Raw genomic sequence first — 111124 nt, 5'->3', positions numbered from 1 at the left:
ACCCGCCCCATACGGGCGGCGGCATAGATATCAGGCGCAAAGACCTGGGTAGTATCCCACTGCGAGCCCTGCGCCTTGTGGATGGTCACCGCAGCGCCGTGCAAAAAGGTGGCGCCCATGCGGGCGGCATAGGGAATAAAGGGCTCTTCCTCATCCGGCTTTTCAATTTTCACAATCGAGGCCGCCGAGACCTGCGGGTCTTCGGCCCCCATCACATGCAGACGCGAAAACCCCGGCTTACGCCCTGGCCCCAAATAGACCACCTGGGCGCCCTTGATCAGTCCGCGCGCCTCCAGGTCGAGCCGCTTCTTGCGGTGTTTCAACGGCAGCTCCAACCCGTCACAGATCAAAGGCTCGCCCTCGGCCAGGGCATCCTCTGGCGCGCCATGTACCCTGCGAAAGGCATTGATCAGCCGGATACGGGTGGCATTGCGCCAAACCAGCACCGGGCTGCGCGCCATTAGATCGACTTCGACCCGCTGCCCCCAAACCACGCGCTCATCGCGCTTGGCGGTTTCTTCGATCATCCGTTCAAAATCATCAAACCCCAGCGCCGGATCCGCCAGCGCATGGGCAAGATCCAAAATGGGATTATCCGCCTCCTGGCGGTGGACCCGATGCAGCACCAGCTGGCGCGGCTCTGGCAGGGTTTCAAACACCATCGACCCAGATTGATTGACCGGCGCCAACTGCGCCGGATCTCCAAACAGCACCAGATTGGGAAAGATCTCTTTCAGATCCTCAAACTGGCGGTCATCCAGCATCGAGGCCTCATCGACAAAACCGATATCCAGCGGATCTTCGCGCCGTTTCCAACCGGTGATAAAATCGGATCCCCGCAGTCCCGCAGCGGCAAGCGCCCCGGGAATAGATTTGTTTTTCTCATAGAAGGCCGCCGCCCGCGCCAAAGCCTCTTCTGTCAGGCCATCGACCTCGGGCAGCTCACCATTCCCGGCGAGCCATTCGGCGATCCGTTCATATTCCGGGTCATAAACCGGCGTGTAGAGAATGCGGTGAATGGTTGTGGCTGGAACCCCCCGCAGCCGCAAAACGCTGGCCGCCTTGTTGGTTGGTGCCAGGATCGCCAGCGACCGGCGCCCGGTCTTTTTGCGGCTTTCATAATCGCCCGAGACCACTTCGACACCGGCCTTTTCAAGCGTTTTATACAGCTCGGCCAGCAACAGCGTCTTGCCTGAGCCCGCCTTGCCAATTACCGCCATTACCCCGGCCTCCCCCATGGGAGGCTGCAGCAGACCGTCCTCCAAATCCACCCCGGCCTGGCGCAGCAAAGCCGAAACACTGTCAAAGGCAACGGCCTGATCATCGGAGAATTTTACGGTCAAATCTGTCATGGCGCGACACTATCCCGGCGGGGTCGGCGACACCAGCGCAACCGACCCCCTGTTCTTAATCTTCATCCGCCCATGTCTCTGCCAGAATCACCCGGTCAGGCGCATCGGCGCCGCAGCAGAAGTGCTGCCTAAGGAGCGATCAAACCACAGCTGAGACATTTCCGGCGCGATACCTGCCCGCCGTGCCACCCGCTGATAGGCCTGCACGTTGTATTCCCATAGGCCAAGGCTGATCCTGTCGCGACCAACACCCGCAGATTTGATGATCTCGGGACTAAAGCCAAGACTGCGGTAGATCCGCACCATACGGCGATCAAACACCCCGGCAAAATGGGAAACGGCGAGGTTTCGCATGATCTCCAACCCTGCCAGCGTCAGCGCGCCGGCCACATTTCCGGTCGCCTCCCGCGACAGGCAGAACCGGGTACATTCCCAGATCAAAGGACTGGAAATCGGATTGCCGCCGGTCAGGTTCGAAAACACATCATTGACCATCACCGGCCCGGTTGTTGGCAAAAACCGCATCGAGCCCCCATGACGGCCATCGGGCATTTCCCAGATCACATAGAGCGGGTTCAGCGCGTCATATTGATCGCGCTCCTCGCCCTGGCGGTCCACCTGGACATCCCAGCCCAACCTGGTTTGAAACTGATCAGCACGATCCACAAACATCGAATGGGCCAAATCGGCATGGGCATTCAAATCACCTGCATAGACATAGCGTAGCATTTCATAAGTCCCCTTTTGCTAGAAACACGAGGGGAGCCTACGCCCGCAAAGCGAGTCCGCCCAAGGCTCAAGAGACCCTCAAAGCGGAATAGTTAACGCTGCTAAGTGCAAGTATTTGAAATCAAGCGTTAGATAATCACCATTCCGCAGCTCACTGCGCGGGCAATGGCATGGGTGGTGTTCAGCGCGCCCAGCTTGAACCGCGCACTTTCAATATAGACCCGCAGCGTGTGCTCGGAAATCGACAGGGTCTTTGCAACCTGCGCCCGACTGTATCCAATGCCCAACAGGGTCAACGCATCCAGTTCGCGGGGGGATAGGGGCTGTGCCTGCTCTGGTGCGCGGTCGGGTTCAAACTCCAGAGCCTTGCGATTGAAGTAATGCCCAATCAGGATCAAATCGCGGCTGTTCCGGTCGATGAAGTTGTCCCAGATTGCATCCTCGCAATGATGGCTGACCGAGAACAAGGCAAACTGACCATTGGGGCCGCGAATAGGGACCGAATAGCCCTGGTTGCCGACACCATGTTCCATCGCGGCCTGAAAAAACTCGCGCGCGGGTTTGGTGGACCAGTCAAGACGCCGCCAATCCACAGGATGGAAGCGCTGATAACATCCGGAAACAACCGGGTCGATGCGGGTGTAGTTCTTGTCCTGATACTGTTGGGTCCACGCATCCGAATAGGTGCCAAAATAGTAATGATCCCCAGCACTATCGACCCAATGATACATCGCGTGATCAATGGCAAATACCTTGCAGATACTTTCAATGATACCCTGCAGCCCCTCAAGGGTCTGTGTAGCGTCCAACGCCGTCAGTATCTTGTCCAGTTCTGTTTTGGTCGTCATGGCGTCACATATCACTCTGCTATGGAAGTAATACGACCCACTTCACGCGCCGAACTCTCGACGCAGGACCCGTCCTCCTCATTTCCCGTTTCTTTTTTCTTCACTAAAGTCTCTCAGGTCAACGAATTCGTTGCTCCTTTGCCCATTTCTTGGGCACTACAGTCCCTAAAACCACAAGACCTTCAAGCCGATAGGAAAAAAATTGCAGGTCTGGCTGATCACCTGTCCGGCAGATCAGCTGTCTGGCTGCCCACCCGTCTGGCTGCCCATATCTGAGGCTGGCCGGACCAAACAGGGGCGATCTCGCGGTCCAACTAGGGGCGTGCCTCCGTTAAGCGTAAACAAAATCGGGCGCCGCAGCTCCCCGGCAAGGGAGCGCGACGCCCGACTTTTCATCTCATGGGCTCTGCGCCCAGATGGTTTGGCTTATTTGCCTGCTTCAAGCACATCTTCGAGAGTGCGCAGGCCGGTTTTTGGGGCCTGAACCAGAACCGACATATTGCCCGGTTTATGCTCGTTGCGCAGCATTTTCATATGTGCGTCCGGCAGGTCCGACCAGGAGAAAACTTCTGACATGCAGGGATCAAGACGACGCTCAACCATCAGCTTGTTCGCTGCAGCAGCCTGTTTCAGGTGGGCAAAGTGCGACCCCTGCAAACGCTTCTGGTGCATCCACATGTAACGCACATCGAAGGTCAGGTTAAAGCCGGAGGTGCCTGCACAGATCACAACCATGCCGCCTTTTTTACAGACGAAGGTCGAAACCGGGAAGGTTGCCTCACCAGGGTGTTCAAACACCATGTCGACGTTATTGCCTTTGCCGGTGATCTCCCAGATGGCAGCGCCGAATTTGCGCGCTTCTTTGAACCAAGTGGCATATTCCGGTGTGTTCACGGTGGGCATCTGGCCCCAGCAGTTGAAATCCTTGCGGTTCAACACGCCCTTGGCACCCAGCCCCATGACAAAATCACGCTTGCTTTCGTCCGAGATCACCCCGATGGCATTGGCGCCAGCAGTGTTGATCAGCTGGATGGCATAGGATCCCAGGCCGCCCGATGCGCCCCAGACCAGAACGTTCTGACCGGGCTTCAGGTCATGAGGCTCATGGCCAAACAACATACGGTAGGCGGTGGCCAGTGTCAGCGTGTAGCAGGCGCTCTCTTCCCAGCTCAGGTGCTTGGGGCGCGGCATCAGCTGTTGGGCCTGCACATTGGTAAACTGGCTGAAGGACCCATCAGGGGTTTCATAGCCCCAGATGCGCTGGCTGGGAGAATACATCGGATCGCCACCGTTGCACTCTTCGTCGTCGCCATCATCCTGGTTGCAGTGAATGACAACCTCATCACCGACCTTCCAGCGCTTGACCTTGTCACCAACGGCCCAAACAATCCCAGAGGCATCGGAACCGGCAATATGATAGGGCTGTTTATGGCCATCAAAGGGGCTGATCGGCTTGCCAAGCGCAGCCCAGACACCGTTGTAGTTCACCCCTGCGGCCATCACCAACACCAACACTTCGTGGCTGTCGAGCTGGGGCACATCAACCACTTCCTGCAACATGGCGGAATCAGGATCACCATGGCGTTCTTTGCGAATGGCCCAAGCGTACATTTTCTTGGGGACATAGCCCATGGGTGGCATTTCACCGACCTCATACAGGTCTTTTTCGGGAGCCTCGTAAGACAGCGGTCCGGTTTGTGTGTCCAAAGCCATGGTGGCCTCCTATTTCAAAGGTCATTGCTGCGACGCAGAATCGCAGCTGCTCCCTGATGGATAAAAACAGCCGGGTAACATTGCAACCCCTACCGGGGGTCATATTGTAATTTTATGACCTCGCAGGCGCAGAAATATCCAATGCGCGTGCAGCATCATCGCCTTCGGGAAGGCCCAACGGCCCCTCTGGGAGCAGATGCGCAAGGGAGTTTGCGTAATACTGCAACAGGTCCTGTTTGGCCGGCACCACCACCAACAGCCCTCCTTGCTGCACGACCAGCCCCCGCCGCAGCAGAATGCGCCGCGCCTCTTCTGCGGCAGTGCGCAAACTGGCGCTGTTATGATGCACCACAACTCGCGGTAACTGCTTTTGCAGCATCGCCATATGGTGCTCCAAAGCATCCACCCCCATAGGGCCGTGGCGTAGCAACAGCCAAGCAGCAAGCGGAACCGGCAGCACCGGCACCGCCTGCCCGATCCTAAACAGCAGCTCTGTGGCAAGATCCGTGGTCAGGTCGGCGGCAGGATCGCAGCTTGGTGCCTCTGCCCCATGATCTGGCAGCTGCAGCGCGCCGTTTTCTGCACCCCGCTTTGCAAATTCCCGCAGGCTTAAGGGGCGGCCAAAGTTGACTGCAGCATAGCCAAAACGATGGTAGCGGCCCGTCATCCACAACCAAAGCTGGTGCAGGATGCGCGCCATGATCACGCCGATTCGGGCCTTGAATCGGCGTTCTCCGGCGCGTGCAGCTGAGGTCAGGATGGTATCTTCCAGAACCCAGTCATAATTTATTGCCACCGGAACAAACAGCACATCGCGCCCCTGGGGATCCTCAGCATAGGCATCTCCTGCTTCCACGATGTATTTCAACAACCCCAATTTTGGTTCAGCCAGGGCACCATCCAGGCTTAGCCCCCCCTCGGGGAACATCGCCTGGGTTGCCCCGCCCTGCGTCGCCAGACGCATGTAGGCCGCAAGCACCCTGCGGTAGAGATCATTGCGCGATTTGCGCCGAATAAAGTAGGCCCCCATGGCCCGGATCAGCCGTGAGAGCGGCCAGACCCGCGCCCATTCCCCCACCGCATAAGACAGCGCCGAGCGCCGCGCCGCCAGGTAGGTCACCAGCACGTAGTCCATGTTGGAACGGTGGTTCATCACAAAAATCAGCGTTGCATTGGGATCAAGCTGACGCAGTGCTGCTTTGTCCTGATAGCCAAGGCGCACACGATAGATGGCATTGGACAGCAAGCGTGCGGCGCGGATAGCAAAACCAAAATAGGCAAAGGCCGAAAAGCTCGGCACGATTTCGCGGGCATACCGGCGCGCCTGTTCAAAGGCGACGTTTTCGGGGATCCCCTCTGCGGCGGCATGGCGCGAGATTGCCCGGGCAACTTCGGGATCATAAATCAGACGTTGGATCATGTCATAGCGGCGGGTCAGTTTGAACGGCTCTATCGGCCGTTCCAACCGTAAATTCAGCCGCGCCACTGCCCGCTCAAACCGACGGCGAAAGAACCAGCGCACCGAGGGAAACAAGAAATGCGAGGCAAAAGTGACCGCTGCAAACAGCAGGATCAGCACCAAAAGCCAAAGCGGAAGCTCAACTGTTCGCGTCATAAGCTGAGCCTACAGGAGGAACCACGCGAGGAAAAGGAAGCTGGCGGCGAAGTCTCCGCTTGCGAAACTTTAAAACGGCGGCGTCAAAAATAACCAATTTGTGATAGCCTATTGTTAGCTTCCCCCGCGTGCGCGCCATTGGAACCCGAGGGAGCCCGCTTCAAAACAACAATAGAGGGAAATGCCTGTCATGAACCGAAGAACCATCTTCAAAACCGTTTTGGCTGCTGTTCTGGCCTCCACCATCGCTCTTCCAGCTGCTGCACTGGACCGCCGGGTTACCATCGTGAACGATACCAACTACACAATCATGCAGTTCTACGGCTCCAACAAGGGTACTGATTCCTGGGAAGAGGATATCCTTGGGCGCGATGTGTTGCGACCAGGCCAATCCGTTCGCATCGATTTTGATGATGGCACCGGCTACTGTAAATTCGACTTCAAAGCGATTTTTGATGATGATGACGTTTTGGTGGCCCGCGGCATCAATGTCTGTAAAATCGGCACCTATACCTACAATTAACCGGGCAATTAACCGGGCAATTAACCGGGCAAACGGCCCACCCGCGAACCCGGGCAGCCTGCTTGCCCGCGTTCGGGGGGCAGGCTGGTTACAGCGCGTCTTTGCCCGGCAAAGGCGCTTTTTTTGTGCCGCCGCCCGAATTGCCGCAACGCAGCGAATTGACATGGGTTGAAAATTGCAGTCTAGATCCCCTCAGCGAAATATAATTACTGACTAGACAACGCGAGGCTCTCCATGTCGCAGATGCAGAATGACCGCAAAACTGATCGTCCCTGGCTGATCCGGACCTATGCCGGCCACTCCACTGCAGAGGCTTCGAATGCGCTGTACCGCTCCAATCTGGCCAAGGGACAGACCGGCCTTTCGGTGGCCTTTGATCTGCCCACCCAGACCGGCTATGACAGCGACCATGTTCTCGCCCGTGGTGAAGTCGGCAAGGTTGGCGTTCCTATTGGCCATCTCGGGGATATGCGCAGCCTGTTCGATCAGATCCCGCTGGAGCAGATGAACACCTCGATGACCATCAACGCGACTGCGCCCTGGCTGCTGTCGCTCTATATTGCTGCTGCCGAAGAGCAAGGTGCCGATGTTTCAAAACTGCAGGGCACGGTGCAAAACGATCTGATCAAGGAATACCTGAGCCGCGGCACCTATATCTGCCCGCCCAAGCCCAGCCTCAAGATGATCGCGGATGTGGCTGAGTACTGCTACACCAATGTTCCCAAATGGAACCCGATGAATGTCTGTTCCTACCACCTGCAGGAGGCCGGCGCGACGCCGGAGCAAGAGCTGGCCTTTGCCCTGGCCACGGCACAGGCGGTTCTGGATGAGCTGAAGCCGCGCATCGCGCCGGAGGATTTCCCGGCACTGGTTGGGCGGATCTCCTTCTTTGTGAATGCCGGCATCCGTTTTGTCACCGAGATGTGCAAGATGCGCGCCTTTGTTGATCTTTGGGATGAAATCTGTCGCGACCGCTACGGGGTCGAGGACTCCAAATTCCGCCGCTTCCGCTACGGGGTGCAGGTGAACTCGTTGGGGCTGACCGAACAGCAGCCAGAAAACAACGTCTACCGCATCCTGATTGAGATGCTGGCGGTGACCCTGTCGAAAAAGGCCCGCGCCCGTGCGGTGCAGCTGCCAGCCTGGAACGAAGCCCTAGGCCTGCCCCGCCCTTGGGACCAGCAATGGTCGATGCGGATGCAGCAGATCCTGGCCTATGAAACCGACCTTCTAGAATTTGAAGACCTGTTTGACGGCAACCCGGCTGTCGACAAAAAGGTCGAGGCCCTGAAGGAAGGTGCCCGCGCCGAGCTGGCCAACCTGCAATCCATGGGCGGCGCCGTTGCCTCGATTGAATATATGAAATCCCGCCTGGTGGATTCCAACGCCGAGCGCCTGAACCGCATCGAGCGCAACGAGACCGTTGTGGTGGGGGTAAATCGCTGGACCGAGGGCGAAGCCTCGCCGCTGCAGACCGAAGACGGTGGCATCATGGTGGTTGATCCCGCCGTAGAGCAGGAACAGATCTCACGGCTCAACGCCTGGCGTGCCGCACGTGACACGGGGGCCGTAGAACAGGCTTTGGCCGAACTGCGCGCCGCCGCACGCGATGGCAGCAACATCATGGAGCCTTCGATCAAAGCGGCCAAAGCGGGCGTCACCACCGGTGAATGGGCCGAAGAAATGCGCAAAGTCCACGGCACCTATCGCGGCCCCACCGGGGTCTCCGGCTCGCCGTCAAACAAGACTGAAGGGCTGGAAGACCTGCGCGAGGCGGTCAATGCGGTCTCTGACCAGCTCGGCCGCAGGTTGAAGTTCGTGGTTGGCAAACCCGGCCTGGACGGCCATTCAAATGGCGCCGAACAAATCGCCTTCCGGGCCCGTGACTGCGGTATGGACATCACCTATGACGGTATTCGCATGACTCCCGAAGAACTGGTGGCACAGGCGCAGGATGACGGCGCCCATGTTGTTGGCCTGTCCATTTTGTCCGGCAGCCATCTGCCGCTTGTCGAGGAATTGATGCAGCGCATGGAACAGGCGGACCTTGGCCATATCCCCGTCGTGGTCGGGGGGATTATTCCCGATGAAGATGCAGAGAAATTGAGCCAAATGGGAGTCTCTCGCGTTTATACTCCAAAGGATTTTGAATTAAACACAATCATGGCGGACATTGTTAAACTTTCACGCCCCTCCTAGATTGTTGAAATCCGCATTTTTTCAGAAATGGCCAGCCTAACTTTAAAATTGGGCTGGTAATCTCTATTCATTTTGGCATTAAGACATATAACGCAACAATTTGTGTGCGATATCTCAACTCGGAGTATCAAAATGAGTTTTAATCTTTCGGAAATGTCCCGTAAAGAGCTTTTGGAACTAAAGGCCGGCATTGATGATGCCCTGAAAGAAGCAGAGCAGCGCGAGCGCAAAGAAGCCATTAAGGCCGCAGAAGAAGCGGCTGCCAAGTTTGGCTTTTCTCTGGACGAAATCGCAGGCCAGGCAAAGAACACCGGCAAGAAGCAAAAAGCCGCTGCAAAATACCGCAACCCGCACAACCCAGAGGAAACCTGGAGTGGCCGGGGTCGCAAACCACATTGGGTGCATTCTGCCATCACCTCTGGTATGGATATCTCTGACCTGGAAATCTGATTCCAGAACAGGAGACACCAAATGACCATTCATATCGGCGCTCAAAAGGGTGACATTGCAGAAACCGTTCTCATGCCTGGCGACCCTTATCGGGCGAAATGGGCGGCAGAGACTTTCCTGCAGGATGCCCAATTAATAAACGAAGTGCGCGGAATGCTGGGCTATACTGGCAGCTGGAATGGTCACAAGGTCACAATTCAGGGGAGCGGCATGGGTATGCCCTCCCTTTCCATATACGCAAATGAATTGATCCGAGATTTTGGTGCAAAAACCCTGATCCGTATTGGATCATGTGGCGGAATGCAGCCACAGGTCAAATTGCGGGACGTGATTGTGGCAATGACGGCGACCACCCTCGCCTCCCCCTCCCAAAGCATTTTTAAGGAAGTGAACTTTGCCCCCTCGGCGGATTGGTCGCTTTTGCAGGCTGCAGTCACAGCTGCACAATCGCGCGATATTGGTACCCATGTTGGCGGCATTTATTCCTCCGATACCTTTTATGACGAACGCCCAGATCTGAACGAACAGATGGTGCGTCACGGCATTCTTGGCGTCGAAATGGAGGCGGCAGAACTTTACACTCTGGCAGCGCGGTATCAGTGCCGCGCCCTGGCGGTCCTCACGGTCTCTGACCACCTTGGAACTGGCGAAACCCTGCCCTCTGACCAGCGGGAACGCAGCTTTGGGGATATGGTCGAAATCGCCTTGGAAGCTGCTTTTGCCTAAGCGCTGAGCGTAAGCTTAGTCCGACAGTTGCACGTCTCTTGGGCGGTGCCACCCAGTCAAAAGGCGCCCCTTGGGGGGCGTCTTTTTCTTGCCACCTCAGCCTGTTCAAACACACTGCCGCTTCTGTGGTGCGATAGCGCAGCGCGCCTTGGCGGCGCGCTGCCGGGCCCAAGGGGGCGCCGCATCTTGATGCGGCACGCCCTGCGCTGGAGCCCCCCTCCTGTGAAAAACATCTCGACCGGAAGTTATCGCCCGTGGCTTTGATTGTAGCCATTCAAATCCGGGCTCTGCCAATCGCCTAGCGCTCCCGCCTCTGGGGCAAAGATCTCCACCAAGAGCGGGTAGCAGGCAGCGGCATCGCTGGAGTGTTGCGCAGAACAATCCCCCCCTGGACAGGCGCTCAATGCCCCCAGCAGTGGAATCTCGGCAAAAAACTCAAGATAGTCACCAGGCCGTACAGGGCTTTGTTTCATAAAATACTGCCCGGTATCACGGGTAAATCCTGTGCACATAAAGACGTTCAGCACGTCATGCACATGGGGTTCCGCCTGCGCCGGGCTGACGCCCAGGTGATCAGCCATGGCGCGGGTCAGGTTTGAATGGCAGCACTGATGGTACTGGCTGCCCGCCAGCAAATTGCCCGTATAGGGATCGCAACGGGTGCCAATGACATCATGCACCGAGCCACCAAAGGCATCGATCCCGTACCACTCCAGACTATCCTCAACAATCGTGGCCATCGGGCGCATCGCCGGAAAACTGCTCCACATGCGCTCCCCGGTGGTGATATGGGTTCCATGCAGCGCACGGGTCTTACCAGAATAGAACCGCTCCTTCAGATCATCCCGGTTCCACAGATTCAAATCGCCAACCTGTGGTCCCTCGACCGAAGTGATGCGAAAGAAATGACCGGCGGGGGCTTCAAAACAGGCCGCATCGCGGGGACTGACCAAAACCTCCCCGGTTTTTACAGCGCCCTGACGCGCGGACCGATACAGCGTAAGATCCGGCACCGGAAGCGTCGTGTTGGGGTAGCAAATCACCGGTTTGACGGCACGGCGCGCTTCGGCATCTGCGGGCACGTGATGGGATGACTGAGCCATGTGGGAACCTTCCATTGTTTGCGCCAAATAGGCCTGTTTCACCAAGCCTGCGCAAGCCTGATCCTGCCGCCGCCGCTCACGTCCTTGTCAGATCGCCCCTTGCCAGCAACCTCACAACGCACCGCCATCTTCTCTGTCACAGGAGAGCTAATGCCCCCGCAAACAATCCCGAGGCTCTGCCGTGCCTGGCTGCAGCGCACCGCAATTGCTGCACCGCCACCGCTGCAGGCTGCGCTCTTGGCGCCAGCGGCAATCGCGATTCAGGGTTGTCGTCTTGCGGCGGTAGATGAAATAGCCAAAAACGCCGGTGAGCAGCAGGAGTAAGAGAATGGGCATGCCAGCGCTGTAACGCCTCGGCCTCTTCAGCTCAAACAAAAACCTCCGAACCGAGGGAGGTCGGAGGTTTCTGTGAACGGCAGCTCTCGATCAAGCTACGGCTATCAAGCTGCGTCGTAATAGGGAACAAAGCCTTCGGTGGAACCACTATCCTGGCTCGGCTGCAGCGCCTCTGGCGTGTAATAGGCCCAGGCCTGATCCAGATCCTGCAGAGCCGCCTCGGCCTTGGCAGCGGCGGCAGTGTTTGGCAAAAATTCTACGGTCTTCATTGTCTTATGTCCTGATCGGTTTGAAACCTCTCCCTTGGCCCAAACATAGGCGCTCTCAGGTTTGAACACACCGGACATAAGTGCAGTCTCGGCATGCATTTATTGCAAGCCCCCTCACGTGCTGCACCGCGTCCATAAGAAAACCCCCGAACAGTTTCCTGCCCGGAGGTTTCTAATTCATTCTGTCTCGCTCAGCGCCAGGATTGGCGACTGATCAGACGGATAGGTTAGGCAGATAGATTAGACGGCGCGATCAACCATCATATGTTTGATATGGGCGATTGCCTCGGCCGGGTTCAGCCCCTTGGGGCAGGTCTTGGTGCAGTTCATGATGGTGTGGCAGCGATAGAGCTTGAAAGGATCCTCCAGCTGGTCCAGACGCTCAGGCGTGGCCTCATCACGGCTGTCGATGATCCAGCGATAGGCATGCAACAGCGCTGCTGGCCCGAGGTATTTGTCGCCATTCCACCAGTAGCTGGGGCAGGAAGTGGAGCAGCTGGCACACATCACGCATTCATACAGCCCATCGAGCTTCTTGCGGTCCTCGATCGACTGACGCCATTCCTTGGCGGGGGCGTTGGTCTTGGTTTCCAGCCAGGGCATGATCGAGGCATGCTGGGCATAAAAATGCGTCAGATCCGGGATCAAATCCTTGACCACTGGCATATGCGGCAGCGGGTAGATTTTGACGTCACCCTTGACCTCATCCAGCCCGTAGATACAGGCCAGCGTGTTGATACCACCGACGTTCATCGCACAGGAGCCACAGATCCCCTCGCGGCAGGAGCGGCGGAAGGTCAGGGTTGGATCAATCTCGTTTTTGATCTTGATCAGCGCATCCAGGATCATCGGACCACATTTGTCCATATCCAGGAAATAGGTGTCCACCTGCGGGTTCTTGCCGTCGTCCGGGTTCCAGCGATAGATCTTGAACTTGCGCACATTTGTCGCGCCTTCGGGCTTGGGCCACGTTTTCCCCGTGGTGATCTTGGAATTTTTCGGAAGTGCGAATTCGACCATAGATCGTTCTCCTTGCTTAGCTGCCTGTCACACAAGGGGCCAGGGCCCCAGGCTGACAAGAGATCAGATGGACCGGCTGAGCCCACAGGCCCCTCCGAAACTTAAGTAATGCCGCAGCTGCGGCAGATGTTTGGCGCGTCAGACAAAGGCCAGCAGTCATCGGCCCTCCCCCTGCGGCAAAGGCTGGTGTTGGGCAACGGTTTTTAGATAGGCGGCATCCTCGGGGAACAGCTCTTCTAATTCCGCAAGCAGCGCCGGATCGCGGGCGGCCAGATGCAGCAGGGCCTGATACTCCGCATCGCTGCGCATTTGCTGCCAGCGCCGGTCGGTCTGCAACTCAGCCGCTGAACTGGCCTGTTTTTGAAACGAAGAGCCGCCACCATAAGACTGCACCTCGCCGAGGCTGTTGTCATGCTCTGCCAGCCCCAACTGTTGCAACAACGCGGCGCGATAGTCAGCACTGCGCGTCCAGCGGTCATAGCAGATCGCCACCAGTCCCAAATCCTGCGCCTGCCGGACCAGCCCCAACAGCCGGATATAGCTGTCCATGGCGCGCAAAACGATGCCATTGCGACGTACCAGCGTGTAGCCGTCATTGGCCTGGATCTTTTTCAACAAAGACGCAGACCAGTTCAGAAACCCACGATAGATCAGGACATTGTGCGAAAACAAAGCCTCATCAAACGCCCCAGAGGGCTGCCGTGAGAGGCCAAATTCAGCCGGGCTGGTGTCCTCGTATGAGACCAGAAACAGCGCGCCATCGCCTGCTTTTTGCGTCACCGCAGGCAGGTTGCGCTTGGCCTGATTATGCGAGGCATGGCTGCCGTTAACCTCGATCCCGCGCGCATTGTGCAAAGGATCAGTACCCGGCTTGCAATTGTTCAAAAACACCGATCGGCCACGGGGCGCATTGCGCTGCAGCCAGGCCAGAATGGCATGATTGCCAGAGCGCCGCATACCAAAGACCCGCAGGCTAAGCCCGGGAACCAGTCCCAGGGCCTGCCATTCGGCGGGCGCAGAGATGTCCAACGCAGCGGTCACTCTAATACCCCTCAACCAAGGAAGAGCGAATCGTCGACCCATCCGACAGGAAAGCCAAGGCGCGCCGCTGTTCTTCAACCGTCAGGGTCTCCCACAGCGCCGCATCCCCAGGCATCAAGGGGAAGTCCCATGGCAGGGGCACCTGAGATACCTGGCGGTCGGCACAGGCCGACAACAGCAGGGTCGCAAGACCCAGCAGCACCAATTTGATATCCCAGGGCTTAGCCATCTTAGAACGTCCGCGCTTTGGGCGCGATCTTCGCCAGGCTGATACCACCTTCGTCTTCGGAGGTGAGCCGATCCAGGATCACCGGACGGTAGGTCAGATCGACCTTTTCGCCTTCGACCCGGCTGACGGTATGCACCCGCCAGTTTTCGTCGTCCCGCGTGCTGTAATCCTCATGGGCGTGGGCACCGCGGCTTTCGCGACGAGCTTCGGCACCGTGGATGGTAGCCAGGGCGTTTGGCATCAGGTTTGCCAGTTCCAGGGTCTCCATCAGATCCGAGTTCCAGACCAGCGAGCGATCGGTGACTTTCAGGTCATCCATTTTGCCCGCGATCACGGTCATCTTCTCGACGCCCTCTTTCAAGGACTTGTCGGTCCGGAACACCGCCGCATCGGACTGCATGGTCCGCTGCATTTCCAGACGCAGATCCGCGGTGGCGATCCCACCATTGGCGTTGCGCAGCCCATCAAAGCGATCAAAAGCCTTGTCGACCGAGGCCTGGTTCAGCGGCGCATTGGGGGCTTCTGCATCCACGGTCTTACCCGCACGGATGGCAGCAGCACGGCCAAAGACCACAAGGTCAATCAGCGAGTTGGAACCCAGGCGGTTGGCACCATGGACCGAGGCACAACCCGCTTCGCCCACGGCCATCAGGCCAGGCACAACGCCGGTTGGGTTTTCGGCGGTTGGGTTCAGCACTTCGCCCCAATAGTTGGTGGGAATGCCGCCCATGTTGTAGTGCACCGTTGGCAGAACCGGGATCGGCTCTTTGGTGACGTCAACACCGGCAAAAATCTTGGCGCTCTCGGAGATCCCCGGCAGACGCTCGGCCAGGGCCTCAGGCGGCAGGTGGCTGAGGTTCAGGTGGATATGGTCGCCATCAGCGCCGACACCACGGCCTTCGCGGATTTCCATAGTCATCGACCGAGACACGTAATCGCGCGGGGCGAGGTCTTTGTACTGGGGCGCATAGCGCTCCATGAACCGTTCGCCTTCAGAGTTGGTCAGATAACCGCCTTCGCCGCGCGCGCCCTCGGTGATCAGACAGCCAGAGCCATAAATCCCGGTGGGGTGGAACTGAACAAATTCCATATCCTGCAGCGCCAGACCGGCCCGCGCCACCATGCCGCCACCGTCGCCGGTGCAGGTATGGGCCGAGGTGGCCGAGAAGAAGGCACGACCATAGCCGCCTGTGGCCAGCACAACCATCTTGGCGTTGAAGACATGCATGGTGCCATCGTCGAGCTTCCAGCAGACAACACCCTGGCATTCGCCCTCATCCGACATGATCAGGTCGATGGCAAAATATTCGATGTAGAATTCAGCGTTGTTCTTCAGCGACTGACCATACAGCGTGTGCAAAATGGCGTGCCCGGTCCGGTCGGCTGCGGCACAGGTCCGCTGCACCGGGGGGCCTTCGCCAAATTCCGTGGTGTGGCCACCAAAGGGTCGCTGATAGATTTTACCTTCTTCGGTCCGGCTGAACGGCACACCGTAGTGTTCCAGCTCATAAACCGCCTTGGGGGCTTCGCGCGCGAGATACTCCATCGCGTCCGTATCGCCCAACCAGTCAGAGCCCTTGACGGTGTCATACATATGCCACTGCCAGTTATCAGGGCCCATGTTCGACAATGAGGCAGCAATGCCGCCCTGTGCCGCAACCGTGTGGGACCGGGTGGGGAAAACCTTGGTCACGCAGGCAGTGCGCAGGCCCTGTTCGGCCATGCCAAGTGTTGCGCGCAGACCGGCACCGCCGGCACCCACGACCACGACGTCATAGTCATGCGTCTCGTATTCGTATGCAGCCATTTCTTTTGTCCCTTACAGCGCGATCTTGGCCAGGGCAAAAAACCCTGTGGCGATTGTGGCGTAGCTGAGGCCGATCACAAACATGATCAGCGCTTTACGCATCGAGCCACGCGCATAGTCTTCGATCATCATTTGCGCGCCCTTGTTGAAATGCATCACACCGACAAACAGTGTGAGGCCCGTCAGGATTGCCGGGAAGGGGCGTGCAAAAGTGGCCAGAACCTCTTCCTGCGTGCCGCCAATGGCAGAGCCGACGATATAGATGAAAGCCGGAACCAAAAAGGCCAGCGCCACGGCGCTTACCTGCATGTACCAGTGATGCTGGGTGCCGGTGCCGGCAGCACCTTTGCCAACGGCGCGTTTACGAGCGGTCAAATAACGCATGTTGTGCTCCTTAAACCACGATCACGGTGAGAACGGTGAGAACGACAGACCCGATCATCATGCCCCAACCCAGTTTCTCGGCTGTATCAATGTCCAGCCCATGGCCGGCATCAAAATACAGGTGCCGCAGCCCGGCAAGAAAGTGATACCAGATGCCCAGCGTCGACAGCACCAGCACGATATCACCAAACCAGGAGGTCATCACCCCGTTGGCGGTGGCAAAATAGGCGGGCGAGGTCGCCGCCGCGAGGAGCCACCATACAATCAGTATCACCGAGATGATCAGCGCATTGCCGGTGATCCGGGTGAGGATCGAGGACATAGAGGTCATCTGAGGGCGGTAGATCGACAAATGTGGCGAAAGCGGGCGATTGCCCCGATTTACATCGGCCATGTTGGCTCCTTTCCAGTTAGCTGAAGCCGTTTTAGCGGATTTTTACGTCCTGTCACGCAAACAGCGGGTAAATTTCTGCGGTTATTTGACCAGTTTTGCAAAAAAAGCCAATATGTGATCACAGGAAACGGCCCAGTGATCACAAAAATGTCTTACTAAAATTGTTTTGCAGAATCAGCCCTCCCTAGCGTGATTTCCTGCAATCCGCTCTTTCTGCCCCCAAATACCGGCAAGATGGGCTGCGGCAGCGACGCGTGGCCAGATGGCTGCGGCGAGGCCTGTTTCGGAGCCTGTTGCGGGAGCTGAATTGAAGCGGTTTTGCGCGCCACCTCCCGTACCAGTTTGCGGCGAATTTTCTCAGGATAGTCGTGGAAACTTCGGGCTGTCTCCACAAAGGCGCCCTCGCCTTCTATCACATGTTCGTAAAAATAGGCGGTGAGGTCAGGTTCGCTTTGCTCAATCGCGATGGCATTGACCGTGACATCGGCCTGCCGCATCAGAGACTTCAGCGTCGCAGGCTCGACCCCCTCGTTTGACGGCCCGTCCCCCGAGAGATCAATCACCCGGCGTTTGCAGGCCGGTCCTTCGGTAATCTGACTGAGCCCCAGCAGCAATGCCTCGCCCAGGGCGGTGGAAAAATTGCGCCAGGGGCGTGGTGCGGTCTCAATCGCCTGTGCCAGGGCCTCGACCTCGTCAAATGTGCGGGTTGGCGTCCAGGGAATAGAGATTTCCTGCCGCGCCCGCCCCGACCACTGGATCAGGGTCACCCGTGCCTGGGCGCTCACCAAAGCCTCGGACACCAGCCCGTCGCGCAGGCCAGCCGCCAGCCCATCCATCTGGATGCGGTATTCGGTTTCATCAACCGAACCAGAGACATCCACCGCCAGCACCAGCGCCAGGTCACAGGCCCAGCCAGGCAGTGGCAGGGCAAGGCACACAACAGCAAAGAGTCGGGCTTTGATCCGCATGGGAAAACACTAAGCCGCAAGCGCCGGTTGCGTCACCCCTCTTGACCACATGGACACAAAGCTGTGATGCAACAGCCGCAAAACAGACCACGCCAGGGTAACGCGCGGTCTGTTGAATGCACTGCCTTAGATGCCACCGCTATTTGGGCATCAAGGCCCAGTAGTCCAGATCCAGCAGCACGTCAGGCAGGTATTTGCCGTCCTCGCCCTTCAGCGCGAAGGGATCGCCGCCCTTGGTGGCCACCAGACGCAGGCGGATGGCACCAACGCCGGGGGCATCGGTATCGACCTTATCCAGCACCTCGGACCAGGCGCGGATGGTGGTGCCTGACAGACAGGGGTTGGCATGGGCGCCACCATTCAGGCCAACAATCATCTGCGCATTGGCCAATCCATTAAAGGACAGGGCCCGCGCCATCGAAATCACATGGCCGCCGTAGATCAGCCGGGTGCCATCAGGACGGGCGGTGGTGTCGAAATGCACCTTGGCGGTGTTCTGCCACAGGCGGGTGGCCAGCATATGCTCGGCCTCTTCAATGGTGACACCATCCACGTGGTTGATGGTCTCGCCGACCGCGTAATCGCCCCAGCGATGGGGCTCCCCTGCCAGATCAAAGTCATAGTCACTGAAATCCAGCCCCGCAGGCACCACCAGCTGATCGGCAGGGATGACCTTTGCCAGATCCGGCAGCACGGTTTCCGGCGCTGGCGCCTCCAGGTTGCCTTTGCGCACCATCACCCAGCGGACATATTCCATCACGGTCTCGTCGCGCTGGTTCAGGCCACGGGTGCGAACATAGACCACACCGGATTTGCCATTGGAGTTCTGTTTGACGCCAATCACCTCGCTGGTGGAGCGCAGAGTATCGCCTTCATAGACCGGCAACAGCCAGCGTCCCTCGGCGTAGCCCAGATTGGCCACCGCATTCAGCGAGACATCGGGAACCGTCTTGCCAAACACGATATGAAAGGCCGCCAGATCATCCAGCGGCGATTTTGGCAGACCAGAGCGGCGGGCAAATTCATCCGAAGAATACAGCGCATGACGCGCCGGATAGAGCGCGTGATACATGGCGCGCTCACCGCCCGAGACGGTGCGGGGCACCGCGTGGGTGATCACATCGCCCAAGGCGTAGTCTTCAAAAAATCGACCTGAATTGGTCTTAGCCGCGCTGGTCTTGGCCATCAGTGTTCTCCCAGTTTTGTCTCGGGTGTGTAGGTGCCATCCACCTCTTTCACCACAGACTGACCACAGCGCATGATGCCTTTGACAGGATCAAAGGTCTGAGTGGGGCTGCCATGCAGCTCCCACCCTTTGTTCAGCGCATCGGTCACTTTGTGACAAAAGGCGGATGTGTCGTCTTCGCTTAAAAAACGGTAGAGTTTCATGCCTCAGCCCCCAGGAAAGGGAGAGGGACCAACCATCCCGTGCACATAGCCAATCACCGCCAGCAGCACGACCGAGGCCAGCAAGAACATCGCGTCCTTTTTGATGCTGCCCTTGGGGTTGGGGGTCCAGTTGGGTTCGGTCTTGTTGATCACGATCTTTTCGACAATCGACCAGGCCCAAAGCCCGCCAAAGAGCACAAAAGACGCCGGATCCCAATTGACCAGCAGGTGGGCAATCGCCCAAAGGCCAAAACCGGTCAGCATCGGGTGGCGCATCTTGTAAAAGATCGCGCCCTTGCTGGGGCCGGGGCTGGTGAAATAAAGCGCCAGCAGCATCAGCAGGTTGTTGATATGCTGCAGGAACGGCGGGTAAATCCCCAGCTCAAAGCTTTCGGCGGAACGATAGCCGACCACCATCAGCACGATGCTTGCCACCAGAACAATGGCGACGAGCCCCTTGCCCTTGTTGCCCATTGGTTCACGGATGCCCGGTGCGACGCGCTTGAACAGATGCGCGCCCCACCACAGCAGGATGCCTAGGACCAGAAGTGTCATGTCAGTCTCCTAAAGATGTTAACTTGGTTAACACCTAGGCGGAAATCGCAGCAATTGCATCCGCTTTTGCGAGAATTTCGCGTGCGGTCACAACATGCAGGTTTTCGACAATCTTACCCTCCACAACGGCCACCCCCTGCCCCGAGGCCTCGACCTCTTCAAAAGCGGCAATCTGGCGGCGGGCCAGATCAATTTCATCTTCGCTGGGGGCAAAGGCTTCGTTGGCAACATCGACCTGGGCCGGGTGGATCAGGGTCTTGCCGTCAAAGCCCATGTCACGGCCCTGGCTGCTTTCAAGCCTTAGACCGTCATCATCCTTGAAGGCATTATAGACGCCATCCACAATGATCAGCCCCTCGGCCTTGGCCGCCAACAGGCACAGGCCGAGGCCCGCCATCATCGGCAGCCGGTCAGCACGGAACCGCGTTTGCAGCTCTTTGGCCAGATCATTGGTGCCCATAACCATGCCCTGCAGTTTGGGATGCGCCGCAATCTCGGCCGCGTTCAACATGCCGCGCGGCGTCTCCATCATCGCCCAAAGCGGCATGTCGCCGGTGATCTCGGCCAGTGCATCCAGATCTGCCGGGCTGGAGACCTTGGGCAACAGCACCCCATCGCAGTCCATCGCCGCCGCCGCTTTGGCATCATCCTTGCCCCAGGGGGTGTCAAAGCCGTTGATGCGGACAATTTTCACCCGCCCGCCATAACCGCCCTCTTTCAGGGCCGCCGCCAGCGTGTCGCGCGCATTGTCCTTTTCCTCAACCGAAACCGCATCCTCAAGATCAAAGATCACCGCATCAACAGGCAGTGTCTTGGCCTTTTCCAATGCCCGCGGCTTGGAGCCAGGAATGTAGAGTACCGAACGATAAGGGCGAATGCGCGGATCCATCAGGGAGCCTCCAGGTTATTTTGTTGCGCAAACGGGTACAGATTCGGGCGAAAACTTTCAAGGGCGTTGATGCCGCATTGCAGAAACGACCTCACGACATCTGCAGGTGGCCTCGGCTAACCCACCTGTGAAAAACGATATTTTACCCGGAGATTTTCTCTGCCCGGTTTGGATCGGCGGATTAACTATTTTTCAAACCCTCCTTGGCACAATTTTATCATCGCAGTGGCCTTCTGGCTTGGGATCACACTGCCACCAAACCCCTATTTTTTAGGGTTCTGGCGCAAGATGGTCGTCACTCTGCGAGGGCAAAAGCCCATTAGGAAAGACCGGGCAAAACGCCCGAATTAAGACCGGGCCAAAGGCCTGCATAACCATTACGTCAATTGAATCCGGCCCCGATCTGACGGGTACGAAGGGAGGTCATGTGACCGCTCTCTCTCAGGTCAGCCGTTCCGTATAGGGTAAAACCCAAGGAGAAGACGATGTTTAAAACTGTACTTGGCCTGTCTGTATTGGGCTTTACCGCGAGCCTCATGGCTGCCTCCCCCGCACTGGCCCAGGGCCGCAATTGCGCCCCGCGTGAGGTCGTCGTCGAGCGACTCGCCTCGAAATATGGCGAAAGCCGTCAGGCCATTGGCATTGGCCAGCAAGGCATGGTGATGGAAACCTTTGCCTCAGCCGAGAGCGGCAGCTGGACCATCACAGTGACCATGCCCACCGGCATGACCTGCCTCATGGCCTCGGGACAGTCGTTTGAGGCCCTGGCCGAGGCCGTCCCCACGGCTGATAACGACGCCTGACCCCCCCTCTTTTATCTCAAACTGACTGGTTGTCTCACATTGGCTGGTCATTTCAGAGTTTGGCCTGCGGAACACGCGCCCACCCTGCCCTTTCGCAGCCAGACGCCCTGTAGATCAGGCCGCTGATCAGGCCACCCCCACAGGCCTTGCTTTGACACTCTGTCCCTCCCAGGGGCACAGGATCGGTTGCACCACATCCAACCTCTTGTTCTGGCCCGCCATTTCCCCACAAATGGCGTGGCCCAGACGACCTCTCCCCCCTTTGCGTGCACTGCTAGAATCGAGGCCCTCCCTCGGCAGCGACCGGGGCTTGTCGGCTGGCTGAACCGGCACAACAGCGCAGCAAATGCGACCATCGCAATCACAAATGCGAAAAACATAGCAATCACCATAGCACCAGCCGACCACCCTATCCCCCTTATTTGCAAGCCTTTTCGCGCCCTATGGCCGCAGTGACTGGACCACACTGCCTGAGATGCCGCAGTGCAGAACCCTTGCGCGGACGCGCGTGAGGGCGTAGGCATCGCCCCAATTTCAACCGGACCGGAGAGAAATCCCCATGGCCAGACCCAAGATCGCGCTTATTGGCGCAGGCAACATCGGCGGCACGCTCGCCCATCTCGCAGCAATCAAAGAACTCGGCGACGTCGTTCTGTTTGACATCGCTGACGGCCTTCCCCAGGGCAAAGCGCTCGACATCGCCCAATCCGGCCCTGTTGAGAAAATCGATGCGGCCATGGCTGGCTCCAGCGATTATTCGGCAATTGCGGGCGCCGACGTCTGCATCGTCACCGCAGGTGTGGCGCGCAAACCCGGCATGAGCCGTGATGACCTGCTGGGAATCAACCTGAAAGTGATGAAATCCGTTGGCGAGGGCATCGCAGCCCACGCACCAGACGCATTTGTCATCTGCATCACCAACCCGCTGGACGCGATGGTCTGGGCGCTGCAGAAATTCTCTGGCCTGCCCACCAACAAGGTCTGCGGCATGGCTGGCGTGCTCGACTCTGCCCGCTTCCGTCACTTCCTGGCCGAAGAATTCAACGTTTCCATGCGCGACGTCACTGCCTTTGTTCTGGGCGGCCACGGCGACACCATGGTGCCTTCGGTCCGTTACTCCACCGTTGGCGGCATCCCACTGCCTGACCTGATCGACATGGGCTGGACCACTCAGGAGAAACTGGACGCAATGGTTCAGCGCACCCGTGACGGCGGCGCCGAAATCGTTGGCCTGCTGAAAACCGGCTCTGCCTTCTACGCGCCTGCTGCCTCGGCGATTGAAATGGCCGAAGCCTACCTGAAAGACCAAAAGCGCGTTCTGCCCTGCGCCGCATACTGTGATGGCGACCTCGGCGTGAAAGACATGTACGTGGGCGTGCCCACCGTGATCGGCGCCGGCGGTGTTGAGCGTGTGGTCAACATCAAGCTCAACAAAGCAGAGCAGGAAATGTTCGACACCTCCGTCGCAGCTGTTCAGGGTCTGGTTGACGCCTGCAAAGGTATCGACGGCTCCCTCGCCTGATTTCTGCTGCGGTTCTGATCGCAGTATAACACTTCATGCACGCCCTCTATCGGGGCGTGCATTTTCTTTTTGGCCCCCTCTGACCTGGCGCAGTGTCAGCGATTTTAGACCCAGGGCCTGCCCGCGTCAGGGTCGGTGCCCTGCTCTGGATGTCGTTTTTAGCCTGACGCCCGGCAACGAATCAATTGAATTAGCCATTTGCAAATTTGTGATCACACCCCCGAAAGCTGTGATCACAAAACCCGAAAATCTTCATCATTTCCCCGTGAGACGTCAGAAAAGCCTTTAAACATTTGGCGTATGACGGCGTTATGACAGAGATTATTGAAGCCAGACGGGACAGTTTCTCATGAACATCCACGAATATCAGGCCAAGGCCCTCCTTCGCAGCTACGGAGCACCAGTCTCCGACGGTCGCGTCGTGCTAAAGGCCGACGAAGCCAAAACCGCAGCAGGTGAGCTTGACGGCCCGCTTTGGGTGGTTAAGGCACAGATCCATGCCGGCGGTCGCGGCAAGGGCTCCTTCAAAGAAGCCGATGCCGGTGAAAAAGGCGGTGTCCGCCTGACCAAATCGGTCGAGGAAGCCTCGGAAGAAGCCAAAAAGATGCTGGGGCGCACCCTGGTCACCCACCAGACCGGCCCTGCGGGCAAACAGGTCAACCGCATCTACATCGAGGCGGGTTCGGGCATTCAGACCGAATTGTACCTGGCCCTGCTGGTCGATCGCCAGACCTCGCGCATCTCCTTTGTCTGCTCCACCGAGGGTGGCATGGACATCGAAGAGGTTGCTGCCGCAACCCCAGAGAAAATCCTGTCCTTCTCGGTTGATCCGGCCACCGGCTATCAGGCTTTCCACGGCCGCCGCATCGCCTTCTCGCTGGGCCTTGAGGGTCAGCAGATCAAGCAGTGCGTCAAACTGATGGGCCAGCTGTACCAGGCCTTCACCGACAAAGACATGGAGATGCTGGAAATCAACCCGCTGATCGTGTCTGACACCGGTGATCTGAAAGTGCTCGACGCCAAGGTCAGCTTTGACGGCAACGCCATGTACCGCCACGCGGATGTGGCTGAACTGCGCGACACCACCGAAGAAGACTCCAAAGAGCTGGAAGCCTCCAAGTATGACCTGAACTACATCGCGCTCGACGGTGAGATCGGCTGCATGGTGAACGGCGCCGGTCTGGCGATGGCCACCATGGACATCATCAAACTCTACGGTGCTGAGCCTGCAAACTTCCTCGACGTGGGTGGCGGTGCTACCAAAGAGAAAGTCACCGAGGCCTTCAAGATCATCACCTCGGACCCACAGGTCAAAGGCATCCTGGTCAACATCTTCGGCGGCATCATGCGCTGCGATGTGATTGCCGAGGGCGTCGTTGCCGCAGTGAAGGAAGTCGGCCTGAAGGTTCCGCTGGTTGTCCGTCTGGAAGGCACCAATGTGGAAGCCGGCAAAGAGATCATCAACACCTCTGGTCTTGACGTGATCGCAGCCGACAACCTGTCCGACGGCGCCGAAAAAATCGTGAAAGCGGTTAAGGGCTGATCTTGTGCTAGAGATCACGGCAAAGGTTCTGTTTTCTTGCTTGTCTGTAGCCCCGGCATTGGCTGAAACCTCAGTCTGCCGCGCTCAGGACACTGGATGTATTGCGTGCGAAGAAGTCGTGCGCACAGGAATACTGAACACAGTCGTGATCAAAAGCGTAGAGATCGGGCTATTGAAAGTGGAAGCTACTAAGCTGCCGCTTTCTGAGGCCAGTACAAATCGGATCGTCTTTCCAGATGTCATTGCAAGAAGCAGCGTCGGCAGTTTTTTTCCGGCTCATGCCGAATGCTTTTTTGAGCGGGGAAACCCCGAGCCCAGTTGGGTCACCGTTCAATTTAGAAACACCGACACTACTGGATTGATCCGACTACCGCAAAGCCGAACCAAAGCTCCGAGACAGGCATTTTATTATTTGAACGATAAAGAATACGCGGCACTGCCCCCAGGTGAAACCCGTTTTTTTGCGCTCAATAATAAGGAAGTCTCGGACATTTTGAACTCAAAGTAAGGACCAAACACATGGCCGTACTCATCGACGAAAACACTAAAGTCATCTGTCAGGGCTTCACCGGCTCGCAGGGCACCTTTCACTCTGAACAGGCCATCGCCTATGGCACCAAAATGGTCGGCGGTGTCACCCCAGGCAAAGGCGGCCAGAGCCACCTGAACCTGCCGGTCTTCAACTCCGTGCACGAAGCCAAGCACATGACCGAAGCCAATGCCTCTGTCATCTACGTGCCGCCCCCCTTTGCCGCTGACTCGATCCTCGAGGCCATCGACGCCGAGATGGAACTGATCGTCTGCATCACCGAAGGCATCCCGGTGCTGGACATGATGCGGGTTCAGCGGGCGCTGGAAGGCTCGAAATCGCGCCTCATCGGCCCCAACTGCCCCGGCGTTATCACCCCGGATGCCTGCAAGATCGGCATTATGCCCGGCCATATTCACAAACGCGGGAGCGTGGGTGTTGTATCGCGCTCCGGTACCCTAACCTATGAAGCTGTGAAACAGACCTCGGACATTGGTTTGGGCCAGTCTTCGGCCGTGGGCATTGGTGGCGACCCCATCAAAGGCACCGAGCACATCGACGTGCTGGACCTGTTCCTGGACGATGATGAAACAGAAAGCATCATCATGATCGGTGAAATCGGTGGCTCCGCAGAAGAAGAAGCCGCTGAATTCCTCGCCGAGCAGCGCAAGAAAGGCCGTTGGAAGCCCGTTGCTGGCTTTATCGCTGGCCGTACAGCCCCTCCCGGCCGCCGCATGGGCCACGCTGGCGCGATTGTTGCCGGTGGCAAAGGTGGTGCCGAAGATAAGATCGAAGCCATGCGCTCTGCTGGCATCGTCGTCGCCGAAAGCCCCGCGGGCCTGGGCGAAGCCGTGCTGAAAGCGATCAAAGGCTAAAGAATACCAGCCGGGGCGTAGAATGCGCCCCGGCCTACCCACTCGAAAACGGCAGGCAGACATGACGCAGGCACCCATAGGTTTGGGCTTTCGAAACGAACAACAGGTAACCGCAGGCCTGTCGACCGGTCGTGCCGCACGCACGCCTTCTGCAGAAATCTCCGTAAGCATTGCGAAACACATCTGCCCTATACCCTTCGGACAAAACAATTTGTCCGACCAAAGCTACCATTTTTCGAAACCCAGTCTCTGATCCTCTGCAGTGAGAACATCCATGACAGACACCTCTCCCAACGACCTGTTCCACGCCTCCTCTTTTATGCAGGGGCACAATGCCGAATATCTTGAACAGCTCTATGCCCAATACGCCAAAGACCCCAATGCGGTGGATGCCGCCTGGGCTGAGTTCTTCCGCCAGATGGGCGATGCAGAACCGGATGTGACGGCAGAGGCCGCTGGCCCCTCTTGGGCACGTGGCGACTGGCCCCCGGCCCCCAATGATGATCTGACCGCTGCGCTGACAGGCGAATGGCCTGCGCCAGTGGAAACCAAGGCCGCTGGCAAAAAGATCGCCGAGAAGGCCGCCAAGGCAGGTGTTGAGGTCTCGGACGAGCAGATCCAGCGCGCGGTGCTGGATTCGATCCGCGCCCTGATGCTGATCCGCGCCTATCGGATCCGGGGCCATCTGGCCGCCGATCTGGACCCGCTGTCGATGCGCAGCGATGCCCCCCACCCCGAGCTGGATCCCAAAAGCTATGGCTTTATGGATGCGGATATGGATCGCCCGATCTTTATCGACAATGTGCTGGGGCTGCAGGTGGCTTCGATGCGGCAGATCGTCGACATCGTAAAACGCACCTATTGCGGCACCTTTGCCCTGCAATACATGCATATTTCAGACCCGGCGCAGTCCGCCTGGCTGAAAGAGCGTATCGAGGGCTACGACAAGGAAATCACCTTCACCCGCGAGGGCCGCAAGGCCATTCTCAACAAGATGGTTGAGGCCGAAGGGTTTGAGAAATTCCTGCATGTGAAATACATGGGCACCAAGCGCTTTGGCCTGGATGGCGGCGAAAGCCTGATCCCGGCGATGGAGCAGATCATCAAGCGCGGTGGCAACCTGGGCGTTGAAGAGATCGTCATCGGCATGCCGCACCGGGGCCGCCTGTCGGTTCTGGCAAATGTGATGCAGAAACCCTATCGCGCCATCTTCAACGAATTCCAGGGTGGCAGTTTCAAACCCGAAGACGTGGATGGCTCAGGCGATGTGAAGTACCACCTTGGCGCCTCTTCAGATCGCGAATTTGACGGCAACACCGTCCACCTGTCGCTGACGGCCAACCCCTCGCACCTGGAGGCGGTGAACCCGGTTGTTCTGGGCAAGGTACGCGCCAAGCAGGACCAGAAAAACGACGACAGCCGCACCAAGGTCCTGTCGATCCTGCTGCACGGCGATGCGGCCTTTGCTGGCCAGGGTGTTGTGGCGGAATGTTTTGCGCTGTCTGGCCTCAAGGGGCACAAGACCGGCGGCACCATGCATATCGTGGTGAACAACCAGATTGGGTTCACCACCGCGCCGCATTTCTCGCGCTCTTCGCCATATCCCACCGACAACGCACTGGTGGTTGAAGCGCCGATCTTCCACGTCAATGGCGACGACCCCGAAGCCGTGGTGCACGCCGCCAAGGTGGCCACCGAGTTCCGCCAGAAGTTTGGCAAGGACGTGGTGCTGGACATCTTCTGCTACCGCCGCTTTGGTCACAACGAGGGCGACGAGCCCATGTTCACCAACCCCCTGATGTACAAAAAGATCAAGGGCCATAAAACCACGCTCAGCCTGTATACAGAACGCCTGGTCAAGGACGGTCTGATCCCTGAGGGCGAAATCGAGGATATGAAGGCCGGCTTCCAGGCGCATCTGAACGAAGAGTTCGAGATCGGCAAGGATTACAAACCCAACAAGGCCGATTGGCTGGATGGGCGCTGGTCGCATCTGGACAAACAGGATGAGGACTATCAGCGTGGGCGCACTGCGATCCCACCGGAGACCATGGCCGAAATCGGCAAGAGCCTCGCCTCGGTTCCCGAAGGATTCCCGATGCATAAAACCGTGGGACGCTTTCTGGCGGCCCGTGGCAAGATGTTTGAAACCGGGACCGGCATTGACTGGGCCACTGGCGAAGCACTGGCCTTTGGCTCTTTGCTCACCGAGGGCTACCCAGTACGCCTGTCCGGCCAGGATGCCACCCGCGGCACCTTCTCTCAGCGTCATTCAGGCATCATCAACCAGGACACCGAAGAGCGCTATTTCCCGCTCAACAATATCCGCGAAGGCCAATCGCAATATGATGTGATCGACTCTGCCCTGTCGGAATATGCGGTTTTGGGCTTTGAGTATGGCTACTCCCTGGCGGAGCCTAACGCGCTAACCCTTTGGGAAGCGCAGTTTGGCGATTTTGCCAACGGCGCCCAGATCATGTTCGACCAGTTCATCTCGTCGGGCGAAAGCAAATGGTTGCGGATGTCCGGTTTGGTCTGCCTGATGCCCCATGGCTTTGAGGGTCAGGGACCCGAGCATTCCTCCGCCCGTCTGGAACGGTTCTTGCAGATGTGTGGTCAGGACAACTGGATCGTTGCCAATTGCACCACCCCGGCCAACTACTTCCACATCCTGCGCCGCCAGCTACACCGCTCGTTCCGCAAGCCGCTGATGCTGATGACGCCAAAATCACTGCTGCGCCATAAGCTGGCGATCAGCAATGCTGAGGATTTCACCACCGGATCCAGCTTCCACCGGGTACTGTGGGATGATGCCCAACAGGGCAATTCCGACACCCAGCTGGCCGCAGATGACAAGATCAAGCGCGTCGTCATGTGCTCGGGCAAGGTTTACTACGACCTGCTGGAAGAGCGCGACGCCCGTGGCATTGACGACGTCTATCTGATGCGCATCGAACAGTTCTATCCCTTCCCGGCGATCTCTCTGGTCAAGGAGCTGGAACGGTTCAAAGGTGCGGAAATGGTCTGGTGTCAGGAAGAACCCAAGAACCAGGGTGCCTGGACCTTCATTGAGCCCAATATTGAATGGGTGCTGAGCCGGATCAAGGCCAAGCATACCCGGCCCACTTACGTCGGCCGAGCCACCTCGGCGTCGCCTGCCACCGGCCTCGCCAGCCAACATAAAGCCCAACAAGCTGCGCTCGTGAACGACGCGCTGAGCATCTGAGGAAGACAGACATGACAACCGAAGTTCGCGTGCCCACTCTGGGCGAATCCGTTACCGAAGCCACCGTTGCCACCTGGTTCAAGAAACCTGGCGATACCGTGGCGCAGGATGAAATGCTCTGTGAGCTGGAAACCGACAAGGTCACTGTAGAAGTGCCCGCCCCCGCCGCTGGCGTTCTGGCTGACATCGTCGCCAACGAAGGCGATACCGTCGGCGTTGACGCGCTGCTGGCCAATATCTCAGCCTCCGGCGACGCCGCAGCTCCCGCGCCTGCCGCCGCCCCAGCCCCCGCAGCCGCAGCCCCAGAGGCCGCGGGCGGCAGCACCGACGTCATGGTGCCCACTCTCGGCGAATCCGTGACCGAGGCGACTGTTTCCGTCTGGTTCAAAAAGGTCGGCGATACCGTCGCTCAGGACGAAATGCTCTGCGAGCTGGAGACAGATAAGGTTTCCGTCGAAGTGCCCTCCCCCGCCGCAGGTGTTCTGGCAGAAATCACTGCCGCCGAAGGCTCTACTGTTGAAGCCAACGCCAAACTGGGCGTGATCTCCGGCTCTGGCGCAGCGGCGGCGCCAGCCGCAGCCCCTGCTGCAGCTGCTGCTCCTGCCGCCGCAGGCAAGGACATCGCCAATGCGCCATCGGCGGAAAAGGCCATGACCGAAGCCGGACTCTCTGCCGCCAATGTGGCAGGCACCGGTCGCGATGGCCGCATCATGAAAGACGACGTGGCGCGCGCCGTCGCCGCAGCCGCTGCGGCTCCAGCGCCCACACCAGCAGCTCCACGCGCGCCAGTGGCGGCAAATGACGCTGCCCGCGAAGAACGCGTCAAGATGACCCGCCTGCGCCAGACCATCGCCAAGCGTCTGAAGGACAGCCAGAACACCGCTGCCATGCTCACCACCTATAACGAGGTGGACATGGGCGAGGTCATGGCCCTGCGCAGCCAGTACAAAGACCAGTTCGAGAAAAAGCACGGTGTGCGTCTTGGCTTCATGTCCTTCTTCACCAAGGCCTGCTGCCACGCCCTGAAAGAAGTGCCCGAAGTAAACGCTGAAATCGACGGCACCGACATCGTCTACAAAAACTACGTCAACATGGGCGTGGCCGCCGGCACCCCAACTGGCCTGGTGGTTCCCGTAATCCGCGACGCCGATGCGATGTCCTTTGCGGAAATCGAAAAAGCCATCTCGGCCAAGGGCAAACTGGCGCGCGACGGCAAACTGTCAATGGCAGACATGCAGGGCGGTACCTTCACGCTGTCCAACGGCGGCGTCTATGGCTCGCTGATGTCCTCGCCGATCCTTAACCCGCCACAGTCCGGCATTCTTGGCATGCACAAGATCCAGGACCGCCCCATGGCGATCAACGGTGAAGTGGTGATCCGCCCGATGATGTATCTGGCGCTGAGCTATGATCACCGCATCGTCGACGGCAAAGGTGCCGTGACCTTCCTGGTGCGCGTCAAGGAAGCCCTGGAAGATCCCCGCCGCCTGCTGATGGATCTGTAAAAAAGCAATTGCCCCACTCTGACTTTGGAGTGGGGCATTGGATTGGGTGTTTTAGCCATGAGAGAACCTAAACAATCGTACATTCCAGGGTTTGAGCGCGTGCTCAGTGATGCAGCTGAGCTCGATACTTTCACACAGGGCCTTCGCGATGAATCTCCCCGAGCAGTCGTCCTGATCACTATGTGCGCCATGGACAGCTTGTTGGGTAAACTCCTCAGAATTCGCCTCGACACGTCTGACATGAATTGCAAACAAAAACGAGATTTGGACCGTGCTCTAAAAAACTTCACGAGCAAAACCGCGGTTGCTCAGGGGCTCGGTCTAGTTGGAAAGACTGAGGCTGTATCTCTGATTGCATTAAACGAAATCAGAAATAAGTTTTCGCATGCATGGGATGCCAGTTTTGAAACGGTTGAAATTTTCAAAGCTTGTGAAAAGCTTCCGATCACATTTACAGACGAGCAAGAGCAAAGCGATGATCAGTTGCGATATGATAAGTTTCGCTACTCGGTGGGAGGACTGCTGCGCGATGTCATCTCTAGATGCTCCATGCTAGAGGAAACAGGCGAAGTCTTGGCGTTTTCGAATGCTCAACGCTTGAACAGACAGCACGTTAGGCCTTGGTAAAATGACCACAGAACTCACCACCCTTACACTCGCCGCCCTGCTGCAAGTCCTGCAGTTTGGCGCCTATTCCTTTACCGCCAACCAACAGGTCAGCCGCCGCGTCGCTCTTGGCCCCCGCGATGAACCCGTCACGCTGACCGGCACCGCAGGCCGTTTCAAACGGGCGATGGAAAACCACTATGAAGGCCTCGCGCTCTTTACCATCGCCTGCATCGTTATCACCCTTGGCGATCAGTCCACCGCAGTCACCCAAACCAGCGCCTGGATCTATCTGGCCGCGCGGATCGCCTATGTCCCCGCCTATGCCCTGGGGCTCTCCCCCTGGCGCTCGGTGATCTGGTTTATTGGCCTTCTGGCCACCACAACCATGTTGATCGCCGCCCTCATCTAGGCTTTCATCTTTCCACAAATACCTCGGGGGAGGCCCACTCGGGCCGGGGGCAGAGCCCCCTCCCCAACACAAACCGCAAAAGGACCCTCAATAATGGCAAGCTACGACGTCATCATCATCGGTGCAGGCCCCGGCGGCTATGTCAGCGCCATCCGCTGCGCCCAGCTGGGCCTCAAAACCGCCATCGTAGAGGGCCGCGAGACCCTCGGCGGCACCTGCCTCAACATTGGCTGCATCCCCTCAAAGGCGCTGCTGCATGCCACCCATATGCTGCACGAAGCCGAGCACAACTTTGGCAGCATGGGGCTCAAAGGCAAATCCCCCTCGGTCGATTGGAACCAGATGAAATCCTACAAGGAAGACGTCGTGGGCCAGAACACCGGCGGTATCGAATTCCTGATGAAAAAGAACAAGATCGACTGGCTCAAAGGCTGGGCTTCAATCCCCGCTGCCGGTCAGGTCAAGGTCGGCGATGACACCCATGAGGCCAAGAACATCGTTGTGGCCACTGGCTCTGTGCCCTCGAGCCTGCCCGGCGTCGAGGTCGACGAAAAGATCGTTGTTACCTCCACCGGCGCGCTGGATCTGCCCAAAGTGCCAAAGAAAATGGTCGTCATCGGCGCCGGCGTCATCGGGTTGGAACTTGGCTCGGTCTATGCCCGTCTCGGATCAGAAGTCACCGTTGTTGAATATATGGACGCGGTCTGCCCCGGCATGGACAAAGACGTGCAGCGCGGCTTCAAGCGTATCCTGGAAAAACAGGGCCTGACCTTCATCATGGGGGCTGCGGTGCAGGGGGTTGAGGCCTCCAAAACCAAAGCCAAGGTAAAATACGCCCTGAAGAAAACCCCCGAGACCGAGGAGGTCCTCGACGCCGATGTGGTGCTGGTTGCAACCGGGCGCAAAGCCTATGCAGATGGGCTGGGTCTGGAGGCACTGGGCGTCAAACTGACCGAGCGCGGCCAGATCGCCACCGACTCCCAGTGGCGCACCAATGTGGCTGGCATCTATGCTATCGGCGACGTGATCGAGGGCCCAATGCTGGCCCATAAAGCCGAAGATGAAGGCATGGCCGTGGCCGATGTCATTGGTGGCAAACATGGTCACGTGAACTACGGCGTTATCCCCGGTGTGGTCTACACCACCCCCGAGGTCGCCACCGTTGGCGCGACTGAGGATGCGCTCAAGGCTGAGGGTCGCAAGATCAAGGTTGGCAAGTTCAACTTCATGGCCAATGCCCGCGCCAAGGCGGTGCACCAGGCCGAAGGCGGTTTTGTCAAAATCATCACCGACAAGGAAACCGACCGTATCCTGGGCGCTGCCATCATTGGCCCCGGCGCTGGCGACTTGATCCACGAGCTCTGCGTCGCGATGGAATTTGGCGCCTCCGCCGAAGACGTCGCCCTGACCTGCCACGCCCATCCGACCTATTCGGAAGCCGTGCGCGAAGCCGCCCTGGCCTGCGGCAATGGCGCCATCCACAGCTAACTTCGCCTTTCGCGCCCCGGCATATTTTGTCGGGGCGTTTCCTTTAGGCTTTGCATTTTGAAGAAACATATTCTTTTCCCCATTGTTGCCACCGGGCTGCTGACAGGCTTTGCCCTCGCCGCGGTCCTCTGGCCTCTGCCCAGCCGCGCGGAGCATCTCGCCGCTCTGTTCAGCGACTATTGTCTGCCAAATCATCGCGGAGAAAACGTCGTAGCCAAGGCAGAAGCCAATCTGGTGCTTCGCAAACGTAGCCCATCCTCGTCCCAGTGGATTGATCAGGCCTCTGGTAGCTTCATCAGTATCAAGGCCAGCTACTGTACTGTGGCAACATATCACCCCTTTGCTCTGTCCGAGGCCGATGCCAAAGAACTTCTGGAGCTGACCAGAAAAATCGTTTCTCAGGAATTTCCAGACCTAGCAGTCGACCCTCGGCTGTCATCCTCCGATCCAGACGTGTTTGAGCAGGGCTGGTTTGTAGGGAAGATCCAATCCCCCAAAAGGTGGGGCGTTTTCTTTAGCGCCCATCCAAACTCGGGGCAGAGTTCCAACAGCATTCTCTCCCTAACCTCCCCAACAGGCTAAGGCCCCTAGATCTGAACGCAGCGCAGCGTCGCAAAAACTATCACTAGGAAAGCCGCCGTATCAGTTGTCTACTGATGTCATAGAAATCTAAGGGAGGACGGCACATGGCTGTGTCACTACAAGTTATCTATCCGGTCAGCGACGGCAGTACCTTTGACCACGCCTATTATGCCGATACGCATATGCCGCTGGTCCAGGAACATATGGGGCCACATATCGACCGGGTTCTGGTCACCAAGGGGCTCGCCGGTGGCCCGGATCAACCCGCCGGATTTCATGCCGTAGCCACAATCGTCTTTGCCGATCGGGAGGCCATGGGCGCCGCGATGAAGGCCTCAGGCCCGGTGATGGCAGATGTGGCAAATTTCACCAATATCCAGCCACAGGTTCTGATTGGTGAGGTCATCGCCTGACCCGGTCGCCCCGGAACAACACAAGCGCAGAGGCTGCTCCAAGGCGCGGCCTCTGCCCAATGGGGCTCAGCCTCCGAGGAACAGGACAGCCACGGCAAAATAGGCCAGGGTGAACGCTGCAAATAGAATGTTTTGCCCCCAGAACCGCAGCCCAAAAGGGTCCTTCAGGGTGATCCAGTCGAGAAAACATTCGCGGAACTGACGCGACCACCACAGAAGCAGCACAAAGACTGACAGGTATCCCCCCAACCAGACCATAAACGCCGTTACATCGGGCTTAGCCAGCACCTGCTCCATCGGCTACCACATGGTCTGGGCTGCCCGTGCACCCCAGGCTTGGTCATAGTCCTTGCCACCCTCTTCGCCATCGGTCTGCTCGGCCAGAATTTCGCCCATCGAGGGCAGGCCCTGACTTTCATCTACACCTTCCCAGGTGCCTGCGCGCAGCAGGGCGCGGGCGCATTGGCTGTAGATCTCATCAATGGCGATGACGATCACAGTGGCGGGCTGCTTGCCCTTCTTTTCGAACCGGGCGCGCAGATCCGCCTCCGCCGTCACCTGAGCGGTGCCATTGACCCGCATGACATTGTTTGATCCCGGCACCAGAAACATCAGCGAAACACGCCCGTCGCGAACGATATTGCGCAGGGAATCCAACCGGTTATTGCCGCGCCAATCGGGCAGGGCCAGGGTGCCGGGGTCCAGTTCCTGCACCACCGGGCCATCGTCGCCGCGGGGGCTGTCATCGGTGCCCTCCGGCCCTACGGTGGTCAACATGCACAGCTTGGAGGCCATGATCCATTGGCGATAGAGCGGCGTCATCCGGCGCGCCACCTTGCGCAACGAAGGCCCCCCCGGCGTGCCATAAAGCGCCTCCAGGTCGTCAATCGTTTTAAGATACTGCATCTGGATCAAATCCCAATTCCCGCATCAATGCGTCCGATTTCTCTTCTACCCGCGTCTCCAGAGTGTCCATGAACTCCTTGCGGTCCAGGCCTGGCTCGATCTGGTCGAGGAATTCCACCACCGCCACGCCGGGTTTGCGCAGGATGCCGGTGCGCGGCCAAAGCACACCGACATTGGTGGCGACCGGCACACAGGGCTGGCCCAGCTGCTCATACAGCACCCCGGTGCCAACCTTGTAATCCGCCTTGACGCCCGGCGCGACGCGGGTGCCTTGTGAATAGATGATCAACTGGCCTGCCTCCTGGTGGCCTGCCCTGACGTCCTGCACCATCTTGTCGATGGCCGCGCCGCGCTTGCCGCGATCCACCGCAACACAGTCCAGCAGCTTGGCATATTGGCCAATTACGGGGGTGCGCAGGATCTCTTTTTTCATGATGAACTTGGCTGTGGGCAGCGCGGTAAAGATCATCATGATGTCCAGAAACGACTGGTGTTTTGCGGCAATCAGCACCTCACCCGATGGCGGTGTGCCGCGCACTTCACAGCGAATGCCCACCATGAAACGTGCCGTCCAGAACACCCAGCGCGAATAGCTTTTGCAGCAGGCCCGGGCGCCGCGTTTGCTAAAGATCGCCCAGGGCGCAAACATCAGGCCAAAGATTGGCATCATGAAATAGATCTGAAACACAAAGAGAAAGGACCGCAGCCACTGAATTGCAAATGTCACGTCAAATCTCCCAAACGTTTATTGGCGGCGCGGGTGGTGGCGGCAAAGGCGACCAAGGCCCCCAAAGGCGGGATCAACAGTGGCAGCCCCCAGGCCCAGCCCTGAAACCCAAGCCCGGTCAAAAACCCGCCCTCATTCGAGGCACTTGGCATCAGCCAGACCCCAATCATACCCAGGCCAACGCCAACCGCAGCCCCGCCAAGGGCGCGCAGGGTAAAGCGGCGCACAAAGGCATGGGCAATATAGCTGTCCAGCGCCCCGACCAGCCGCAGCACTTCGATCACCTGCGCATTGGCGGCAAGCGCGGCATTGGCCGCCAGCGTGATCATCGCCGCCGTGGCGCCGGCAATCAGCAGAATGGAGACCGCTCCCAAACGGCGCAGGGCGCGGGCGGCATCCACCAACGGCGCGCGCCAGCGGGTATGGTCATCCAGCACCGCCCCCGGCACCTCGGCCTGCAGGCGCAGGCGCAGCCCGGTGCCGTCATAGCCGGGATCGCCTTCGATCACCTCGATCAGTTGCGGCACTGGCAGGCTGTCGATGGCCAGAGAGGATCCAAACCAGGGGGACAGCAGCTCAGCCTGTTCTTCGGCGCTAAAGGCACGGGCCGAGGCCACCCCAGGGGTTTGGCGCAAAATTGTCAGTGCCGCTTCGGTCTGGGCCAGACGCTGCTCGGCAGGGGCATTGATCCGCAGGGTGGCGGCGCGGGCCAGCTCATCCGCCCAGCGATTGGCCAGCCGCCCCGAGGCCAGCGACAGCGCCAGGGCAAACACCGCCAGAAACGCCATAGCGCCTGAGACAAACAGGGTCAGCTGGGCGGTGAACCCGCTGGGCGGCACCACCCGGTCCGCCTGAGCATCGCCCATGATGAGTTTACGCAACCGTCCTTCGCTCATAGGTCTGCCCCCGCCTGGATCAGCTGTTTGGCCGAGATCCGCAGCACCCGCGCCTGCACCTGTTTCTTGGCAGCCCGGATCAGAGCCATATCATGGGTCGCCACCAGAATCGTCTTGCCCATCCGGTTGAGTTCGACCAGCAGCTGCAAAAGCCGCTGTGACATCTCCCAGTCGACGTTGCCGGTGGGCTCATCCGCGATAATCACATCCGGCGACAGGATCACCGACCGTGCAAGCGCCGCCCGCTGTCGCTCACCGCCCGACAGTTCCGGCGGAAGCGCATCGGCGCGCTGGGACAGGCCAACCCAGGTCAGCAATTCGCGCAGGTTGGCCTCTTCCTGGGACAGATCCTTGCCGGCAACAATCAGCGGCAGGGCAATGTTTTCGATCACCGCAAGGTGGTCCAGAAACCGGCAGTCCTGATGCACCACCCCGACACGACGCCGCAAATGCGCCATCTGATCCCGGTCCAGCCCCTGCACATCCATGTTAAAGGCCCGCACCCGCCCCGAGGTCGGCGTCAGCGCCCCATAGCAGAGTTTCAACAGCGTGGTCTTGCCTGCGCCCGACGGCCCGGTCAGGAAATGAAAAGACCCCGGAGCCAGCTTTACCGAGACATCGCTCAGCAGCTCCCCGCCTCCGTAGTTGTAGCCAACGTTTTCCAGCTCTATCACGACTGTCCCCTGTATGCGCTCAGCAGTTTTGCCCCAGCAGCCCGTCAGTTTCAATGGGCCATGGTTCAAAGCGCCCAATGTCCCCCCTGACGGCGCCGACAAAGCACAATTCACCCTTTCACCAAAGCGCCGAACTGCCTATTGTCATTTGGAAATACTGCCGACAGCTCCCCGGAGACCGCCGGGGTCAAGGAGATCTTATGCGTCTGACCTGCCCGAATTGTGGTGCCCAGTACGAAGTACCGGATGACGTCATTCCCGATGAAGGTCGTGATGTGCAGTGCTCCAACTGCGGCGATACCTGGTTTCAACAGGCCGCGGGCATTGCCCCCGATGCCACTGCAGACCCGGATTTTGCAGAGCCACCCGCCCCTGAACCGGCAGCAGATGCCGCTCCGGCGCGGACAGCCACTGAACACCCCGACCGCGCTGACCAGGATACCGAGGTCACCTTTGCATCCGAGCCTCAGCTCGACCCTTCTGCGTCCTCCGACAGTACGGCTCAGGATGCCGCTGACGTCTCGCCGACAGAGGATTTCCCGCAGCAGGCGCAGGACGCCGCCGCCGAGGATCACGCCGAGCCTGCCCCCCAGTCGCCTCAGCCACCCCAGTCGCCCCAGACGCCCGCCCGTGGGCTGGATCCCGCTCTCAGCGAGATCCTGCGCGAGGAAGCAGAGCGGGAAGCCAGCCTGCGCGCTGCGGACCAAAGCCAGACATTGGAGACACAGCCCAACCTGGGGCTGGATGATCTGCCTGAAAACGAAGAGGCCCAGCGCACGCGCCAGGCCAAAGACCGCATGGCCCGCATTCGCGGCGAAGATCCGCGCCAGTTGGCCGCCGAAGCCAGCGGACTAAAGCGCGGCGTGTTGCCAGACATCGAAGAGATCAACTCGACCCTGCGCGCAGCTGACAGCCCACCGCCGCCAGAGTCCGAGCACATGGCACCGGCGCCCCGGAAATCCGGGTTTACCCGTGGGTTTGCCCTGGCTGTGCTGGCTGTTCTGGCGCTGGTGATGGTCTACAGCAATGCGCCGCAAATCGCGGAAATTCTGCCCCAGGCAGACCCCTACCTGAGCAGCTATGTGACCTGGGTGGATCAGCTCAGGCTTTGGCTGGCCACACAGGTCACAGCCTTGCAGAAACCTCAGCTGTAAGCGGCCCTCGCTGGCTGGCCACAGGAAGATGACTCGCTGATCACATTGCTGATCACTGCCGGATATGCTGGCAGATAAGCTCGTAAGTCGCAGGCGCACCGTACAACCCACCAAGGGTTTTGCGGCAACTATCCCGGCCGATAGCCCCAACCTGTTTCACCTGCCTGTTTTTGAGGCCTGTTTTTCTGGCCTGTTAGCAGGCGACGTCTCGGCCAGTGTGCCCATAATTCCAGTGTGCCCACGTTCACCGGGGCCGATCTGCTGCCACAGCCAAATAGGCCGCCGCATGGACCTTCCCGCGACAGTGCAGCCTGGCGCCGCGCCTACCGCTCTCTCAGAGCGGTAGGCGCCCGGCCCAACGAGGACGCGGGATTTTCAAATCCCCAAGTCCTGGGCGGGAGCCCTCCCTTGCGCTTGCGCCAAAGAGGGGCATTGCTTGCCCAGACAGGGAAATACAGGGCACATCACCCTGCCGCGGGTTTAGAATTGATCCAACAGACGTTCAAAATAGCGCCGCTCGTCTTCTGCCCGATCTTGCTCACCCACGCGGCGGCGGAGCTCTTCCAGCAGATCCCAAGCGCGGCGATGCGCCCGGCCATCACCAAACTCGGAGTTTTGCTCCCCTGCCAGCCCGCCGGCATTGCGATCCCGCCCCAAGGGGTCGGCTTGCCCAGAGGATGCGATGTCCCCCTGGCCCTGTTGCTGTCCGGGTTGTTGGTTCTGCGCGATTGCCTCCCCCAGAGCGCGCATGCCTTCGCGCAGGGCCTCCATGGCCTCGGACTGGCGATCAATTGCTTCCGCCAAATCACCCTGACGCAGGGCTTCTTCGGCGCCATCCATCGCCTCACCGGCGCGATCCAACGCCTCTTTGGTGGCTTCCCCCTCTGCGCCCTGGCCCAGCGGCAGCCCCTGTTGTTGCCGCCGCAGGGCCTCTCGCAGGGCCTGCTGTTGTTCGGCCAGGCTACCTGCACCGGCTGATCCACCCTCGGCACCGCCCTGGGATGATCCGTCAGCGGATTGGCCCGGAGATTGACCGCCCTGACCCTGACTGCCGTCTTCGCCGGACTGGCCCTCACCGCCGGTGCCGCCCTGGTGCTGCTGCCCCCGGCCCTGGCCACCGCTTCGGCCTTCATTGCCTTGGCTTTCGCCGGCCTGGGCATTGGGGTTGAACTGTTCCTGCAAATCGCGAAAGGCCTGATCGGAAAGCCCCTGTTGCTCTTGCAGGGTCTCGCCAAGATCTTCCATCGCCTGCTGACCGTCAGAGCCGTTCTGCCCCTGCTGGCTCTGACTGATCCGCATGTTTTCCATCATCCGCTGGAACTCTTCCAGCGCCTGTTCCGCTTCAGCCATGCGCCCCTGTTCCATCAGTTCCTGAATGCGATCCATCATCGCCTGCAGATCCTGCTGGCTCAGCGTCATGGCATTTTCCTGCGCCTCACCGCTGTCTCCCGACGGATTGTCGCGCTGCGCCTGACGCTGCAGCTGGCGCATGTAATCCTGGGTGGCCTCGCGCAGTTTCTGCATCAGGCGGGCGATTTCCTCGTCGCTGGCCCCTTCTCGCATCGCTTGGCTCAGGCGCTCCTTGGCCCGCTGCATCCGCTCCAGGGCATCGCCGATATCGCCCTCTTCCAGGCTCTGCGCCAGGGCCCAAAGTGCCGCTGCGGTTTCATCCCGCTGGCCCTCGCTTATTGGCATCTCGGTCGCGCTGCCCTGGTGCAAAGCCACCTCAAGCCCGCGCAGAATACCGCGTAGTTGCAGATAGCTGCCCGCCTCGCGGAACAGATCCTCGGGCCGGTGCGACAGCGCCCGCAGCAGCTGGGTGATGCGCAGGCTGTTGTCACGCGACCAGATCAAATCCCGGCGCTGTTCCGCCACAGCTGCCGCCAGGGGATCAAAAAACCGTGGTGCCACCAACGGTGCCCCCAGCCCTGACGAGACCGAGGACTGCCCCGCCGCATCGCGGACCGAGACGCTGAACACCACTGGCAGGTTGGCCCAGGGATGGGTGGAAAAATCCTCGATCAACAGGCCTTCAAACGCCTGTCGCGATCCGCTCACCGGCATCGGCAGGTCCAGCTCGATGTCGGCGCGTGTCTCGGGGTCCGGCAGCAATCCGTGACGGCGCGACAGGGCGAGATGGTCCAGCGAGATACGCACCGTACCGCCCTCGATCCCGTAGTCATCCTGCGCCAGGAAGGGCAGCGACAGGGCGCCGTCCTCCATCAGCTCGGGCAGGCCGGTTATCGAAATGCTCGGGGGTTGATCCGGCACCACCGCAACCTCCCAGCGCTGCCCGCCACGTCCCTGGATCTCCAGATTGCCAGAGCGCTCAACCGCGATGTCATGTTCAAGCCCCGGATCCTGCGCGCCATCCTGCGCATCAGGCGCGTCCTGAACCGACAGGTTCTGCGCCAGGGTCAAAGCCCCGACTTCGCCGTAAAACCGCAGAGTGATGCGGCTGCCCTCTGCCAACTGCAACCGCTCGCCTTGCTGGTCATTAAGATAAAGAACCGGCAGGCCGGTATAAAGCGGCGGTTCGATCCAGCCCTCCCAGGAGGGGCCAGCCATTGCGGCCTCACTTCCCCCCGGCGCCAGGGCCGAAAGCGTGCCAACCCGCCAGAACGAGCCAAAAACCAGCGCAATAAGCAGCGAGACCAGCGCCACATAGCGCAGGGCAAAAGGATCAGCCGCCGCGATCCGCAGGTTTGGAGCCGGCGCACGGGCCATTGCCGCAGCCCGCGCCATGCGTGCCTGATGCGCCTGCCACAGGGCCGTTGCCCCGGCATCCGCCACCCCAATCGCCTGGGCATCCAGCAAAGCACTGACCGGACGGCCCGGCAGGCTGGCATCCAACCGCGCCAATATCTCTGCCCGGCGGGGGTAGCGAAAGCGCCACAGCCCAAAGACCAGGCCGGCCAGCATCGCGGCCAGCGCCACAACGGCAGTGCCCCAGAACAAAAGCGGCGACATCAGGTCGTGCAGCCCCAGCATCAGCGCTGCGGCTGTCACCGCAAGAACAGAAAACAGCGGCCAAAAGGCCCGCAGGGCGCGTTCACAGACCAGCCCCGCCTGCGTCAGCCGCAGCGGCCATCGCAGGGGATGCAAGCGTGGGTCAGTCTTGCCAGTTCGATTACCCGTTTGCTTACCAGGTCGCGCCATCACTGCTCTGCCTCCTTTGGGCGGTGCACATGGCCGCTAACCCGGCAAGATCTGCCGGACCTGTTACAGCCACTCCGGGATGGTATCGCGGTTTATCATTTCGTCAAAGTCCGGACGTCGGCGAATAACCGCAAATTGATCCCCGTGCACCAGAACTTCGGGGATCAGGGGTCGCGAGTTGTATTCGCTGGCCATCACCGCTCCATAGGCCCCGGCGCTGCGAAAGGCGATCAGATCCCCCGCCGCCAGGGGTGGCATGTCGCGTTGCTTGGCAAAGGTATCGCCAGTTTCGCAGACCGGCCCCACGATATCATAGGGGCGGTTTTCGATCCCCGGTGCGGGCTCATGTACCGCAACGATATCATGGTGCGCCTCATACATGGCGGGGCGGATCAGGTCATTCATCGCGCCATCCACGATCAGAAACTCGCGATCCTCGCCGGATTTCACATAGATCACCTTGCTGACCATCAGCCCTGCATTACCCGCGATCAGGCGGCCGGGCTCGATCTCGATCTCGCAGCCCAGATGGCCCAGCGTGTCCTTGATCAGCTGGCCATATTCCACCGGCAGCGGCGGCGCCTCATTCGAGCGGGTATAGGGAATGCCCAGCCCACCGCCGAGATCAAGACGGCGAATGTCGTGACCATCGCCGCGCAGGCTCTCGGTCAGGTCGGCGATTTTTTCATAGGCTTTGCGGAAGGGCTCCAGATCGGTCAGCTGCGAGCCAATATGGCAGTCAATGCCAATGACCTTGAGCCCCGGCAGCGTCGCCGCATGGGCATAGACCTCGCGGGCGCGGGAAATGGGGATGCCAAATTTGTTCTCGGATTTTCCGGTGGCGATCTTGGCATGGGTCTTGGCATCCACATCCGGGTTCACCCGAATGGTGATCGGTGCCACCTGCCCCAGCTCCAGCGCCACCGCGTTGATCACGGCCATCTCGGGCTCGGATTCGACGTTGAACTGGCGAATGCCGCCGGACAGGGCACAGCGGATTTCCTCTGCGGTTTTGCCAACCCCAGAGAACACGATATTGTCGCCCGGAACCCCGGCCGCCTTGGCCCGCAGGTATTCGCCCTGGCTGACCACATCCATGCCGGCGCCGGCCTGGGCCAGGGTCTTGAGGATGGCCTGATTGCTGGCCGCCTTCATCGCGTAGCAAACCAGATGATCCATGCCCGCCAGCGCCTCGTCGAACAGGCGGAAATGGCGCTGCAGAGTGGCCGTGGAATAGACATAAAACGGAGTGCCCACGGCAGCCGCAATCTCGGCAACCGGCACGTCTTCGGCGTAAAGCGCGCCGTCGCGGTAGAGAAAGTGATCCATGCCTTGGCGATTAGACCAAAACCGGCAGGGCTGGCAAATGATTCCCTGTAAAACCTGCGCTTTGGCAATCGCCAAGGCCCCAGGTCGGAAGCTGTGAAAAGTCAGAAGTGGTGAGAAACACCGACACGGGCATATCCCGAAACCCGCACCCCGGAGGCGGGCGGCTGTTCTGCCTTGTCCGCCTTAGGCGCCTTGGGCGCCTGGGCGTAGGACTGCGGCAAATCACAGGCAGACAGGCCGAGGACGCCAAGAACCAGAAAAATACGGATCACTGTTAAATACTCCTGCCCATTCCGGGGGAACCGTCTGCACGATGACGGGCACTAAGCCCAAGGTCTTGCAAACACCTAGAAACCAAAAAGAACACTCACCGGACCCTTTTGCAGCCCAACCGAGCCACCCGCATGGACGCCAGAGTTGGAAACCCCAATGCCCGCATTCAAAGCGGGGCGCACCGGCTCCCCATCGACGCCACAGGCGCTTAATCCTGCCGTCAGGACGGTGATCCCAATCAAGTTGAGCATCCAAGTCTTCATTGTCACGCCTCCAGAAACCGGCCCGGTTGCAATCGGGCTTAGATGGGGGGCGCGGGCCGCAGTTCAAGGCTGCCCACGCTCATGTTTACAAGCTTTAGAGCCGCTTCAGGCCTGCAAAAGCGCCGTCCAGCGGGCCACCTGGGCACGCACCTGCGCCGGCGCGGTGCCGCCATAGGACATGCGCGAGTTTACCGAGTTCTCGACGCCAAGAACAGTAAAGACATCCTGCGTGATCTCACCATGGACGCCCTGCATGTCTTCCAGTGTCAGATCTGGCAGGTCACAGCCGCGGCCTTCGGCCAGGGCCACCAGCGAGCCGGTCACGTGATGGGCGTCGCGGAACGGCAGCCCCAGCACCCGCACCAGCCAATCCGCCAGATCGGTCGCGGTTGAGAACCCAGAGCCCGCAGCCGCAGCCAGCTCGGCGCGGTTGGCGCTCATGTCTTTGACCATGCCTTCCATCGCTGCCAGGGCCAGCATCCAGTTGTCGGCGGCATCAAAAACCTGCTCTTTGTCTTCCTGCATGTCCTTGGAATAGGCCAGCGGCAGACCTTTCATCACCATCATCAGCGCGGTGTTGGCACCAAAGATCCGCCCCACCTTGGCGCGGATCAGCTCTGCCGCGTCGGGGTTTTTCTTTTGCGGCATGATCGACGACCCGGTCGAGAAACGATCCGACAGGGTGACAAAGCGGAACTGCGCCGAGGACCAGATCACCAGCTCTTCGGCAAAGCGCGACAAGTGAATGGCGCTGATCGAGGCACAGGAGAGGAACTCCAGCGCAAAATCGCGATCCGACACCGCATCCAGCGAATTTGCCGCAGGCCGGTCAAAGCCCAGCGCCGCAGCGGTCATCTCGCGGTCAATGGGAAAGGAGGTGCCAGCCAGGGCTGCGGCCCCCAGGGGAGATTCGTTCATGCGTTTGCGGGCATCGCGGACCCGGGACAGGTCGCGGCCAAACATTTCCACATAGGCCATCATGTGATGGCCCCAGGTCACCGGCTGCGCCACCTGCAGGTGGGTAAAGCCCGGCATCACCCAGTCAGCGCCTGCCTCGGCCTGGGTCAACAGCGCGCGGATCAAGGCCAGCAGGCCCGTCTCGGCCGCGTCCAGCTGATCACGGACCCAGAGTTTGAAATCCGTCGCCACCTGATCGTTGCGTGACCGGCCCGTGTGCAAACGCCCTGCGGGTTCGCCGATCACCTCTTTCAGGCGCGCCTCGACGTTCATATGAATGTCTTCCAGCGCGGTGGAGAACTGAAAGGTTCCGGTCTCGATCTCTGACAAGACCGTGAGCAGGCCTTCCCGAATTGCTTCGGCGTCGTTATCGCTTATAACGCCTGTTGCGGCCAACATCGCTGCATGGGCCCTGGAGCCAGCAATGTCCTGGGCAGCCATCCGCTTGTCAAAAGTGATCGAGGCGTTGATCGCCTCCATGATCGCGTCTGGGCCAGCGGCAAAGCGGCCGCCCCACATCTGGTTCGAGGCTTGATCTGTCATGGTGGAATCCCGGAGATAATATGCGTCTGTTACGTCATCTTTCCCTTTATATCGCCCTGGGCCTGGGTGCAAATGCGGCATTGGCCGCAGATGTGGCCGAACTGGAGGCCCTGCGCGCCGACAGCCTGAAACGCCTGGTGGTGCATGCGCAGCCGCGCGAGGTCTCCCAGGCGGAGTTTTTCCTGGAGGATGACGGCGGCAAAGCCAGCCTGCAGGACTATCAGGGCAAAGTGGTGCTGCTGAACTTCTGGGCCACCTGGTGTGCCCCCTGCCGCAAGGAAATGCCGCAGATCGCCGAGCTGCAACAAGAGTTTGGCGGCGAGGATTTTGAAGTCCTGACCATCGCCGCCGGGCGCAACTCGCCAGCCGGGATCGTCAAGTTCTTTGAGGAAAACGGCATTACCAATCTGCCGCGCCATCAGGACCCCAAACAGGCGCTGGCCCGCGAGATGGCGGTGATCGGCCTGCCCATTACCGTGCTTTTGAACCGCGAAGGCGAGGAAGTCGCGCGGCTGCTGGGCGATGCCGAGTGGAACTCTGACAGCGCCAAGGCGATCATTGCGGCGATGATTGACAGCGAGACCGGCAGTTAATCTCGTTCTCTCTCGTTCCCACATGGGGTCAGCCTTGCAGGTTCGCTTGCAGGGCCGGCTCCATTTAGGCCTATTCATCTGCAGCGCCCAGTTCGACAATCCGCTTTACCGCCAGATGAATACGACACCTGTAGCAGCAGCAACCATTCTGCCCAAATGGGCTTTCCCCCACGCCACCTTTGACAGCCGCGCCTTTGCAACGCCATTCTGAGAGCCACGGGGCATCATCAGGGAGGGGACAATGCCGCTGGAGCTTTTGTTGATCCTCGTTGTCGGGGGTGTCGCGGCGATCGCCGTCTTGTTGCATCTGACCGGGCGTTCAGACCTGCGGCTGCTCAGCGCCGATCAGGCGCGGCAGGCCTGGCTGCGCCAGTTCCCCGACAGCCCCATTGCCCAGTTGACCCTGGCCGAGGACGGCCATGCCGCTCTTATCCAACCCGAGGACGGTAGCGCGCCGCTTGGCCTGGTTTGGTCCTTTGGCGCTGATACCGTGGCCCGCTACCTGGAAAATGTCGAAATGAAGACTGCCAGGCGAGGGCTATACCTCCGCCTGGCTGATTTCTCCGCGCCAGGGGTGCAGCTGCATCTGAACGGTTCCGAGGCCGCGCACTGGCAGCGCCTGATTGCCCACCACCCCGCCGCATTAGCCACCGCAACAGAGGTGTAACCGATGGATCCGCTTTCCTTTCCTGATGTGACCCAACTGGCGGTGCCGATCTTTATCGCCGCCATCCTCGGCGAATTCCTATGGATCGCGCTCAAGGGGCGCGGGGGCCGCTACGAGACCCGCGATGCGGTGACCTCGCTGATCATGGGGGCCGGCAGTGTGGCCTCGGGAATTGTACTTGGCTTTATCGCCTGGGGATTCTTTATGGTTTTGTGGGAGATTACGCCGCTGGACCTTGGCAGCTCGATCTGGGTGATTGTCCTCTGCTTTGTTCTGGATGATCTGCGCTATTATTGGGTGCACCGCTTTGGCCACCGGATCCGCTGGGTCTGGGCCAGCCACGTCAATCACCACTCCAGCCAGCATTACAATCTGACCACGGCGCTGCGCCAGACCTGGACCGGCACCTTTACCTTTATGATGGTGGTGCGGGCGCCGCTGGTGCTGTTGGGGTTTCACCCGGCGCTGGTGCTCTTTGTCGGCGGCATCAACCTCGTCTATCAGTTCTGGATCCACACCGAAGCCATCGGCAAACTGCCGCGCTGGTTTGAGGCGGTGATGAACACCCCCAGCCACCACCGCGCCCACCATGGCCGCAATCCGCGCTATCTGGATTGCAACTACGCAGGGGTGTTTATCATCTGGGACAAGATCTTTGGCACCTTTGTACCGGAACAGGACAGTGACCCGGTGGATTATGGGCTGGTCTACAATATCGCCACCTTTAATCCCCTGCGGGTGGCCTTTCACGAATGGGTGGCAATCTACCGGGATATGACACAACCGGGGTTGAGCCTGAAGCAAAGGCTGCTCTATGCGCTGGCGCCGCCGGGCTATAGCCACGATGGCAGTCGCGACACCTCTGAGACCATCAAAGCCAAACACCTGGCCCGCCAGCCCCAGGACAGCGGCACGCCCGGATTTTGAACAGCCCGTGCAGAGGTGCGAGGCGCCGATAGTTCCGCAAATTTGATTGGCTAAAGTTTTAGATTTAAGCCTCAATTTACCCTTTTGCCCGACAGTCCCTGCTGACGCATAGTTTTCCCAGAAAACGGCAGCAGTAGGAGGCAAAGCGTGGTCAATAAGCGAAAACTAAGACGGGCGAATATGTCCGAAGGGGCTGAAGATCCGCTTTCCGCTGCAGTGGTCTCGCGGGATCACTCGACGCTGGATATGGTTGCAGAGGCGGTCAAGCACGATCAGACCATGCTGGCCTATCAGCCTGTCATGCAGGCGATGCCGCCCCATGACATCGCCTTTTACGAAGGCTATATCCGGGTTCTGGACGCCACCGACCGGGTTATTCCTGCGCGCGAATTCATGCATGTAGTCTATGATAAGGAAATCGGCCGTGAGCTGGATTGCCTTGCCCTGCAACACGGGCTACGGGCCCTGTCCCAATCTCCGAACATTCGCCTCTCCATCAACATGTCCGCACGTTCCATCGGCTACAGTCGCTGGTCTAAAACACTGGAAAGATTTATAAAAAAGGATCCAACCATTGGCGAACGCCTGATCCTGGAAATCACCGAGGCCTCTGCCATGGCGGCCCCGGAACTGGTCATCGACTTTATGGACCGCAAGCAACAGCATGGCATCGCCTTTGCGCTCGACAACTTTGGAGCGGGCACCACAGCCATTGGCCACTTTCGCGACTTCTACTTTGATGCAGTTAAGATCGACGGGCAGTTTATTCGCAACATCTGCAACTGTCCTGACAATCAGGCGGTTGTGCGCGCCCTGGTGGGCATCGCCAAACAGTTCGATATGTTGATTGTGGCAGAATCCGTAGAAACCCAAGCCGAGGCCGAATTCCTGGTTTCAATTGGCGTCGACTGCCTGCAGGGCTTCCTCTATGGCGCCCCAACTGTTTCGCCGCCTTGGCTGGAGAAGATGAAACAGCGCAATCGCGCCTAACGCATAGTTGACCGCGCCCCTCCACCATGTGCCGTTTTCCTAAGGCCTTGACACCGGGTGGAAAAATCGCCGCACCGCAGCAAAAATAGAGCCGCCTCGGGTCGTACCCCGGGCGGTTCTTTGCGTTTTTGACTTATGCCAGTTGACTCGAACCCAACCCCTGAGACACCCTGTCATTTGCTGCACCTGCAGCAAGACGCTATATCTGTCCCGGAGAGGGAGGTGGGGATTTGTGATTTTGCGGTAAGTTTACGAACCGCAGAATAATTGCATGTCTTCACGATAGAATTTGATGGCAGAGGACCAGAAATAATGACCAATGTTGTAATTGCATCCGCCGCGCGTACCGCTGTCGGCAGTTTTGGCGGAGCTTTCGCCAATACGCCCGCCCATGATCTGGGCCGTGCGGTACTGGAAGCCGTGGTAGAGCGCGCAGGCGTTGACAAATCCGAGGTTTCCGAGACCATCCTGGGGCAGGTTCTGACCGCCGCACAGGGGCAAAACCCAGCCCGCCAAGCCCATATCAATGCCGGCCTTCCACAGGAAAGTGCTGCCTGGGGCATCAACCAGGTCTGTGGCTCCGGCCTGCGTGCTGTTGCGCTAGGCGCGCAGCATATCCAGCTTGGGGATGCCGCGATTGTCTGCGCCGGTGGTCAGGAAAACATGACCCTGTCACCCCATGCCGCCGCCCTGCGCGCCGGTCACAAGATGGGTGACATGAAATACATCGACACCATGATTCGCGATGGCCTGTGGGATGCCTTCAACGGCTACCACATGGGTCAGACAGCGGAAAACGTCGCTGACAAATGGCAGATCTCCCGCGAAATGCAGGACGAATTTGCTGTCGCCAGCCAGAACAAGGCCGAAGCGGCGCAAAAAGCAGGTAAATTTGCTGATGAAATCGCTGCTTTCACCATCAAGACCCGCAAGGGCGAAACCGTGGTGGATCAAGACGAATACATCCGCCATGGCGCCTCCATGGAAGCGATGCAAAAATTGCGCCCCGCCTTTACCAAGGATGGATCAGTCACGGCGGCCAATGCCTCTGGTTTGAATGACGGCGCCGCCGCAACCCTACTGATGAGCGCCGATGACGCCGAAAAGCGCGGTATCACGCCGCTGGCGCGGATTGCCTCCTACGCCACCGCCGGTGTCGACCCTTCGATCATGGGTGTTGGTCCGATCTACGCCTCGCGCAAAGCCCTGGACAAGGCCGGCTGGTCGGTCAGCGACCTGGATCTGGTTGAAGCCAACGAAGCCTTTGCCGCACAGGCCTGCGCCGTCAACAAGGACATGGGCTGGGATCCGGCGATCGTCAACGTCAACGGCGGCGCCATCGCCATCGGCCACCCAATCGGTGCCTCGGGCTGCCGGGTGCTAAACACGCTGCTGTTTGAAATGCAGCGGCGCGGCGCCAAAAAAGGCCTCGCCACGCTCTGCATCGGTGGCGGCATGGGCGTCGCCATGTGCCTGGAGCGCCCATAATCGGGACCACAGTTTAACATAGATCAGGGCGCCAGTTTGGCGCCCTTTTTATTACAACAGGGAGGTATTGCTGCACCTGCGACAATTTTCGCGGCATTGCGGCAAAAATTCATTGCGCAATATTGTTGCGCATTGCACTATCAATAGGTAGCAAGATTACCGAGCGAATATCGAATTGGAGGAAAACTGAATGGCACGTACTGCACTCGTCACCGGCGGCTCACGCGGCATTGGCGCAGCAATTTCGCAGGCCCTAAAGGACCAGGGCTGCACTGTCGCCGCGACCTACGCGGGCAACGACGAAGCGGCGGCAAAGTTCACCGAAGAGACCGGGATCAAGACCTACAAGTGGAACGTTGGCTCCTATGAGGAAAGCCAAGCGGGTATCGCCCAGGTTGAGGCCGACCTTGGCCCCATCGACATCGTGGTGGCCAATGCAGGCATCACCCGCGATGCGCCCTTCCACAAAATGACGCCGCAGCAGTGGCAAGAGGTGATCGACACCAACCTCACCGGCGTGTTCAACACCGTTCACCCGATCTGGCCCGGCATGCGCGAGCGTAAATTTGGCCGCGTCATCGTGATTTCGTCGATCAATGGTCAAAAAGGCCAGTTTGCCCAGGCGAACTATGCCGCAACCAAGGCCGGCGATCTGGGTATCGTCAAATCCCTGGCCCAGGAAGGCGCGCGTGCCGGCATCACTGCCAATGCGATCTGCCCTGGTTATATCGCCACGGAAATGGTCATGGCCGTGCCCGAAAAGGTCCGTGATTCGATCATCGCTCAGATCCCAACCGGCCGCCTTGGCGAACCCGAAGAGATCGCCCGTTGCGTTGCCTTCCTGGCTTCCGATGATTCGGGCTTTATCAATGGCTCCACCATCTCGGCCAATGGCGGTCAATTCTTCGTCTGATCCCGCGCCGCAACAGCGGCAGTGGCGACATGAGAGAACAGATAAGGGCCGGTCTTTTCAGACCGGCCCTTTTTAATCCCGTAAGGACATATGTGCACTATGCCCAGCGGGAAAACCCGATTCCGGTCACCTTTGGACCAGTGGTTTTTGTCGCCCCGGATTTGCGCAACCGGAACAGTCTTGCCAACCCGGAAAACAGGGCCTGGCTGCGCTCTGCATGTGCACGTTCCATCGCTTGCTTGACGTTGCTATTTGCTGAATATTCCATCGCCTGGGCCTCCGTTCGGATTAGGATTGTCTATCTAAAGCCAACATGGGCTTTTATGGCAAAAGGCACAAACGAGACTTTCCAAGGCTTCAGTTAAGTATTACTTGTGTGAGCATGTCAGATCGCCTCCCCCCGCTCACCGCCCTGCGCGCCTTTGATGCCGCTGCCCGGCACATGTCCTTTGCCCAGGCTGCGGCTGAACTGAATGTCACGCCGGCCGCCCTGTCGTTTCAGATCAAATCCCTGGAAGAGCACCTGGGCGTGCCCTTGTTCCGCCGCCTCAACCGGGCGGTAGAGCTGACCGAAGCCGGGCGCACCCTGGCGCCAGGAGCTGCCGAAGGCTTCCAGACCCTCTCGACCGCCTGGATGGCAACCAAGCGGTTGCAGGACAACAGCAGCCTGACCGTCACCGCCGGCCCGGCGCTGACCGCCAAATGGCTGGCGCCGCGCCTCTATGATTTTGCCCGCGCCCATCCCGAAATTGACCTCAGGTTTTCGGCCACCCTGCGCAATATGGATCTGGCGCGCGATGACGTCGATGTGGCGATCAGGTTTGGCTATGGCGGAGATGATGGGTTGTATTCGGTACCGGTGCGCAAAGAATGGCTGACACCAGTAATGTCCCCAGAACTGGCCAAACAATTCACCACCGTAGAAAGCCTGCGGCAGGCACCGCTGATTTTTGATGATTCCATCGACTTTTTGCAGCCCCCCTGCGACTGGCCCACCTGGTTCCGCGCCGCCGGGATTGATTACACCCCTCTGCATGGCACCCATTTTTCCAATGCCGACCATGCCATCAACGCCGCCGTCGCAGGCATGGGGGTGGCGCTGGGGCGACGCCCGATGATTATCTCTGACCTGCAAGAGGGCCGCCTGGTTGCCCCCTTCAAGCTGGCGATCGAAAGCCAGGCCCGATTTCGTTTTCTCTGCTTGCCCGGCGCTGAAAAACGCCCCCAAATCGCAGCTTTTCGCGATTGGTTTCTGGCGGAGATCGAAAAAACCGCGCATATATCCGATGATTTTACCATTATCCCGGTTGAGGAGATCGCCGCACTATGACCCGCTCCACAGCCACCGCAGTTGGGTTTGTGGCCGTTCTGCTCTGGGCGCTGCTGGCGCTGCTGACAGTTGGCTCTGCCCCAACCCCACCGCTACTGTTGAATGCGATCTGTTTTACCATCGGCGGCATCCTGGGGCTGATCTGGACCTTACGCACGGGTGGTCTGGGCCAATTGCGAAACATCTCCTGGAAGGTCTATGCCTTTGGCTCGCTTGGGTTATTTGGCTATCACGCCCTGTATTTTTCGGCCCTGCGCCTGGCCTCCGCCGCCGAGGCAGGCCTGATTGCCTATCTTTGGCCGCTGCTGATCGTGCTGTTTTCCGGCCTTCTGCCCGGCGAGCGCCTACGGCCAGGGCATCTGATCGGGGCACTGCTGGGCTTTGCCGGGGCGGCGGCGATTATTACCGGTGGGTCCGGTGGTTTTCAGGCAGAGTACCTGCCCGGCTATATCCTCGCCTTCCTCTGCGCGCTGACCTGGTCAAGCTATTCGGTGCTGTCGCGGCTGGTGGGATCCGCCCCCACCAGTTCAGTCTCGGTGTTTTGCACCGCCACTGCCATCGCATCCTGGGCGCTGCATTTTGCAGTGGAAGAAACCGTCTGGCCACAGGGTACACTTGGCTGGGCCTCGACCCTGTTGTTGGGATTAGGACCCGTGGGGCTGGCGTTTTATGTTTGGGACATTGGCGTCAAGCAGGGCGACATTCAGATGCTCGGCACCAGCTCTTATGCAGCGCCTTTGCTGTCGACCCTGGTACTGGTTCTGGCCGGCGTCGCGGACCCCAGCTGGGCCTTGGCCCTGGCCGCCGCGCTGATTACCGCTGGGGCTGCCATCGCCGCCAAAAGCGGCTGATCCTGCGCCCCGACCCGACGGCCACCACAATATAAAAGGGCTGCCAGATCTGGCAACCCTGAAAACTCTATCGCTCATATCAGCTCGGGATAAATCCCCTGGTGCCTGGCGGCAATATCCGGGGTAATTTCCTGCGCCAATAGGCGTTTATGCTGTCTCTGTTTCGCTTGACAGACGCTCAATCTCTTCTTTGAGTTTCAGCTTTTGCTTCTTCATCCCGGCAATCTCCAACCCGTCGGTACTGGGGGATCGTTGGGCGTACTCCACTTCCATGCTCAGGTGGTCATGCTTCTTTTTCAGTTCGGTAAGATGCGAGCTGAGGCTCATGGCGTTCCTCCTTTTAAAGCGAGACTAACAACCCCGAACCTGCGGGGTTGAAACGAGTGGACCACAAGTTTTGCCCCCTGTCACGCCGCAGACGCATAGTTTTTGTCATGAAATTGTTATATCGGCCAAAGCTCGCCAGAAGCCATATTTTTATGGGTGAAATCGAGCCCAGAGCGCCGAAAAAGCCACCTGGAAGCTTGCAATACAACCGCGTCGCACCTATCTTGCCGCGGGCCAGCAAAGCGCCGCGCCTTCGCGCAGAATTTCCCGCACTTCAGGCTGATAACTCTCTACATCTGCCAGATGTCGCGCCCCTTGGTGCAGGATCAGCGGCGCGTGCAGGCGAAAATCGGCCCGGCCTCCCTTGCGGGCGCGCAGCAAAACCAGCTCTGCCGGACGCCCCTGGCGCGGCGCCAGCGGCAACACCTCAATCGAGCCAAGACGCCCCTGACAGGCGGTCAGGATCTCGGGCAAACGGTCGGCGCGCTGGATCATATGCAAATAGCCCTTATAGGTCAGCCGACGGGCTGCGGTCTCAACCCAGATCTGCAAAGGCGTATCACCGCCCAGGGCAATCTGCCGCCCCATATCTTCGGCCGGGCTATGGGCTCCGGCGCGGTAATACGGCGGGTTGGCCAGAACATGGTCAAACTGACGCTGGCGCAGATCTTTGGGCAGCGCCGCCAGGTCGGCCTCGATCACCTCAACGGTTTGACCATTGTGCGCTGCATTGCGGCGCGCCAGGGCAGCATAGTCCGGCTGCAGCTCCACTCCGGTGAGCTCTAGCCCAGGCACCCGTTCGCCAAGACATAACAGCGCCTGACCACCACCACAGCCCAGCTCCAGCACCCGCTCCCCTGCCCGTGCCGGCATCGCAGCGGCCAAAAGCACCGGATCCACCCCGGCTCGGTAGCCTTCGCGAGGTTGCCACAGCTGCACCCGGCCGCCCAGAAAATCGTTCAGCGACAGGTTTTTCTCGGCAAAGCCCGCATCAGAGTTTGGCCCTGCTCCGCCCCCCTGCGTCATATGTCATTGCCAAGCGGGATCTTGTTGTCCAGCATCGCGCGCTTGGCCAGTTTATAGTCGTCTTCGCGCACCATCAGACGGCGCGGAAAAATCCCAATGCCACCTTCGAGGATGCTCATATTTACGTCCATCTGAAAGCAGTCTATATCCTCACCCTCAAGAAGGGCGGATGCAAAGGCCAGGACAGTCGGATCGGTGCTGCGCAAAAGTTCTTTCATGGGGATGGATCTAAGGGCAAGGTTACGATCTTGTCGAGCCTGAAAGCCGGGAATGCAATGAATCAAGTCACGACTCAAAAACCGCATGAATTGCTCGCCGCCACCTTGGGCGGTGAAATGGACGCGGTGAACACACTGATCCAGACTCGCATGGCGTCAAAACATGCGCCGCGCATCCCCGAAGTCACGGCGCATCTGGTAGGGGCTGGTGGCAAACGCCTGCGCCCCATGCTGACCCTCGCTGCCGCCCAGCTCTGTGGTTATGAGGGCGAACATCACATCAAACTGGCAGCAACGGTAGAATTCATCCACACCGCAACGCTGCTGCATGACGATGTGGTGGATGAAAGCGGCCAACGCCGTGGCCGACCCACCGCCAATCTGCTGTGGGACAACAAAAGCTCGGTTCTGGTTGGCGACTACCTGTTCTCCCGCAGTTTTCAGCTGATGGTCGAAACCGGCTCGCTGCGGGTTCTGGATATTCTCGCCAATGCCTCGGCCACCATTGCCGAAGGCGAGGTGCTGCAAATGACTGCCGCCTCCAACCTGGCCACCGATGAAGCAGTCTATCTGCAGGTGGTCCGGGGCAAGACAGCGGCCCTGTTTTCGGCAGCCACCGAAGTTGGCGGCGTCATAGCAGAGGCCCCGGCGGAGCAGATCAAGGCGCTGTTTGACTATGGCGATGCGCTTGGCATTGCCTTTCAGATTGCCGACGATCTGCTGGATTACCAGGGCGACAGCGCCGCCACCGGTAAAAACGTCGGCGATGATTTCCGCGAGCGCAAGCTGACCCTGCCAGTGATCAAGGCCGTGGCCCAGGCCACCGATGACGAACGCGCCTTTTGGACCCGCACCATTGAAAAGGGCCAGCAGCAAGAGGGCGATCTGGAACAGGCCCTGGCCTTGATGGCGAAATACGCCACGCTTGAGGCCACCCGCCAGGATGCGCTGCTCTGGGCCGAGACGGCAACACAGGCCCTCGCCCCGCTGCCCGACCACCCAATCCGGCAAATGCTGCATGATCTGGCGGAATATGTGGTCTCTCGCCTGCACTAGACCAGGCCCAAAGTACCCAACACCCACGCCCGCCCCTGTGCGGGCGTTTTTATCTGTGCTTTGTCTTACCAAACGGCCCTAGGACGGATTATAGACCCATGCTGCGCCTTGTATTTCACTGCTGCATCATTGTCCTGCTCACAGCTCTGACCCAGCTCGGCGGCATTGCCTGGGGGCTGTCGCGCCTGTTTCGCAGGCCTCTCCTGGCCTTTGCGGGGCTGTATCTGGGGCTGGCAGTGCTGGCGGTCTGGGTCGCGCCAATGACCGGCAGAACCGCGCTGTCCTGTTTTGAGCGCGGGCCATTACAGGTGCAATCCTGGTTTTACTGCGCCACCAACCGGTCCTACGTAACGCCAGAGCTAAAAGCCCTGTTGCAAGACGCCGCCGCGGAGGTCGAGGCGGACCATCCTGGCACCCAGACGCTGGTACTGGATGCGGGCTTTCCCTTCTTCGCTGGGTTTCCACTGCTGCCGCATTTGTCCCATGACGACGGAGAGAAGGCCGATCTGGCGTTTTATTATGCGGATATTGCAGGGCGTTACCTGCCCGGTCAAACCCGCAGCCCAATTGGTTATTTTGCCTTTGAACAGGGCACCAGCAGCTGCCCGGATCAATGGGTCAGCCTGCGCTGGGATCTGGCCCGGCTACAGCCCCTGTGGAAAACCTATGGATTAGAGCCTGATCGCAATCGTCTGCTGATTGAGACCCTGGCGCGGGATCCACGCGTGGGAAAGATCTTTGTCGAGCCACACCTACAGCAGTCTCTGACTCTGGCCGATGACAAGATCCGGTTTCAGGGATGTCGGGCGGCGCGCCATGACGACCACATTCACCTGCAGCTCTAGCCCCCTAGCGCAGCGTTACCGCCTGTATCCACCAGTCGGGGTGTTCGGCGCCGATCTCATAGGCGGCCATGTGGGCGGCCTTTAGCGTCGGGTAAAGCGCAAAGCAGGTGGCCCCGGACCCCGACATCCGCGACAGCATTTCATTCCCGGTGCACCGCAGATCAGCAAGAACCCGGTCGATTTCCGGCGCCACATAAGCCGCCGGTATCTCCAAATCATTGCGCTGATCCTTGAGCCAGACGGCACAGTCTCTCGCCGTCTCAAAACTTGGGATCTCGTCCGGCATGGCAGGGTTGTCACGCCATGCGAGGCCCGAAAACACCGCGCCAGTTGGCACATGGCACCCAGGATTGACCAAAAGCGCCGGCAAGTCCGGCAGGGAGACCGGGGTGATCTGCTCGCCAATGCCCTGCATCCGTGCGCCCCTGGCAACCATGCAGACCGGCAGGTCAGCCCCCAGGGACAGCGGCAGCTCTGGCGGCACTGTCAGCCCCTCTGCGGCCAGGGCGTTCAGTACGGCGGCCGCATCCGAAGATCCACCGCCAATCCCCGCCCCATGAGGCAGTTGTTTGTTCAAATGAATGGCACCAGCCCAGCCAAGCCCCTGCGCCGCCTTCCAGACCAGATTGCGCCCGTCCCGTGGGACACCCTCGGCAAAGGGGCCGCGCAGATCTATGGCCATATCCGGGCCAGCCTCCAGCCGCAGGCGGTCGCCCAGATCGGCAAAGGCCACCAGCGAATCCAGCAAGTGATAGCCATCCGACCGCTGGCCGGTGACATGCAGGGTCAGGTTGATCTTGGCCGGCGCAAAGACCTCAATCGCCATTGGCAACCTGCAGCGGGGCAGAGCCTTCCAGTTCCAGAACCGCCTCAAGGCCCAGCTCCAGTTTTTTGCGGATACGATCCGGGTCTGCCTCACCATCGCCGCGACCGGATTTGATGAAAGACAGGGCGCGTTTCCACTGGAACTCTGCCTCGCGCTGGCGCCCAACAGCCCAATAGACATCGCCCAGGTGGTCGCTGACCACCGGATCCACCGGCATCAGCTCTACCGCGCGTTCCATATGGGCCACGGCCTCCGTGTAGCGGCCAAGGCGGTAGAACACCCAGCCAAGACTGTCGACGATATAGCCGGAATTCGGCTGCGCCGCGACCGCGCGTTCAATCATCCCCAGGGCCTCATCCAGCTTTTCCGGGCTGTCTTCTTTTTCGATCATCGAATAGCCGAGATAGTTCAGCACCTGCGGACTGTCGGGCTGCAACGCCAGCGAGGCGCGGAAATCTGCCTCGGCCTTTGGCCAGTCTTTCAGCCGCTCATGAGAGATACCGCGGGCATAGTGCAGGAACCAGCGGCTGCCGGCCTCTTCGGGCATATTGGACAGCGCAGAATCATAGGCCGCAATGGCGCCGGCGTAGTCCTCTTGCTGGCGCAACAGATCGCCAAGACTGATCGAAATCTGCGGCAAGTCAGGGAAATCCCTGAACAATTGCTCCAGCACTTCGGCGGCGGCATCCGGTTTGGCGGCGCGGCGCAGTGCTTCGGCGCGGCCCATTTCGGCGGCGTAATATTCCGGGTGATCGCTGGGCACCTGTTTGTAGGTGGCAATCGACAGCTCATAGCGCCCCAGCTGGTCCAGCAGTTCTGCGCTGAGCAGCACCGCATCCACATGTTGCGGGCTCAAGGCCGAGGCAACACGGGCATACATCAGCACAAAGTCATTGGCGGCCTCGCCGTTCATCACTGCCGCCAGGGTAAAGAACACCTCGGCAATGCCGTCGCGGGCGGTGCTGGCAATGGAAAAGCCCAGGGCTTCCTTTGCCTGCAACCGGGCGCGGATTTCATCCAGGGCTGGATCACTGCCCGCGCCAAAGCTGTCATTCAACGTTGCAAGAGCCAGGTCAAATTCGCCCAGTTGCGACTGGATTTCGACCCGTGCCAACGCCGAGCGGCGCGACAACCGGGTCAGCCGCCCATCATCAGCTGCGAACAGCGCCTCGGCCCCGCCGTAATTGCCCGCCGACGCCAAGGCCAGCGCCTTGTGATAGTCTGCAAAGGGGCGCAGCGCCTCTTCCTCTGCGACGCGATCAAAAACCTCGATCGCCTTATCAACAGAGCCTATGCCCATCTGCGCCCAGGCCTCAATCAGCCCGTCGACAAGGGGGTGGATCTGGCGGATTTCCAGATTGCGATCCAGGATCGCCTGGTAGTCATCAGACAGGGCAAAGCCGCCGACCATGACGATATTTGCGGCCTGACTGCGCACCTCGTTCTGCCACAGACGCTCTGCCACCGGGAGAGCCTGTTTCATTTGCCCCAGTGCCAGATGGGCAAACACCACGTTTTCCATCAACAACGGATTGGAGGGATCACGCACCAGCGCCCGGGTGTAATACTCTGCCGCGGTGGAAAAATCGCTTTCAAAGGTGGCAGCCCGCCCGGCCAGATAGGCCCCGACCAGACCCTCTGCCGCTGCGCTTTGGGCTGTTACAAGAGATCCGGATGTCGAAAAGGCAACCAGGGCCAGCGCCGTCAGGCTACGAAAATGTGAAAGTGGCACCTGGAGTTCTCCTCTGCGTGTGCGGCTCGCTCAAACCGAATCGTAGTGCGGGACCAGCTGACACGCAATGGGGCGACCCGAAGGCCGCCCCAATTTTACGTGATTTCTATATGCAACCGGCTCTTAAGGCGTTCTATTGCCTATCTGAGTGCAGAGAATGCGCCCAAACGCTTACATATTTGGATAGTTTGGACCGTCGCCGCCCTGGGGTGTGGTCCAGGTGATGTTCTGGCTTGGGTCTTTGATATCGCAGGTCTTGCAGTGCACGCAGTTCTGGAAGTTGACCACAAACTCCGGCTTGCCGTCTTTTTCCACCACCTCGTAAACGCCGGCCGGGCAATAGCGCTGCGCCGGTTCGTCGAATTTGGGCAGGTTGGTCGAGATCGGCAGGTTGGGGTCCGCCAGCCGCAGATGGCAGGGCTGGCTTTCCTCGTGGTTGGTGGCGGCAAAGGACACATTGGTCAAGCGGTCAAAGGACAGCACCCCGTCAGGTTTGGGGTAGTCAATCGGCTGGTGCTTGGAGGCTTCCTCGGTCGCCTCGGCGTCGTTTTTTCCGTGCTTGATGGTGCCAAAGAAGGACAGACCCAGAATGTTGTTGGTCCACATGTCCAGACCGCCCAGCATCAGCGAGGCCATCAGCCCCCACTTGGACCACATCGGTTTGACGTTGCGCACCATCTTGAGGTCTTTGCCAATGGCGCCATCGCGTACAGCGGCCTCGTAATCGGGCAGCTCATCACCGGAGCGATCGGCCTTGATCGCCGCGTAGGCGGCCTCGGCGGCAGATTTCCCCGACAGCATGGCGTTATGGTTGCCTTTGATGCGCGGCACGTTGACCATACCGGCCGAGCAGCCCAGCAGCGCCACGCCGGGTGCTACCAGCTTGGGCATCGACTGATAGCCGCCCTCAGTAATGGCACGGGCGCCGTAGGCAACACGTTTGCCGCCCTTCAGCAGATCGGCAACCATGGGGTGGTGCTTGAAGCGCTGGAATTCCATGTAGGGGTACAGATGTGGGTTCTTGTAGTTCAGATGCACCACAAAGCCGACATAGACTTGGTTGTTCTCCAGGTGGTAAACAAAGGAGCCGCCCCCAGCATTCGAGTTCAGCGGCCAGCCCATGGTATGGGTGACGGTGCCTTCTTTGTGCTTGGCGGGATCAATCTCCCAGATCTCTTTCATGCCGACGCCGTATTTCTGCACGTCCTTGCCGGCCTGCAGGTCGTATTTGGCGATGACCTCTTTCGACAGCGAGCCGCGCACCCCTTCCGACAGGAAGACATATTTGCCGTGCAGCTCCATGCCTGGCTCGGTGTTGGGACCGTAAGAGCCGTCCTCTTCCAGACCAAAGACACCGGCAACCACGCCTTTGACTTCACCCTTGTCACCGTAGACCAGCTCAGAGCAGGACATGCCGGGGAAGATCTCAACACCCAGCTCTTCGGCCTGTTCGGCCATCCAGCGGCAGACATTACCCATCGAGACGATGTAATTGCCGTGGTTGTTCATCAGCGGCGGCATCGGGAAGTTGGGAACCCGAATTTCGCCCGCTTCCCCCAGCATGTAAAAGTTGTCTTCTTTTACCGGAGTATTCAGCGGCGCGCCTTTTTCCTTCCAGTCAGGAATCAGCGCGTCCAGTCCGCAAGGGTCCAGCACCGCTCCAGACAGGATATGCGCCCCCACCTCGGAGCCTTTTTCCAGAACCACGACCTCAAGGTCGGCATCCAGCTGTTTCAAACGGATCGCGGCAGACAGACCAGCGGGGCCTGCCCCAACGATCACTACGTCATATTCCATTGTTTCGCGTTCGATCTCGGCCATAGAGCTGCTCCTTGGCTATTGTATTCGCTACCGGTCCCATCGCTGGGGGCGAGCTGGGAGTAATTTTCTTTCGCGGTTGCTTAGCGTTTGGCAACATACTAGGTCAATCCAAACTCTGCGTTAGTTGCATCAGATCCATGCTTTGCCGCAGGGGCACAGGCATTTTCCGGCGCTCAGGCCCCTTTTTCCGGCGTCTTGCCGGTCTCGGGGCTGTCACCCATCAGATATCGCGGCCCCTTTCCCTTTTGGGCCGCTTGGTCCTGCGGGTTATAAAGCCTGCATTTGGGCAAAGACAAGCAGCCACAGCCAATGCAGCCATCCAGATTGTCGCGCATCTTTTGCAGGGTTTTGATTCGCGAATCCAGATGATCCCGGAAGCTGGTTGAAATCCGCGCCCAATCTTCGGGCGTCGGGGTGCGTCCGCCGGGCAGGGTTTTTAGAAAACCGCGAATCTCCGGCAGGGAAAACCCAAACTGCTGGGCAATCATGATGAAGCTGAGGCGGCGAATGTCGGCCCGGTGAAACCGCCGCTGACCGCCCGCGTTGCGCCAGGGCTCCAGCAACCCCTGCGCCTCGTAGTAGCGAATGGCCGAGACCGCCAGGCCAGTGCGTTCGGACAGGTAGCCAATTGCCACCCCTGCGGTTTTTGCCATCTCGTCGTTCTCCTGAAAAAAGCTCAAAAAATGCTTGAGCTAAAGTTAGGTTTAGAAATTATCGTAAGGCGACTCATAGGTAAACGCCACTCAAAAAAGGAGAAAGAAAATGAGCGCCATTCTGGAACACGCCAATATTACCGTCACCGACCCGCAGGGTACCGCTGCCTGGATGGCGGATGTCTTTGGCTGGCATACCCGCTGGTCCGGGGCCTCGATCCACAACGGCGTCAGCCTGCATGTGGGCGGAGCTGACAGCTATCTGGCGCTTTATCAGCCGCCCACCCCGCCACAGGCGCCGGGCAATAGCTACACCACCCGCGGTGGGCTCAATCATCTGGCCGTGGTTGTGAATGACATCAAGGCCACCGAAGCGGCGGTGGTGGCTGCCGGTTTCACCCCCACCAACCACGCGGATTACGAACCCGGTCTGCGCTTTTACTTTCGCGACAGTGACGGGATCGAATATGAAGTGGTGCAATACGAAGATTGATTACTGTGGCAGGCTGATATGCCCAATCTCCCGGATCATGGCATTTTTCCGCGCAAACCCATTATAAAATCTGCAAAATTCGCAGATTGAGCCGATTTGCCGGTGCAGAGATTGCTCCGCCCCCCTTGAAATTTGTGCCCAGATTGGGTCAGGTAAATGCCAACACAAAAGACAGGCCCCGCTGCAGTGCTGTGGCGGGGCTCTGCCTTTGGCAAACCGACATCATAATGACCCAAGAGCTACCCCGTTAGCCAAACGACCTGGACCCAAGATATGGAAAAGATCCCAATGACTTCTGCGGGTCACACCGCACTCGAAGCTGAGCTCAAGAACCTGAAATCGGTGGAGCGCCCAACGATTATTAAGGCCATCGCCGAAGCCCGCGAGCTGGGCGATCTGTCGGAAAATGCCGAATACCACTCGGCGCGCGAAAAACAGTCCTTTATCGAGGGCCGCATCAAAGAGCTGGAGGGGATTCTGAGCCTTGCAGATGTGATTGATCCGGCCAAACTCTCTGGCTCGATCAAGTTTGGCGCCAAGGTCACCCTGGTGGATGAAGACACCGACGAAGAAAAGACCTGGCAGATCGTTGGCGAGCATGAAGCCAATGTTGAGGCGGGCTTGCTGAATATCAAATCCCCCATTGCCCGCGCGCTTATCGGCAAAGAAGAAGGCGACAGCGTCGAGGTCCGCACCCCCGGCGGTGTGCGCAGCTACGAAATTCTGAGCATCCACTACGGCTAGGGCACAGCACTGGCGCAGGAGGGTCCGGTGTGGTTCTCCTTGCCTCTGGCCCTGAAACCGTTAGCCTTGTGTAAAGCCTATATAAACCCAGACCTCCCTTCGGATTGCGAGCCTGCCTATGACTGCCCAGGATGCCTCCAAACGCCTCTCTCCCCTTGCGGGACGCGGCCCCAATGCGGGCCAACCCGAGGCCGGAATGGGCAGCGCCGAGGTGGTGGCGATTTTGCTCTCGGCGCTCTGGCTTTTGGTGATTCTGGCTCTCTATCTGCTGGCCCCGGCGGATCAAGGTATCGCCCATTGGACCCCAACCGTCCTGACGGCCTTGGCCATTGTTATGCCGCTGGTGATGATCTGGGTTGGCACCTCGGCGCTGCGCGCCGCGCGGGTCATGCGCAGCGAAAACCAGCGCCTGCAGGCGGCCATCGACAGTCTGCGCCACAGCTACCTGACCCATGTGCAGCAAACCGAGGCGGCGGGCGAACCAACCGTCAGCCAGAAACTGGAAGAAATCGCCGAGGCCGCCCGCAAGACCGAAACCGCCCTGGCCACCTTTCAAAGCAGCCGCCATGGCCCTGCCCGACCTGCCATTCCGGCGGAGGCCAGCAAGCTGGCCACCGAGGATCAGGGCAGTCTGGCGCTCGGCACCTCTGCAGAAGACATGGCGCCGCCCCTGCCCGCAGAGCAGTTCATCCGGGCGCTGAACTTCCCCGAGACCGCAGAAGATGAAGATGGCTTTACCGCCCTGCGGGCGGCGCTGAAGGATCGTAAGGCAGCACAGGTGGTGCAGGCGGCACAGGATGTGCTGACCCTGCTCAGCCAGGACGGCATCTATATGGATGACCTGCGCCCCGATATGGCCCGCCCCGAGATCTGGCGGCAATTTGCTCAGGGCACCCGCGGCCGCGCCGTCGCCGCCTTGGGCGGGGTGCGGGATCGCACCTCGTTGGCGCTGACCTCGGCCCGGATGAAGCAGGATCCCATTTTTCGCGATACAGCACATCACTTCCTGCGCCGGTTTGACCGGATGTTTGCCGAGTTCGAAACCGAGGCCAGTGATGGGGAAATCACCGCCCTGGGCGACACACGTACTGCCCGCGCCTTTATGCTGCTGGGGCGGGTTGCCGGAACCTTTGACTAGCCGCCGCCTTTGACCAACCGGGAGCTCTGAGCAGGCCGACAGTGCCCTGTCTGGAGGCCCGGAATTTGACTGCTTTAAATTTGGCGGCCCTGACGGGCCGCTGCCTCCGGCGGAGGTATTTGGGGCAAGATGAAATCTAGGCCCTGCCCAAGCCGACACGCCAGCCGCTATACAACACCACACATCAGGGCGCCCAATGGGCTACCGCCCCGCCCACTGTCGGACCTCCCACAGAGGGCCAGATTTACAGGTAAAAGGCGCTATAGGGAATGTAGCGGACCAGGTCACCCGGTTGGATCTGCGCACCGCCATCTGCCAGTTCAACCAGGCCTTCGGCCCAGCTGAGGCCGGAAATGCGCCCGGAGCCTTCAGATTTGAACACCTCGACCTGACCCTGCCGGACCCGGGCGCGCAGATATTCGCGCCGGCCCGGTTTTTTGTGTTTGGCAAACGCGGCGGGCAGATCAAATCCCTGTGGCTGGTGCCAGTTGGCCCCGGCCATTTGCCCCATGGCGGGGCGGGCAAAAATCAGCGTGCAGACCAGGGCCGCCACCGGATTGCCGGGCAGCCCAAAGATCGGCACGCCCTGCCACATGGCCAGAGCCAAAGGGCGCCCGGGTTTCAGCGCGATGCGCCATTCCTGCAGGGCGCCGCTTTCGCGCAACAGCGCCGAGACGTGATCTTCGTCCCCCGCCGATGCGCCCCCGCTGGTGAGGATCACATCCACCTGCGCCGCAGCCGTATCCAGCCGGGCACGCAGAGCGTCGCGATCATCCACCACGCGCCCAAGATCCACCGGCACGAATCCCATCTGCCGCAACAGCGCCAGCAGCATTGGCCGGTTGGCATCATAGATCTGCCCCGCGGCGGCTACCTCGCCAACTTCGCAGAGCTCATCCCCGGTTGATAGAACCCCCACCCGCAGGGGCAGGTAGACCTGGACCTGGGAAATACCAGCAGCGGCGGCAAGCGCCAGATCAGCCGGGGTCAGCACCCGTCCGGCTGGCAAGATCACCGCCCCCGAGGTCACATCCTCGCCCGCCTTGCGGGTATTGGCGCCGCGTTTCAGCGGGCCATGGAAGGCGATCTCCGCTGCGCCCAGCGATACGTCCTCCTCCAAGATAACGGTATCGACACCATCGGGCAGCGCCGCCCCGGTGAGGATGCGGATGGCCTGACCTGCGGGCACCGCGCCCTCATAGGCCAGCCCGGCGGCGGCGCGCCCCGGCATCAGGGGCAGCACATGCGTACCCTCTGCAATTGGCCCGGCAAAACCATAGCCATCCACTGCCGTATTGGGCAGCGCCGGGTTTGAGCGGTTGGCAATAACATCAGCGGCCAGGATACGGCCTGTGGCTGTGGTCAGGGGCAGCTCTTCGCTGCTGACGACCCGCTGCAACCGCTTTCGCAGCAGCGCCAGGGCCTCGTCTACCGGGGTCCAATCGACGCCTGCGGGCAGGGAAAAACAATCGTTGCGCAGCGGAGGGGGGGTCAGGGTCATCGGCGTCCTGCCTTTACAAAAGAGGAGCTAAAGCGACAGCTCTGCGGCGATAAAATCCGCAATCGCTGTGGTGTCATCCAGATCAAAGACCGGCTGTCCGCAGGCCAGTGGCACATCGCTGGCCAGGGCGCGAACACTGGTATCCTGGGGCGCGATCAGGGGCTGACCGGCGGCGGCGCGGTGGGCCTCGATCTTGGGGTGGGGTTCGCGTTTATAGCCTTCGACCAGCACCAGATCCACCGGTGAAAGCCGTGCCAGTAGGGCGGCCAGCGATGGCTCTTCGGCGCCGCGCAGCTCTTGCATGATGGCAATGCGGTGGGTCGAGGCAAGGATCACCTCGGCGGCACCAGCCATACGGTGGCGGTGGCTGTCGGTGCCCGGCTGGTCCACATCGGTGCTGTGATGGGCATGTTTGATGGTCGAGACCGTCAGGCCGCGCTCAGTAAACTCGGTCACCAGCCGCTCCATAAGCCCGGTTTTGCCGCAGTTCTTCCAGCCAGTGATACCGTAGAGTTTCATCGCATCAGCTCCTCAGCCCGGGTGAGATCCGCAGGCGTGTTGACGTTGAAAAAGGGATCAAAGGGGGTGGCGTCAAACAGCGCCTCGCGGCCTCCGTGCTGGTCGGTCCAGAGCACCACCTTGCGCAGACCATCCTTGAGCGCCGCCCGCAGATCATCGCGCAGGGCTACGGGCCAGAGGCCAAATGTCGGGTGGCGATTGACCTTGCTGCGGCCCCCCGATTTCAGCGCGTCGCCGGTGCGGGGTGTTGTCGCTAGCACCAGCGGGTGCGCCTGTCCCTTTGATGCCGCCACCAATCGCGCCACCAGATCCGTCGGGAAAAACGGCGTATCGGCAGCAGCGGTGACAATGGCCTCAGCCCCCTGCCCGGCGGCCCAGTCGAGCCCGGCCAGCACCCCGGCCAGGGGACCGGCAAAGCCATCAATGCTGTCAGCCACCACCGGCAGGCCCAGATCAGCAAAGCGCGCCGCATCGCCGTTGGCGTTCAGCGCCAAGCCTGAGACCTGTGACTCCAGCCGGTCGCGGACCCGCGCCAGCAGGCTTTGACCACCGATCTGCAACAGGCCTTTGTCGCCGCCGCCCATCCGGGTGGCGAGACCACCGGCTAGGATTACTCCGAGGGGTTTGGTCATTTATTGATCTCCTATGACGTCGTACGGACGCGACAACAGAAAAGAGAGTGCAAAGCGCCCACCCCGTGAGGGGCGGGTTGGGCGCAGCCCGGCTGTGCCGGGCTAGAAAACTGGAGAGACATTTCCAACCGGTTCACTCCGCCCCCTTCCTGCGATGTTTCTTTGCCTCAACCGGCGCATCGCGCGGGTCCATGTCGCGCTCTAATCGCGCGTCGCCGGACAGGCAGACAAACCGCTGGCCTTTCATCCGGCCAATCAGGGTCAGGCCGACCTGCTGGGCGATCTCGACGCCCCAGGCGGTAAAGCCCGAGCGCGAGGCCAGCACCGGAATGCCCATCATCGCAGTTTTGATCACCATCTCGGAGGTCATCCGGCCCGTGGTATAAAGGATCTTATCCGATGCATCGACGCCTTCCGACAGCATCCAGCCGGCGATCTTGTCCACCGCATTATGGCGCCCCACATCCTCCATATAGACCAGCGGACGGTCCTGGTGACACAGCACCGTGCCATGGATTGCCCCGGCCTCAAGATAGAGCGAGGGGGTGCGGTTGATCTTATGCGCCAGCGCATAGAGCCAAGAGGTTTTCACCGGCGTGGCAGGCAGCTGCACGTCCTCCAGCCCCTCCATCATATCGCCAAAAACTGTACCCACCGCGCAACCAGAGGTGCGGGTCTTTTTCTGCAGTTTTTCCTCATAGTTGGTCTCGCGGGCGGTGCGCACCACCACCACCTCCAGCTCTTCATCATAGTCGACGCGCAGGATATCCTCGCCCGGGGACAGCATGCCCTGATTGCGCAGGAACCCCAGCGCCAGATATTCTGGGTAGTCACCAATGGTCATGGCGGTGACAATTTCCTGCCGATTCAAATAGATGGTTAGCGGGCGCTCCTCGACCACCGACAGGGACACCGCAGCGCCGTGTTCGTCATGGCCGGTCACGCCACGGGTGAGGCCTGGGCGCCCCGGATCGGGCGCAATCAGGTACTCGGATAAGATCTCCGTGAGGTCAGATGATTTTACCAATTGCAGAGCCCTTTGAAGCTGCCTACCAAGTTGTCAGTGAACTTAGGACGGGCGCATGGCAATCACCACCACGAAATCCCTGTTTTGGAAAGGACTGCGCGACAGCCTGCCCTTTCTGCTTGTGGCCAGTCCTTTTGGCCTATTGTTTGGAGTTCTGGCTGCCGAAGCGGGACTAAATGTCCTTGAGGCCCTGGCCTTTTCGCTCGCGGTTTTTGCGGGTGCCGCCCAGTTCACCGCCCTACAACTGCTGCAAGAGAACACGCCGCTGCTGATCGTTCTGGTCTCGGCTCTGGCGGTGAATCTGCGGATGGGGATGTATTCCGCCTCGCTGACCCCCTACCTTGGCGATGCGCCGATGTGGCAGCGCGCCTGTGCCGCCTATATGACCGTGGATCAATCCTACGCCCTGTCGATCGTCAAATTTGAGACCGAACCAGAGATGACCACGCCGCAGCGGATGGCCTATTTCTTTGGTACCACCTCGGTGATTGCCCCCAGCTGGATGATCGCCACAGTTGTCGGTGCTTTGGTGGGGGCGCAGATCCCGGCAAGCTGGGGGTTGGATTTTGTGCTGCCCCTGGCCTTTCTGGCAATGATCGGCCCAATGCTGCGCACCCCTGCGCATATGGTTGCCTGCTTTGTCGCCATTGTCGCTGCGCTGCCTGCAACCTTGATGCCCCATAACCTTGGGCTGATTGTTGCCGGGCTGGCAGGTATGATGGCCGGCGCACAGACCGAGCTGTGGCTTGAACGCAAAGCCGCCCGCCGCACCCCCAGCAGCAGTGCCAGCCAGGAGACCTCATCATGAATGGATTTGACAGCCTCAGCCTGTGGATTGTGATTACCGGCATGGCGGTCGGCAGCTTTGCCCTGCGGTTTGCCTTTATCGGATTTATGGGCGGACGCCCAATGCCCGCCTGGCTGATGCGACACCTGCGCTATACGGCGGTGGCCATTCTGCCGGCATTGGTCACGCCCCTGGTTGTCTGGCCCTCCCCGACAGGCGGAGAGACCAGCCTGCCGCATCTGGCTGTCGCCGCCCTAACCTTCGCGGTGGGCTATTTCACCCGCAATGTGCTCTGGGCACTGCTCAGCGGTGTCAGTGGGTTTTTGCTGCTGTTTTTGCTTGGGTAGGATTGCAAGACCCCGGTCGATCAAAAGGGAAAGTCATGGATCATAAGCTTGACGATTTGATCGCCCTGGCTTCTGAATCTCCTGGTCAAAGGATCACGGAAAACCATGTTCGCTCCCTGACTGAAGATCTTTCAAAAGAGGTGTTTTACAACTCTCTCAGCTTGGAAGTCGCCCGGAGATACCAACGCGGTATACTCTGCTACACCCGCTGCGGTTCCATCATGAACGATCTTTGGTCTGTTCTGGTGGGACACCTCAACGGCGGGATGGTGCCCTCTCCGTTCTATGAGATTTATGAAGCTTTTGACGCTGGTGAATATCATCGCAAGAAAGACAAAACGGACTCTCCGGAGACAGAATTCACCAGACCTATGATTGAGGCGATCTTGGCGAACGTAGAATGACCCTCGCCTCAACTGCTCAAAAAAAACGGCTGAGCCGGTTACCCGTGCTCAGCCGCCTAATTTCCGCTGTACACAAAGCTATTCGCTCTGCGTGGTCTCGTAGTTCAGGACCACATTGCCCTCTGCCAGGGCCTTTTGCAGATCCGCGTCGTCATCCTCATAGTATTTGCTGGTGACAACACCGGGAAGCGCGCCGAACTGCTCGGACAGCTTCACCGGGTAGAATGTGGTTTTCAAACCTTGCAGCCCAGGGATCTGGCGCAGGATGGAGGAGGTGGAATTGGCGCAATAGGCCCCGGGCACCCGACCATTTGAGATCGCCAGCTCATAGGCCAGCTGCGCCTGCGCAGGCGTGACCTCAAGACGCTGCACCACCACATGGTGGGTGCTGCGGGCATGGGCACCGCGATAGGCCAGCACAACAGGCGGAGTGATGCCAAACAGCACGTCATTCCGTTCCGGCACCACATCGGCATAAAAGGATCCGGCAGGGTCAAAAATCACCCGCTCAGAGGCATTGATCATCAGGGAGGTATGACCACCGGAGCCGGTCCGATTGTTGACCATGGTGAACAAGGTCAGCGCAGGTGGCCCGCTGTGGGTATAGGAGGCTGCTGCAAGTGTCGCAGCATCCGCATTGGGCTTTTTCTGGGCCTCACAGCCCGCCAGCACAATGCTGCCCGCCAAAAGAGCCATCGCCAGGCCAATACGACCAGGCGCCCGGCGCGCAACCGCTTTACCAGATGTCATGTGCAAGGATCAGGTTGCAAATACGGCGAGAAACAACGCCAGAAACACCAGGAAGATGGTGAAACGCGTGGTGAAGGTGATGAAGCCTGCATAGGTTTCTTCTTGAACTTTAGAGTCCATGGTACCGTGTTTGTGTTCAGCCATGATGGATCTTTCTATTCGCGTATGTTTTTTTGCTGGATACTGGATTTCAAATTGCCTGTCACCACGTCATTGCCGCACAGGGGGGCAAAAACCCCAACCTGCGACCAATCCGTCGCGTCCTTGCCCCAATCCGCAGCTGTTCTGCCCGCCGCGGCCCCCGGACAAGGCGCACCGCCGAATCGCCGCCCCTAGGTTTCCAGGTCGCTGGCCAGACGAAATCCGATGCGATTGGCCGGGACTTCCTCGCGGGGTTTGGGCAGGGCGCGCAGCATCACGTTCATCTGGCTCACATGCTGCACCAGTTGGGTTTTGGCGCCTGCGCCATCGGTGCCATAGAATGTCACGATGTCAGGGTCATAATACCCCATGCCCTCGATCCGCAGCACCCCGGCGTCACCGCCGACAAAGCCCATGGCCACCTCATGCTCGCTGTCCAACTGCTTCTCGAAGTTCTGGATATATAGGATCAGCCGCTCATAGGCCCAGCGCGCCTGGCTCTTGGCACCATCGGTTTTTTGCAGCTGTTCTGGCACTTCGGTGAGACCATTTTTGGCCTCCGGGTCCGCATGCACCTCATGGACGCAGGGCAATGCCGCGGCCTCGACGGCCTCGGCGCTGGTTGAAATCTTGTTGTCCATGGCCTTCACTCCCCTGCCACTCTTCTGCCGGGGAACACCCGGCGCCTAATCTATGCTCTGGTACATCCAGGCGTCGTTATCGCCTTTGACGCGGCTGACGCGACCTGTGCGGTACAGATGATTGACATGGGCCACCGCCTCTACCAGTGCAAGCCCATATTCACCCTCGCCAATCTTACGCTTGAACAGCGGCGCAAAACAATCGGCTGCGGTCTTTGGCGTTTCCAGATGGTTCATTAGCCGGTCAAGCGCGCCGTGGTGATTGTCGATCAGCTGCCGCATGCGCAGCGGCAACCGGGTAAAGGGCAGCTTATGCCCCCCCAGCGCCAGATGATCCGGGCGCGACAGCGGTGCCAGCCGCTCGCAGGCCTCCAGCCATTCGCCCAGGGGATCGGCCATGGGTTCGGTGGCATAGACCCCGATATTGGGGCTGATCGAGGCCAGGATCTGGTCGCCAGTGATCACAAGATTGTCATCGCGACTCCAGAAGGTGGCGTGTTCGGGCGCGTGGCCATTGCCCATATGCACATCCCAGTCACGCCCGCCCATGCGAAAGACATCGCCCTGCTGCACCCGGGTAAAGCCCAGCGGCATCGGGTAGACCATATCGGAGAAATTGAAAGGCCGGTCGGCAATGCGTTTGTCATAGATCTCCCCGTCCATCCCGGCAGAGCGGTAATAGGCCAGGGTTTCGGCAGGCCAGGTTTCCTGCACATCCAGCGTCAGCATGCGGGCAAACAGCCAAGCGGTGCGGCTGGTGACCAGCTCAGCGCCATATTCAGACTGAAACCAGCCCGCCAGACCGATGTGATCGGGGTGGTGATGGGTGCCGACAATCCGGCTGACCGGCTTCCCCTTCAAGGGGCCTGCCATCAGGCTTTGCCAGATCTCGCGGCTTTTGCGGGTGTTAAAGCCGGTGTCCACCACCGTCCAGCTGTCGCCCTCGTCCAGGGCATAGATGTTGACGTGATCCAGCTTCATCGGCAGCGGCTGGCGCATCCACAGAACCCCTTCGGCGACCTCAATCGCCTCGCCCAGCGCGGGCGGTTCGGTCCAGGGGGTGCGGGGGCCTACTTCGGGGACACTTGCCATGATCAGCCTGCCAATTCTTCAAGAGTGAGCGCCATGGTGCCGGCGGCACCTTCCTGCACATGGGTCAGCAGACCCGAATGTTCCGGCAGCATGCGTTTGATGTAGAACCGCGCCAGTTTTTCGCGCGGGCCACCCTTGTCGGCAATGGCCGCAGACAGGTGGTAATGCCCCCCCAGAACCCGGGCAAAGGCGCGCAGATAGGGCACCGCCCCGGCAAAGCGATCCTGCAGGTCGTCCTGCTCTACCAGCCATTCAGTGGTTTCACGCAGGGATTCGCAGGCCTGCCAGACTGCCTCTCCCATATTGGGATGGGTGGCCCGGGCACCCTCGGCCTGGGCTTCGATCTCGTCAATGATGCGATGGGCCATATCGCCGCCATCCATCATCTTGCGCGCCACCAGATCCATCGCCTGGATGCCATTGGTGCCCTCATAGATCGAGGTTACCCGCACATCGCGCAGGAACTGAGCCGCGCCGCTTTCCTCGATAAAGCCCATGCCCCCATGCACCTGAATGCCCAGATCGGCCACCCGAATGCCGGTCTCGGTGCCAAAGGCCTTGGCGATTGGGGTCAGAAAGGCAGCCCGCGCCTTCCAATCCGCAGCCCCGGTTGCGGTCTGCATATCGGTGGCATGGGCACAGGCCAGCAGGATGGCCCGCGCAGCGTAGGTATCGGCTTTCATCTCCATCAGCATCCGGCGCACATCGGCGTGATCCGCGATAAAGCCCGAGGGCGTCTTCCCCTGTTTGCGCTCCAACGCATAGGACAGCGCCTGCTGATAGGCAGCTTCGCTAACGCCAACGCCCTGGCCGCCGACGCCCAGGCGGGCATTGTTCATCATGGTGAACATTGCCGCCATACCCCCATGTTCGGGGCCAACCAACCAGCCCTTGGCGCCATCAAACTGCATCACGCAGGTCGGGCTGCCATGCAGGCCCATCTTATGCTCCAGGCTAACCACACCCAATGTGTTGGCGGCGCCCAGGGTGCCATCCTCGTTGGGCAGGAACTTGGGCACCAGAAACAGCGAGATCCCCTTGGTGCCGGGCACCCCGTCGGGCAATCGCGCCAGCACCAGATGGCAGACATTCTCGGCAAAATCATTGTCGCCCCAGGAGATATAGATCTTCTGGCCGGTCACCGCATAGGATCCATCGCCATTGGCTTCGGCCTTGGAGCTGAGCGCCCCCACGTCAGAGCCCGCCTGCGGTTCCGTCAGGTTCATGGTGCCGGTCCATTCCCCCGAGATCAGTTTTGGCAGGTACATCTGTTTCAGGGCGTCACTGGCGTGATGCTCCAGCGCCTCGATCTGGCCCTGGCTCATCAGGGGTGCCAGTTGCAAAGACAGGCAGGCCCCCGACATCATCTCATTCACTGCCGCCGTCAGGGTCATCGGCAGGCCCATGCCGCCCTGCTCAGGCGCGGCGCTCATGCCAATCCAGCCGCCCTCGGCAATGGCCGTGAACCCCTTGCCAAAGCCGGGCGAGGTCCGCACCACGCCGTTCTCCAGCGCCGCAGGTTGCACATCGCCCGCCCGTTGCAGCGGCGCCATGACCTCATCACACAGTTTACCCGCTTCGGTCAGGATCGCAGTCACCAGTTCACGGCTTGCCTCGCTGAACCGGTCTGTCTGGGCGATCTGCTCAAAGCCAATCACGGTATTCAGGAGAAACTCATACTCGGAAACGGGGGCACGGAAGGTCATAGGCATCCTCTTGTCGGCCTTGGGGATAATCGCGGGCGCAGGCTTGGCATTGCCCAAACCGCCCGGTATGTCTGTTGCGCTGTCTATCAGTTTAGCTGATCGATTACCTAACCTTCGCCCCCTTGCAATCAACCAAAACGCCGCGTCACCCAAAATGCCTCAAGAAACCGACCAAAAAGCAACGCAAATGCTGGATGCCTCCGCCAGCGGGATCAGTCGCGCAGCGCAGCTGCTGCGGCAGGGTGATCTGGTCTCTTTCCCAACCGAGACGGTCTATGGCCTGGGCGCCGATGCCCGGCGCGGCGATGCGGTGGCGGCGATCTATGCCGCCAAGGGGCGTCCCAGCTTCAACCCGCTGATCGCCCATGTGGCCTCGGTTGAGGCTGCAAAACGCCACGTTATATGGAATCCTTGGGCCGAGACCCTGGCCCGCGCCTTCTGGCCCGGACCGCTGACGCTGGTGCTGCCGCTGGCACCCGGACATGGCATCTCCGAGCTGGTCACGGCCGGGCTCGACACCCTGGCGGTGCGGGTGCCAGCCCATCCCACGGCGCAAAAGCTGCTGGCCGCGCTCGACGGTCCCGTAGCGGCTCCCTCGGCCAACCCTTCGGGGCGGATCAGCCCCACAACGGCGCAGCATGTCATGGCGGGCCTTGCCGGTCGTATCGCCGCTGTGGTTGCAGATGGGGCCTGCGGTGTTGGTGTCGAATCCACCATTGTTGGCCTTGCAGGGGAGGCCCCCGTGCTGCTGCGCCCCGGCGGTCTGGCAGCCGAGGAAATCGAAGCAGTACTGGGCCAGCCCCTGGCCACACGCGACCTCCACGACCCCCTGACAGCGCCCGGCCAGCTCCTGTCCCACTACGCGCCACAAGAGCGGGTGCGGCTCAATGCGACCTCTGCGCGCGCGGGCGAATGCTACCTGGGATTTGGCCACTACAGCGGCGCCCGCGCCTGCGATCTCTCCCTGTCCAGCTGCGGCGATCTGGTTGAGGCCGCCGCCAATCTCTTTGGCCATCTGCATCATCTGGATGCGCAGGGGCAGCCCATTGCCGTGGCCCCCATCCCCGAGACCGGCCTTGGCGCTGCCATCAATGACCGGTTGCGCCGCGCAGCAGCGCCGCGCGATGAACCCTCGCCAGCTTCAGGTAACTAGACGCACCCCTAGAACCGTCGCAGTTCAGGCGCTCCCGGCACTGGCCGAAAGCGACAGCGGATCAATCCCCAGGGAGCCAAGCGCCGCCTCCCATTTATCCACATCCGCGGTCTCAAAAATCAGCGCATCCGTGCTCTCGGTGGTGAGCCAGCCATTGGCAATGATCTCTGCCTCCAGCTGCCCCGGCCCCCAGCCGGCATAGCCCAGCATGATCAACAGCTTCTCAGGCCCATTACCCTGGGCAATATCCTCAAGAACATCCAGGGTTGCAGTCATGCCATAGCCCGGCGGCACCGTCAGGGAATTGATACTGGATTCATACTCCGGTGAATGCAGCACAAACCCGCGCTGCACCTCCACCGGCCCGCCAAAGCGGATGGCCTCTTCGCCCTTGCCTGCCGCAATCACCGGGATCTCCAGCTGCTCAAGCAGATTTCCCAGCTGCACCTCCGGCGCAACCTTGTTGATGATCAGCCCCATGGCCCCGTCTTCGCTGTGCGAACACAGAAAAATAACCGAATGCTCAAACCGAGGATCGCCAATGCCCGGCATCGCGATCAATAACTTCCCGGTGAGATCCATATCCTGCCCTTTCCCTTGGCTGTTACAGCGTCTTCTGCAGCATGCCGCCCAGCTTCCGAAGGTGCAAGAGCCTCCGGGCGATCCGGTCACAACAGCGCAGTCAAGCATTTGACCAGATCGTGACTTGGCAATTGCCCCGCAAGAGGCCATTTATATTTCCATGCATGAATATCTTCCTCCCCTCGGCCCACAAACCGATCCCAGATCCGCCGCCGCAAAACCGGCGGTCAGCCTGCGCAGCCTGATGGCTGCTGCGGTTGCAGTGTTTGCTTCGGCGCTCACCCCGTTTGCGGCCAAGGCACAAAGCGCCCTGCCCACCAGCATGGATGAGCTGGTGCAAGTGGAAATCCTCGACGGCGGTGTCTCACCAGATGGGACATATATCGGCGCCCTGCGCCTGACCCTTCGCGACGGCTGGAAGACCTATTGGCGCGCCCCCGGCGAGGCAGGTATTCCCCCCAGTTTTACCTGGCGCGGCTCCCGCAATGTCGGCGAAATGTCGATGACCTGGCCCACACCCGAGGTGTTCTTGACTTCTGGTTATCAGACCATCGGCTATCACCATCAGCTGGTGCTGCCGATAGAGATCACCCCCGAAAGGCCCGACCGCCCGGTGCGGCTCAAAGGGCGGATGGAGCTGGGCATCTGCAAAGATATCTGTGTGCCATCGGAACTGTCTTTCGACCATCAGCTAGATTCAGCAGCGCCGCGCAACCCGGCCATCGTCGCCGCCATTGCCGCCCGCCCCTTCTCGGCCCGCGAAGCCAGGGTCTCCGCCAGCACCTGCCGCTTGACGCCAACAAAATACGGTATCGAAGTCGAGGCCCGGATCACCATGCCCAGCGCTGGTGGCACCGAGGTCGCGGTGATCGAAGCTGGCTCGCCGCATCTGTTTGCTGGCGCCACCACCACCCGGCGCAGCGGCGGTACTCTGGTGGCCACATCCGAGCTGCTTCCCACCCGCGCGGGCAGCCTGGCTGCGGTGGATCGCTCACAATTGCGGATCACGGTGCTGGGGCAAAAACATGCGGTGGATATCTCTGGCTGCACAGCTGGATAACCGCCGGGTAGCGTCCGGGTAACTGCGAAATGGTGCCAGAATGTCGATGATCCAGCCCCAGCGCCCCGTTCTCGGGGCAATTGCCGTGGTCTACCACCTGGGACAGGTCATCCTGATCCAGCGCAAGACCGAGCCCAATGCCGGCTGGTGGGGCTTTCCCGGTGGTCATGTGGAGCTGGGCGAAACCGCCATGCAGGCAGCCATCCGCGAGCTGTTTGAGGAAACCGGCGTCGTGGCCCGTCCCCTGGAATATTTGACCAATATCGACGTCTTGCTGCGTGATTCTGTGGGTGCGGTGCAAAAGCAATATCTGCTAACGGCAGTGCTCTGCGCTTATGAAAGCGGCACCCCTGTGCCTGATGATGATGCGCTGCAGGCCAGTTGGATCCCCGTCGATGAGATCGAAGAGCGGGGATTGGAGCTGATTGATCAGGTCGCAGACGTGGCCCGCCTGGCCCGCCAAAGACAGGCATAGCAAAAACCAGCCTAACAAAAACGGATCTAGGCTGCCCGGTCCAAGCTGCCCGGTTTAGTCTGCCCGGTCCAAGCTGCCCGGTTTAGTCTGTCCGGTTTAGGCTGTCCGGTGCCGCCGCAGGCCAAAGACCAGCGCCGAGATCAGATAGGCCAGCAGGGACAGCGCAGCGATCCCGCCCAGCGCCAGAAACAGCCCGGCACGCAGTGGCTCAAACCCGGCCAGACCGGGCAGTACCGTGCGCAAGGCCGGGTGCAGCGCTCCGGTTGCCATCGCCCAGCCCAGGCTTACTCCCAGCCAGCCCAGCTGCGCCACTCCGGTGCCCAGAACCAGCCAGCGCAGCGGGTTTGTCCCGCCACGCAGGGCCCGGCGCAGGGCTGTCACAGGCCGCGCCATATCCCGTTGGATCGCCACCAGGGCCGGCACCACCAAAAGCACCAGAAACATGCCAAAGCCCAGGCCATAGACCAGGGTGATCACCGTTGGCTTGAGGAACTGCGCCTGCTGCGAGCTTTCATACATCAAAGGCGCCAGCCCCAGTACCGTGGTCAGGGTTGTCAGCATCACCGGCCGCAGCCGGTCCGCCGCCCCGTCAATGATCGAAGGCACCAACCCGCGGGTTTCGGCATATTCGTCGATGGTGGTCACCAGCACGATGGAATCATTGATGATAATCCCTGTCATCCCCAACAGGCCAACCACGGTGAACATGCTCAGCGGTATGCCCCACAGATAGTGGCCCCAGATGGTGCCCACCAATCCAAAGGGAATGATCGCCATCACCACCAGGGGCCGGGTCCAGCTGGCAAAGATCCAGGCCAGCACCAGATAAATCCCGGCAAGACAAAGGATCAGCCCGGTGCGGGCATCGTTGAGAAAGTTGTCTTCCTGTTCACTCAATCCGCTGAGCCGCCACTCCACCTGACGGCGGCTGGCGATATCGGGCAGGATTTCCTCCTCCAGCGCCTTGCCGATATCGGCGGCACGGGTTGGGTCATCCTCTGAGATATCGCCGGTGACGCTGATCAGGCGAATGCCGTTTTCGCGCCGCACAGTGGAAAACCCCGTGCGCTGGCTCACCGATACAATATCCGAGAGCGGCACATAGATGCCGCCGGGGCTGCGCATCAGGGTGCGCTCCAGGAAATCCGCCGACAGCTCATCGCGGGGCAGTTCAACCCGGATCTCGGCGCTGCGTGGCCCATCCGGGTAGGTGGCCGCTTCGATCCCGTTCAGCCGCGCCCGCAAGGCCCGCCCCAGGGTGTCGATGGTAAAGTTCAGCGCCTGCCCCTGGGGCGTCAGCTCCAGCACCACTTCCTCTTTGTCATAGGCAAGATTGTCTTCCACCGCCGAAACCTCAGGGTAGCGTAGCAGCGCGGTTTTTAGATCTTCAGAGGCCGCCTTGAGCACCTGAACATCAGCGCCATAAAACTGCACATCCAGCGCATCACCACCGGGACCAGAGCGCCAGCTGCGAAAGCTGACGGCCTCGACCAGCGGGTGGTTTTGCACCTCTTCCTGCAGTTCGGCCACAAAGGCAAAGCTGGAATAGTCTGGCCGCAGATCCGCGTCGATCAGCTCGATCGAGATGCCGCCCAACAGGTCCGTGTCCTTGGCATCCACCCCGGACATGCCGCGCCCGGCATTGCCGCCCACCTCGGCGATGACAAAATCCACCGGATTGATGTCCTCATAGCGCTCCGCAAAAGAGGCCCCCGTAGCGGCGGTGGCCCGTTGCATCTCCGCCATCATCGCCAGGGTGTCGGCGCGGGTGGCGCCTTCGGCCATGGCAAAATTGCCGGTGACAGAGCCGCGCTCCGGCGCATTGAAGAACCGCCAATTGACATCGCCGCCAATAAACAGCGCCATCTGGCTGGCCAGAATGGTCAGCGCCCCCGCCAGGACCACGTAACGCGCCTGCACCACCAGGGCCATTATGGGGCGAAACAGGGTGTCACGCATCCAGCGAAAGCCGCGATTGACCATGCGATTGGGCCAGTCATACCAATGGTCTTTTTGTGCGTGGGTCAGCGCATGGGCCATATGGTGCGGCAGGATCAAAAAGCACTCCAGCAACGAGGCCGCCAGCACTGCAATTACCGTAAAGGGAATATCACGGATCAGATCACCAAAGCGCCCGCCAATGGCGGTCAGCCCAAAGAAGGCGATGATGGTGGTCAGGGTGGCGGCAAAGACCGGCATCGCCATGCGGCGCGCGGCGTTCTCGGCGGCCTGCATCGGGGTTTCATTCAGGCGGCGCACCCGGAAATCGGCGTGCTCCCCCACCACGATGGCATCATCCACCACGATCCCCAGGGTAATGATCAGGCCAAACAGGCTGATCATATTGATGGTGATCCCGGCGGCATACATCAGCGCCACGGCGGCAAACATTGCCGCCGGAATACCCGCCGCCACCCAAAAGGCAATGCGGGTATTGAGGAACAGGAACAACAGCGCCATGACCAGCCCCAGGCCCATCAGCCCATTGTCGATCAGGATATCCAGCCGGTCAGAGATGGCAGCGGCACGGGTGCGGATCAGCTCGGCACTGACGCCCTGCGGCAGGGTGGTTTGCAGCGCATCAACCACCTTTTGCACCTCAGCCTGAATGGCAATGGCATTGCCCATATCCGAGCGATCCACCCGGATCGACATGGCCGGGTTGTCGCCGACAAAATAGGAACGGTTGCGGTCCACCCCTTCGCGGCTGACCTGCGCCAGATCGCCAATGGTCAAAACCGAACCATCTGGCTCTGTCCGCAACACGATCCCTTCGATCTCTTCCGGGCTGCGCTTTTCCCGCCCGGTGCGCACCCGGGTATTGGCCCCGGTCACATCCCCCGCAGGATCGGCATCGACCTCGGCGGCGATAGCACTGGCGATATCGCTCATCGCGATATCATGGGTGATCAAACTGTAGGAGGGCACCTCGACCAGGGTCTGTGGTGCAGCAAGGCCGCGAATGGTGGTGCGGGTGACCCCGACTGCAAACAGGCGTATAATCAATTCATCGGCGAACAGCCCCAGCTGATCCGGCGCCAGCGGCCCCGAGATCACCACATCCGTCACCCGGTCACGCCAGGCGCCGCGCCGCACCGTCGGGTCATCTGCCTCTTCCGGCAGGGTGGTAATGGCATCCACCGCCGATTGCACATCATCCGCCGCCAGCGCCATGTCCCAGCCGGGCTCAAAATCCAGCACGATCGAGGCGACGCCTTCGCGCGAGGAGGCGGCGCTTTCCTCCACCCCGTCCACCGCCAGCAACACCGGCTCCAGCACCTGCACGATGGCCCCGTCCACATCTTCCGGCCCGGCGCCCTCCCAGGTGACGCCGACCGTGACGCTTTCGATAATCACATCCGGAAAGAACTGCGCCCGCATCTTTGGAATTGCCGCAGTGCCAAGCAGCAAGAGCACCAGCAACAACAGGTTTGCCGCCGTGCGGTGGCGGGTGAAGTAGCTCAGCAAACCGCCGGCAGGACGCGACAAATCACGCATGGATTATCCCCCCATCCGGGCTTCGATCCGGTTGACCAGCCCGGCTGGCACCTGCGCCTTGGCCAGGGCCGCCAGCATCCGCTCCTTGGCCGCATCCGGCAAGCCTGCGCTGCCTTCGACGGCGGCGACCAGTTTGGCGCGGCGCTCTTCTGACAATTCAATCAGCTCGGCCGCCGTGGCCGACCGCTCAGTCGCGGGGGTTGGCTGTGTCGTCCCTGCGTCCTGATGCAGGGGGCGCACCCGGATCCCGGCGCCCAAAAGCGGCGTACGGCCAGTCACCACTTGTCGGCCCTCCAGCCCCGCGCCGCGGATCAGCACATCATCGCCCTGTCGGCGCAGCAGCTCAACCGGCAGCGACTGCAACCGCTCTTCAGGCCCCAGCACCAGCACCGTGCCATCGGATCCCAGCGCCGAAGCCGGCACCCGCGCCACAGCCAAGAGCGGCGGCTCGCTGACCTTCACGGTGACAAAATCGCCCGGTTTGAACCCTGGCGTCAGATCCAGACTGGCATAGAGCAATCGCCCGGTTTGTCCGTCTCCCACCGCGCCGCTGGCGCGCGACAGCCGCCCCGTTGCCTCAAGCCCGGCGCCCGCCGCATCCAGAGTCACCCGTACCGGGGCTGGGCTGAGCCGATTATCAGCGCCCAGCAACCGGGCATATTGCAGGGTAGACACCCGGAATGCGGCCTCCAGTTGATCGCCATCGACCAGCTCTGCCAGTTTTTCATTGGCCGAAACCAGACGTCCTTCGACCAGGGTAACCGCCTGCAGGGTGCCATCAAATCCGGCACGCAGGGTGGTATCGGCGAGGTCGCGCTGCGCCCTGTCCAGGGCAATCTGACTGCGGGCCACCCGGGTGGCCGCCTGATCAACACGGGCCTCGGCCTGGCTGACCGCCTGGCGCCGCGAAATCACCGCCTGGCGCGCCTGCACGGCAGTGAGCTCAGCCGCCTCAACCGCTGCGGTGGTGCCAACACCACGCTCTTGCAGCTCCAACTGGCGTTGATGCGCACGGGCCCGCAACTGCGCCTGATCCTGTGTTGCCTTCAGTTCATCCTTGGCAAGGATCAGGTCGCGGGTGGCGTCGCGCTCTTCGGCGCGGGCGTCCTGCATATCGGCCTCGGCCTCTTGCAGCGCCGCCTGCATATCAGAGGGGTCGATCTGGATCAGGATCTCCCCCGCCTGGACCACGCCGCCCTCTTCAAAACGGTCGGACAAATGGATAATCCGCCCACCCTGAGCGCTGCGCAGCTCCAGCGTCCGGCGGCTTTCAACCCGGCCAAAGGCGATGAGTTCAGGCGTCACCTCTTGCAGATCGGCAGTGACGAGGTTCACCGCAAAAACCCGTTCGCGCGCTGGTGTCTTGCGCGGTTCGGCGTTGAGCCGTGTCTGCACCGCCCCCACCACCATCTGCCCCGCATAGAGCATCAGCGCAGCTGCCACTGCCGCCAGAAACAAACCCGTCAAACTATGCCGCAAAAAGCGCATGCCTTATTCCCTTTGGTGGCTGGGGATCGCCCCTGCTACCCTATCAAATATGTTTCTTTGCCAGACAAGGCGCCGCTCTGAGGGCCCCCTGCTGAGCCTCCCTGTGCCGCGCCTTATTGGCACATATCACTGTACATAGTGTGCGTCTTATTCGAATACACGCACCGTGGCGTTACTTCCGTCGCTGGGTTTCGGTCAAACGCGGCATTATTTCCACAAAATTGCAGGGGCGGTGCCGGTAATCCAGCTGCATCGCCAGGATTTCGTCCCAGCCATCCTTGCAGGCGCCGGGGCTGCCGGGCAGCGCAAACATGTAGGTGCCGCCTGCAACGCCCCCTGTGGCGCGCGATTGCACCGCCGAGGTGCCGATCTTTTTCATCGACACGATGGTAAAGACGGTGCCAAAGGCCTCGATCTCTTTTTCATAGACATCCCGGTGCGCCTCAACCGTGACATCGCGCCCTGTCAGCCCGGTGCCCCCGGTGGAAATCACCACATCCACCGCCGGGTCTGCCACCCAGGCGCGCAGCTGATCGGCGATCTCGCCCCGTTCATCCGGCATGATCTGGCGATCCGCCAGGATATGCCCCGCCGCCTGCAACCGGTCGACCAGCACCTGCCCCGAACGATCCTCCGCCAGGCTGCGACTGTCCGAGACGGTAAGGATGGCGATACGGACCGGGATGAACTCCATGGTTTCGTCGATACGTGACATAGCAGACCTCATGTCTTTTGCAAAAGCGCGAGCCTGAGTGCCAGCCCCGCAAATATACCCGCCGAGATGCGGCCCAGCCACAGACCCGCCCGCGAGGTTGGGGCCAGAAAGCGACCGGCGGCGCTGCCAAAGACGCCAACCAGCCCATTGATGACAAAGCCCCCCAGCGCCAGAACCAAGCCGTAGATCAGGAATTGCCCCAGTACCGGCCCGGCCTCGGGCACCACAAACTGTGGCACAAAGGCCAACACAAACAGGATCACCTTGGGGTTGGTCAGATTGACCCAAAACCCGGCGCGAAAGGCACGGGAGGCCGGAACCGGCGGCTGACCGGGCTGCGCCGCGCTGGCTGGCGCCTGCAGCGCGCCCCGGGCAAGATACAGCAGATAGGCCACGCCAAGCCAGCGGATCACATCAAACAGCCCTGGCATTGTATTCACAACCGCGCCCAGCCCCAGCCCGGCCAGCGCCACATGTACCATCCCGCCGGCAGAAATCCCCGCACTGGCCGCCAGCGCCGATCTGCGCCCCGACCGCAGCCCCTGCCCCAGACAGAACATCATATCAGCGCCGGGGGTGAGGTTCAGTGCCAGCGCCGCCGGCACAAAGGTCAAAAGAGTGATGGGGTCAATCATGGTGTGACGTCAAAAAAGTTAGGCTCTGGCCCCAGATTGGCGGTCAGGGTTGTGCCGATTTGACCGCGAAATCCCCAACTGTCGTGAATATGACCAAACAGAGCCAGCTGCGGCTGCAGCCGTTCCACCGCCTGCAGGATCGAAGTGGAGCCAACAGACAGCCCCAGCGAGGTCGCATCCCCCTGTCCTTTGGGCGGGGAGTGACAGATCAGGATATCAGTGCGCGCGCAGCCCGCCAGCAGCGCCTCGGCCTCAGCCTCTGACAGGTTGTAGGACCACGCGCCAAAGGGCGGCGCGGGGATACCACCGCCAAGGCCAAAGAAGTGCAGCCCGCCAAACTCCATCCCCTCACCGTGCAGGACATGCATCCCCGGCAGGGCAGCAGCGCGCATCTCCGACGCGCTTTCGGCATTGCCCGCCACAGTGATCAACGGAGGCGCGATGTCGGCCAGCAGTGCCATGGCCTGATCCAGACCTTTGCGCTGATTGCAGAAATCCCCGGCGCCAATCACCAGATCCGCCTGATCGCTGGCCGCGACCAGTGCCTCCGCATGGGCAGCAGACAGGTGCAGGTCGGAAAAGGCCAGTATTTTCATCTGCAAAGATCCCTAGTTTGGCGCGCCCAACCGCGCCTTTAATTCCAGCAAATCGGCCCAGGCCGCGCGCTTTTGCTCGGGCTGGCGCAACAGATAGGCCGGGTGGAACATCGGCAGCACTGGCTTGCCCCAGGCCTCGGCCCAATTCCCGCGCAGCCGCGAGATGCCCCGTTTGCCCAGCACCGCCTGACAACTGATATTGCCCATCAATACCAGAATGTCCGGCTGCGCCAATTCCACATGCCGCGCCAGGAAGGGCAGCATCATGTCGATCTCTTCCGCGCTGGGGTCGCGGTTTTGCTGTGGCCGCCAAGGCAACACATTGGTGATATAAACGTTTTTGGCCCGATCCAGATCAATCGCCGCCAACATCCGGTCCAGCAACTGCCCCGCCGGGCCGACAAAGGGCTTGCCCTGCTGGTCTTCTTCGCGCCCAGGGGCCTCGCCGATTACCATCACCCGCGCGCCGGGCTGACCATCGCCAAAGACCAGATTGCGCGCGCCCAGCTTGAGCTCACAATGACGAAACTCCGCCAGGGCCGCCCGCAGCGAGGGCAGTTCCGGCGCGGCAGCGGCGGCTTTGCGGGCTTCGGCCACCGGATCGACGGGTTTGGGCCTGGGGGCAACGGGGGGCGGCATACCGGGCTTTTGACCAGAGGCCTGATCCGACTGTTGCCCCTGACGCGCCTTGGGCGCAGGCGCGGCCAGCTCATAGCGGTTGACCGGCTCTTCACACAGGGCTTCGGTGGCGCCAAGCTCCACCTGCCACTCCAACAGCGCTTTGGCGCTCCAATAATCAATTGCCGATTCCATGGCCTAAGCTACCCCGCCACGCGGGTGAGCGGAACACCCCTAATGCAGGCCACCGCAGCCGCAGTGCCGCAGTCGCACCTGCGGTGATTTGGCCGGGGCAGCCGCAATCAAACCCGCCTATCGACCTTGCCCCAAAAGGCCGTGCTGCCTATAAGGTGCGACAAACAGAGCGGAGCCTGCCCAGATGTCTTCCCCAACCTCTTCCCCCCTCTCTCCCACCGGTTTTGGCCACCGCCATCTTTTGGGGATCGAGCCGCTCAAACCCCATGAGATCACCGCGATTCTGGATCTGGCCGACAGCTATGTCGATCTGAACCGCCGCCCCGAGAAACATTCAGACGCCTTGGCGGGTCTCACCCAGATCAACATGTTTTTTGAAAACTCCACCCGCACCCAGGCAAGTTTTGAGATTGCCGGCAAACGTCTGGGCGCTGATGTGATGAATATGGCGATGCAGGCCTCCTCGATCAAAAAGGGCGAGACCCTGATTGATACCGCGATGACCCTGAACGCCATGCACCCCGATCTGCTGGTGGTGCGCCATCCACATTCCGGCGCGGTGGATCTGTTGGCGCAAAAGGTCAACTGCGCGGTGCTGAATGCCGGCGACGGCAAACACGAGCACCCAACCCAGGCGCTGCTGGATGCGCTGACCATCCGCCGCGCCAAAGGTCGCCTGCACCGGCTGAACATCGCCATCTGCGGTGATGTCGCACATTCCCGCGTAGCGCGCTCAAACCTGATCCTGCTGGGCAAGATGGAAAACCGCATCCGGCTGATTGGCCCACCCACCCTGGTTCCCGGCCAATTCGCCGACTTTGGCGCCGAGATTTACGACGACATGCGCGAAGGCCTGAAAGACGTCGATGTGGTGATGATGCTGCGTTTGCAAAAGGAACGGATGGATGGCGGCTTTATCCCCTCTGAGCGCGAGTATTTTCACCGCTACGGACTGGACGCTGAAAAACTGTCCCATGCCAAACCCGATGCCATCGTCATGCACCCCGGCCCGATGAACCGAGGCGTTGAGATTGACGGCACCCTGGCCGATGACATCAACCGGTCGGTGATTCAGGAACAGGTGGAAATGGGGGTCGCCGTGCGCATGGCCGCAATGGATCTGTTGGCGCAAAACCTGCGCCAAAGCCGCAACACCCCGGCAGCAGGCTGATCCTGTGCAAGGTGTGATCGAAATTCCAGCCGAAGAGCGTGGCGTGATCCGGATTTTCAATCTGGACATGGCGCCCGAACAGGCCCGTTTCCTGCGCGAACCCGGTGCCCTGGCTCAGGTGCTGGGAATTGATGAGATTGACCTGAACCATGTGGAGATCTTCCCGGTCTCGGACCTCGAAGAGCTGGGACTGGCGGGCTATCTCACCCAGGGCTGCGGCATTGCCGAGACTGAGATCACCCCGGACCGGGAGCGGCTCGCCGCATTGCAGGGCCATGTGCTGCTGCTGCGCTCGCGCGCCTTTGGGGGTGCCGCCCGCCGCCTGACGCTCTCCAACCAGATCACCCATGTCGCCAGCTACGGTGAGCGGCCAATCAGCTGGAGCGCCCCGCCCCAGCCTGCGCCTGAGAGCAGCAAGCTCTACACCGGTGCCAGACCTTCGCCGCGCGACACCCGCGCTGCCGCCCGGCGCATTGGCGCCAGCCTTTTTACCGTGGTGATGCTGCTTATTGCCCTCACCCTCTATGTTCTGGTGTTTTGAGATGACTGTGATCGAATTCACCCCCAACCGCAGCGCCTATATCACCGCCCATGCCTGGATGGCAGCGATTGCCATGGTGGCCGGGATGGTCATTCTTTGGGCCGTTGGCAATCCTCATGTCTGGACCGGAGCCATCGGCGGCCTGGGCGCCATCGGACTGCGCGGCTGGTACATGATGAGCGAAGAACTGGCCGTGATCTGGCGGATCTCTGACGGCGTGCTAACCGGCCCCGCCGAGCGCAGGGTGCCACTGGATCAGATCGCAGCGGTCAAGACCATGGGATCCTACGTGCAGGTGATCACCAAAGGCGGTGACAAGCATCTGATCAAGTATCAATCGTCGCCCAGCACCACCGTCGCTGCCCTAAATCACGCCATCGAAAGGCCCGTTGCATGACCCTTTTCTTTATCAATGCCCGCCTGATCGACCCCGAAGCTGGCACCGATAGCCTGGGGGGCCTGCTGGTTCAGGATGGTAAGATTGCCGAACTCCTGCCCGAGGGTACGGAGCCCGCGCAACTGTTTCGTGCACGAAACATTGATACCAGCGCTGTCGAAATCATCGACTGTGAGGGTAAATGCCTCGCCCCCGGCATTGTCGATATCGGCGTCAAAGTCTGCGAGCCGGGCGAGCGCCACAAGGAAAGCTATAAGACCGCTGGCCTCGCCGCCGCCGCTGGCGGTGTGACCACCATTGTCACCCGTCCCGATACTAGCCCCAGCATCGACAGCCCGGAAACCCTGGAGTTTGTCACCCGCCGCGCCCAGGCCGACGCACCGGTGCATGTGCTGCCCATGGCGGCGCTGACCAAGGGGCGCGAAGGGCGCGAGATGACCGAGATTGGTTTTCTGATGGATGCCGGCGCGGTGGCCTTTTCCGATTGCGACCATGTGGTCAGCAATACCAAAGTGTTTTCCCGCGCGCTGACCTATGCGCGCTCGTGTGGCGCACTGGTGATTGCCCACCCGCAAGAACCCCTGCTTAGCGCCGGGGCTGCCGCAACATCGGGCAAGTTTGCCGCCCTGCGGGGGCTGCCTGCGGTGTCGCCGATGGCGGAACGCATGGGGCTGGACCGCGACATTGCGCTGCTGGAAATGACTGGCGCCAAATATCACGCCGATCAGATCACCACCGCCCGCGCCCTGCCCGCGCTGGAACGGGCCAAGGCAAACGGGCTGGACATCACCGCCGGCACCTCGATCCACCATCTGACCCTGAACGAGCTGGACGTGGCCGATTATCGCACCTTCTTTAAGGTGAAACCGCCGCTGCGATCAGAAGACGACCGGCTGGCGGTGGCCGAGGCGGTGCGCAGCGGGCTGATCGACACGATTTCCTCAATGCACACGCCGCAGGATGAAGAAAGCAAACGCCTGCCCTTTGAGGAAGCCGCCGCCGGTGCCGTGGCGCTGGAAACCCTGCTACCGGCCGCAATGCGGCTGTATCACGCAGAACTCATGGACCTGCCAACACTGTTTCGCGCCATGGCGCTGAACCCGGCCAAACGGCTGGGGCTGGCCTCGGGTCGGCTCAGCGCCGGGGCGCCGGCGGATCTGGTGCTGTTTGATCCTGACATGCCGTTTGTAATGGATCGCTTCCAGCTGAAGTCAAAATCGCAAAATACGCCCTATGATGGGCAGCGGATGCAGGGCAGAGTGCTGGCAACCTATGTCACCGGTACGCCGGTATACCGGAGAGACTGATGCCCCTGATCGAAAGTGCCGCCACCATCCTGTTGCTTTGGGCCGTGATTGGCTATCTGCTGGGGTCGATCCCCTTTGGTCTGGTTTTGACCAAGGCAATGGGGCTGGGAAACCTGCGCGAGATAGGCTCGGGCAATATTGGCACCACCAACGTGCTGCGCACCGGCAGCAAAGCCGCCGCGGCAGCGACGCTGATCCTGGATGGCGGCAAGGGCGCGGCGGCGGTGCTGTTGGCGCGTTTTCTGGCAGGCGAAGACGCGGCGCAACTGGCTGGGCTCACGGCCTTCCTCGGCCATTGCTTTCCGGTTTGGCTGAAGTTCAAGGGTGGCAAGGGGGTAGCAACCTTCCTGGGGCTGATGTTGGCACTGGCCTGGCCCGTCGGCATCGCCTGCTGCCTGATCTGGGTGGCCAGTGCCGCCATCAGCCGGATCTCCTCCCTAAGCGCCCTGATTGCAGCTCTGTCTGCACCGCTTTGGTGTTACCTGATGGGCTACCCGTCGGTGATCCTGCTTGCGGTTTTGCTGACGGCCCTGGTGTTCTGGCGCCATGGAGGCAATATCAACAGGCTGATCTCGGGAAGTGAGCCACGTATCGGGCAGAAATAGCCTGACGCCCGCCGCCGCTTAGCGCCATCCTAATGCCGCGCCTGTGGCATTAGGGGATGAGCCGTTCCAGACCGCGGCCATTGGCCCAGGTGCCGTGTAGCTCGCCGCTGGGCATGCGCACATAGACAACCGGATACTGATCCCCCCAATCCACCCAAATCACATCGCCACTGCGGGTGCCGCTGCCAGAATAGCTTTGGCTGCCGACCTGCCAATTCACCTTGATCACACCCTTGCTGTCGCGGATCTGCACCGTGCCACTATAGCTGCTGCCATCGGGATTGCGCCCCTCTGCCCGGTACAGCCCCGTAACGCTTTGGGCCAGGGCGCCGCCCGCTGCCAAGAGAGTGGATGCAAATAGTCCGGCAATCACCACCCGGCGTGACCAAAAAACATTCATCGCGAATTCCTCCTGCACACTGGCTTTACTGTGCCGCACCCCTGGCAATTTGTCAGCAAAATAAGGACCTCCGCATATTGTGATGCGCCAGGTCTGCGCATCCACGCACAGCAGTTCTGAGTATATGCGCAATCAAAAACAGTTTGATTGAACGTGATCGACCCCCTCTCCACATGGGGTCCATGACAGCCAGACAGGCGATCATACAAATCTCATACGTGCCGGTCAGCCGCTAAAGCAGCCCCTGACTGGACAGGAAAAGGAACGATCTGATGAACACATTTAAATCCCTGCTGAGCGGCGTGGCACTTTCCGTTGCAATGGCAACTTCGGCATTGGCCGCAGGCGTTGAGCTGAACGCATCCTCCACCGGTCTTGCCATGCAGGGCTACGACCCCGTCGCCTATTTCACCGACGGCGCCCCCGCCAAAGGCAGCTACAAAATCACAACTGTTTTTAATGACGCGACCTACCGCTTTGCCTCCGAAGAGCACAAAGCGCAGTTTGAGGCCAACCCCGAAGCATATCTGCCCGCATATGGCGGCTACTGCGCCTTTGGCGCCGCCATGGGCTTTAAATTCGACGGCGACCCAACCTACTGGAAAATCGTCGACAACACACTGTACCTGAACCTGTCCAAGGACATTCAGGAACGCTGGGAAGGCAATATCCCAGGCTTTGTCCAGGACGCCAACGGCCACTGGGCAAACATTGCAGACATCGAGCCTGCAGCCCTGCAGCAGTAAGCCAATCACAGGTATTTTCCTGAACTGGTAAAATGTGGAACCGGCGACGCCCAAAGGCTTCGCCGGTTTTGTTTTGGTTCAAATTAGCGTTTGGCAAGCGCCTCGATCGCTTCAGCTGTGCGTTTGGTGTTGTGGTAGACGCCCAAAAACAGATACATCATCCCGCCCATCAAAATGGCATAGATTGATCCCCCCACGAGGATTGCCAGCGCCGGCAGCAAACCGCCATTTGGCCCAGGTGCCACAAGGGCCGCGCCCGCAGCGATCAGAACCCCAAGGCACAGCAGGATCACGACAGCGCCGACGAGTTTCTCAAATAGTCCTATAAACAGATCACGCATTTCCCAAACTCCCAGATTAAAAATATCCACCACTGTGCAAGCTGCGCGCCCCTGCAATCAAGAAAAAATGCTTGACGCGACTCGACTTTCCATTCATTTCTGTCATTACAGAAAATACAGGACAGGAAAAATGAACCTCACCCCCGCCATGCAGAACTTTATCCTCCACTGGGGAGAGATGGGCTCCAAATGGGGGGTCAACCGCTCGGTGGCGCAGATCCACGCGCTGCTGCATATCTCCCCCGACGCCATGACCGCCGATGAGATCTGCGAAACGCTGAATCTGGCGCGCTCCAATGTCTCCAACGGGCTGAAAGAGCTGCAGTCCCAGGGGCTGGTCAAGGCATCACGTCAGCTGGGCGACCGACGCGATCACTTCACCTCGATCCGCGACATGTTTGATCTGGTTGATGCAGTGATCAAGGCCCGGCGCGAGCGCGAATTTGCCCCTACCCTGCGGGCGCTGGACGCGGTGATGCAAGAGGCCGAAACGGACAAAACCCCTGCGGTGGTCAAGGACCGCATGGGCGAGACCCTGCGGGTGATGCAGATGTTTGACGACTGGTATGTCGATTTTGCCCGCCTGCCCCGATCCGTGCATCTGGCAGTGCTGAAACTCGGCGCCAAGCTGGTGCGTTTCCTGCCAGGGGGTAAACCCAAGGACTAAACCTGGCGCAAAAAATTTTACCCGGAGATTTCACAAATGACAGAAATAACTGCAAGTTCATGCATCTTATTCCCCAAAGCAACAACCCCAACACAGCTGGTGGACCCGGTTGCCTTTGCCCTGGCGATTGTTGGCGGCCCGCTGGTTGTGGCAACAATTGGCGCGCCTCTGTTGGCCATCCCCGTCATGGCAGTGGTGTTTGGCGGCCCGCTTTATCTGCTCATTGGCATTCCGGTGCTGCTGGTCGACATGCGCCGCAACACAGTAACGTCAGGCAGATGGGCCATGCTGGCCTTCACCAGCTTTGTTTTACTCTGTCTGCCGATGCTCTTCTTCACCGCTCTAACCGACACAAACCAACGCATTCCCGGCTTTTTCCTCATATTCGGCAGCGCCTTCGCGCCTATTTGGGGCGCGGTCAGTGGCTATATCTATGGCAGATTTGAACGCGATTTCTACAAACAAACCATCTGACTTTGAAAGGACCTTACCCATGCTTCTTCACATCAGCCTCTACATCGGCCTCGGCCTAGTCATGGTCACCGCAATGGCGCTCATGATCCTGAAGATCGGAAAATTACTTGGGGACTGCCCCGCCTCTGGCCGCGCCGCCAGGGCTGCGGCGGTCACTATCGCCACCGGCTATGGGATGATCGGTTTTGGCGGCGTCGCCTTGGTAGGCTCCACCATTCCGCTTATGGATATGGGTGTTATTGGCGTCCTGCCCGCCCTGGGCTTTGCAGCCCTCTGCCTCGGCCTCGGCTTTGGTCACGCGGTGGCAACCCTGCGGGCCGTCGTCCGCGAAGCCCTGACCCCGCCGCACGCGGCCCCCACCACCCCCGATCCATTGGCAAGCGCCGCCTAGGATCAACAGCAGCAAGAAAAAGGGGCGTCTCAGCGGCGCCCCTATTTGTCGTTTGGTCTCTATTTAGTAGCTGTAGTCGGCGTAGATCCGGGTCAGATCGCCGCCCCAGTCACCATGATAGCGCTCCAACAGCTCATCGGCCGGCACTTTGCCGCTGTCCAGACTGTCTTTCAGCGCGTTGAGGAAATGGGTCTCATCGGGCACCAAGCCACCAGCGCCGGGACGGGCGCGGTTTTTCAGGCCGGAGTTTGAAATCGCCACCACTTCGCGGGCCAGATCATGCATCTTGATGCCGTTGGCCTCAGCCTGCAGCCCGTCGCGGGAGGCCGCGACCCGAAACTCTTCGCGGGTTTCGCCGTCCCAGCCCTTGACCAGATCCCAGGCCGCATCCAGCGCGCCTTGGTCATAGGTCAGGCCCACCCAAAAGGCCGGCAGCGCACAAAGACGCCGCCAGGGGCCACCATCGGCGCCGCGCATTTCCATGTATTTCTTGATCCGCGCCTCGGGGAAGGCGGTGGTCAGGTGATCCGCCCAGTCGGACATGGTGGGGGTTTCACCGGGCAGAGCTGGCAGTTTGCCCTGCAAAAAGTCGCGAAAGGACATGCCCAGCGCATTGATATATTCGCCGTCGCGGTAGACAAAATACATCGGCACATCGAGCGCATATTGCACATAAGATTCAAAGCCAAAGCCTTCGTCAAAGACAAAGGGCAACATCCCGGTGCGGCTGTCGTCCAGATGCCGCCAGATCTTGCTGCGCCAGCTCTTATGGCCGTTGGGCTTGCCCTCAAAGAAGGGCGAATTGGCAAACAGTGCGGTGGCCACCGGCTGCAGCGCCAGGGCAACGCGCAGCTTCTGCACCATGTCTGCCTCGGAGCCAAAGTCGATATTGACCTGCACCGTGGTGGTGCGGCGCATCATGTCGCGGCCCATGGTGCCAACCTTGGCCATGTAGTCATTCATCAGCCGGTAACGGCCCTTGGGCATCAGCGGCATTTCGTCATGGGACCAGATCGGGGCTGCCCCCAGACCGATAAAGCCAACGCCAATCTTGTCCGAGATATCCTTGACCTCGCGCAGGTGGGTGTTCACCTCGTCGCAGGTCTCGTGAATGGTCTCCAGCGGCGCGCCTGACAGCTCCAGGGCACCGCCCGGCTCGAGGCTCACATTGGCACCGTCTTTTTCCAGCCCGATCAGCTTGCCGCCTTCGGTGACCTCAGACCAGCCATAGCTGTCGCGCAGCCCCTGCAGAACCGCCACAATCGAGCGCTCCCCCTCAAAGGGCAGCGGCTTTAACGTGTCTTTGCAATAGCCGAACTTCTCGTGCTCGGTGCCGATGCGCCAGGCATCGCGTGGCTTGCAGCCACTGGCCAGATACTCAGCCAGATCTTCGTGGCGCTCAATGGGTCCGCCGCCGGACTGGGGAATGGACATGCCGGGCACTCCGTCCTGTTGGGTTGGTTTGGGAAATCAGTGGTGAGCGGAATCGTTCCCGGTGTCAATGCAGCCTGTGCAGAGGCGGGCGGCTTGGACTGCGTTCCCAGATCACGACCTGGTGAGGCCCCTGGCGTCGCAGCTCGCTCAGCATGCGTTCTGTCTTGAGCCCCGGCAGGGCGGCAAAGACATCAAACAGCGCCTCATTGCCGGCGGCGTTGACCGGGATGGACAAGGCTGGCTGGCCGTCTTGCTCCAACACCCAATGGGGTGGTTTCGCGGTGTGATCGAGCCGCAGGCATTGCAACTCAGACGCCGCAACGGCGCCCCCGGTGAGCGGGCCAAAATAGGCAATCTGCCCCTCATCCACCTGCACCACGCCGGGACCACCCGCGCCGAGGCGAAAGCGCAACCGCTGAGCGCCGATGACAGCAATGACCAGCCCCACCACCACCAGCGCCCAACCGGTGGCTGCCGTCACCCCAAAGGAGGTAAAGGCCCATTTCAGCCCCACCAGCAGCATCAGCGTGGCGACAATCAGCTCGCGCCAGCGCCACAGCGCCACGCGGGCCTCGGGACGAATGAAACTCATGGCGACTCTCCCAATCAGGTTTCACCCAATGTGATACCTGGATCAAAATTTACAATCCGGTAGCTGCCGATCTGGGCAAAACCTATGGCTTCATAGGCGCGGGCGGCGGCGGAATTGGCGGCAAACAGGATGGCCTCTGTTACCCCCTGCGCCTGCGCCTCAGACAGATGCAGCGCAACAGCGCGGCGGGCATATCCCATCCCGCGCAAATCCGGCGGCGTATAGACCCCGCCCACCTGCACGATGGCGGGTAAGGCGGCGTTGAAATTGGTCATCGCCACCACCACGCCATCCTGTTCCAGCAGCCGCAGCCGATCCGCCGCAAGCAGCTCTTGCAGGCTGGCCCGCGCCCGATCCCGGTTCTCGACGCTATCGCGCGCGCCCAGAATTTCCACCTCAGAGGCCATGCGCCACTGGGTCAACAGCGGCAGATCCTGTGTCACTGCCGGGCGCAGTTGACCCGCGCCGGTTGGAATCGTCAGATCGCAAAGGGCCAGATGATAATGTGGCTCCACCTCATCCATTGCGGCGCGGTGGCAGGGCAGATCCAAAGCTGCAACCAAATGAGCCACCTGATCTACCGCACCGTTGAGCCCCAACAACGCGCGCCCAAACAGGGCCGCCCGGATCGCCGGATAGTCTGCCGCTGTCAGCGCCGGGGCCTCAAACACCACATAACCCGCTGCGGCATAGCCGATCACCCCGGTGATCTGACCCGCCCCTTCGCTGAGCCAAAGCGTCATGGATTTGCGGTGATCCGCGCCTGCATCAGGACCAGTGTCCCCCGCATCGGTCTGCGTCAGCCCCTGATCGCGCAGATTGCCGGACAGAAACATCGAAGTCGCCACCCGGGGCGCCAAAAAATCCTGCACAGCGGCAAGATCAGCCTGGGTGGCGCGGCGCATTGTTACCAATCCCCCAAGGCTTGCTGCCACAGGGTCATGGCGGCAACGGCAGCGGTATCTGCGCGCAAAATGCGGGGGCCCAGGCTGACCACATGGGACTGCGCCATAGCGTGCAATCGTTTGCGCTCTTTTTCGGAGAAGCCACCTTCAGGGCCGATGAGAATGGCCCAGGGCGCGTCTTTGTGGTCCTGCGCCGCCAGTTGCAGCGCATTGCCCACCTCGGCCTCGTCGCAGAACATCAGCTGACGCTCGGCTGGCCAATGATCCAGCAACTGCGACAGTTTTTGCAGATCCGCAACCTGCGGCACATAGGTGCCGCCGCATTGCTCGGCCGCCTCAACGGCATGGGCCTGCAGCCGGTCCTGCCGGATGCGTTCGGAATTGGTGTATTCCGTTCCCACCGGCAGAATGCGGGCGGCGCCCATCTCTGCGGCCTTTTCGACAATAAAGTCGGTGCGCGCCTTTTTAATCGGGGCAAAGATCAGCCACAGATCCGGCGGCATCTGCAACGGCTTGCTTTGCACGCGACAGGTCAAGGTGCCGCCGCGTTTGCCTGCCTCGGTCACTTCGGCCTGCCATTCGCCATCGCTGCCATTGAACAGCGCCACAGCGCCGCCCAAACGCTGCCGCATCACCCCAAATAGGTAATGCGCCTGCTCCTTGGTCAGAGGAATGGATTGCCCTGCACCCAAGGGGTGCTCTACATACAGTCTGATTTTTGCACTCATGAGGCCCTACATATGCAAGGTGACGCGCCAAAACCAGATGGCCAGGTCGCAGATGCGGTCAAAGACAACTGGGTTGATCAATATGCACCAGCCTGGAGCCGCCCCTATCTGCGGCTCAGCCGTGCCGACCGCCCCATTGGCACCTGGCTCTTGTTGATCCCCTGCTGGTGGGGGCTGGCCCTGGCGATCCTGTGGGATGGAAGCCCGCGCTGGGAAGATGCCTGGATCGCCATTGCCTGCGCCCTGGGCGCCTGGCTGATGCGCGGCGCCGGCTGCACCTGGAACGACATTGCAGATCGCGATATTGACGGCGCGGTTGAACGTACCCGATCGCGGCCCATCCCTTCGGGACAGGTGACGGTCAGGGGCGCGGTCCTTTGGATGGTGGCGCAAGCGCTGATCGCCTTTGGTATCCTGCTGACCTTTAATCCGATGGCGATCTCAATGGGGATTCTGGCGCTGCTGCCGGTGGCGATCTATCCCTTTGCCAAGCGGTTTACCTGGTGGCCGCAGGTGTTTTTAGGGCTGGCCTTCAACTGGGGCGCCCTGTGGGCCTGGACCGCACATACCGGCGGGCTGCACTGGCCTGCGGTGTTCCTGTATTTTGCCGGCATCAGCTGGACGCTGTTTTATGATACCATCTATGCCCATCAAGATACCGAAGATGATGCGCTGATCGGGGTGAAATCCACCGCCCGGTTGTTTGGCACCAATACCCCCACCTGGCTGCGTCGCTTTATCGTTGGCACTGTCAGCCTGATGGCCTTTGCCATTATTCTGAGCCTGGATCTTGATGACAATTTCTGGGCTTTGGGGCTTGCCTTGCTCGGCCCCTGGGCCATGGGCTGGCATATGACCTGGCAATTGCGAATCTTTGACGCCGAGAACAATCAGCGTCTGTTGCAGCTGTTTCGGCTGAACCGAGATACCGGCTTGATTCCGCTTATATTCTTTGTTCTGGCAGCCTTCCTCTGATTGAAACGCCCGGCGCGGGGCTATACACAAGACGCAGTTTTTCCAAGGAATAGCCGTTTTATGCGCCTGTCTTCGCTTTTGACCCCCACCCTGACCTTTGCAGCGGCTGCCGGCATCAGCCTGGTTGCGGCCAGTTTTGCAGTGACCGCGGTGGAGCAAAACAGCGAAACCGCCCTGCGCCGCGCCCTGGACGAAGGCGGCATGGGCTGGGCCGAGGTGATCTCTGACGGGCTGCGCGTAACCCTGCAGGGGGTTGCCCCGGATGAGGCCACCCGCTTTGCCGCGCTATCGCTGGCCGGCGGGGTGGTGGATGCCTCGCGGGTGATTGATGAAATGTCGGTCCCCCCCTCCAAGGGCATCGCAGCGCCCCGGTTTTCGGCGGAAATTCTGCGCAATCACAGTGGCATCTCTATCATTGGCCTGATCCCGACCACGACCTCACGCGCGGAGCTGGTGAACCAGCTGAACAACATGAAAGAGGCAGGACAGGTCGCCGACCTTCTGGAGACCGCACGGTATCCGGCGCCAGACGGCTGGTCGGAGGCCCTGCGCTATGCCATTTCGGCGCTGGAGCTGTTGCCACGCGCCAAGATCTCGGTGGATGCAGAAACCATCAAGATCACCACCATGGCAAAATCGGATGCCGCAAAAGACAAACTGCAGACCCAACTGACCCGCATGGCGCCGCCCGAACTTCATCTGGTGCTCGATATCACCGCCGCCCGCCCGGTGATCAGCCCCTTTACCCTGCGCTTCCTGATTGGCGAAGGTGGTGCACGTTTTGATGCCTGCTCTGCCGAAAGCGCCGAAAGCCGTGCGGCGATCCTCAGCGCCGCCCGTGCCGCCGGGCTTGAGGGCCAGGTAGATTGCGTCATTGGCATGGGGGTGCCGTCGCCGAACTGGTCCCGGGCCAGCGCCCTGAGCATTTCCAGCCTTGCCGCCTTGGGGCAGGGCACCGTCACCATCGCCAATGCCGATATCACCCTGGTTGCCGCCGAAGGCACCGCCCCTGATCGGTTTGACAAGGTCGTAGGAGAGCTGGAAAACGCCCTGCCAGAGGTCTTCTCTCTGCATGCGGTCCTGCCGGTGCCCGACAGCGATGGCACCGCCGGCCCCCCGGAGTTCACAGCGACGCTCAGCCCTGAGGGGCAGGTGCAGTTGCGTGGCCGTATCAACGATGCCATTTCGCGCGATATCGCCAGCAGCTACGCCAAGGCGCGGTTTGGCTCGGATCAGGTTCATACAGCCACCCGTGTGGTTGCCGATCTGCCCGCCGACTGGCCAGTGCGGGTTTTGGCCGGTTTGGAAGCCCTGTCGCATCTTGCCCGCGGGTCCGTCACCGTGACACCGGACAATCTGCAGCTGCGCGGCATGAGCCATCAGGAAGACACCCTGGCCGAGGTGTCGGGCTTCCTCGCCGCCAAGCTTGGTGAGGCAGAAAGTTACGAGCTGGCGGTGACCTATGAGGAACCGCCAGCTCCCAAAGACCAGCCGCTGAGCGCAGAGCTCTGTGCTGCACAGCTGACCGGAGCGCAGGCCAGCAGCGGCAAGATTGGTTTTGAGCCCGGCTCTGCGACCGTTGCAACGGGCAGCAGCGTGGTGCTGGATCACATTGCCACCATTTTGGAAAAATGCGGACCAATCCGGTTGGAGATACAAGGCCATACCGACAGTCAGGGTCGCGAGGGCATGAACCAGACGCTGAGCCAGGCGCGGGCGCAGTCGATCCTGAATGAACTGCGCGCCCGCCGCATCCGCACCTCGGCCTTTATTGCCACCGGCTATGGCGAAAGCCAGCCGATCGCCACCAATGACAGCGAGGAAGGGCGGGAAGCCAACCGCAGGATCGAATTCCGCCTGATCCTCCCCGAAACCACCTCGGAGGGAGAAACCACCCTCGAAGAGGCCGCCGAAACAGCGCAGGACGCCGCTGCGGGCACAACAGCCCCGGATAGCAACGAACAGGAGAACACAGGACAATGAACAGAGCAGAGTTCATCCTCACCACCGCCATCATCCTGTTTGTGGCCTTCGCCATGGGCTGGTTTGCCAACTGGCTGGTGCACCGGTTTACCCGTGTGCGCCAAAGCGACGTTGCCGATCTGGACCGGATGAGCCAGGAACTGCACGAAGCCGAAGAAACCCGCGATCAGGCCATCACCTATCTGCAGCAACGCGAGGCAGAGCTGAGCAATCAACTGACCCAAACAGAAGCAGAACTCAGCGCCGCCATGGACGGGTTGCGCGATGCCCGCCGCGAGGCAGAAGAGCTGCGCAGCTACCTGCAACAGGACTAAGCGGCCTCCCCCCCGCCCGCCCGCGCGCCCCAAGGCTGGCGAGGGCGGGCCGTCATTAGGATGTCAGATCTGCCAAAATCACATCCCTGGCGATCGTGCTCCCTCGAAAAAAAGCCGCGCAATAGGACCGGATCTCAAAGCTGGACAGGTTCAATGGACGGCGCCTCAAAGAAGGGGGGGGGCTCCCGCGCCCTCAGAGTGGCATAGCCACGCTGAAAGGCCTTGGGCCCTGCGCCTCGCTGCCGCGAGGCGCGCCACCGTGCACCTGCTAGCCCAGCGCCACGCAGCCCCGCTCAGCCCGCAGACCCGTTTCCCCGCTTCTCCAACCAAACAGGGCTGATCTCACCGGCAGGCCAGTTCCACCGCCTGGACACGGCTGAATACAGGGCCACTAGAACAGGGCTGCCACCACAGGTACCGTTGCCGACAATACGCCACCGCACCGCGCGCAGCGCGGTGCCGGGCCCAACTGAGCAGGTACATTCCTTGAATGTGCCGCAACAGGCGGGAGCCCCCCCCCTGTTGCTGGACCTGACGTCTTGTTGTTTTACCACACCGGCTGCGCCGCTCAACTACCAGCGCTCCAGCGCCGCCTCGTCATCTGCCTTGGCAGCCACCCAATCCGCCTGGCCATCCGCCAGGATCTCCTTCTTCCAGAAGGGCGCCCGCGACTTCAGATAATCCATCAGGAATTCAGCCGCCTCAAAAGCATGTTTGCGATGGCGCGCGGCTGTGGCCACCATCATGATCCGCTCGCCCGGCACCAGGCGGCCGTAGCGGTGTATCACCAGCACATCCGCCAGCGACCAGCGGGTCTTGGCCTCAGCGGCTATCGCCTCCAGCGCCTTTTGGGTCATCGCCGGGTAATGCTCAATCTCCATCGCCACCAGATCCCCGGCATCCGCATCGCGTACCACACCGGTAAAGGTGACAATCGCGCCAGCACCACCAACCCTGGCGGCAAAGGCATCGCTTTGTGCCCCGAGCTCAAAACGCTCATGCTGCACCCGCACCTGCATGCCCCTAGCCCCCGGTCATCGGCGGAAAGAAGGCCACTTCGCGCACCCCCTCAAGAGGGGCCGCAAAATCTGAAAGCTCCTGATCCAAGGCAACCCGCAGGGCGGAAAGATCGGCAAAGGCCGCGCTGTAGCGTTCTTCGCGCGCTGACAGTTCTGCCACCAGGTCCGCTACCGTGGCGGCGCTGGTTTCAACCCGCTCGCGTGGCACTCCGATACGTTCACGCACCCAGGCAAAATAGACGACATCCATCAATTGCTCTCCTTCAGATGCGGCAGCGCCTTGCGCATGTAATCAGCCCCGGTGATCAGGGTCAGAGCCGCCGCAATCCACAACAGCCACAGCCCGATCCGCCCGGTCCAGAACATGCCGTCCAGCTTCCAGCGCAGCCCATGCAGGTCTTCGACCTGCCCCGACAGAATTTCAGCCACCAGCGCCTCATCCATGCCAAAGGAGGACATCACCAGATAGTGTTCAAAAACCCCTTGGGAAAACAGCGTGGCAATTGCCACCATCTGAGCCGTGGTCTTCCACTTGGCCAACTGTGTCACCTTCAAAGTTCCAGCGGTGTCGCCCAGAAACTCACGCAGGCCCGAGACAAAAACCTCGCGAAACAGGATCACCGTGGCAGGCAGTACCAGCCAGGGGGTCCAGTGCTCATCCGCATAGCCCACCAGGATCATCAGCGCCACAACCACCATGGCCTTGTCCGCAATGGGATCCAGCATCGCCCCCATTTTGGTTTCCTGCTGCCAGGCGCGTGCCAGATAGCCATCAAACCAATCGGTGACAGCCGCCCCGACAAACAGGATCAGCGCAAACCAATCCGCCAGGGGGCGGGCAAAATAGAGAAACATAACGGCGAGACCCGGCGCTGCCAGCAGGCGCACCACAGTCAGGATATTGGGCAGGGTCCATTTCATGCAGGCGACCCTACAATGGGCCTTTCAAACATAAAAGACGCATAAGGCACTTTCCCCAAGGGAAAGCACGCAGAGGTGATTTTCTTGCTATGGCCCAGGGCGAAAACAATCCCCCAAAATCTGCGGATAAAGGCGCGCGGGGCTGACGGAATTGGCTCCCCGGGTCGTCGACAGAAAGGGTTGTCGCCTGAGTTGTGAAAGCCTTTTGCCATCAAGTTAAATGGCAACAATGCCCCCAACCAGCTGAGTTCCGGTTCGACCCGGTGCGCCGAAGAACCGCACCCTTTTCTGAGGCCAATCTGCAGGCTGGGCGCAAGCAGTCAGGCCAACGAGAGCAATTAGTCGCACCCACAAAGAGGAGTCACCGTAGCCCCTACCCTTTTTCATGAAAGAAATCGTAGATCGTTTCTGCCAGGGCGCTTGAAATGCCATCAACCGCCTTCAGGTCCAGCAAATCGGCGCGGCTCACCGCTTTGGCGCTGCCAAAATGCCTGAGCAAGGCGCGTTTGCGGCCCGCGCCGACACCTGGAACATCATCCAAAGGTGTCGCCCCCACCGCCTTGGCCCGTTTGGCCCGGTGGGTGCCGATGGCAAAGCGGTGCGCCTCGTCGCGCATGCGCTGGACAAAATACAGCACCGGGTCATTGCGCTGCAGGGCAAAGGCATTCTCCCCCAGCCGGTGGAACTCTTCCTTACCGTGGTCGCGATCCACGCCCTTGGCGACCCCCACCATGGGAATATCCTCGACGCCGTGTTCCGCCATGATTTCCGCCACCGCCGAGACCTGCCCGGCGCCACCGTCGATCAGCAACAGGTCAGGCCACTGCCCCTTGGAGCGATCCGGGTCTTCTTTCTTCAGGCGGGAAAAGCGCCGGTTCAGCACCTCTTTCATCATGCCAAAGTCATCGCCGGGCACCAGATCGTCCCCTTTGATGTTAAACTTGCGATAGGCGTTTTTCATAAAGCCCTCGGGGCCGGCCACGATCATGCCGCCAACCGCATTGGTGCCTTGAATATGCGAGTTGTCATAGACCTCGATCCGCTGCGGCGGAGCCTTCAGGCCAAAGGCCTCTGCCAGACCTTTCAACAGTTTGATCTGGGTGGCGCTTTCGGCCATGCGCCGCGCCAGGCTTTCGCGGGCATTGCGCACGGCGCCCGCCACCAGCTCGGTCTTTTCACCGCGCAGGGGCACCAGGATCTCGACCTTGCGCTCAGCCTTGCCGCTGAGCGCCTCTTCCATCAGGTCGGTGTTTTCGATCGCATCCGACAGGATCAGCTGTCTGGGGGGCTCCTTGTTGTCATAGAATTGGCCCAGGAAGGCCTCCATCACCTCGGCGGGGCTCATATCCGCATCGACACGGGGGTAGAAATCCTGATTGCCCCAGTTCTGATTGGCGCGGATAAAGAACACCTGCACACAGGCCTGACCGCCCTCCATATGCAGCCCGATGATATCGGCTTCGGCAACCCCGCGCGGGTTGATCCCCTGGCTGGACTGCACCTGGGTCAGCGCCTTGATACGGTCCCGCAGGGCGGCAGCGCGTTCAAACTCCATCGCCTCGGAGGCCTTCATCATCTCCGCCGCCAGTTCCTCCTGAATCTTGGTGGAGCGCCCGGACAAAAAGCGTTCGGCATCGCGCACCGCCAGGCCGTATTCCTCCTCAGAGATCTCGCCGGTACAGGGGGCAGAACAGCGCTTGATCTGATATTGCAAACAGGGCCGCGTGCGGCTCTCAAACATCGCATTGGAACAATCCCGCAGCAAAAACGCCTTTTGCAGCTGATTGAGCGTCCGGTTGACTGCCCCCGCCCCGGCGAAGGGGCCAAAATAGCTGCCCTTTTGCTTGCGCGCACCGCGATGTTTTTTCAACTGCGCAAAGGGGTGATCCTTGGCCACCAGAATACTGGGAAAGCTTTTGTCGTCGCGCAGCAGCACGTTGTATTTGGGCTTCAGCTGCTTGATCAGGTTCTGCTCCAGCAGCAGCGCCTCGGTCTCGGTGCGGGTGGTGAGGAACATCATCCGCGTGGTCAGCGCGATCATCCGCTCGATCCGGGCAGAGTTGCCCGGGCGGCTATAGTTTGACACCCGCGCCCGCAGATTGCGCGCCTTGCCTACATAAAGCACCCGGCTCTCAGAATCGAGCATCCGGTAAACCCCGGGAGAGGCATCCAGGGTTTTGAGATAGTCCTGAATCACAGCGTAGCCCCTGCGCGGCACCTCCCCGTCAGAGGTGGCGGCAACCGGCAGCGGGGTGCTTTGTTCTGCGGAGCTGTCTGAGGGCTGTTCTGGCGTCTGATCTGTCATGCCACAGTGATATGATTCCCAACGCCCGGCTGCAATGACCCACCGTCGGGTTCAAGCCCTGAACAAATCCACCACCCCTGTGGATAAGCCTGAAGATATCTTTGGGCTATCCCCACTTTTCCCTTATTTCACGCGGGAAATTCACCACTGCTTAATTTTTAGGCTAATTTGTAACAACCTGAAACTAAAGGAAACTTTTTTGCTTACCTGTCAAGTTTTTGAAAACAAAGACTCTTTTGTAACGGATCTGTGACGGCACCACCAAACGTGCACAACTTTCCCTAGGGTAATTGCACCAGCAATCAGCCGCGGTCAAAATTCTCGCTCTCGACCCAGCCCAAGTGTTCGCCGCTATCGACGCAAATGAGCTGTCCTGTCACCGCCCGCGCGGTGAGCAGATAGCCAAGGGCTGCGGTAATATCCGCCGGATCGACACCGCGCTGCAGGATGGTCGCAGCCCGCTGTTTGGCAAAGGTCTCACTGCTTTGATGGGCATTGGCCAGGGTTGGACCCGGTCCGATCCCGTTGACACGAATTCTTGGGGCCAGCGCCTGGGCTGCAGTCTGCGTCAGGGTCCAAAGCGCTGATTTGGCCAGGGTGTAGCTGATGAAATCCGGCGTCAGATTGCGCACCCGCTGATCAATCATATTGACCACCAGCCCCCAGGCCTGTGGCTCTCCCGTCGCGTCTGTGGGCAGCGTGACAGATTGCGCCGCCATCGCCTGGGTCAGCAGAAAAGGCGCGCGCAGATTGCTGTCAAAGGCACGGTCCCAGCTGGTGGTGCTGGCGGTTTCCAGCAGGTCTGGTTCAAAAATCGACGCATTGTTCACCAGGCAGGTGATGGCACCGCCCAGAGCAGAGGCCGCATGGGGCAGCAGGTCCCGGCTGGCCTGCTGGCAGAGCAGATCCGCCTGCAGGGTGACTGCCTGACGTCCCAAGGCGCGGATTTCCTGAGCGACGTCCTCCGCGGCTGCGGCGGACTGGTCGTAATGCACCGCAACATCATAGCCTTCTGCCGCCAGCTTGAGCGCCATGGCCCGGCCAAGCCGCTTGCCCGCCCCTGTTACCAATGCACGCATCTTTTGCTCCCTCTCACTGCTGCAGAGCAGCTGCCGCGATCAAAACAGCACCAGGATATATCCGATGTAAAGCCCCGTCAGGCCAAAGCCCCAAAGTCGGGTGATGTTCTTTTTGAAGAACACAAAAGGAAAGATCAGCAGCGAGGCACCCAGCATGACCCAAAGGTCAAAGCGCAGGAATTCAGGATCCACGGTGATCGGTCCGATCAGGGTGGCAATGCCGATGATGGCCAACAGGTTGAACATATTGGAGCCGATGACATTGCCCAGCGCCACATCCGCCTGTTTGCGCAGGGTTGCCATGACCGTGGTGGCGAGTTCGGGCAGCGAGGTGCCAATGGCAACCAGGGTCAGGCCAATGACCGGCTCGCTGACTTGGTACATGCGGGCGATGATCGTGGCATTATCCACCAAAAGATCCGCGCCCAGCGGCAGGCCGATCAGGCCCAGCCCAAGAAAGATCGCAATCTTCCAGACCGGCATGCTGGGGTCGGCTTCTTCCAGCCCCTCCAGCGGCTCATCCTCGTCGCCGCTGCAACAGTTTTTGCGATGGCTGCGTGCATCGCGAAAGGCATCGCCCAGAAACAGCGCCAGGGCCGTCAGCAGGATCAACCCAGACCAGATCGTCAGGGTGCCACACATCGACAGACCAATGAACAAGACAGAGGCCAGAAGCATCAGCACATAGCTTTTGCGGCTGTCACATTGACTAGTATGCAGGGTGGCTAGGATGGCAGGAATGCCGAGAACCATTAGAATATTGGCGGTATTGGAGCCCACCACATTGCCCATTGCAATGCCATCGGCGTTTTCTGCAACCGCTTTGATCGCGATCAGCAGCTCAGGCGCAGAGGTGCCAAAGGCCACAATCGTCAGACTGACGATCAAGGCAGGCACCCCAAGGCGCAGCGATAGGTTCACCGCACCACGTACCAGTGCATCCCCAGCCAAAAGCAGGATCACCAGACCCAACCCACAAAGCAGCCACGGCATCATTTGCGCGGTCCTTTTAACTTGCAGCCACAGGGGCCTTTGCCAATCTTGAACCGCCCACAAGAGGAGCAGCGCGCGGATTGCAGTCTTTTTTGCCCGGGAAAGGTAAACTTTCCGAACATAGCCAGCACCGCTATGACCACCAAAAACAGGGTTACAATCTTAAAAATCACTTCACAGCCCAAAACGCGCGAAATCCGCACGCTCCTCGATGCCCGCGACGACATCTTTGGCCAGTTCGACACCAAACCGGCTCAGGAAAGGTTTTTTGACGCCGTAGCGCCGCAGCTTCACCTTGTCGCCAAAGCGCGCCATCAATGTCGGCTTGATATGGCCGATCCCGTCGATCAAGCCCAGCTCAGCGGCCCGTTTGGCCAGCCAGATCTCGCCGGTGAACAGCTTGTGACTGCCGTCGAGCTTATCGCCACGCCGGTCGGTGACGTGATCGATGAAATTCTCATGTATATCGCCCAGCAAGCCCTTGAGACGGGCAACGTCTTCTGGGTTTTCTGCCTGAAACGGGTCGAGCATGGATTTGCTTTCGCCTGCGGTATAGACCCGGCGCTCAACCCCATGTCGGTTGAGCAGCTCTTGGGCGCCAAAGCCCGCAGAGATCACCCCGATAGAGCCAACAATCGAGCTGGCATCGGCCCAGATCTCATCCGCTGCAACCGCCAGCCAATAGCCCCCCGAGGCCGCGACATCCTCGACAAAGGCAAAGACAGGGACGTCCTTTTCCTCTGCCAGGCGCCGGATACGGGCGCCAATCAGCGAGCTTTGCACCGGCGAGCCACCGGGAGAGTTGATCTCCAACGCCACAGCGTCTGGCTTGCCCTTGCTAAAGGCCGCTTCCAGCACCGGCGCCAGCGACGCATCGTTCAGGGCGCCACGCCCGGCCATGCCAATGGCCCCGGACAGGCGCACAACAGAGACGAGGGGCGGTTTTTTCAAAAAGGGTAAGCGCAACATCATTGCGCCGATGTAGATCGCCGTAGGGGGTGAAACAAGGGAGGCGCCGATACAAAACCTGTTCCGGTCAAAATCCGGGGGTGTCTGTGTATATTTGCAACGCTCCCGGCCCAGGCCGGAAGCCTTTGCTTAATTGTCAGTCTTTTTATTTGCATTTCCTACCGTTAGGCCAATCCGGCACAGCACTCAGGAGCGGATACGCCAGCCGGTCTTGAAGATCCACCAGATCACCCCAAGGCAAAGCGCTGTAAACAGCCCAATTGCCATCAGGCTGGTGCCCACCGGCACATCCGAGGTGCCAAAGAAGGACCAGCGAAAGCCGGAAATCAGATAGACCACCGGGTTGAACATGGTAATTTTCTGCCAGATCGGTGGCAGCATGGAGATCGAATAAAACGATCCCCCCAGGAAAACCAGCGGTGTCACGATCAGCAGCGGCACCAGCTGCAACTGCTCAAAATTCTTTGCCCAGATGCCGATGATAAACCCCATCAGCGCAAAGCTGAGACAGGTCAGCACCAGAAACACCACCATGGCAAAGGGGTGGGCGATTGAGATATCCACAAACAGGGTTGAGGTGGCCAGGATGACAACGCCAATGAACAAGGCCTTGGTTGCCGCCGCGCCCACATATCCCAACACGATCTCCAGAAAATTTATCGGCGCTGACAACAGCTCGTAAATCGTGCCGATGAACTTGGGGAAATAGATGCCAAAAGAGGCGTTGGAAATACTCTGCGTCATCACGCTGAGCATGATCAGACCGGGGACAATAAAGGCGCCGTAGGCGATGCCATCCACCTGATCAATGCGGCTGCCAATGGCGGCACCAAAGACCACAAAATACAAGGATGTCGACAGCACAGGCGACAGAAAGCTCTGGAACAAAGTGCGGAAGAACCGTGTCATTTCAAAGCGGTAGATTGACCAGATAGCTGTCCAGTTCATGACTTCTCTCCTGACACGAGGCCGACAAAAATATCTTCGAGGCTGGATTGCCGGGTGGAGACATCCGCCAACACCAGGCCTGCACTGGCCACATCGTTCAACAGCGCGGTGATGCCGGTGCGGTCGGCCTTGGTGTCATAGGTGTAAATCAGCGCATCACCTGCCTCACTCAGCGCCAGGTCATGCTCTGCCAGGCTGGCGGGCACCTCGGTGATTGGCGCGGAAAGGTGCACGCAGAGCTGCTTTTTGCCCAGCTGCGCCATCAACTCGTCCTTGTCTTTGACCAACAGAATCTGGCCATCGGCAATCACCCCGACGCGGTCGGCAATTGCCTCGGCCTCTTCGATGTAATGGGTGGTCAGGATGATGGTCACACCGTTGCCTTTCAGCTCCCGCACCACGTCCCACATGTCTTTGCGCAGCTCCACATCAACCCCCGCGGTGGGTTCATCCAGGAACAAAACCCGCGGCTCATGGGCCAGCGCCTTGGCGATCAGCACCCGGCGTTTCATGCCGCCGGACAGCTCTTTGACCTGGGCGTTGCGCTTATCCCAGAGCGACAGCTTTTTCAGGATGTCTTCGATCAGCGGCTCGTTGCGGGGCTTGCCAAACAGGCCGCGCGAAAACCGCACCGAGTTGATCACCTTTTCAAAGGGTTCGAGGTTGATCTCCTGCGGCACCAGCCCGATGAGCGACCGGGCGGCGCGAAAACCGGTCAGGATACAATGCCCTCCCACCTTCACCGAGCCCGAGGTGGGCGTGACGATCCCGCAAACGGTCGAGATCAACGTGGTCTTGCCAGCGCCATTAGGCCCCAGCAGGGCAAGGATTTCGCCCTCATCAATATCCAGCGAAACCCCTTTGAGCGCTTCAAAGCCGCCCTCATAAGATTTGCGCAGATCGGAAATGGACAGGATCGCCGCCATGGGACCTCCCTTGATCAAAAGGTTCAATTCTGCTGCACCCTACCCAGCGCAGGAGGCCACGACCAGTAAGCGGGAGCACAAAGACATGCGCAGACATCTGTGCGCCTGCGCAGAGATATTTTCCACCGCAGCCCTTGGCAGGCCTGCGGGCGAATTGCCGGGATGGTCAGCGGAGCTGGTTTGCGGGTTAATTCCCGGTGATCTTTTTGAACCACCCCTTTTTCTCCTCACCCTCGCCCTCTTCGGCCTCGGCCTCTTCGGGGGCAAGATGGGTCTGCAGGTTGACAAAGAACTGATCCGCCATCTTTTTGGCAAAACCATCAATGATCCGGCTGCCCAGTTGCGCCAGCTTACCGCCGACCTTGGCCTCGACCTCATAGGACAGCAGGGTGCCGGTCTCAGAGGGGGTCAGGCTGACCACCGCGCCGCCCTTGGCAAAGCCAGCCGCGCCGCCCTTGCCCTCGCCGGTGATGGTGAGCTTTTCGTTCTCGATCAGATCCGACAGGGTGACCTGGCCTTTGAAGGTGGCTTTGACCGGGCCGACCTTCTGCGTCACCGAGGCCTCGAAGCCCTCTTCAACGCTGCCGTTTACCTCTTGGGCGCCGGGGACGCAGGCCTTCAGAACCTCCGGGCTCAGCAGGGCCGCGTAGACCTCGGCGGGGGGGGCGGCAATCTCTTTGCTGTCACTCATCTGCATGGCGGGGGCCTCCTTTGGGCGGGTGAGCGGGCCGGGCCAACCATTGCGGTGCGCCTCTGCCTCTCTGCCTCGTGGTTTGTCTCTGCCTCTAGACCTAACCGACCCACGGGGCCGCTGCCAAGATGCAAGCCGTCAGCTGCCGCACTCAACTGGCCGCTAACGCGGCGTAGCCACGCCCAAATGGGCAACCACCGAGGCAATAACCGTCTCGTCCCGCAGCAGGCGGTTATGGCCCAGCCCATCACTCACCTCCAGCCGCGCAGCCTTCCAGACCCGCGCCAGATCTTCGACCTCCTGCAGGGGGATAATCCGATCCCCGCTGTCGTGCAGGATCAAGGTCGGCAAGGTCAGCTGCGGGGTGAGCCTTGCGGCCTTTAGCGCCGAAAACGGCAGGCCATAGCGTGCTTCCACCCGGCTTTGCGCTCGTTTTGCCACGCTGGCAGAAAAGCCAAGCTGGCTGGCCAGGCGCTGGATAAAGCTTTCAAGATCCGGCATCGGCGCCAAAAGCGCCACCCTGTCAGCCTGCATCCCCCGCGTGAGCGCCGCAATCACCGCCGCCGCGCCGTTGGAATGCGCCACAACCCCGGCCAGCGGGCCAAGCCGCGCGGCGACCTGCTGCGTCACCTCCAACATTTCCGGCAGCGAACTGCGGCTTCCAGCCGCCGCCCCATGGGCCGGGGCATCAAAGGCAACCACCCGATATCCGGCCGCCACCAAGGGCGCTGCAAAACCGCCCATCTGGCCAGCCCGACCACCAAAGCCATGCACCAGCAGCACCGTCGGCAGAGGTGCCTCGTCGCGCACCCCCGCCAAGGGCCGCGCGCCGCGCCATTCATAGAGCGGCACCTGGGTGCCGTCGGTCAATTTCAAAGGGGTGGCTGTCGCCTGAAGCAACCAGTCCCGTTCCCGGCGCGGCAGTTTTTGCCGCTGGGGCCGGGTAAACAAATAAGCAAACACGGCGGAGGCCAACCCAGGGCTGACCCGGCTGAGCGCCCCGGTGGTGCGGTGAAACCATTTAGGAGCACGCGCTTGGCGCGGCTTGGATTTCGCGGCGGCTGCTGGTTGCGCTGTGGCGCTGACCTTTGGGCGGGCAGTTGAAGTCGTGACCATCTGGCGGCCTCCTCGAAGTTTCTGTGCCGGACTGTGCCAGACTGTGCTGGCCTGGCGCTGCGTACCCGGTATGACACGCGAATCGGATATAAGTTCTAATTTGGAACTCATTATCGGTTCCAATTGAGAACTCTGTCAATCCGTGCTAAGGTTCCGCCCATGAAATGGCATGATCTCACTGGTGACACCTGTCCGCTTGCCCGCGCTATGGGGGTGGTTGGGGACCGTTGGACGCTGCTCATCCTACGGGAATGTTTCCTAGGGGTGCGCCGGTTCGATGGATTCCAGAAACGTCTGGGCGTGACCCGGCATCTGCTGGCCGAACGGCTAAAGCGGCTGGAGGCCATGGGGGTTCTGGAACGGCGCCCCTATCAAGAACGCCCCCTGCGCCATGAATATCGCCTGACCGCCTCTGGAAAAGAGTTTGCCCCGGTGCTGCTGGCGATGCAGGACTGGGCCCAGCACAACCTGCCCAGCCAGGAGCCCGCTCCCTTTACCTTTGTAACCCGCGACACCGGTGCCCAAGTGGACCCGGTTTTGACCGATAAGACCACGGGCCAGGAGCTGAACCACAAAACGGTTCTGATGGTGCTCTCCGAGGCCGCACCAGACGAAACGATCCAGGCATCAGCCTCAGATCCAGCCCCAGATCCAGTCTCAGATACCGGCACCGCACATTAAGACTGGGCCTCAGTTCAGGACTGGACCTGCAGTTTTCTGAGCCTCCCCCAAAGGACAGACAAGAGCGCGCCCTGCCGCATCTCTGGAGTTGGCTGGAACGCCCTTTGGAAAGGGGGAGGCTTGGTTCGTGAAAGGCCCCTGACTGGTTGCAGGCTTGACGGATGATCTGCTCAGGCGCGGGGCCCTAGCGATTTCCCTTTGGGATTTCCTCGTTTGTGGTCCAGTCAAAGGTGCCCTCGTCGCGCTCGCGCACCGCCTGTTTCCAGCCCATCTCTTCAGAGCGCGCCTTGAAGTTCAGCCCTTCAGGTGAATGCCGTGTAATACCGTCAAAGATCGTCGCCAGCCGCTGGGTCTGCATCAGGCCGGTCTGCTCAACCGCCTGATTGATCACCAGTTTCTGCATCGCCAGTTGATTGATCGGCACCGTGGACATGCGCGCTGCCATGGCCTCGACCGCATCCTCCAGCTCGGCCTGCGGCACCGCCTGCATCACCAGCCCGATGTCCGCCGCTTCGCGCCCTGAGATCTTGTCGCCGGTAAACAACATGCGTTTGGCGCGCTCTGCCCCCAGCCGGTAGACCCACATTGCGGTGGTTGGGCAGCCCCAAACCCGGGTCGGCATGTAGCCGATCTGCGCCTCCTCTGCCATGATGGTCATATCCGCACAAAGCGCGATATCGGATCCGCCAGCCACCGCTGCGCCATGCACCTTGCACAAAACAGGTTTCACCGCCCGCCACAGGGACATGAAGTGCTGGGTGTTTTCCCACATGAAACGGTAGTCCTTGATCGGATCCCAAGGCATCTCTTGTGTCGCGGCCCCTGATCCATTGCCTTCGGCATAAAAGGTCAGGTCATAGCCGGCACAAAAGGCCTCGCCCGCGCCCGACAGCACCATGACATGGACGCCGGGATCGGCATCGGCCCGCGCCACCGCTGCCGCCAGATCTTTGGGCAGCTGATCATTGATGGCATTCATCACCTCTGGCCGGTTGAGCGTGATCCGCGCAATCCGGCCAGTCTTTTCGTAGGCAACTGTCTTTTCATGGGTAACTGTCGACATGTCTCTCTCCCTTGCTTGCTAACAGGAGAGCATGCTCTTTGCCATCAGGCCAGCCTGATCAGGCCGGGACGCTACCCGGCCTACGTGGCGTCACTGCATATGGGGCGCTCTTAGTAAGGCAAGCCCACGTAGTTTTCCGCCATCGAGGCCTGCGCCGCCTCGGAGGAGAACAGATAGTCCAAGTCGGCGCATTGCAGCCGCAGGTCCGCCTCGCTCATATCCGGGAAACGGTGCAGCAGGTTGGTCATCCACCAGCTAAACCGCTCGGCCTTCCAGACCCGCGCCAGGGCTTTTTCCGAATAGCCCTCCAGTCCGGCA

The 111124-nt window shown here is 60.3% G+C and carries 120 protein-coding genes and 1 pseudogene (2 of these 121 only partly in view); 50 read left to right on the top strand and 71 right to left on the bottom strand.

The window, feature by feature from the left end:
- The 5 genes from N1037_04485 to N1037_04465 form a co-directional block, all read right to left on the bottom strand.
- Positions 1–1352, bottom strand: the 5' portion of a protein-coding gene (locus N1037_04485) for an AAA family ATPase (protein ID UWS80295.1). The gene continues 187 nt to the left of window position 1, outside the view; the window shows 1352 of its 1539 coding nt (coding positions 1–1352); its start codon is at positions 1350–1352; the stop codon falls past the left edge of the window.
- A gap of 87 nt (positions 1353–1439) precedes the next feature.
- On the bottom strand, positions 1440–2081 hold the full coding sequence (locus N1037_04480; protein UWS80294.1) for an autoinducer synthase: 642 nt from the start codon (positions 2079–2081) through the stop codon (positions 1440–1442).
- A 128-nt stretch (positions 2082–2209) separates the two neighbouring features.
- The gene (locus N1037_04475; GenBank protein ID UWS80293.1) at positions 2210–2929 is read right to left on the bottom strand and encodes a LuxR family transcriptional regulator; all 720 of its coding nucleotides are present in this window, start codon (positions 2927–2929) and stop codon (positions 2210–2212) included.
- A 426-nt stretch (positions 2930–3355) separates the two neighbouring features.
- The gene (ccrA, locus tag N1037_04470; protein ID UWS80292.1) at positions 3356–4642 is read right to left on the bottom strand and encodes a crotonyl-CoA carboxylase/reductase; all 1287 of its coding nucleotides are present in this window, start codon (positions 4640–4642) and stop codon (positions 3356–3358) included.
- A gap of 112 nt (positions 4643–4754) precedes the next feature.
- Entirely contained in the window at positions 4755–6257 is a 1503-nt protein-coding gene (locus N1037_04465) for a 1-acyl-sn-glycerol-3-phosphate acyltransferase (protein UWS80291.1), read from the bottom strand.
- Positions 6258–6447: 190 nt separating this feature from the next.
- Between N1037_04465 and N1037_04460 the strand changes: the two genes are divergently transcribed.
- The 4 genes from N1037_04460 to deoD all read left to right on the top strand — a co-directional run bounded on the left by N1037_04460 (position 6448) and on the right by deoD (position 10155).
- On the top strand, positions 6448–6780 hold the full coding sequence (locus tag N1037_04460; protein ID UWS80290.1) for a hypothetical protein: 333 nt from the start codon (positions 6448–6450) through the stop codon (positions 6778–6780).
- A gap of 234 nt (positions 6781–7014) precedes the next feature.
- Positions 7015–8979 (top strand): protein meaA, encoded by a 1965-nt coding sequence (locus N1037_04455; protein UWS80289.1) that lies wholly within the window; start codon positions 7015–7017, stop codon positions 8977–8979.
- Positions 8980–9111: 132 nt separating this feature from the next.
- On the top strand, positions 9112–9429 hold the full coding sequence (locus tag N1037_04450; protein ID UWS80288.1) for an H-NS histone family protein: 318 nt from the start codon (positions 9112–9114) through the stop codon (positions 9427–9429).
- 21 nt (positions 9430–9450) lie between these two features.
- Positions 9451–10155, top strand: coding sequence for a purine-nucleoside phosphorylase (deoD, locus tag N1037_04445; protein UWS80287.1), 705 nt, complete (start codon positions 9451–9453; stop codon positions 10153–10155).
- A 245-nt stretch (positions 10156–10400) separates the two neighbouring features.
- On the opposite strand, the gene N1037_04440 is transcribed toward deoD, so the two are convergent.
- On the bottom strand, positions 10401–11258 hold the full coding sequence (locus N1037_04440; GenBank protein ID UWS80286.1) for a DUF1989 domain-containing protein: 858 nt from the start codon (positions 11256–11258) through the stop codon (positions 10401–10403).
- 150 nt (positions 11259–11408) lie between these two features.
- On the opposite strand from N1037_04440, the gene N1037_04435 reads away from it, so the two are divergent.
- Complete coding sequence (locus N1037_04435) at positions 11409–11582, top strand: hypothetical protein (GenBank protein UWS80285.1); 174 nt, start codon at positions 11409–11411, stop codon at positions 11580–11582.
- A gap of 116 nt (positions 11583–11698) precedes the next feature.
- Here N1037_04435 and N1037_04430 read toward each other — a convergent pair whose 3' ends face one another.
- The 12 genes and pseudogenes from N1037_04430 to N1037_04375 all read right to left on the bottom strand — a co-directional run bounded on the left by N1037_04430 (position 11699) and on the right by N1037_04375 (position 20539).
- Positions 11699–11863 (bottom strand): hypothetical protein, encoded by a 165-nt coding sequence (locus N1037_04430; protein ID UWS80284.1) that lies wholly within the window; start codon positions 11861–11863, stop codon positions 11699–11701.
- 240 nt (positions 11864–12103) lie between these two features.
- A complete protein-coding gene (locus N1037_04425; protein UWS80283.1) occupies positions 12104–12883 on the bottom strand; it encodes a succinate dehydrogenase iron-sulfur subunit in 780 nt (259 codons plus the stop codon).
- Between the two features lie 156 nt (positions 12884–13039).
- Entirely contained in the window at positions 13040–13924 is an 885-nt protein-coding gene (locus N1037_04420) for a hypothetical protein (protein ID UWS80282.1), read from the bottom strand.
- Between the two features lies 1 nt (position 13925).
- The gene (locus N1037_04415) at positions 13926–14153 is read right to left on the bottom strand and encodes a hypothetical protein (GenBank protein UWS80281.1); all 228 of its coding nucleotides are present in this window, start codon (positions 14151–14153) and stop codon (positions 13926–13928) included.
- A gap of 1 nt (position 14154) precedes the next feature.
- Positions 14155–15960 carry a succinate dehydrogenase flavoprotein subunit gene (sdhA, locus tag N1037_04410; protein ID UWS80280.1) on the bottom strand — a complete coding sequence of 602 codons (1806 nt, stop codon included), beginning with the start codon at positions 15958–15960 and terminating at the stop codon, positions 14155–14157.
- 12 nt (positions 15961–15972) lie between these two features.
- The gene (sdhD, locus tag N1037_04405; GenBank protein ID UWS80279.1) at positions 15973–16344 is read right to left on the bottom strand and encodes a succinate dehydrogenase, hydrophobic membrane anchor protein; all 372 of its coding nucleotides are present in this window, start codon (positions 16342–16344) and stop codon (positions 15973–15975) included.
- A 10-nt stretch (positions 16345–16354) separates the two neighbouring features.
- Positions 16355–16738, bottom strand: coding sequence for a succinate dehydrogenase, cytochrome b556 subunit (sdhC, locus tag N1037_04400; protein UWS80278.1), 384 nt, complete (start codon positions 16736–16738; stop codon positions 16355–16357).
- A 305-nt stretch (positions 16739–17043) separates the two neighbouring features.
- A pseudogene (locus N1037_04395) lies at positions 17044–17706 on the bottom strand (DUF1194 domain-containing protein).
- 139 nt (positions 17707–17845) lie between these two features.
- Complete coding sequence (locus N1037_04390; protein UWS80277.1) at positions 17846–18892, bottom strand: MaoC family dehydratase; 1047 nt, start codon at positions 18890–18892, stop codon at positions 17846–17848.
- Positions 18892–19095 carry a DUF1737 domain-containing protein gene (locus N1037_04385; protein UWS80276.1) on the bottom strand — a complete coding sequence of 68 codons (204 nt, stop codon included), beginning with the start codon at positions 19093–19095 and terminating at the stop codon, positions 18892–18894. Before N1037_04385 ends, N1037_04390 begins: the two co-directional genes overlap by 1 nt.
- A 3-nt stretch (positions 19096–19098) precedes the next feature.
- Positions 19099–19650: an NnrU family protein gene (locus N1037_04380; GenBank protein UWS80275.1), complete on the bottom strand. Its 552-nt coding sequence runs from the start codon at positions 19648–19650 to the stop codon at positions 19099–19101.
- Between the two features lie 34 nt (positions 19651–19684).
- The gene (locus tag N1037_04375) at positions 19685–20539 is read right to left on the bottom strand and encodes a CoA ester lyase (GenBank protein ID UWS80274.1); all 855 of its coding nucleotides are present in this window, start codon (positions 20537–20539) and stop codon (positions 19685–19687) included.
- Positions 20540–21024: 485 nt separating this feature from the next.
- On the opposite strand from N1037_04375, the gene N1037_04370 reads away from it, so the two are divergent.
- The 12 genes from N1037_04370 (at position 21025) to N1037_04315 (ending at position 34043) form a co-directional block, all read left to right on the top strand.
- Positions 21025–21342: a hypothetical protein gene (locus N1037_04370; GenBank protein ID UWS80273.1), complete on the top strand. Its 318-nt coding sequence runs from the start codon at positions 21025–21027 to the stop codon at positions 21340–21342.
- 559 nt (positions 21343–21901) lie between these two features.
- On the top strand, positions 21902–22864 hold the full coding sequence (gene mdh, locus N1037_04365) for a malate dehydrogenase (GenBank protein UWS80272.1): 963 nt from the start codon (positions 21902–21904) through the stop codon (positions 22862–22864).
- Positions 22865–23213: 349 nt separating this feature from the next.
- On the top strand, positions 23214–24407 hold the full coding sequence (gene sucC, locus N1037_04360) for an ADP-forming succinate--CoA ligase subunit beta (protein ID UWS80271.1): 1194 nt from the start codon (positions 23214–23216) through the stop codon (positions 24405–24407).
- Between the two features lie 4 nt (positions 24408–24411).
- On the top strand, positions 24412–24915 hold the full coding sequence (locus N1037_04355) for a hypothetical protein (GenBank protein UWS80270.1): 504 nt from the start codon (positions 24412–24414) through the stop codon (positions 24913–24915).
- An 11-nt stretch (positions 24916–24926) separates the two neighbouring features.
- Entirely contained in the window at positions 24927–25811 is an 885-nt protein-coding gene (sucD, locus tag N1037_04350; GenBank protein UWS80269.1) for a succinate--CoA ligase subunit alpha, read from the top strand.
- Positions 25812–26085: 274 nt separating this feature from the next.
- Positions 26086–29037 (top strand): 2-oxoglutarate dehydrogenase E1 component, encoded by a 2952-nt coding sequence (locus tag N1037_04345; protein ID UWS80268.1) that lies wholly within the window; start codon positions 26086–26088, stop codon positions 29035–29037.
- Between the two features lie 11 nt (positions 29038–29048).
- Entirely contained in the window at positions 29049–30542 is a 1494-nt protein-coding gene (gene odhB, locus N1037_04340) for a 2-oxoglutarate dehydrogenase complex dihydrolipoyllysine-residue succinyltransferase (protein ID UWS80267.1), read from the top strand.
- Positions 30543–30584: 42 nt separating this feature from the next.
- Positions 30585–31169: a hypothetical protein gene (locus N1037_04335; GenBank protein ID UWS80266.1), complete on the top strand. Its 585-nt coding sequence runs from the start codon at positions 30585–30587 to the stop codon at positions 31167–31169.
- 1 nt (position 31170) lies between these two features.
- Positions 31171–31560 carry an MAPEG family protein gene (locus N1037_04330; GenBank protein UWS80265.1) on the top strand — a complete coding sequence of 130 codons (390 nt, stop codon included), beginning with the start codon at positions 31171–31173 and terminating at the stop codon, positions 31558–31560.
- 93 nt (positions 31561–31653) lie between these two features.
- A complete protein-coding gene (gene lpdA, locus N1037_04325; GenBank protein ID UWS80264.1) occupies positions 31654–33048 on the top strand; it encodes a dihydrolipoyl dehydrogenase in 1395 nt (464 codons plus the stop codon).
- Positions 33049–33105: 57 nt separating this feature from the next.
- Positions 33106–33630: a hypothetical protein gene (locus N1037_04320; GenBank protein ID UWS80263.1), complete on the top strand. Its 525-nt coding sequence runs from the start codon at positions 33106–33108 to the stop codon at positions 33628–33630.
- Between the two features lie 104 nt (positions 33631–33734).
- A complete protein-coding gene (locus N1037_04315; GenBank protein ID UWS80262.1) occupies positions 33735–34043 on the top strand; it encodes an EthD family reductase in 309 nt (102 codons plus the stop codon).
- Between the two features lie 66 nt (positions 34044–34109).
- Here the strand turns inward: N1037_04315 and N1037_04310 are convergent, their stop codons facing one another.
- The 5 genes from N1037_04310 to N1037_04290 are packed head-to-tail and all read right to left on the bottom strand — an operon-like array spanning position 34110 to position 37246.
- Positions 34110–34340 (bottom strand): hypothetical protein, encoded by a 231-nt coding sequence (locus tag N1037_04310; protein ID UWS80261.1) that lies wholly within the window; start codon positions 34338–34340, stop codon positions 34110–34112.
- Between the two features lie 3 nt (positions 34341–34343).
- Entirely contained in the window at positions 34344–34949 is a 606-nt protein-coding gene (locus tag N1037_04305) for a pyridoxamine 5'-phosphate oxidase family protein (GenBank protein UWS80260.1), read from the bottom strand.
- A complete protein-coding gene (locus N1037_04300; protein ID UWS80259.1) occupies positions 34936–35676 on the bottom strand; it encodes a 1-acyl-sn-glycerol-3-phosphate acyltransferase in 741 nt (246 codons plus the stop codon). The genes N1037_04305 and N1037_04300 overlap by 14 nt, the downstream gene beginning before the upstream one ends.
- A complete protein-coding gene (locus N1037_04295) occupies positions 35673–36572 on the bottom strand; it encodes a cell division protein FtsX (GenBank protein UWS80258.1) in 900 nt (299 codons plus the stop codon). The genes N1037_04300 and N1037_04295 overlap by 4 nt, the downstream gene beginning before the upstream one ends.
- Complete coding sequence (locus tag N1037_04290; protein ID UWS80257.1) at positions 36569–37246, bottom strand: ATP-binding cassette domain-containing protein; 678 nt, start codon at positions 37244–37246, stop codon at positions 36569–36571. Before N1037_04290 ends, N1037_04295 begins: the two co-directional genes overlap by 4 nt.
- 200 nt (positions 37247–37446) lie before the next feature.
- Between N1037_04290 and N1037_04285 the strand changes: the two genes are divergently transcribed.
- Positions 37447–38400 (top strand): zinc-ribbon domain-containing protein, encoded by a 954-nt coding sequence (locus tag N1037_04285; GenBank protein ID UWS80256.1) that lies wholly within the window; start codon positions 37447–37449, stop codon positions 38398–38400.
- Positions 38401–38880: 480 nt separating this feature from the next.
- Here N1037_04285 and N1037_04280 read toward each other — a convergent pair whose 3' ends face one another.
- From N1037_04280 to argH, 5 genes are all read right to left on the bottom strand, one after another.
- Positions 38881–41559: a TIGR02302 family protein gene (locus tag N1037_04280; protein ID UWS80255.1), complete on the bottom strand. Its 2679-nt coding sequence runs from the start codon at positions 41557–41559 to the stop codon at positions 38881–38883.
- A 63-nt stretch (positions 41560–41622) separates the two neighbouring features.
- A complete protein-coding gene (gene lysA / locus N1037_04275; protein ID UWS80254.1) occupies positions 41623–42888 on the bottom strand; it encodes a diaminopimelate decarboxylase in 1266 nt (421 codons plus the stop codon).
- A 101-nt stretch (positions 42889–42989) separates the two neighbouring features.
- Entirely contained in the window at positions 42990–43160 is a 171-nt protein-coding gene (locus tag N1037_04270; protein ID UWS80253.1) for a hypothetical protein, read from the bottom strand.
- A gap of 75 nt (positions 43161–43235) precedes the next feature.
- Entirely contained in the window at positions 43236–43424 is a 189-nt protein-coding gene (locus tag N1037_04265; protein UWS80252.1) for a hypothetical protein, read from the bottom strand.
- Between the two features lie 105 nt (positions 43425–43529).
- Positions 43530–44924: an argininosuccinate lyase gene (gene argH / locus N1037_04260; protein ID UWS80251.1), complete on the bottom strand. Its 1395-nt coding sequence runs from the start codon at positions 44922–44924 to the stop codon at positions 43530–43532.
- 20 nt (positions 44925–44944) lie between these two features.
- Here argH and N1037_04255 point away from each other — a divergent pair, with 20 nt between their 5' ends.
- The 6 genes from N1037_04255 to phbB all read left to right on the top strand — a co-directional run bounded on the left by N1037_04255 (position 44945) and on the right by phbB (position 50502).
- Positions 44945–45517 carry a TlpA family protein disulfide reductase gene (locus tag N1037_04255; GenBank protein UWS80250.1) on the top strand — a complete coding sequence of 191 codons (573 nt, stop codon included), beginning with the start codon at positions 44945–44947 and terminating at the stop codon, positions 45515–45517.
- A gap of 241 nt (positions 45518–45758) precedes the next feature.
- Positions 45759–46184: a hypothetical protein gene (locus tag N1037_04250; protein ID UWS80249.1), complete on the top strand. Its 426-nt coding sequence runs from the start codon at positions 45759–45761 to the stop codon at positions 46182–46184.
- Between the two features lie 3 nt (positions 46185–46187).
- Positions 46188–47111 (top strand): sterol desaturase family protein, encoded by a 924-nt coding sequence (locus N1037_04245; protein ID UWS80248.1) that lies wholly within the window; start codon positions 46188–46190, stop codon positions 47109–47111.
- 180 nt (positions 47112–47291) lie between these two features.
- Positions 47292–48101, top strand: a complete 810-nt coding sequence (locus N1037_04240; GenBank protein UWS80247.1) for an EAL domain-containing protein — start codon at positions 47292–47294, stop codon at positions 48099–48101.
- A 312-nt stretch (positions 48102–48413) separates the two neighbouring features.
- A complete protein-coding gene (locus N1037_04235) occupies positions 48414–49589 on the top strand; it encodes an acetyl-CoA C-acetyltransferase (GenBank protein ID UWS80246.1) in 1176 nt (391 codons plus the stop codon).
- 190 nt (positions 49590–49779) lie between these two features.
- Positions 49780–50502 carry an acetoacetyl-CoA reductase gene (phbB, locus tag N1037_04230; GenBank protein UWS80245.1) on the top strand — a complete coding sequence of 241 codons (723 nt, stop codon included), beginning with the start codon at positions 49780–49782 and terminating at the stop codon, positions 50500–50502.
- 97 nt (positions 50503–50599) lie between these two features.
- On the opposite strand, the gene N1037_04225 is transcribed toward phbB, so the two are convergent.
- A complete protein-coding gene (locus N1037_04225; GenBank protein ID UWS80244.1) occupies positions 50600–50770 on the bottom strand; it encodes a hypothetical protein in 171 nt (56 codons plus the stop codon).
- A gap of 114 nt (positions 50771–50884) precedes the next feature.
- Between N1037_04225 and N1037_04220 the strand changes: the two genes are divergently transcribed.
- Both N1037_04220 and N1037_04215 read left to right on the top strand, forming a co-directional pair.
- Positions 50885–51832, top strand: coding sequence for a transcriptional regulator GcvA (locus N1037_04220; GenBank protein ID UWS80243.1), 948 nt, complete (start codon positions 50885–50887; stop codon positions 51830–51832).
- Complete coding sequence (locus N1037_04215; protein ID UWS80242.1) at positions 51829–52683, top strand: EamA family transporter; 855 nt, start codon at positions 51829–51831, stop codon at positions 52681–52683. The genes N1037_04220 and N1037_04215 overlap by 4 nt, the downstream gene beginning before the upstream one ends.
- 147 nt (positions 52684–52830) lie before the next feature.
- On the opposite strand, the gene N1037_04210 is transcribed toward N1037_04215, so the two are convergent.
- From N1037_04210 to N1037_04200, 3 genes are all read right to left on the bottom strand, one after another.
- Positions 52831–53010, bottom strand: a complete 180-nt coding sequence (locus tag N1037_04210) for a DUF465 domain-containing protein (GenBank protein UWS80241.1) — start codon at positions 53008–53010, stop codon at positions 52831–52833.
- A gap of 219 nt (positions 53011–53229) precedes the next feature.
- On the bottom strand, positions 53230–54036 hold the full coding sequence (locus N1037_04205) for a methyltransferase domain-containing protein (GenBank protein UWS80240.1): 807 nt from the start codon (positions 54034–54036) through the stop codon (positions 53230–53232).
- Positions 54033–54254, bottom strand: coding sequence for a DUF2007 domain-containing protein (locus N1037_04200; GenBank protein UWS80239.1), 222 nt, complete (start codon positions 54252–54254; stop codon positions 54033–54035). The genes N1037_04205 and N1037_04200 overlap by 4 nt, the downstream gene beginning before the upstream one ends.
- Before the next feature lie 57 nt (positions 54255–54311).
- Between N1037_04200 and N1037_04195 the strand changes: the two genes are divergently transcribed.
- Together N1037_04195 and N1037_04190 are read left to right on the top strand one after the other, a co-directional pair.
- Positions 54312–55310: a polyprenyl synthetase family protein gene (locus N1037_04195; GenBank protein UWS80238.1), complete on the top strand. Its 999-nt coding sequence runs from the start codon at positions 54312–54314 to the stop codon at positions 55308–55310.
- Between the two features lie 98 nt (positions 55311–55408).
- Positions 55409–56155 (top strand): penicillin-insensitive murein endopeptidase, encoded by a 747-nt coding sequence (locus N1037_04190; protein ID UWS80237.1) that lies wholly within the window; start codon positions 55409–55411, stop codon positions 56153–56155.
- A gap of 4 nt (positions 56156–56159) precedes the next feature.
- Here N1037_04190 and N1037_04185 read toward each other — a convergent pair whose 3' ends face one another.
- From N1037_04185 to soxR, 4 genes are all read right to left on the bottom strand, one after another.
- Entirely contained in the window at positions 56160–56981 is an 822-nt protein-coding gene (locus N1037_04185) for a 4-(cytidine 5'-diphospho)-2-C-methyl-D-erythritol kinase (GenBank protein UWS80236.1), read from the bottom strand.
- Complete coding sequence (locus tag N1037_04180; GenBank protein UWS80235.1) at positions 56971–58713, bottom strand: tetratricopeptide repeat protein; 1743 nt, start codon at positions 58711–58713, stop codon at positions 56971–56973. Before N1037_04180 ends, N1037_04185 begins: the two co-directional genes overlap by 11 nt.
- 171 nt (positions 58714–58884) lie before the next feature.
- Positions 58885–60534, bottom strand: a complete 1650-nt coding sequence (locus N1037_04175; GenBank protein UWS80234.1) for an electron transfer flavoprotein-ubiquinone oxidoreductase — start codon at positions 60532–60534, stop codon at positions 58885–58887.
- Positions 60535–60707: 173 nt separating this feature from the next.
- Complete coding sequence (gene soxR / locus N1037_04170; protein UWS80233.1) at positions 60708–61187, bottom strand: redox-sensitive transcriptional activator SoxR; 480 nt, start codon at positions 61185–61187, stop codon at positions 60708–60710.
- 109 nt (positions 61188–61296) lie between these two features.
- Here soxR and N1037_04165 point away from each other — a divergent pair, with 109 nt between their 5' ends.
- From N1037_04165 to N1037_04155, 3 genes are all read left to right on the top strand, one after another.
- Positions 61297–61680 (top strand): VOC family protein, encoded by a 384-nt coding sequence (locus N1037_04165; GenBank protein ID UWS80232.1) that lies wholly within the window; start codon positions 61297–61299, stop codon positions 61678–61680.
- 273 nt (positions 61681–61953) lie between these two features.
- Positions 61954–62424 (top strand): transcription elongation factor GreA, encoded by a 471-nt coding sequence (greA, locus tag N1037_04160; protein UWS80231.1) that lies wholly within the window; start codon positions 61954–61956, stop codon positions 62422–62424.
- Positions 62425–62542: 118 nt separating this feature from the next.
- Positions 62543–63562 carry a hypothetical protein gene (locus N1037_04155; GenBank protein ID UWS80230.1) on the top strand — a complete coding sequence of 340 codons (1020 nt, stop codon included), beginning with the start codon at positions 62543–62545 and terminating at the stop codon, positions 63560–63562.
- 244 nt (positions 63563–63806) lie between these two features.
- On the opposite strand, the gene N1037_04150 is transcribed toward N1037_04155, so the two are convergent.
- The 4 genes from N1037_04150 to N1037_04135 all read right to left on the bottom strand — a co-directional run bounded on the left by N1037_04150 (position 63807) and on the right by N1037_04135 (position 67247).
- Entirely contained in the window at positions 63807–65063 is a 1257-nt protein-coding gene (locus tag N1037_04150) for a molybdopterin-binding protein (GenBank protein UWS80229.1), read from the bottom strand.
- 27 nt (positions 65064–65090) lie between these two features.
- A complete protein-coding gene (gene mobB, locus N1037_04145; GenBank protein UWS80228.1) occupies positions 65091–65582 on the bottom strand; it encodes a molybdopterin-guanine dinucleotide biosynthesis protein B in 492 nt (163 codons plus the stop codon).
- Positions 65579–66214 (bottom strand): molybdenum cofactor guanylyltransferase MobA, encoded by a 636-nt coding sequence (gene mobA, locus N1037_04140; GenBank protein UWS80227.1) that lies wholly within the window; start codon positions 66212–66214, stop codon positions 65579–65581. The genes mobB and mobA overlap by 4 nt, the downstream gene beginning before the upstream one ends.
- 133 nt (positions 66215–66347) lie before the next feature.
- Positions 66348–67247: a formate dehydrogenase accessory sulfurtransferase FdhD gene (locus tag N1037_04135; GenBank protein ID UWS81305.1), complete on the bottom strand. Its 900-nt coding sequence runs from the start codon at positions 67245–67247 to the stop codon at positions 66348–66350.
- 49 nt (positions 67248–67296) lie between these two features.
- On the opposite strand from N1037_04135, the gene N1037_04130 reads away from it, so the two are divergent.
- From N1037_04130 to N1037_04120, 3 genes are read left to right on the top strand one after another with little or no spacing between them, the layout of a single operon-like run.
- The gene (locus N1037_04130) at positions 67297–68049 is read left to right on the top strand and encodes an AzlC family ABC transporter permease (protein UWS80226.1); all 753 of its coding nucleotides are present in this window, start codon (positions 67297–67299) and stop codon (positions 68047–68049) included.
- Positions 68046–68375 carry an AzlD domain-containing protein gene (locus tag N1037_04125; protein UWS80225.1) on the top strand — a complete coding sequence of 110 codons (330 nt, stop codon included), beginning with the start codon at positions 68046–68048 and terminating at the stop codon, positions 68373–68375. The genes N1037_04130 and N1037_04125 overlap by 4 nt, the downstream gene beginning before the upstream one ends.
- Positions 68376–68410: 35 nt before the next feature.
- Positions 68411–68779 (top strand): hypothetical protein, encoded by a 369-nt coding sequence (locus N1037_04120; GenBank protein UWS80224.1) that lies wholly within the window; start codon positions 68411–68413, stop codon positions 68777–68779.
- Positions 68780–68857: 78 nt separating this feature from the next.
- On the opposite strand, the gene N1037_04115 is transcribed toward N1037_04120, so the two are convergent.
- The 5 genes from N1037_04115 to N1037_04095 form a co-directional block, all read right to left on the bottom strand.
- Entirely contained in the window at positions 68858–69475 is a 618-nt protein-coding gene (locus N1037_04115) for a hypothetical protein (protein ID UWS81304.1), read from the bottom strand.
- Between the two features lie 63 nt (positions 69476–69538).
- Positions 69539–69673: an aa3-type cytochrome c oxidase subunit IV gene (locus tag N1037_04110; protein UWS80223.1), complete on the bottom strand. Its 135-nt coding sequence runs from the start codon at positions 69671–69673 to the stop codon at positions 69539–69541.
- Positions 69674–69861: 188 nt separating this feature from the next.
- Positions 69862–70311: a DUF6173 family protein gene (locus tag N1037_04105; GenBank protein ID UWS80222.1), complete on the bottom strand. Its 450-nt coding sequence runs from the start codon at positions 70309–70311 to the stop codon at positions 69862–69864.
- Positions 70312–70356: 45 nt separating this feature from the next.
- Entirely contained in the window at positions 70357–71403 is a 1047-nt protein-coding gene (locus tag N1037_04100) for an MBL fold metallo-hydrolase (GenBank protein ID UWS80221.1), read from the bottom strand.
- A 2-nt stretch (positions 71404–71405) separates the two neighbouring features.
- Positions 71406–73109 (bottom strand): acyl-CoA dehydrogenase, encoded by a 1704-nt coding sequence (locus N1037_04095; protein ID UWS80220.1) that lies wholly within the window; start codon positions 73107–73109, stop codon positions 71406–71408.
- Between the two features lie 154 nt (positions 73110–73263).
- Between N1037_04095 and N1037_04090 the strand changes: the two genes are divergently transcribed.
- On the top strand, positions 73264–74262 hold the full coding sequence (locus tag N1037_04090; protein UWS80219.1) for an L-threonylcarbamoyladenylate synthase: 999 nt from the start codon (positions 73264–73266) through the stop codon (positions 74260–74262).
- Between the two features lie 24 nt (positions 74263–74286).
- Here the strand turns inward: N1037_04090 and N1037_04085 are convergent, their stop codons facing one another.
- Complete coding sequence (locus N1037_04085) at positions 74287–74844, bottom strand: YqgE/AlgH family protein (GenBank protein ID UWS80218.1); 558 nt, start codon at positions 74842–74844, stop codon at positions 74287–74289.
- Between the two features lie 322 nt (positions 74845–75166).
- Here N1037_04085 and N1037_04080 point away from each other — a divergent pair, with 322 nt between their 5' ends.
- Both N1037_04080 and N1037_04075 read left to right on the top strand, forming a co-directional pair.
- Positions 75167–75904 carry a protein-disulfide reductase DsbD family protein gene (locus N1037_04080; protein ID UWS81303.1) on the top strand — a complete coding sequence of 246 codons (738 nt, stop codon included), beginning with the start codon at positions 75167–75169 and terminating at the stop codon, positions 75902–75904.
- A 40-nt stretch (positions 75905–75944) separates the two neighbouring features.
- A complete protein-coding gene (locus N1037_04075) occupies positions 75945–76379 on the top strand; it encodes an NUDIX hydrolase (GenBank protein UWS80217.1) in 435 nt (144 codons plus the stop codon).
- A gap of 96 nt (positions 76380–76475) precedes the next feature.
- Here the strand turns inward: N1037_04075 and N1037_04070 are convergent, their stop codons facing one another.
- The 6 genes from N1037_04070 to N1037_04045 form a co-directional block, all read right to left on the bottom strand.
- Positions 76476–79877: an efflux RND transporter permease subunit gene (locus tag N1037_04070; protein UWS80216.1), complete on the bottom strand. Its 3402-nt coding sequence runs from the start codon at positions 79875–79877 to the stop codon at positions 76476–76478.
- Positions 79878–79880: 3 nt separating this feature from the next.
- The gene (locus N1037_04065; protein UWS80215.1) at positions 79881–81365 is read right to left on the bottom strand and encodes an HlyD family efflux transporter periplasmic adaptor subunit; all 1485 of its coding nucleotides are present in this window, start codon (positions 81363–81365) and stop codon (positions 79881–79883) included.
- Positions 81366–81537: 172 nt separating this feature from the next.
- Positions 81538–82080: a molybdenum cofactor biosynthesis protein B gene (gene moaB / locus N1037_04060; GenBank protein UWS80214.1), complete on the bottom strand. Its 543-nt coding sequence runs from the start codon at positions 82078–82080 to the stop codon at positions 81538–81540.
- An 8-nt stretch (positions 82081–82088) separates the two neighbouring features.
- A complete protein-coding gene (locus tag N1037_04055; GenBank protein UWS80213.1) occupies positions 82089–82715 on the bottom strand; it encodes a LysE family translocator in 627 nt (208 codons plus the stop codon).
- Positions 82712–83311: a metallophosphoesterase family protein gene (locus N1037_04050; protein UWS80212.1), complete on the bottom strand. Its 600-nt coding sequence runs from the start codon at positions 83309–83311 to the stop codon at positions 82712–82714. Before N1037_04050 ends, N1037_04055 begins: the two co-directional genes overlap by 4 nt.
- A gap of 12 nt (positions 83312–83323) precedes the next feature.
- Positions 83324–84124, bottom strand: a complete 801-nt coding sequence (locus N1037_04045) for a uracil-DNA glycosylase (GenBank protein ID UWS80211.1) — start codon at positions 84122–84124, stop codon at positions 83324–83326.
- Positions 84125–84308: 184 nt separating this feature from the next.
- Between N1037_04045 and N1037_04040 the strand changes: the two genes are divergently transcribed.
- Genes N1037_04040 through plsY form a run of 5 tightly spaced genes read left to right on the top strand, consistent with a single transcriptional unit; the run spans position 84309 to position 88145 of the window.
- On the top strand, positions 84309–85295 hold the full coding sequence (locus N1037_04040; GenBank protein ID UWS80210.1) for an aspartate carbamoyltransferase catalytic subunit: 987 nt from the start codon (positions 84309–84311) through the stop codon (positions 85293–85295).
- A 4-nt stretch (positions 85296–85299) separates the two neighbouring features.
- Positions 85300–85836, top strand: coding sequence for a hypothetical protein (locus N1037_04035; GenBank protein UWS80209.1), 537 nt, complete (start codon positions 85300–85302; stop codon positions 85834–85836).
- Between the two features lies 1 nt (position 85837).
- On the top strand, positions 85838–86233 hold the full coding sequence (locus N1037_04030; GenBank protein UWS80208.1) for a hypothetical protein: 396 nt from the start codon (positions 85838–85840) through the stop codon (positions 86231–86233).
- A complete protein-coding gene (gene pyrC, locus N1037_04025; GenBank protein UWS80207.1) occupies positions 86230–87540 on the top strand; it encodes a dihydroorotase in 1311 nt (436 codons plus the stop codon). Before N1037_04030 ends, pyrC begins: the two co-directional genes overlap by 4 nt.
- On the top strand, positions 87540–88145 hold the full coding sequence (gene plsY / locus N1037_04020) for a glycerol-3-phosphate 1-O-acyltransferase PlsY (GenBank protein ID UWS80206.1): 606 nt from the start codon (positions 87540–87542) through the stop codon (positions 88143–88145). The genes pyrC and plsY overlap by 1 nt, the downstream gene beginning before the upstream one ends.
- A gap of 49 nt (positions 88146–88194) precedes the next feature.
- Here the strand turns inward: plsY and N1037_04015 are convergent, their stop codons facing one another.
- Positions 88195–88545, bottom strand: a complete 351-nt coding sequence (locus N1037_04015; GenBank protein ID UWS80205.1) for a hypothetical protein — start codon at positions 88543–88545, stop codon at positions 88195–88197.
- Between the two features lie 272 nt (positions 88546–88817).
- On the opposite strand from N1037_04015, the gene N1037_04010 reads away from it, so the two are divergent.
- Positions 88818–89291: a hypothetical protein gene (locus N1037_04010; GenBank protein ID UWS80204.1), complete on the top strand. Its 474-nt coding sequence runs from the start codon at positions 88818–88820 to the stop codon at positions 89289–89291.
- A gap of 83 nt (positions 89292–89374) precedes the next feature.
- Here N1037_04010 and N1037_04005 read toward each other — a convergent pair whose 3' ends face one another.
- On the bottom strand, positions 89375–89632 hold the full coding sequence (locus tag N1037_04005) for a hypothetical protein (protein UWS80203.1): 258 nt from the start codon (positions 89630–89632) through the stop codon (positions 89375–89377).
- 130 nt (positions 89633–89762) lie between these two features.
- Here N1037_04005 and N1037_04000 point away from each other — a divergent pair, with 130 nt between their 5' ends.
- The 3 genes from N1037_04000 to N1037_03990 are packed head-to-tail and all read left to right on the top strand — an operon-like array spanning position 89763 to position 91164.
- Entirely contained in the window at positions 89763–90299 is a 537-nt protein-coding gene (locus N1037_04000; GenBank protein UWS80202.1) for a MarR family transcriptional regulator, read from the top strand.
- A gap of 36 nt (positions 90300–90335) precedes the next feature.
- Entirely contained in the window at positions 90336–90773 is a 438-nt protein-coding gene (locus N1037_03995; GenBank protein ID UWS80201.1) for a hypothetical protein, read from the top strand.
- 19 nt (positions 90774–90792) lie between these two features.
- Positions 90793–91164, top strand: a complete 372-nt coding sequence (locus N1037_03990) for a hypothetical protein (GenBank protein UWS80200.1) — start codon at positions 90793–90795, stop codon at positions 91162–91164.
- 63 nt (positions 91165–91227) lie between these two features.
- Here N1037_03990 and N1037_03985 read toward each other — a convergent pair whose 3' ends face one another.
- From N1037_03985 to N1037_03970, 4 genes are all read right to left on the bottom strand, one after another.
- The gene (locus N1037_03985; protein ID UWS80199.1) at positions 91228–92598 is read right to left on the bottom strand and encodes a glutamate--cysteine ligase; all 1371 of its coding nucleotides are present in this window, start codon (positions 92596–92598) and stop codon (positions 91228–91230) included.
- A 64-nt stretch (positions 92599–92662) separates the two neighbouring features.
- On the bottom strand, positions 92663–93190 hold the full coding sequence (locus N1037_03980; protein UWS80198.1) for a hypothetical protein: 528 nt from the start codon (positions 93188–93190) through the stop codon (positions 92663–92665).
- Positions 93191–93204: 14 nt separating this feature from the next.
- Positions 93205–94095 (bottom strand): GNAT family N-acetyltransferase, encoded by an 891-nt coding sequence (locus N1037_03975; protein ID UWS80197.1) that lies wholly within the window; start codon positions 94093–94095, stop codon positions 93205–93207.
- 2 nt (positions 94096–94097) lie between these two features.
- Positions 94098–94823 carry a 16S rRNA (uracil(1498)-N(3))-methyltransferase gene (locus tag N1037_03970; protein UWS80196.1) on the bottom strand — a complete coding sequence of 242 codons (726 nt, stop codon included), beginning with the start codon at positions 94821–94823 and terminating at the stop codon, positions 94098–94100.
- Between the two features lie 12 nt (positions 94824–94835).
- Between N1037_03970 and ubiA the strand changes: the two genes are divergently transcribed.
- Genes ubiA through N1037_03955 form a run of 3 tightly spaced genes read left to right on the top strand, consistent with a single transcriptional unit; the run spans position 94836 to position 98095 of the window.
- Positions 94836–95798 carry a 4-hydroxybenzoate octaprenyltransferase gene (gene ubiA, locus N1037_03965; GenBank protein ID UWS80195.1) on the top strand — a complete coding sequence of 321 codons (963 nt, stop codon included), beginning with the start codon at positions 94836–94838 and terminating at the stop codon, positions 95796–95798.
- Positions 95799–95858: 60 nt separating this feature from the next.
- The gene (locus tag N1037_03960; protein ID UWS80194.1) at positions 95859–97781 is read left to right on the top strand and encodes an OmpA family protein; all 1923 of its coding nucleotides are present in this window, start codon (positions 95859–95861) and stop codon (positions 97779–97781) included.
- Positions 97778–98095, top strand: a complete 318-nt coding sequence (locus N1037_03955; protein UWS80193.1) for a hypothetical protein — start codon at positions 97778–97780, stop codon at positions 98093–98095. The genes N1037_03960 and N1037_03955 overlap by 4 nt, the downstream gene beginning before the upstream one ends.
- A gap of 572 nt (positions 98096–98667) precedes the next feature.
- Here N1037_03955 and N1037_03950 read toward each other — a convergent pair.
- The 11 genes from N1037_03950 to N1037_03900 all read right to left on the bottom strand — a co-directional run bounded on the left by N1037_03950 (position 98668) and on the right by N1037_03900 (position 109062).
- On the bottom strand, positions 98668–99114 hold the full coding sequence (locus N1037_03950) for a molybdenum cofactor biosynthesis protein MoaE (GenBank protein UWS80192.1): 447 nt from the start codon (positions 99112–99114) through the stop codon (positions 98668–98670).
- Between the two features lie 4 nt (positions 99115–99118).
- The gene (gene moaD / locus N1037_03945; protein UWS80191.1) at positions 99119–99364 is read right to left on the bottom strand and encodes a molybdopterin converting factor subunit 1; all 246 of its coding nucleotides are present in this window, start codon (positions 99362–99364) and stop codon (positions 99119–99121) included.
- On the bottom strand, positions 99364–100035 hold the full coding sequence (gene pgsA / locus N1037_03940) for a CDP-diacylglycerol--glycerol-3-phosphate 3-phosphatidyltransferase (protein UWS80190.1): 672 nt from the start codon (positions 100033–100035) through the stop codon (positions 99364–99366). Before pgsA ends, moaD begins: the two co-directional genes overlap by 1 nt.
- Before the next feature lie 373 nt (positions 100036–100408).
- The gene (gene uvrC / locus N1037_03935) at positions 100409–102340 is read right to left on the bottom strand and encodes an excinuclease ABC subunit UvrC (protein UWS80189.1); all 1932 of its coding nucleotides are present in this window, start codon (positions 102338–102340) and stop codon (positions 100409–100411) included.
- A 302-nt stretch (positions 102341–102642) separates the two neighbouring features.
- Complete coding sequence (locus tag N1037_03930; GenBank protein UWS80188.1) at positions 102643–103419, bottom strand: SDR family oxidoreductase; 777 nt, start codon at positions 103417–103419, stop codon at positions 102643–102645.
- Between the two features lie 39 nt (positions 103420–103458).
- Positions 103459–104415, bottom strand: a complete 957-nt coding sequence (locus tag N1037_03925) for a calcium/sodium antiporter (GenBank protein ID UWS80187.1) — start codon at positions 104413–104415, stop codon at positions 103459–103461.
- A 171-nt stretch (positions 104416–104586) separates the two neighbouring features.
- On the bottom strand, positions 104587–105384 hold the full coding sequence (locus N1037_03920; GenBank protein UWS80186.1) for a S49 family peptidase: 798 nt from the start codon (positions 105382–105384) through the stop codon (positions 104587–104589).
- A 183-nt stretch (positions 105385–105567) separates the two neighbouring features.
- Positions 105568–106329 carry an ABC transporter permease gene (locus N1037_03915; GenBank protein ID UWS80185.1) on the bottom strand — a complete coding sequence of 254 codons (762 nt, stop codon included), beginning with the start codon at positions 106327–106329 and terminating at the stop codon, positions 105568–105570.
- Positions 106326–107255 (bottom strand): ABC transporter ATP-binding protein, encoded by a 930-nt coding sequence (locus N1037_03910; protein UWS80184.1) that lies wholly within the window; start codon positions 107253–107255, stop codon positions 106326–106328. Before N1037_03910 ends, N1037_03915 begins: the two co-directional genes overlap by 4 nt.
- Positions 107256–107442: 187 nt before the next feature.
- The gene (locus N1037_03905; GenBank protein UWS80183.1) at positions 107443–107952 is read right to left on the bottom strand and encodes a carbon monoxide dehydrogenase subunit G; all 510 of its coding nucleotides are present in this window, start codon (positions 107950–107952) and stop codon (positions 107443–107445) included.
- Positions 107953–108108: 156 nt separating this feature from the next.
- Complete coding sequence (locus N1037_03900; GenBank protein ID UWS80182.1) at positions 108109–109062, bottom strand: lysophospholipase; 954 nt, start codon at positions 109060–109062, stop codon at positions 108109–108111.
- Between the two features lie 159 nt (positions 109063–109221).
- Here N1037_03900 and N1037_03895 point away from each other — a divergent pair, with 159 nt between their 5' ends.
- Complete coding sequence (locus tag N1037_03895; protein ID UWS80181.1) at positions 109222–109743, top strand: helix-turn-helix transcriptional regulator; 522 nt, start codon at positions 109222–109224, stop codon at positions 109741–109743.
- 184 nt (positions 109744–109927) lie between these two features.
- Here the strand turns inward: N1037_03895 and N1037_03890 are convergent, their stop codons facing one another.
- Together N1037_03890 and pobA are read right to left on the bottom strand one after the other, a co-directional pair.
- Positions 109928–110806: a crotonase/enoyl-CoA hydratase family protein gene (locus N1037_03890; GenBank protein UWS80180.1), complete on the bottom strand. Its 879-nt coding sequence runs from the start codon at positions 110804–110806 to the stop codon at positions 109928–109930.
- Positions 110807–110916: 110 nt separating this feature from the next.
- Positions 110917–111124, bottom strand: partial view of a 4-hydroxybenzoate 3-monooxygenase gene (gene pobA / locus N1037_03885; protein UWS80179.1) — the final stretch only. 974 nt of this gene lie beyond the right edge of the window; the window shows 208 of its 1182 coding nt (coding positions 975–1182); the start codon falls outside the window, past its right edge; it ends in the stop codon at positions 110917–110919.

Origin of the sequence: Phaeobacter sp. G2, from assembly GCA_025163595.1 — a bacterium.
In the GTDB taxonomy this organism is placed as follows: Bacteria; Pseudomonadota; Alphaproteobacteria; order Rhodobacterales; family Rhodobacteraceae; genus Pseudophaeobacter.
The sequence above is the reverse complement of the archived record's forward strand: the minus strand, read 5'-3'. Positions and strand labels throughout refer to the sequence as shown.

Excerpts from the sequence above, each read along its gene's own strand:
- N1037_04480 (UWS80294.1), bottom strand. The coding sequence starts at position 2,081 with ATGCTACGCTATGTCTATGCAGGTGATTTGAATGCCCATGCCGATTTG.
- N1037_04475 (UWS80293.1), bottom strand. The coding sequence starts at position 2,929 with ATGACGACCAAAACAGAACTGGACAAGATACTGACGGCGTTGGACGCT.
- ccrA (UWS80292.1), bottom strand. The coding sequence starts at position 4,642 with ATGGCTTTGGACACACAAACCGGACCGCTGTCTTACGAGGCTCCCGAA.
- N1037_04465 (UWS80291.1), bottom strand. The coding sequence starts at position 6,257 with ATGACGCGAACAGTTGAGCTTCCGCTTTGGCTTTTGGTGCTGATCCTG.
- N1037_04460 (UWS80290.1), top strand. The coding sequence starts at position 6,448 with ATGAACCGAAGAACCATCTTCAAAACCGTTTTGGCTGCTGTTCTGGCC.
- N1037_04455 (UWS80289.1), top strand. The coding sequence starts at position 7,015 with ATGTCGCAGATGCAGAATGACCGCAAAACTGATCGTCCCTGGCTGATC.
- N1037_04450 (UWS80288.1), top strand. The coding sequence starts at position 9,112 with ATGAGTTTTAATCTTTCGGAAATGTCCCGTAAAGAGCTTTTGGAACTA.
- deoD (UWS80287.1), top strand. The coding sequence starts at position 9,451 with ATGACCATTCATATCGGCGCTCAAAAGGGTGACATTGCAGAAACCGTT.
- N1037_04440 (UWS80286.1), bottom strand. The coding sequence starts at position 11,258 with ATGGCTCAGTCATCCCATCACGTGCCCGCAGATGCCGAAGCGCGCCGT.
- N1037_04435 (UWS80285.1), top strand. The coding sequence starts at position 11,409 with ATGCCCCCGCAAACAATCCCGAGGCTCTGCCGTGCCTGGCTGCAGCGC.
- N1037_04430 (UWS80284.1), bottom strand. The coding sequence starts at position 11,863 with ATGAAGACCGTAGAATTTTTGCCAAACACTGCCGCCGCTGCCAAGGCC.
- N1037_04425 (UWS80283.1), bottom strand. The coding sequence starts at position 12,883 with ATGGTCGAATTCGCACTTCCGAAAAATTCCAAGATCACCACGGGGAAA.
- N1037_04415 (UWS80281.1), bottom strand. The coding sequence starts at position 14,153 with ATGGCTAAGCCCTGGGATATCAAATTGGTGCTGCTGGGTCTTGCGACC.
- sdhA (UWS80280.1), bottom strand. The coding sequence starts at position 15,960 with ATGGCTGCATACGAATACGAGACGCATGACTATGACGTCGTGGTCGTG.
- sdhD (UWS80279.1), bottom strand. The coding sequence starts at position 16,344 with ATGCGTTATTTGACCGCTCGTAAACGCGCCGTTGGCAAAGGTGCTGCC.
- sdhC (UWS80278.1), bottom strand. The coding sequence starts at position 16,738 with ATGGCCGATGTAAATCGGGGCAATCGCCCGCTTTCGCCACATTTGTCG.
- N1037_04390 (UWS80277.1), bottom strand. The coding sequence starts at position 18,892 with ATGGCCAAGACCAGCGCGGCTAAGACCAATTCAGGTCGATTTTTTGAA.
- N1037_04385 (UWS80276.1), bottom strand. The coding sequence starts at position 19,095 with ATGAAACTCTACCGTTTTTTAAGCGAAGACGACACATCCGCCTTTTGT.
- N1037_04380 (UWS80275.1), bottom strand. The coding sequence starts at position 19,650 with ATGACACTTCTGGTCCTAGGCATCCTGCTGTGGTGGGGCGCGCATCTG.
- N1037_04375 (UWS80274.1), bottom strand. The coding sequence starts at position 20,539 with ATGGATCCGCGCATTCGCCCTTATCGTTCGGTACTCTACATTCCTGGC.
- N1037_04370 (UWS80273.1), top strand. The coding sequence starts at position 21,025 with ATGTTTAAAACTGTACTTGGCCTGTCTGTATTGGGCTTTACCGCGAGC.
- mdh (UWS80272.1), top strand. The coding sequence starts at position 21,902 with ATGGCCAGACCCAAGATCGCGCTTATTGGCGCAGGCAACATCGGCGGC.
- sucC (UWS80271.1), top strand. The coding sequence starts at position 23,214 with ATGAACATCCACGAATATCAGGCCAAGGCCCTCCTTCGCAGCTACGGA.
- sucD (UWS80269.1), top strand. The coding sequence starts at position 24,927 with ATGGCCGTACTCATCGACGAAAACACTAAAGTCATCTGTCAGGGCTTC.
- N1037_04345 (UWS80268.1), top strand. The coding sequence starts at position 26,086 with ATGACAGACACCTCTCCCAACGACCTGTTCCACGCCTCCTCTTTTATG.
- odhB (UWS80267.1), top strand. The coding sequence starts at position 29,049 with ATGACAACCGAAGTTCGCGTGCCCACTCTGGGCGAATCCGTTACCGAA.
- N1037_04330 (UWS80265.1), top strand. The coding sequence starts at position 31,171 with ATGACCACAGAACTCACCACCCTTACACTCGCCGCCCTGCTGCAAGTC.
- lpdA (UWS80264.1), top strand. The coding sequence starts at position 31,654 with ATGGCAAGCTACGACGTCATCATCATCGGTGCAGGCCCCGGCGGCTAT.
- N1037_04315 (UWS80262.1), top strand. The coding sequence starts at position 33,735 with ATGGCTGTGTCACTACAAGTTATCTATCCGGTCAGCGACGGCAGTACC.
- N1037_04310 (UWS80261.1), bottom strand. The coding sequence starts at position 34,340 with ATGGAGCAGGTGCTGGCTAAGCCCGATGTAACGGCGTTTATGGTCTGG.
- N1037_04305 (UWS80260.1), bottom strand. The coding sequence starts at position 34,949 with ATGCAGTATCTTAAAACGATTGACGACCTGGAGGCGCTTTATGGCACG.
- N1037_04295 (UWS80258.1), bottom strand. The coding sequence starts at position 36,572 with ATGAGCGAAGGACGGTTGCGTAAACTCATCATGGGCGATGCTCAGGCG.
- N1037_04285 (UWS80256.1), top strand. The coding sequence starts at position 37,447 with ATGCGTCTGACCTGCCCGAATTGTGGTGCCCAGTACGAAGTACCGGAT.
- N1037_04280 (UWS80255.1), bottom strand. The coding sequence starts at position 41,559 with ATGGCGCGACCTGGTAAGCAAACGGGTAATCGAACTGGCAAGACTGAC.
- lysA (UWS80254.1), bottom strand. The coding sequence starts at position 42,888 with ATGGATCACTTTCTCTACCGCGACGGCGCGCTTTACGCCGAAGACGTG.
- N1037_04265 (UWS80252.1), bottom strand. The coding sequence starts at position 43,424 with ATGAAGACTTGGATGCTCAACTTGATTGGGATCACCGTCCTGACGGCA.
- argH (UWS80251.1), bottom strand. The coding sequence starts at position 44,924 with ATGACAGATCAAGCCTCGAACCAGATGTGGGGCGGCCGCTTTGCCGCT.
- N1037_04255 (UWS80250.1), top strand. The coding sequence starts at position 44,945 with ATGCGTCTGTTACGTCATCTTTCCCTTTATATCGCCCTGGGCCTGGGT.
- N1037_04250 (UWS80249.1), top strand. The coding sequence starts at position 45,759 with ATGCCGCTGGAGCTTTTGTTGATCCTCGTTGTCGGGGGTGTCGCGGCG.
- N1037_04245 (UWS80248.1), top strand. The coding sequence starts at position 46,188 with ATGGATCCGCTTTCCTTTCCTGATGTGACCCAACTGGCGGTGCCGATC.
- N1037_04240 (UWS80247.1), top strand. The coding sequence starts at position 47,292 with ATGTCCGAAGGGGCTGAAGATCCGCTTTCCGCTGCAGTGGTCTCGCGG.
- N1037_04235 (UWS80246.1), top strand. The coding sequence starts at position 48,414 with ATGACCAATGTTGTAATTGCATCCGCCGCGCGTACCGCTGTCGGCAGT.
- phbB (UWS80245.1), top strand. The coding sequence starts at position 49,780 with ATGGCACGTACTGCACTCGTCACCGGCGGCTCACGCGGCATTGGCGCA.
- N1037_04225 (UWS80244.1), bottom strand. The coding sequence starts at position 50,770 with ATGGAATATTCAGCAAATAGCAACGTCAAGCAAGCGATGGAACGTGCA.
- N1037_04220 (UWS80243.1), top strand. The coding sequence starts at position 50,885 with ATGTCAGATCGCCTCCCCCCGCTCACCGCCCTGCGCGCCTTTGATGCC.
- N1037_04215 (UWS80242.1), top strand. The coding sequence starts at position 51,829 with ATGACCCGCTCCACAGCCACCGCAGTTGGGTTTGTGGCCGTTCTGCTC.
- N1037_04210 (UWS80241.1), bottom strand. The coding sequence starts at position 53,010 with ATGAGCCTCAGCTCGCATCTTACCGAACTGAAAAAGAAGCATGACCAC.
- N1037_04205 (UWS80240.1), bottom strand. The coding sequence starts at position 54,036 with ATGACGCAGGGGGGCGGAGCAGGGCCAAACTCTGATGCGGGCTTTGCC.
- N1037_04200 (UWS80239.1), bottom strand. The coding sequence starts at position 54,254 with ATGAAAGAACTTTTGCGCAGCACCGATCCGACTGTCCTGGCCTTTGCA.
- N1037_04195 (UWS80238.1), top strand. The coding sequence starts at position 54,312 with ATGAATCAAGTCACGACTCAAAAACCGCATGAATTGCTCGCCGCCACC.
- N1037_04190 (UWS80237.1), top strand. The coding sequence starts at position 55,409 with ATGCTGCGCCTTGTATTTCACTGCTGCATCATTGTCCTGCTCACAGCT.
- N1037_04185 (UWS80236.1), bottom strand. The coding sequence starts at position 56,981 with ATGGCGATTGAGGTCTTTGCGCCGGCCAAGATCAACCTGACCCTGCAT.
- N1037_04175 (UWS80234.1), bottom strand. The coding sequence starts at position 60,534 with ATGGCCGAGATCGAACGCGAAACAATGGAATATGACGTAGTGATCGTT.
- soxR (UWS80233.1), bottom strand. The coding sequence starts at position 61,187 with ATGGCAAAAACCGCAGGGGTGGCAATTGGCTACCTGTCCGAACGCACT.
- N1037_04165 (UWS80232.1), top strand. The coding sequence starts at position 61,297 with ATGAGCGCCATTCTGGAACACGCCAATATTACCGTCACCGACCCGCAG.
- greA (UWS80231.1), top strand. The coding sequence starts at position 61,954 with ATGGAAAAGATCCCAATGACTTCTGCGGGTCACACCGCACTCGAAGCT.
- N1037_04155 (UWS80230.1), top strand. The coding sequence starts at position 62,543 with ATGACTGCCCAGGATGCCTCCAAACGCCTCTCTCCCCTTGCGGGACGC.
- N1037_04150 (UWS80229.1), bottom strand. The coding sequence starts at position 65,063 with ATGACCCTGACCCCCCCTCCGCTGCGCAACGATTGTTTTTCCCTGCCC.
- mobB (UWS80228.1), bottom strand. The coding sequence starts at position 65,582 with ATGAAACTCTACGGTATCACTGGCTGGAAGAACTGCGGCAAAACCGGG.
- mobA (UWS80227.1), bottom strand. The coding sequence starts at position 66,214 with ATGACCAAACCCCTCGGAGTAATCCTAGCCGGTGGTCTCGCCACCCGG.
- N1037_04130 (UWS80226.1), top strand. The coding sequence starts at position 67,297 with ATGGCAATCACCACCACGAAATCCCTGTTTTGGAAAGGACTGCGCGAC.
- N1037_04125 (UWS80225.1), top strand. The coding sequence starts at position 68,046 with ATGAATGGATTTGACAGCCTCAGCCTGTGGATTGTGATTACCGGCATG.
- N1037_04120 (UWS80224.1), top strand. The coding sequence starts at position 68,411 with ATGGATCATAAGCTTGACGATTTGATCGCCCTGGCTTCTGAATCTCCT.
- N1037_04115 (UWS81304.1), bottom strand. The coding sequence starts at position 69,475 with ATGGCTCTTTTGGCGGGCAGCATTGTGCTGGCGGGCTGTGAGGCCCAG.
- N1037_04110 (UWS80223.1), bottom strand. The coding sequence starts at position 69,673 with ATGGCTGAACACAAACACGGTACCATGGACTCTAAAGTTCAAGAAGAA.
- N1037_04105 (UWS80222.1), bottom strand. The coding sequence starts at position 70,311 with ATGGACAACAAGATTTCAACCAGCGCCGAGGCCGTCGAGGCCGCGGCA.
- N1037_04100 (UWS80221.1), bottom strand. The coding sequence starts at position 71,403 with ATGGCAAGTGTCCCCGAAGTAGGCCCCCGCACCCCCTGGACCGAACCG.
- N1037_04095 (UWS80220.1), bottom strand. The coding sequence starts at position 73,109 with ATGACCTTCCGTGCCCCCGTTTCCGAGTATGAGTTTCTCCTGAATACC.
- N1037_04090 (UWS80219.1), top strand. The coding sequence starts at position 73,264 with ATGCCTCAAGAAACCGACCAAAAAGCAACGCAAATGCTGGATGCCTCC.
- N1037_04085 (UWS80218.1), bottom strand. The coding sequence starts at position 74,844 with ATGGATCTCACCGGGAAGTTATTGATCGCGATGCCGGGCATTGGCGAT.
- N1037_04080 (UWS81303.1), top strand. The coding sequence starts at position 75,167 with ATGGATGAGCTGGTGCAAGTGGAAATCCTCGACGGCGGTGTCTCACCA.
- N1037_04075 (UWS80217.1), top strand. The coding sequence starts at position 75,945 with ATGTCGATGATCCAGCCCCAGCGCCCCGTTCTCGGGGCAATTGCCGTG.
- N1037_04070 (UWS80216.1), bottom strand. The coding sequence starts at position 79,877 with ATGCGTGATTTGTCGCGTCCTGCCGGCGGTTTGCTGAGCTACTTCACC.
- N1037_04065 (UWS80215.1), bottom strand. The coding sequence starts at position 81,365 with ATGCGCTTTTTGCGGCATAGTTTGACGGGTTTGTTTCTGGCGGCAGTG.
- moaB (UWS80214.1), bottom strand. The coding sequence starts at position 82,080 with ATGTCACGTATCGACGAAACCATGGAGTTCATCCCGGTCCGTATCGCC.
- N1037_04055 (UWS80213.1), bottom strand. The coding sequence starts at position 82,715 with ATGATTGACCCCATCACTCTTTTGACCTTTGTGCCGGCGGCGCTGGCA.
- N1037_04050 (UWS80212.1), bottom strand. The coding sequence starts at position 83,311 with ATGAAAATACTGGCCTTTTCCGACCTGCACCTGTCTGCTGCCCATGCG.
- N1037_04045 (UWS80211.1), bottom strand. The coding sequence starts at position 84,124 with ATGGAATCGGCAATTGATTATTGGAGCGCCAAAGCGCTGTTGGAGTGG.
- N1037_04040 (UWS80210.1), top strand. The coding sequence starts at position 84,309 with ATGTCTTCCCCAACCTCTTCCCCCCTCTCTCCCACCGGTTTTGGCCAC.
- N1037_04030 (UWS80208.1), top strand. The coding sequence starts at position 85,838 with ATGACTGTGATCGAATTCACCCCCAACCGCAGCGCCTATATCACCGCC.
- pyrC (UWS80207.1), top strand. The coding sequence starts at position 86,230 with ATGACCCTTTTCTTTATCAATGCCCGCCTGATCGACCCCGAAGCTGGC.
- plsY (UWS80206.1), top strand. The coding sequence starts at position 87,540 with ATGCCCCTGATCGAAAGTGCCGCCACCATCCTGTTGCTTTGGGCCGTG.
- N1037_04015 (UWS80205.1), bottom strand. The coding sequence starts at position 88,545 with ATGAATGTTTTTTGGTCACGCCGGGTGGTGATTGCCGGACTATTTGCA.
- N1037_04010 (UWS80204.1), top strand. The coding sequence starts at position 88,818 with ATGAACACATTTAAATCCCTGCTGAGCGGCGTGGCACTTTCCGTTGCA.
- N1037_04005 (UWS80203.1), bottom strand. The coding sequence starts at position 89,632 with ATGCGTGATCTGTTTATAGGACTATTTGAGAAACTCGTCGGCGCTGTC.
- N1037_04000 (UWS80202.1), top strand. The coding sequence starts at position 89,763 with ATGAACCTCACCCCCGCCATGCAGAACTTTATCCTCCACTGGGGAGAG.
- N1037_03995 (UWS80201.1), top strand. The coding sequence starts at position 90,336 with ATGACAGAAATAACTGCAAGTTCATGCATCTTATTCCCCAAAGCAACA.
- N1037_03990 (UWS80200.1), top strand. The coding sequence starts at position 90,793 with ATGCTTCTTCACATCAGCCTCTACATCGGCCTCGGCCTAGTCATGGTC.
- N1037_03985 (UWS80199.1), bottom strand. The coding sequence starts at position 92,598 with ATGTCCATTCCCCAGTCCGGCGGCGGACCCATTGAGCGCCACGAAGAT.
- N1037_03980 (UWS80198.1), bottom strand. The coding sequence starts at position 93,190 with ATGAGTTTCATTCGTCCCGAGGCCCGCGTGGCGCTGTGGCGCTGGCGC.
- N1037_03975 (UWS80197.1), bottom strand. The coding sequence starts at position 94,095 with ATGCGCCGCGCCACCCAGGCTGATCTTGCCGCTGTGCAGGATTTTTTG.
- N1037_03970 (UWS80196.1), bottom strand. The coding sequence starts at position 94,823 with ATGAGTGCAAAAATCAGACTGTATGTAGAGCACCCCTTGGGTGCAGGG.
- ubiA (UWS80195.1), top strand. The coding sequence starts at position 94,836 with ATGCAAGGTGACGCGCCAAAACCAGATGGCCAGGTCGCAGATGCGGTC.
- N1037_03960 (UWS80194.1), top strand. The coding sequence starts at position 95,859 with ATGCGCCTGTCTTCGCTTTTGACCCCCACCCTGACCTTTGCAGCGGCT.
- N1037_03955 (UWS80193.1), top strand. The coding sequence starts at position 97,778 with ATGAACAGAGCAGAGTTCATCCTCACCACCGCCATCATCCTGTTTGTG.
- N1037_03950 (UWS80192.1), bottom strand. The coding sequence starts at position 99,114 with ATGCAGGTGCGGGTGCAGCATGAGCGTTTTGAGCTCGGGGCACAAAGC.
- moaD (UWS80191.1), bottom strand. The coding sequence starts at position 99,364 with ATGGATGTCGTCTATTTTGCCTGGGTGCGTGAACGTATCGGAGTGCCA.
- pgsA (UWS80190.1), bottom strand. The coding sequence starts at position 100,035 with ATGAAATGGACCCTGCCCAATATCCTGACTGTGGTGCGCCTGCTGGCA.
- uvrC (UWS80189.1), bottom strand. The coding sequence starts at position 102,340 with ATGACAGATCAGACGCCAGAACAGCCCTCAGACAGCTCCGCAGAACAA.
- N1037_03930 (UWS80188.1), bottom strand. The coding sequence starts at position 103,419 with ATGCGTGCATTGGTAACAGGGGCGGGCAAGCGGCTTGGCCGGGCCATG.
- N1037_03925 (UWS80187.1), bottom strand. The coding sequence starts at position 104,415 with ATGATGCCGTGGCTGCTTTGTGGGTTGGGTCTGGTGATCCTGCTTTTG.
- N1037_03920 (UWS80186.1), bottom strand. The coding sequence starts at position 105,384 with ATGATGTTGCGCTTACCCTTTTTGAAAAAACCGCCCCTCGTCTCTGTT.
- N1037_03915 (UWS80185.1), bottom strand. The coding sequence starts at position 106,329 with ATGAACTGGACAGCTATCTGGTCAATCTACCGCTTTGAAATGACACGG.
- N1037_03910 (UWS80184.1), bottom strand. The coding sequence starts at position 107,255 with ATGGCGGCGATCCTGTCCATTTCCGATCTGCGCAAATCTTATGAGGGC.
- N1037_03905 (UWS80183.1), bottom strand. The coding sequence starts at position 107,952 with ATGCAGATGAGTGACAGCAAAGAGATTGCCGCCCCCCCCGCCGAGGTC.
- N1037_03900 (UWS80182.1), bottom strand. The coding sequence starts at position 109,062 with ATGGTCACGACTTCAACTGCCCGCCCAAAGGTCAGCGCCACAGCGCAA.
- N1037_03895 (UWS80181.1), top strand. The coding sequence starts at position 109,222 with ATGAAATGGCATGATCTCACTGGTGACACCTGTCCGCTTGCCCGCGCT.
- N1037_03890 (UWS80180.1), bottom strand. The coding sequence starts at position 110,806 with ATGTCGACAGTTACCCATGAAAAGACAGTTGCCTACGAAAAGACTGGC.